Source organism: Epilithonimonas zeae, assembly GCF_900141765.1.
GTDB lineage: Bacteria > Bacteroidota > Bacteroidia > Flavobacteriales > Weeksellaceae > Epilithonimonas > Epilithonimonas zeae.
The window spans coordinates 1-115,343 of record NZ_FSRK01000002.1; the positions used below are offsets into that span (position 1 = coordinate 1).

General features: G+C 35.4%; 115 protein-coding genes (1 of these 115 running past the window's edge). 50 read left to right on the forward strand and 65 right to left on the reverse strand.

Features of this window, described 5'->3' with window-relative positions; translation table 11 throughout:
* Positions 1-659: 659 nt before the first annotated feature.
* The 5 genes from BUR19_RS11725 to BUR19_RS11745 form a co-directional block, all read right to left on the reverse strand.
* Positions 660-1,406 (reverse strand): hypothetical protein, encoded by a 747-nt coding sequence (locus BUR19_RS11725; protein WP_074235662.1) that lies wholly within the window; start codon positions 1,404-1,406, stop codon positions 660-662.
* A gap of 62 nt (positions 1,407-1,468) precedes the next feature.
* Positions 1,469-1,909 (reverse strand): heme-binding domain-containing protein, encoded by a 441-nt coding sequence (locus BUR19_RS11730; protein ID WP_074235663.1) that lies wholly within the window; start codon positions 1,907-1,909, stop codon positions 1,469-1,471.
* Complete coding sequence (locus tag BUR19_RS11735; RefSeq protein WP_074235664.1) at positions 1,906-3,558, reverse strand: Ig-like domain-containing domain; 1,653 nt, start codon at positions 3,556-3,558, stop codon at positions 1,906-1,908. Before BUR19_RS11735 ends, BUR19_RS11730 begins: the two co-directional genes overlap by 4 nt.
* Before the next feature lie 137 nt (positions 3,559-3,695).
* Positions 3,696-4,856, reverse strand: a complete 1,161-nt coding sequence (locus tag BUR19_RS11740; protein WP_074235665.1) for a GlmU family protein — start codon at positions 4,854-4,856, stop codon at positions 3,696-3,698.
* Between the two features lie 156 nt (positions 4,857-5,012).
* Positions 5,013-5,264 (reverse strand): type B 50S ribosomal protein L31, encoded by a 252-nt coding sequence (locus BUR19_RS11745; protein WP_034964157.1) that lies wholly within the window; start codon positions 5,262-5,264, stop codon positions 5,013-5,015.
* A gap of 260 nt (positions 5,265-5,524) precedes the next feature.
* On the opposite strand from BUR19_RS11745, the gene BUR19_RS11750 reads away from it, so the two are divergent.
* The 7 genes from BUR19_RS11750 (at position 5,525) to BUR19_RS11780 (ending at position 10,761) form a co-directional block, all read left to right on the forward strand.
* Positions 5,525-6,277, forward strand: coding sequence for a hypothetical protein (locus tag BUR19_RS11750; RefSeq protein ID WP_074235666.1), 753 nt, complete (start codon positions 5,525-5,527; stop codon positions 6,275-6,277).
* A 10-nt stretch (positions 6,278-6,287) separates the two neighbouring features.
* Positions 6,288-6,911, forward strand: coding sequence for a hypothetical protein (locus tag BUR19_RS11755; protein WP_074235667.1), 624 nt, complete (start codon positions 6,288-6,290; stop codon positions 6,909-6,911).
* A gap of 59 nt (positions 6,912-6,970) precedes the next feature.
* Positions 6,971-7,657 carry a sensor histidine kinase gene (locus tag BUR19_RS11760; protein WP_175565907.1) on the forward strand — a complete coding sequence of 229 codons (687 nt, stop codon included), beginning with the start codon at positions 6,971-6,973 and terminating at the stop codon, positions 7,655-7,657.
* A 6-nt stretch (positions 7,658-7,663) separates the two neighbouring features.
* A complete protein-coding gene (locus BUR19_RS11765; RefSeq protein ID WP_074235669.1) occupies positions 7,664-8,344 on the forward strand; it encodes a response regulator transcription factor in 681 nt (226 codons plus the stop codon).
* A 95-nt stretch (positions 8,345-8,439) separates the two neighbouring features.
* On the forward strand, positions 8,440-8,787 hold the full coding sequence (locus BUR19_RS11770) for a hypothetical protein (RefSeq protein ID WP_074235670.1): 348 nt from the start codon (positions 8,440-8,442) through the stop codon (positions 8,785-8,787).
* A 187-nt stretch (positions 8,788-8,974) separates the two neighbouring features.
* Positions 8,975-9,508 (forward strand): phage tail protein, encoded by a 534-nt coding sequence (locus BUR19_RS11775; RefSeq protein WP_083600773.1) that lies wholly within the window; start codon positions 8,975-8,977, stop codon positions 9,506-9,508.
* A 134-nt stretch (positions 9,509-9,642) separates the two neighbouring features.
* Positions 9,643-10,761: a T9SS type A sorting domain-containing protein gene (locus BUR19_RS11780; RefSeq protein WP_074235672.1), complete on the forward strand. Its 1,119-nt coding sequence runs from the start codon at positions 9,643-9,645 to the stop codon at positions 10,759-10,761.
* 40 nt (positions 10,762-10,801) lie between these two features.
* Here BUR19_RS11780 and BUR19_RS11785 read toward each other — a convergent pair whose 3' ends face one another.
* The 11 genes from BUR19_RS11785 to BUR19_RS11835 all read right to left on the reverse strand — a co-directional run bounded on the left by BUR19_RS11785 (position 10,802) and on the right by BUR19_RS11835 (position 23,597).
* A complete protein-coding gene (locus BUR19_RS11785) occupies positions 10,802-11,557 on the reverse strand; it encodes an enoyl-CoA hydratase/isomerase family protein (RefSeq protein ID WP_074235673.1) in 756 nt (251 codons plus the stop codon).
* Positions 11,558-11,648: 91 nt separating this feature from the next.
* On the reverse strand, positions 11,649-13,694 hold the full coding sequence (paaZ, locus tag BUR19_RS11790; RefSeq protein WP_074235674.1) for a phenylacetic acid degradation bifunctional protein PaaZ: 2,046 nt from the start codon (positions 13,692-13,694) through the stop codon (positions 11,649-11,651).
* 92 nt (positions 13,695-13,786) lie between these two features.
* Positions 13,787-14,992, reverse strand: coding sequence for a 3-oxoadipyl-CoA thiolase (gene pcaF, locus BUR19_RS11795; protein ID WP_074235675.1), 1,206 nt, complete (start codon positions 14,990-14,992; stop codon positions 13,787-13,789).
* 34 nt (positions 14,993-15,026) lie between these two features.
* Entirely contained in the window at positions 15,027-16,184 is a 1,158-nt protein-coding gene (locus tag BUR19_RS11800) for a 3-hydroxyacyl-CoA dehydrogenase NAD-binding domain-containing protein (RefSeq protein ID WP_074235676.1), read from the reverse strand.
* Between the two features lie 111 nt (positions 16,185-16,295).
* A complete protein-coding gene (gene paaD, locus BUR19_RS11805; protein WP_074235677.1) occupies positions 16,296-16,781 on the reverse strand; it encodes a 1,2-phenylacetyl-CoA epoxidase subunit PaaD in 486 nt (161 codons plus the stop codon).
* Positions 16,782-16,913: 132 nt separating this feature from the next.
* Positions 16,914-17,669, reverse strand: a complete 756-nt coding sequence (gene paaC, locus BUR19_RS11810; RefSeq protein WP_074236464.1) for a 1,2-phenylacetyl-CoA epoxidase subunit PaaC — start codon at positions 17,667-17,669, stop codon at positions 16,914-16,916.
* A gap of 220 nt (positions 17,670-17,889) precedes the next feature.
* Entirely contained in the window at positions 17,890-18,177 is a 288-nt protein-coding gene (paaB, locus tag BUR19_RS11815) for a 1,2-phenylacetyl-CoA epoxidase subunit PaaB (RefSeq protein ID WP_028123345.1), read from the reverse strand.
* Positions 18,178-18,374: 197 nt separating this feature from the next.
* Entirely contained in the window at positions 18,375-19,334 is a 960-nt protein-coding gene (paaA, locus tag BUR19_RS11820) for a 1,2-phenylacetyl-CoA epoxidase subunit PaaA (protein WP_074235678.1), read from the reverse strand.
* Between the two features lie 340 nt (positions 19,335-19,674).
* Positions 19,675-20,757, reverse strand: a complete 1,083-nt coding sequence (gene paaE, locus BUR19_RS11825; RefSeq protein WP_074235679.1) for a 1,2-phenylacetyl-CoA epoxidase subunit PaaE — start codon at positions 20,755-20,757, stop codon at positions 19,675-19,677.
* Between the two features lie 88 nt (positions 20,758-20,845).
* On the reverse strand, positions 20,846-21,445 hold the full coding sequence (locus BUR19_RS11830) for a TetR/AcrR family transcriptional regulator (RefSeq protein WP_074235680.1): 600 nt from the start codon (positions 21,443-21,445) through the stop codon (positions 20,846-20,848).
* Positions 21,446-21,515: 70 nt separating this feature from the next.
* Positions 21,516-23,597 (reverse strand): alpha-ketoacid dehydrogenase subunit alpha/beta, encoded by a 2,082-nt coding sequence (locus BUR19_RS11835; RefSeq protein WP_245799073.1) that lies wholly within the window; start codon positions 23,595-23,597, stop codon positions 21,516-21,518.
* A gap of 178 nt (positions 23,598-23,775) precedes the next feature.
* On the opposite strand from BUR19_RS11835, the gene BUR19_RS11840 reads away from it, so the two are divergent.
* The 9 genes from BUR19_RS11840 (at position 23,776) to guaB (ending at position 33,373) form a co-directional block, all read left to right on the forward strand.
* Positions 23,776-24,906 carry a T9SS type A sorting domain-containing protein gene (locus BUR19_RS11840; RefSeq protein WP_074235681.1) on the forward strand — a complete coding sequence of 377 codons (1,131 nt, stop codon included), beginning with the start codon at positions 23,776-23,778 and terminating at the stop codon, positions 24,904-24,906.
* Between the two features lie 125 nt (positions 24,907-25,031).
* Complete coding sequence (locus tag BUR19_RS11845) at positions 25,032-26,420, forward strand: hypothetical protein (protein WP_074235682.1); 1,389 nt, start codon at positions 25,032-25,034, stop codon at positions 26,418-26,420.
* Positions 26,420-26,746 carry a nucleotide pyrophosphohydrolase gene (locus tag BUR19_RS11850; RefSeq protein ID WP_074235683.1) on the forward strand — a complete coding sequence of 109 codons (327 nt, stop codon included), beginning with the start codon at positions 26,420-26,422 and terminating at the stop codon, positions 26,744-26,746. The genes BUR19_RS11845 and BUR19_RS11850 overlap by 1 nt, the downstream gene beginning before the upstream one ends.
* Positions 26,747-26,826: 80 nt before the next feature.
* Positions 26,827-28,047: a 3-phosphoshikimate 1-carboxyvinyltransferase gene (locus BUR19_RS11855; protein WP_074235684.1), complete on the forward strand. Its 1,221-nt coding sequence runs from the start codon at positions 26,827-26,829 to the stop codon at positions 28,045-28,047.
* Positions 28,048-28,719 (forward strand): hypothetical protein, encoded by a 672-nt coding sequence (locus tag BUR19_RS11860; RefSeq protein ID WP_074235685.1) that lies wholly within the window; start codon positions 28,048-28,050, stop codon positions 28,717-28,719.
* On the forward strand, positions 28,720-29,514 hold the full coding sequence (locus BUR19_RS11865; RefSeq protein ID WP_074235686.1) for an SDR family oxidoreductase: 795 nt from the start codon (positions 28,720-28,722) through the stop codon (positions 29,512-29,514).
* 2 nt (positions 29,515-29,516) lie between these two features.
* Positions 29,517-30,026: a hypothetical protein gene (locus BUR19_RS11870; RefSeq protein ID WP_074235687.1), complete on the forward strand. Its 510-nt coding sequence runs from the start codon at positions 29,517-29,519 to the stop codon at positions 30,024-30,026.
* A gap of 26 nt (positions 30,027-30,052) precedes the next feature.
* Positions 30,053-31,735: a BamA/TamA family outer membrane protein gene (locus BUR19_RS11875; RefSeq protein WP_245799074.1), complete on the forward strand. Its 1,683-nt coding sequence runs from the start codon at positions 30,053-30,055 to the stop codon at positions 31,733-31,735.
* A 177-nt stretch (positions 31,736-31,912) separates the two neighbouring features.
* Positions 31,913-33,373 carry an IMP dehydrogenase gene (guaB, locus tag BUR19_RS11880; protein ID WP_074235688.1) on the forward strand — a complete coding sequence of 487 codons (1,461 nt, stop codon included), beginning with the start codon at positions 31,913-31,915 and terminating at the stop codon, positions 33,371-33,373.
* On the opposite strand, the gene BUR19_RS11885 is transcribed toward guaB, so the two are convergent.
* On the reverse strand, positions 33,374-33,574 hold the full coding sequence (locus BUR19_RS11885) for a KTSC domain-containing protein (RefSeq protein WP_074235689.1): 201 nt from the start codon (positions 33,572-33,574) through the stop codon (positions 33,374-33,376).
* A gap of 102 nt (positions 33,575-33,676) precedes the next feature.
* Here BUR19_RS11885 and BUR19_RS11890 point away from each other — a divergent pair, with 102 nt between their 5' ends.
* Entirely contained in the window at positions 33,677-34,024 is a 348-nt protein-coding gene (locus BUR19_RS11890) for a hypothetical protein (RefSeq protein ID WP_074235690.1), read from the forward strand.
* Between the two features lie 29 nt (positions 34,025-34,053).
* Here the strand turns inward: BUR19_RS11890 and BUR19_RS11895 are convergent, their stop codons facing one another.
* A complete protein-coding gene (locus BUR19_RS11895; RefSeq protein ID WP_074235691.1) occupies positions 34,054-35,139 on the reverse strand; it encodes a DUF4407 domain-containing protein in 1,086 nt (361 codons plus the stop codon).
* Positions 35,140-35,289: 150 nt separating this feature from the next.
* Here BUR19_RS11895 and BUR19_RS11900 point away from each other — a divergent pair, with 150 nt between their 5' ends.
* Positions 35,290-35,727, forward strand: a complete 438-nt coding sequence (locus BUR19_RS11900; RefSeq protein WP_074235692.1) for a hypothetical protein — start codon at positions 35,290-35,292, stop codon at positions 35,725-35,727.
* On the opposite strand, the gene BUR19_RS11905 is transcribed toward BUR19_RS11900, so the two are convergent.
* Together BUR19_RS11905 and BUR19_RS11910 are read right to left on the reverse strand one after the other, a co-directional pair.
* A complete protein-coding gene (locus BUR19_RS11905) occupies positions 35,717-36,661 on the reverse strand; it encodes a YihY/virulence factor BrkB family protein (RefSeq protein ID WP_074235693.1) in 945 nt (314 codons plus the stop codon). The two genes, BUR19_RS11900 and BUR19_RS11905, sit on opposite strands and share 11 nt — an antisense overlap.
* A 38-nt stretch (positions 36,662-36,699) precedes the next feature.
* The gene (locus BUR19_RS11910) at positions 36,700-37,218 is read right to left on the reverse strand and encodes a gamma carbonic anhydrase family protein (RefSeq protein WP_074235694.1); all 519 of its coding nucleotides are present in this window, start codon (positions 37,216-37,218) and stop codon (positions 36,700-36,702) included.
* A 308-nt stretch (positions 37,219-37,526) separates the two neighbouring features.
* Between BUR19_RS11910 and BUR19_RS11915 the strand changes: the two genes are divergently transcribed.
* The 3 genes from BUR19_RS11915 to BUR19_RS11925 all read left to right on the forward strand — a co-directional run bounded on the left by BUR19_RS11915 (position 37,527) and on the right by BUR19_RS11925 (position 40,039).
* Positions 37,527-38,405 carry a NifU family protein gene (locus BUR19_RS11915; protein ID WP_074235695.1) on the forward strand — a complete coding sequence of 293 codons (879 nt, stop codon included), beginning with the start codon at positions 37,527-37,529 and terminating at the stop codon, positions 38,403-38,405.
* A gap of 135 nt (positions 38,406-38,540) precedes the next feature.
* The gene (gene hemH, locus BUR19_RS11920) at positions 38,541-39,575 is read left to right on the forward strand and encodes a ferrochelatase (protein ID WP_074235696.1); all 1,035 of its coding nucleotides are present in this window, start codon (positions 38,541-38,543) and stop codon (positions 39,573-39,575) included.
* A 17-nt stretch (positions 39,576-39,592) separates the two neighbouring features.
* Positions 39,593-40,039, forward strand: coding sequence for a DinB family protein (locus BUR19_RS11925; RefSeq protein WP_074235697.1), 447 nt, complete (start codon positions 39,593-39,595; stop codon positions 40,037-40,039).
* 404 nt (positions 40,040-40,443) lie between these two features.
* Here the strand turns inward: BUR19_RS11925 and BUR19_RS11930 are convergent, their stop codons facing one another.
* Positions 40,444-43,176, reverse strand: coding sequence for a M16 family metallopeptidase (locus BUR19_RS11930; RefSeq protein ID WP_074235698.1), 2,733 nt, complete (start codon positions 43,174-43,176; stop codon positions 40,444-40,446).
* Between the two features lie 100 nt (positions 43,177-43,276).
* Here BUR19_RS11930 and ruvC point away from each other — a divergent pair, with 100 nt between their 5' ends.
* Together ruvC and BUR19_RS11940 are read left to right on the forward strand one after the other, a co-directional pair.
* Positions 43,277-43,831 carry a crossover junction endodeoxyribonuclease RuvC gene (gene ruvC, locus BUR19_RS11935; protein WP_074235699.1) on the forward strand — a complete coding sequence of 185 codons (555 nt, stop codon included), beginning with the start codon at positions 43,277-43,279 and terminating at the stop codon, positions 43,829-43,831.
* Between the two features lie 76 nt (positions 43,832-43,907).
* Positions 43,908-46,034, forward strand: coding sequence for a helix-turn-helix domain-containing protein (locus BUR19_RS11940; RefSeq protein ID WP_074235700.1), 2,127 nt, complete (start codon positions 43,908-43,910; stop codon positions 46,032-46,034).
* Between the two features lie 99 nt (positions 46,035-46,133).
* On the opposite strand, the gene serS is transcribed toward BUR19_RS11940, so the two are convergent.
* The 13 genes from serS to BUR19_RS12005 form a co-directional block, all read right to left on the reverse strand.
* Positions 46,134-47,402: a serine--tRNA ligase gene (gene serS, locus BUR19_RS11945; protein ID WP_074235701.1), complete on the reverse strand. Its 1,269-nt coding sequence runs from the start codon at positions 47,400-47,402 to the stop codon at positions 46,134-46,136.
* A 68-nt stretch (positions 47,403-47,470) separates the two neighbouring features.
* On the reverse strand, positions 47,471-48,004 hold the full coding sequence (locus BUR19_RS11950) for a hypothetical protein (RefSeq protein WP_074235702.1): 534 nt from the start codon (positions 48,002-48,004) through the stop codon (positions 47,471-47,473).
* An 18-nt stretch (positions 48,005-48,022) separates the two neighbouring features.
* Entirely contained in the window at positions 48,023-49,624 is a 1,602-nt protein-coding gene (locus BUR19_RS11955; protein ID WP_074235703.1) for an asparagine synthetase B family protein, read from the reverse strand.
* Positions 49,614-50,882 carry a lipopolysaccharide biosynthesis protein gene (locus tag BUR19_RS11960; RefSeq protein WP_245799075.1) on the reverse strand — a complete coding sequence of 423 codons (1,269 nt, stop codon included), beginning with the start codon at positions 50,880-50,882 and terminating at the stop codon, positions 49,614-49,616. Before BUR19_RS11960 ends, BUR19_RS11955 begins: the two co-directional genes overlap by 11 nt.
* Complete coding sequence (locus BUR19_RS11965) at positions 50,879-52,006, reverse strand: glycosyltransferase (RefSeq protein ID WP_245799076.1); 1,128 nt, start codon at positions 52,004-52,006, stop codon at positions 50,879-50,881. Before BUR19_RS11965 ends, BUR19_RS11960 begins: the two co-directional genes overlap by 4 nt.
* Before the next feature lie 40 nt (positions 52,007-52,046).
* Positions 52,047-52,532, reverse strand: a complete 486-nt coding sequence (locus BUR19_RS11970; protein WP_074235705.1) for a hypothetical protein — start codon at positions 52,530-52,532, stop codon at positions 52,047-52,049.
* Between the two features lie 149 nt (positions 52,533-52,681).
* Positions 52,682-53,467 carry a (Fe-S)-binding protein gene (locus tag BUR19_RS11975; protein WP_074235706.1) on the reverse strand — a complete coding sequence of 262 codons (786 nt, stop codon included), beginning with the start codon at positions 53,465-53,467 and terminating at the stop codon, positions 52,682-52,684.
* A gap of 49 nt (positions 53,468-53,516) precedes the next feature.
* Entirely contained in the window at positions 53,517-54,833 is a 1,317-nt protein-coding gene (locus tag BUR19_RS11980; protein WP_074235707.1) for a (Fe-S)-binding protein, read from the reverse strand.
* Positions 54,834-54,836: 3 nt separating this feature from the next.
* Entirely contained in the window at positions 54,837-55,790 is a 954-nt protein-coding gene (locus BUR19_RS11985; protein ID WP_074235708.1) for an MlaD family protein, read from the reverse strand.
* 121 nt (positions 55,791-55,911) lie between these two features.
* On the reverse strand, positions 55,912-58,056 hold the full coding sequence (locus BUR19_RS11990) for a peptidylprolyl isomerase (RefSeq protein ID WP_074235709.1): 2,145 nt from the start codon (positions 58,054-58,056) through the stop codon (positions 55,912-55,914).
* Between the two features lie 128 nt (positions 58,057-58,184).
* A complete protein-coding gene (locus BUR19_RS11995) occupies positions 58,185-58,784 on the reverse strand; it encodes a hypothetical protein (protein ID WP_083600774.1) in 600 nt (199 codons plus the stop codon).
* 17 nt (positions 58,785-58,801) lie between these two features.
* Positions 58,802-59,377: a hypothetical protein gene (locus BUR19_RS12000; protein ID WP_074235710.1), complete on the reverse strand. Its 576-nt coding sequence runs from the start codon at positions 59,375-59,377 to the stop codon at positions 58,802-58,804.
* Positions 59,378-59,444: 67 nt separating this feature from the next.
* Positions 59,445-60,002, reverse strand: a complete 558-nt coding sequence (locus tag BUR19_RS12005; protein ID WP_074235711.1) for an RNA polymerase sigma factor — start codon at positions 60,000-60,002, stop codon at positions 59,445-59,447.
* Positions 60,003-60,141: 139 nt separating this feature from the next.
* Here BUR19_RS12005 and BUR19_RS12010 point away from each other — a divergent pair, with 139 nt between their 5' ends.
* The 11 genes from BUR19_RS12010 (at position 60,142) to BUR19_RS12060 (ending at position 68,790) form a co-directional block, all read left to right on the forward strand.
* Complete coding sequence (locus tag BUR19_RS12010) at positions 60,142-60,891, forward strand: Rossmann-like and DUF2520 domain-containing protein (protein WP_074235712.1); 750 nt, start codon at positions 60,142-60,144, stop codon at positions 60,889-60,891.
* A 59-nt stretch (positions 60,892-60,950) separates the two neighbouring features.
* Entirely contained in the window at positions 60,951-61,847 is an 897-nt protein-coding gene (locus BUR19_RS12015) for a GLPGLI family protein (RefSeq protein ID WP_074235713.1), read from the forward strand.
* 97 nt (positions 61,848-61,944) lie between these two features.
* A complete protein-coding gene (locus BUR19_RS12020; RefSeq protein WP_074235714.1) occupies positions 61,945-62,199 on the forward strand; it encodes a FeoA family protein in 255 nt (84 codons plus the stop codon).
* A complete protein-coding gene (feoB, locus tag BUR19_RS12025) occupies positions 62,199-64,226 on the forward strand; it encodes a ferrous iron transport protein B (protein ID WP_074235715.1) in 2,028 nt (675 codons plus the stop codon). Before BUR19_RS12020 ends, feoB begins: the two co-directional genes overlap by 1 nt.
* Positions 64,227-64,233: 7 nt before the next feature.
* Positions 64,234-64,377: a FeoB-associated Cys-rich membrane protein gene (locus BUR19_RS12030; RefSeq protein WP_083600775.1), complete on the forward strand. Its 144-nt coding sequence runs from the start codon at positions 64,234-64,236 to the stop codon at positions 64,375-64,377.
* Positions 64,378-64,434: 57 nt separating this feature from the next.
* Positions 64,435-65,250: a hypothetical protein gene (locus BUR19_RS12035; RefSeq protein WP_074235716.1), complete on the forward strand. Its 816-nt coding sequence runs from the start codon at positions 64,435-64,437 to the stop codon at positions 65,248-65,250.
* Positions 65,247-65,780, forward strand: coding sequence for a hypothetical protein (locus BUR19_RS12040; protein ID WP_074235717.1), 534 nt, complete (start codon positions 65,247-65,249; stop codon positions 65,778-65,780). The genes BUR19_RS12035 and BUR19_RS12040 overlap by 4 nt, the downstream gene beginning before the upstream one ends.
* A gap of 20 nt (positions 65,781-65,800) precedes the next feature.
* Complete coding sequence (locus BUR19_RS12045) at positions 65,801-66,799, forward strand: DUF4421 family protein (RefSeq protein ID WP_074235718.1); 999 nt, start codon at positions 65,801-65,803, stop codon at positions 66,797-66,799.
* Between the two features lie 70 nt (positions 66,800-66,869).
* Positions 66,870-68,252 (forward strand): phosphoglucosamine mutase, encoded by a 1,383-nt coding sequence (glmM, locus tag BUR19_RS12050; protein WP_074235719.1) that lies wholly within the window; start codon positions 66,870-66,872, stop codon positions 68,250-68,252.
* A 35-nt stretch (positions 68,253-68,287) separates the two neighbouring features.
* Positions 68,288-68,509, forward strand: a complete 222-nt coding sequence (locus tag BUR19_RS12055) for a hypothetical protein (protein WP_074235720.1) — start codon at positions 68,288-68,290, stop codon at positions 68,507-68,509.
* A complete protein-coding gene (locus BUR19_RS12060; RefSeq protein WP_074235721.1) occupies positions 68,506-68,790 on the forward strand; it encodes a type II toxin-antitoxin system RelE/ParE family toxin in 285 nt (94 codons plus the stop codon). Before BUR19_RS12055 ends, BUR19_RS12060 begins: the two co-directional genes overlap by 4 nt.
* A gap of 284 nt (positions 68,791-69,074) precedes the next feature.
* Here BUR19_RS12060 and BUR19_RS12065 read toward each other — a convergent pair whose 3' ends face one another.
* The 3 genes from BUR19_RS12065 to BUR19_RS12075 all read right to left on the reverse strand — a co-directional run bounded on the left by BUR19_RS12065 (position 69,075) and on the right by BUR19_RS12075 (position 72,410).
* A complete protein-coding gene (locus BUR19_RS12065) occupies positions 69,075-70,310 on the reverse strand; it encodes an MFS transporter (RefSeq protein WP_074235722.1) in 1,236 nt (411 codons plus the stop codon).
* A 235-nt stretch (positions 70,311-70,545) separates the two neighbouring features.
* Entirely contained in the window at positions 70,546-70,911 is a 366-nt protein-coding gene (locus BUR19_RS12070) for a hypothetical protein (protein WP_074235723.1), read from the reverse strand.
* Complete coding sequence (locus tag BUR19_RS12075) at positions 70,908-72,410, reverse strand: GH3 auxin-responsive promoter family protein (RefSeq protein ID WP_074235724.1); 1,503 nt, start codon at positions 72,408-72,410, stop codon at positions 70,908-70,910. Before BUR19_RS12075 ends, BUR19_RS12070 begins: the two co-directional genes overlap by 4 nt.
* Positions 72,411-72,764: 354 nt before the next feature.
* On the opposite strand from BUR19_RS12075, the gene rplU reads away from it, so the two are divergent.
* Both rplU and rpmA read left to right on the forward strand, forming a co-directional pair.
* The gene (gene rplU / locus BUR19_RS12080) at positions 72,765-73,160 is read left to right on the forward strand and encodes a 50S ribosomal protein L21 (RefSeq protein ID WP_074235725.1); all 396 of its coding nucleotides are present in this window, start codon (positions 72,765-72,767) and stop codon (positions 73,158-73,160) included.
* A 27-nt stretch (positions 73,161-73,187) separates the two neighbouring features.
* A complete protein-coding gene (gene rpmA / locus BUR19_RS12085; protein ID WP_074235726.1) occupies positions 73,188-73,445 on the forward strand; it encodes a 50S ribosomal protein L27 in 258 nt (85 codons plus the stop codon).
* 72 nt (positions 73,446-73,517) lie between these two features.
* Here the strand turns inward: rpmA and BUR19_RS12090 are convergent, their stop codons facing one another.
* The 3 genes from BUR19_RS12090 to smpB form a co-directional block, all read right to left on the reverse strand.
* Positions 73,518-74,258 (reverse strand): YebC/PmpR family DNA-binding transcriptional regulator, encoded by a 741-nt coding sequence (locus tag BUR19_RS12090; RefSeq protein WP_074235727.1) that lies wholly within the window; start codon positions 74,256-74,258, stop codon positions 73,518-73,520.
* A 104-nt stretch (positions 74,259-74,362) separates the two neighbouring features.
* A complete protein-coding gene (locus BUR19_RS12095; RefSeq protein ID WP_074235728.1) occupies positions 74,363-75,865 on the reverse strand; it encodes an OmpA family protein in 1,503 nt (500 codons plus the stop codon).
* A 67-nt stretch (positions 75,866-75,932) separates the two neighbouring features.
* Positions 75,933-76,397, reverse strand: coding sequence for an SsrA-binding protein SmpB (smpB, locus tag BUR19_RS12100; RefSeq protein WP_074235729.1), 465 nt, complete (start codon positions 76,395-76,397; stop codon positions 75,933-75,935).
* Positions 76,398-76,477: 80 nt separating this feature from the next.
* Here smpB and BUR19_RS12105 point away from each other — a divergent pair, with 80 nt between their 5' ends.
* Complete coding sequence (locus BUR19_RS12105) at positions 76,478-78,100, forward strand: ABC-F family ATP-binding cassette domain-containing protein (protein ID WP_074235730.1); 1,623 nt, start codon at positions 76,478-76,480, stop codon at positions 78,098-78,100.
* 210 nt (positions 78,101-78,310) lie between these two features.
* On the forward strand, positions 78,311-79,684 hold the full coding sequence (locus tag BUR19_RS12110) for an alpha-amylase family glycosyl hydrolase (protein ID WP_083600776.1): 1,374 nt from the start codon (positions 78,311-78,313) through the stop codon (positions 79,682-79,684).
* Positions 79,685-79,828: 144 nt separating this feature from the next.
* Here BUR19_RS12110 and BUR19_RS12115 read toward each other — a convergent pair whose 3' ends face one another.
* From BUR19_RS12115 to BUR19_RS12140, 6 genes are all read right to left on the reverse strand, one after another.
* Positions 79,829-80,638: a M48 family metallopeptidase gene (locus BUR19_RS12115; RefSeq protein WP_074236471.1), complete on the reverse strand. Its 810-nt coding sequence runs from the start codon at positions 80,636-80,638 to the stop codon at positions 79,829-79,831.
* Positions 80,639-80,756: 118 nt separating this feature from the next.
* On the reverse strand, positions 80,757-82,004 hold the full coding sequence (gene rodA / locus BUR19_RS12120) for a rod shape-determining protein RodA (protein ID WP_074235731.1): 1,248 nt from the start codon (positions 82,002-82,004) through the stop codon (positions 80,757-80,759).
* Positions 82,004-84,028, reverse strand: coding sequence for a peptidoglycan D,D-transpeptidase FtsI family protein (locus BUR19_RS12125; protein WP_074235732.1), 2,025 nt, complete (start codon positions 84,026-84,028; stop codon positions 82,004-82,006). Before BUR19_RS12125 ends, rodA begins: the two co-directional genes overlap by 1 nt.
* A gap of 86 nt (positions 84,029-84,114) precedes the next feature.
* Positions 84,115-84,621, reverse strand: coding sequence for a hypothetical protein (locus tag BUR19_RS12130; protein ID WP_027383135.1), 507 nt, complete (start codon positions 84,619-84,621; stop codon positions 84,115-84,117).
* Positions 84,611-85,465, reverse strand: coding sequence for a rod shape-determining protein MreC (mreC, locus tag BUR19_RS12135; protein ID WP_074235733.1), 855 nt, complete (start codon positions 85,463-85,465; stop codon positions 84,611-84,613). The genes BUR19_RS12130 and mreC overlap by 11 nt, the downstream gene beginning before the upstream one ends.
* 25 nt (positions 85,466-85,490) lie before the next feature.
* Positions 85,491-86,516, reverse strand: coding sequence for a rod shape-determining protein (locus BUR19_RS12140; RefSeq protein ID WP_027383133.1), 1,026 nt, complete (start codon positions 86,514-86,516; stop codon positions 85,491-85,493).
* Positions 86,517-86,800: 284 nt separating this feature from the next.
* On the opposite strand from BUR19_RS12140, the gene hemA reads away from it, so the two are divergent.
* From hemA to hemE, 4 genes are all read left to right on the forward strand, one after another.
* Positions 86,801-88,090, forward strand: a complete 1,290-nt coding sequence (gene hemA / locus BUR19_RS12145; protein ID WP_074235734.1) for a glutamyl-tRNA reductase — start codon at positions 86,801-86,803, stop codon at positions 88,088-88,090.
* On the forward strand, positions 88,059-88,967 hold the full coding sequence (gene hemC / locus BUR19_RS12150) for a hydroxymethylbilane synthase (RefSeq protein WP_074235735.1): 909 nt from the start codon (positions 88,059-88,061) through the stop codon (positions 88,965-88,967). The genes hemA and hemC overlap by 32 nt, the downstream gene beginning before the upstream one ends.
* 126 nt (positions 88,968-89,093) lie before the next feature.
* Complete coding sequence (locus BUR19_RS12155) at positions 89,094-89,774, forward strand: uroporphyrinogen-III synthase (protein WP_074235736.1); 681 nt, start codon at positions 89,094-89,096, stop codon at positions 89,772-89,774.
* Between the two features lie 117 nt (positions 89,775-89,891).
* On the forward strand, positions 89,892-90,917 hold the full coding sequence (hemE, locus tag BUR19_RS12160) for a uroporphyrinogen decarboxylase (RefSeq protein WP_074235737.1): 1,026 nt from the start codon (positions 89,892-89,894) through the stop codon (positions 90,915-90,917).
* Positions 90,918-90,953: 36 nt separating this feature from the next.
* On the opposite strand, the gene BUR19_RS12165 is transcribed toward hemE, so the two are convergent.
* The 4 genes from BUR19_RS12165 to BUR19_RS12180 all read right to left on the reverse strand — a co-directional run bounded on the left by BUR19_RS12165 (position 90,954) and on the right by BUR19_RS12180 (position 93,290).
* Positions 90,954-91,244: a hypothetical protein gene (locus BUR19_RS12165; protein WP_074235738.1), complete on the reverse strand. Its 291-nt coding sequence runs from the start codon at positions 91,242-91,244 to the stop codon at positions 90,954-90,956.
* Positions 91,245-91,348: 104 nt separating this feature from the next.
* Entirely contained in the window at positions 91,349-91,747 is a 399-nt protein-coding gene (locus tag BUR19_RS12170; RefSeq protein WP_074235739.1) for a hypothetical protein, read from the reverse strand.
* Positions 91,748-91,845: 98 nt separating this feature from the next.
* Positions 91,846-92,334 (reverse strand): YkgJ family cysteine cluster protein, encoded by a 489-nt coding sequence (locus tag BUR19_RS12175; protein WP_074235740.1) that lies wholly within the window; start codon positions 92,332-92,334, stop codon positions 91,846-91,848.
* A 2-nt stretch (positions 92,335-92,336) separates the two neighbouring features.
* Positions 92,337-93,290: an ion channel gene (locus BUR19_RS12180; RefSeq protein ID WP_074235741.1), complete on the reverse strand. Its 954-nt coding sequence runs from the start codon at positions 93,288-93,290 to the stop codon at positions 92,337-92,339.
* Between the two features lie 40 nt (positions 93,291-93,330).
* Here BUR19_RS12180 and BUR19_RS12185 point away from each other — a divergent pair, with 40 nt between their 5' ends.
* Positions 93,331-93,708, forward strand: coding sequence for a group III truncated hemoglobin (locus BUR19_RS12185; protein WP_074235742.1), 378 nt, complete (start codon positions 93,331-93,333; stop codon positions 93,706-93,708).
* Positions 93,709-93,931: 223 nt separating this feature from the next.
* Here BUR19_RS12185 and BUR19_RS12195 read toward each other — a convergent pair whose 3' ends face one another.
* The 10 genes from BUR19_RS12195 to BUR19_RS12240 form a co-directional block, all read right to left on the reverse strand.
* Positions 93,932-94,276 (reverse strand): DUF6122 family protein, encoded by a 345-nt coding sequence (locus BUR19_RS12195; protein ID WP_074235744.1) that lies wholly within the window; start codon positions 94,274-94,276, stop codon positions 93,932-93,934.
* 1 nt (position 94,277) lies between these two features.
* A complete protein-coding gene (locus BUR19_RS12200; protein WP_074235745.1) occupies positions 94,278-95,498 on the reverse strand; it encodes a hypothetical protein in 1,221 nt (406 codons plus the stop codon).
* On the reverse strand, positions 95,499-97,532 hold the full coding sequence (locus BUR19_RS12205; RefSeq protein WP_074235746.1) for a hypothetical protein: 2,034 nt from the start codon (positions 97,530-97,532) through the stop codon (positions 95,499-95,501).
* A 12-nt stretch (positions 97,533-97,544) separates the two neighbouring features.
* A complete protein-coding gene (locus BUR19_RS12210) occupies positions 97,545-98,213 on the reverse strand; it encodes a hypothetical protein (RefSeq protein WP_074235747.1) in 669 nt (222 codons plus the stop codon).
* A gap of 55 nt (positions 98,214-98,268) precedes the next feature.
* Positions 98,269-98,985 carry a DNA alkylation repair protein gene (locus BUR19_RS12215; RefSeq protein ID WP_074235748.1) on the reverse strand — a complete coding sequence of 239 codons (717 nt, stop codon included), beginning with the start codon at positions 98,983-98,985 and terminating at the stop codon, positions 98,269-98,271.
* On the reverse strand, positions 98,985-99,632 hold the full coding sequence (locus tag BUR19_RS12220) for a DUF4919 domain-containing protein (RefSeq protein ID WP_074235749.1): 648 nt from the start codon (positions 99,630-99,632) through the stop codon (positions 98,985-98,987). Before BUR19_RS12220 ends, BUR19_RS12215 begins: the two co-directional genes overlap by 1 nt.
* A 12-nt stretch (positions 99,633-99,644) precedes the next feature.
* Positions 99,645-100,280 (reverse strand): chloramphenicol acetyltransferase, encoded by a 636-nt coding sequence (locus tag BUR19_RS12225; protein WP_074235750.1) that lies wholly within the window; start codon positions 100,278-100,280, stop codon positions 99,645-99,647.
* A gap of 13 nt (positions 100,281-100,293) precedes the next feature.
* The gene (locus BUR19_RS12230) at positions 100,294-101,568 is read right to left on the reverse strand and encodes a cation:proton antiporter (RefSeq protein ID WP_074235751.1); all 1,275 of its coding nucleotides are present in this window, start codon (positions 101,566-101,568) and stop codon (positions 100,294-100,296) included.
* A gap of 71 nt (positions 101,569-101,639) precedes the next feature.
* Complete coding sequence (gene hflX / locus BUR19_RS12235) at positions 101,640-102,854, reverse strand: GTPase HflX (RefSeq protein WP_074235752.1); 1,215 nt, start codon at positions 102,852-102,854, stop codon at positions 101,640-101,642.
* A gap of 168 nt (positions 102,855-103,022) precedes the next feature.
* Positions 103,023-105,206: a T9SS type A sorting domain-containing protein gene (locus tag BUR19_RS12240; protein WP_083600777.1), complete on the reverse strand. Its 2,184-nt coding sequence runs from the start codon at positions 105,204-105,206 to the stop codon at positions 103,023-103,025.
* 206 nt (positions 105,207-105,412) lie between these two features.
* Between BUR19_RS12240 and BUR19_RS12245 the strand changes: the two genes are divergently transcribed.
* Positions 105,413-106,972, forward strand: coding sequence for a tetratricopeptide repeat protein (locus BUR19_RS12245; protein WP_074235754.1), 1,560 nt, complete (start codon positions 105,413-105,415; stop codon positions 106,970-106,972).
* A 3-nt stretch (positions 106,973-106,975) separates the two neighbouring features.
* Here BUR19_RS12245 and BUR19_RS12250 read toward each other — a convergent pair whose 3' ends face one another.
* Together BUR19_RS12250 and BUR19_RS12255 are read right to left on the reverse strand one after the other, a co-directional pair.
* Positions 106,976-107,389 (reverse strand): OsmC family protein, encoded by a 414-nt coding sequence (locus BUR19_RS12250; protein WP_074235755.1) that lies wholly within the window; start codon positions 107,387-107,389, stop codon positions 106,976-106,978.
* A 131-nt stretch (positions 107,390-107,520) separates the two neighbouring features.
* Positions 107,521-107,961, reverse strand: coding sequence for an META domain-containing protein (locus BUR19_RS12255; RefSeq protein ID WP_074235756.1), 441 nt, complete (start codon positions 107,959-107,961; stop codon positions 107,521-107,523).
* Positions 107,962-108,051: 90 nt separating this feature from the next.
* Here BUR19_RS12255 and BUR19_RS12260 point away from each other — a divergent pair, with 90 nt between their 5' ends.
* From BUR19_RS12260 to BUR19_RS12280, 5 genes are all read left to right on the forward strand, one after another.
* On the forward strand, positions 108,052-110,187 hold the full coding sequence (locus BUR19_RS12260; protein ID WP_074235757.1) for a S46 family peptidase: 2,136 nt from the start codon (positions 108,052-108,054) through the stop codon (positions 110,185-110,187).
* 111 nt (positions 110,188-110,298) lie between these two features.
* Complete coding sequence (locus BUR19_RS12265; RefSeq protein ID WP_074235758.1) at positions 110,299-111,369, forward strand: calcium:proton antiporter; 1,071 nt, start codon at positions 110,299-110,301, stop codon at positions 111,367-111,369.
* A 237-nt stretch (positions 111,370-111,606) separates the two neighbouring features.
* Positions 111,607-112,110, forward strand: a complete 504-nt coding sequence (locus tag BUR19_RS12270; protein ID WP_074235759.1) for a GNAT family N-acetyltransferase — start codon at positions 111,607-111,609, stop codon at positions 112,108-112,110.
* A 194-nt stretch (positions 112,111-112,304) separates the two neighbouring features.
* Entirely contained in the window at positions 112,305-112,817 is a 513-nt protein-coding gene (locus tag BUR19_RS12275) for a GNAT family N-acetyltransferase (protein WP_074235760.1), read from the forward strand.
* Between the two features lie 2 nt (positions 112,818-112,819).
* Entirely contained in the window at positions 112,820-113,287 is a 468-nt protein-coding gene (locus tag BUR19_RS12280; protein WP_074235761.1) for a GyrI-like domain-containing protein, read from the forward strand.
* A 218-nt stretch (positions 113,288-113,505) separates the two neighbouring features.
* On the opposite strand, the gene bcp is transcribed toward BUR19_RS12280, so the two are convergent.
* Positions 113,506-113,952 carry a thioredoxin-dependent thiol peroxidase gene (gene bcp, locus BUR19_RS12285; RefSeq protein WP_074235762.1) on the reverse strand — a complete coding sequence of 149 codons (447 nt, stop codon included), beginning with the start codon at positions 113,950-113,952 and terminating at the stop codon, positions 113,506-113,508.
* Positions 113,953-113,988: 36 nt separating this feature from the next.
* Between bcp and BUR19_RS12290 the strand changes: the two genes are divergently transcribed.
* Positions 113,989-114,615, forward strand: a complete 627-nt coding sequence (locus BUR19_RS12290) for an endonuclease III domain-containing protein (RefSeq protein WP_074235763.1) — start codon at positions 113,989-113,991, stop codon at positions 114,613-114,615.
* On the opposite strand, the gene BUR19_RS12295 is transcribed toward BUR19_RS12290, so the two are convergent.
* Both BUR19_RS12295 and BUR19_RS12300 read right to left on the reverse strand, forming a co-directional pair.
* Positions 114,612-115,208: an HPP family protein gene (locus BUR19_RS12295; protein ID WP_083600802.1), complete on the reverse strand. Its 597-nt coding sequence runs from the start codon at positions 115,206-115,208 to the stop codon at positions 114,612-114,614. The genes BUR19_RS12290 and BUR19_RS12295 overlap by 4 nt on opposite strands.
* A 4-nt stretch (positions 115,209-115,212) precedes the next feature.
* Positions 115,213-115,343 carry the end of a DUF885 domain-containing protein gene (locus BUR19_RS12300; protein WP_074236472.1) on the reverse strand. Its footprint extends 1,666 nt past the window's final position, so only the last 131 of its 1,797 coding nucleotides appear in the window; the start codon falls outside the window, past its right edge; its stop codon occupies positions 115,213-115,215.

Genomic DNA, 115,343 nt, shown 5'->3' on the forward strand with positions numbered 1-115,343 from the left:
GTTATATGTTATGTCAATGAACTTTGTTCTTTTCGCTTCATCAGGAATCTTAATCTGTCATCTTGTCCCTGATTTGCGAGTGCAAAAGTAAAAAGTTTTTCCTAAACTACCAAAACTTTTTTGAAGTTTTTTTTTAATTAACCACAAATCCGTTTTTAATATGTTTTTCACTCCTCTCCTGCGCTCCGAGATCTCTCGATTTCGGATTGCAAAGATAAGCAATCTTTTTAATCCTACAAGCCTTTTCTTATTTTATATTTAATAATTTTTAAACCATTAAATACTTACTAATTATTAACCTGTAACTCCTGCGCTGCTTATCTCTCAAAGCGGTGGCAAAAGTAGACTTTCTTAACTCCCCTCGCAAATATTAACCCAATTATTTAAACATCATATCTTTATTAAGCTGATTTGTAGAATGTTTAATTTTAATGTAATGCTTTATTATTAACAAAAGTATATTTCATTATAAATAAAACGGCTCTACAATATATTTTTATTCAGATGTTGAATGAATAATTACTTTTCAAATATTTGATAAAATTAATCCTGAAAAAAGGAATTTTTATAGCCTGATAAAAATTATTAGTCCTTGAATATTTAGAAGTAAAAAAATGCAACCCTTTTGAGATTGCATTCTTATATAATATTAAGTAATTCTAAAACCTGTAGCCAAATGAGATACCGGATCTTACTCCCAACCACTTAGAATCTAAATCAATCACCGCCCCATTCGCATTCGTCATTACTTTATAATCAAATAAACTGATGTCTAAATCCTCAATGTCCTGCTTTAACTGATTCTGCTCGTAAGACGTTAGTGGTCTTGCAGATTTACCAGTAATTGTTCCCGTTGCACCGCCGTAGTGCCCTCCGATAAACCAAACATCTAAAACCCAATTATCTTTTCTACCTAACAACCATTGTGCACCAATCATCAAACCCACATTATTGGAATTTGTTTTCCCAGTGAATGCAATCGGAATTTTTTCTCCTGAAACCGCCGGATCTTCCGATCTATAGTTATAGGTTAGATTATCTATGTTAAAATGTGAATATCTATAATACGGTGCAATATAAAAACCGTGACCATAACCACGACCTAAATAAATTCTAGGTTCTAAAGTAAAATTGCTTCCGCCCATTTTTATATTATTTACATCCTCGTCTTTGATATATTCATCCACCAAAGGAACTTGCCCTGTTGGAATGAATCCATAGGAAACCTGAACTCCAATTCGTTTTGTAATCGTTCTCTCGTAAGCGAATTGATAATTCCTAAATATAATAGAAGTCAGGTTGACTTTTATTAGATTTCTTTTTTTGTCTTGATTATCAACATCTACTTCCTGAGATTTTGCAACAAATGAACAAATGAATGCCAGTGCAAATAATATCTTATTCATAACCTTTAGTTTTTACCAAATATATAAAATAATTGAATTATGAATAAAAAATTATATTTAAACTATTTTGACTCTAAATTTGAAAAATAATTTTCGAGTTCACGTCTTTGTTTTGTTGTCAAATTAGCTTTGGGATGATAGCCAATATAAAAAGGGAGTGGCATTTGAAGGTTATGAACTGAACTTATGGTCTTCTCGATGGCATTTTGCTTAAGATCTTTATTATAAGTTCCCCATTCAGAAAAGTTAAGATGCTCTCGACCCTCATTAATATGATCTTTTATCGTCCATGAAATTGGAGCGACATAAGCATAATTCGGATATTTGACTTCATTAGAATGACAATCGTAGCAGGCATTCTTCAAAATCGATTTGATATTCTCCGGCGTTTTATAAATATCAACAAAATTATCGCGTTTATCAACAGCTTTGTTTTCTCTATCAATAGGAACCAATTGTATTGCCACAAAAACAACAGCTATCCAAAAAAATATCTTTTTCAATTCGTTGGCTGTTCATCTAAAGTTACATCCCAATTTTCATTGATTTCCCACATCGGACGGATATTAATCTTGGTCATACCATCTTTGCTTCCTGATTTTTTGAACAGATAAGCATCTTCTGCCAAAGTCTCATCTGCAAAATTGGAATTGTCCCAAGTCCCGTTTCCATTATTATCGACTAAAATCCTAAGTTTATAAGAAGCTGGTTTTAGATTAATAAATTTGACCTCCGATTGATCCGTATATCTTTGGTAAGCCACTTCGTTTTTATCATCCAGAAGCTGAATCCAAAATTTTTGATTTGGCAAATTAATAATACGCGCGGTAAAACTTCCGAATTCTTCCGGTTTTGCCACCTCAAAATCAAAACGAACACTTTCACTGGAACGATTGAAGTACGAAGCTACTGTATTTTTCGGAACCGTTAATTGGTATTTTTTTCCTGTGATGAAATTAGATTTTACAATCACCTGCGTTGAGTCTAATTCTGAAATTCTTGCTGTGAAATCCTGAGCAATACTATCCGACTCCAGTTTCCAGTTTTCCGGTTGGATTCTATTAATAATATAATTAGAGGAGAATCTAAAATCTGTTTCCGGCGCCAGCTTATTAGAGAATGGATTAGCGATTGTCATTTCATCTTTCGCCGGTTTTTTATAAAAGACAGAAACCGTATCTTGTTTGGAATCTATATCGTAAGAGAATTTGAGATTCTCGCTGACTGTAGCTCCGATATTTTCTTTCGCAGCATCAAACCAAATCCTTACAGAATCTGACCTTAGTTTGTGTGTGACTTTATAATCTGCAGGTTTTTCGCCAACTCTTTTTACAATTACTTTTTCAGGATCACCCTCGAAAGTCATTACAACACCGCCAACAGAAGCCGCCATTTCTTTATATCTGATTGCTTTCTTGGATGGAAAAATCTTAAGTTTCATTCCGGAAATACTTGACTCAAGATTAATTTCTTGTTTTTGAAAAGCAATACTTTCCTTTCCTAAATCATAAATAGAATTATTATTCTCATCATCAAAACCAATAATTCTATATTTTCCTGGCGTAAGATAATTCAGTTCAAAATAACCATCCGGATCCGCTTTCGTTATGTAGTAAGGTTTTTGGCGATAGTTCATCGTGTCTTTTACCTGATAAAGTCCAATCACGAGATTTCGATCTTTCCCTTCTGAATTTTTTTCATTACCCAAAGCGTCCGATATAGTTCCGCTGATGTAAGTATCATCCAATTTTTCTCCTGTAGAAAAGGCAAAATTGAAATAAGGCAAAGGATTACTCTCATTAAGATCCACCACCGAATTTCCGAAATTGAAATTATAAGTGGTGTTGGCTTGCAAAGTATCCTTCCATTCTATCTCCAAATATTTGTTCCCCATAGAAGAAGGAATAATCTTGGTATACTGAATCGGAGGCGAAATAATGAGATTTTTACTGACGTCTTTCAACATAATATACTCATTAAAATCAATCCTCAGTTTTTTGAGATTTCTTGAAACATTGATTCTTGTTGTATCGATATTTGATCCTATCATTTGTGGAGGGATAGAATCTTTGGTGCCACCAACCGGCGAACCCACTCTGGCACAACTTACCAAAACCAACGATGCAAAAAGCCAAAGAAGAAACTGCTTCATTATTAAATATGATGTTAGATTTTAGAAATTATACTAAAATCAATTTTACTTAAGCGCAAAAATAAGCAAACTTTGATACAAAATGCTTTCGTGAATTGTAAAGTAAGTTAAATTAAAAATAAAAATGAGTTTTAAAATTAAAACTCATTATAGATATACTTCAAAATATCTTTATCCGTTTCGGTGATTGCGATTTTTCTGCGTTCCATTGCTTTTTCTGCAACTTCATAAGATTTTTCGAGTTTGAATTTCTCATCGCCTTTCATTCCGCCCCAAGAAAAACTATCAACTAAGTTTGGCGGAAAACCGGACTTGAAAATATTAGCCGCAACACCGACAACTGTTCCTGTATTCAACTGTGTATTGATTGCAGTTTTGGAATGGTCACCCATTATCAGTCCGCAAAATTGCAAACCCGTATCTAGGAATCTTTTCTTTCTGTAATTCCAAAGTTTTACGGAAGCGTAATTGTTTTTTAGGTTGGATGAATTGGTATCCGCTCCCAAATTACACCATTCTCCAATCACAGAATTACCAACAAAACCGTCGTGACCTTTGTTTGTATATCCGAAAATCACAATATTATTAACTTCGCCACCTACTTTTGAATGTGGACCAATCGTCGTTCCGCCATAAAGTTTAGTTCCAAGATTAATTTTAGAATCTTCACAAAGCGCTAATGAGCCTCGGATATTGGAGCCTTCCATAATCTCAGCATTTTTTCCAATGTAGATTTTTCCGGTTTTGCAATTGAGTGTTGAGAATTCTATTACAGCACCTTCCTCTATGAAAAGATTTTCGCTGTCGCCGATGAAACCATTCGTGGATGACAATTCCTGAGATGTTCTGCCTTCCGTCAATAATTTGAAATCATAATCGATGGCTTTATCATTATAAGAAAAGATGTCCGTTGGTTTCTCAATAAAAAACAGTTTTTCGTGAATGTCTGTCATTTTATTGATTTGATTCAGAGAGAAATTCTCCATATTGATATTCGCAACCAAAACTTCGTTTTCATAAACCAAAGCTTCGCCAGGTTGCAATTCCTTGATTTGTTTCAAAACCTCATCAGACGGGAAGAAATTCGGAACAATGAAAAGACTTTGCTTTGGTTCCGGTTTTTTGAATTTGTCCTGAAGATAATTTTCTGTGATGTAGAAAACCTCATCAATACCAAGCAATTTTTTCCATCTTTCTGAAAAAGTAAGAATTCCCATTCGCATTTCTGCAACTGGTCTTGTAAAAGTGAGTGGAAGAAAATCTTCCCAATATTGTGCGTCTGAGAATACAAGTTGCATTTTTTAGATATTAGATGTTAGACTTTAGATTTTAGACAAAAGTGTTGGAAATCTAATTCCTCACTTAAAAAGTCTAATTTCTATCTTCAGCAAAAATAATAAAAAAAGCCTCTCGGAAATCCGAAAGGCTTTGATATTTGTACAAATTGGCTAAGATTATTTAGCGAATTTTTTGTATTTATTCATAAACTTATCAACTCTACCAGCAGTATCAACTAATTTAGTTTTACCTGTGTAGAAAGGGTGAGAAGTAGAAGAAATTTCCATTTTGATCAAAGGATATTCAGATCCTTCGAATTCGATAGTGTCTTTTGTGTCAGCAGTAGATTTGCAAAGGAACATCTCATCGTTGCTCATATCTTTGAAAACTACTAATCTATAATTTTCTGGGTGTATGCCTTGTTTCATTTTCAGAAGTTTTAAAATTTAATATAATATGAGCAGCGGACTAATGGATCCGACAACTCTGGTTTTGAGGATGCAAAAATAGGAATTATTTTTTATTCTGCAAATATTTATTCTGAAAATCAAAAAAATAATGCCACTTTAAAAAGACATTAACTTATTTTATAATTTTTATCAATTTTATATCAATAAATAAATATTTGTATTGCATCTATAAAATTCTTTATATACTTTTATCCCGAACTAAAATTATATAAAAACTTATGGCAATCTTAACTCGTGAGAATTATACCACTGCTATTAAAAGCTGGGCAGAAGTAAAATCAAATTATTCTGAAATCCAAAACGTACTTTCACCAGAACAGGTTTTTATCTTGACTCGTGAACAAATCGAATGGTTTGATAAGGAAAACGAAGAAGAAACTTATTTCCGTGCAGATATTGGTGTTTGGGAAAATAAATTAGCTTTAATATTAACACCTAGAGACAGTGCTGGTGCTGTAAAAACTTTAGATAATTATGAATATGCACCTCTGCAATTTCTTGAAAGTGATCTTACTCTAAAACAGACCAAAACTTATACTGTAACTAGTACCTATACTCTGACAAAGGACTTAAGTAAAGGCAAAGAAGATTCTGACATCGATTTTCCTATTATGGACAAACCTGTAACAGGACAGCTCAAAGCCGTAGACGAAATAGAGTCATGGAAAGAAAATGCAATGGATTATCTGCAAAGAGAATCTCTGGAGTTCAAAGGACAAAGGATTTTCCAAAGTTTCTATATCCCAAAAGCAGACTTATTACATGATAAAGAAAAGATGCACGATGTTGTTTGTGTTTTTGGGTTTAAATATTCTGAAGTTTACCAGAGATTATTGGCTACAATAATTTTTGTCAGCAATGAATTGGGGGCAAAAATTGGAACTCCTGGAGCTGTGTATGCAGTACAATCTGATCCTTCTAACACTTATGATTGGGTAAAACCATGTCCACCAGCTTGTTTAGGAGCTTAGCTATAAAATAATGACAGAGTATTATTATATAAGCGTTGGAATAAGCTACCTACTACTTATTACGGCTATTATTCTTTCAATAATAAAATACAAACAAACAATTCAAAATGAAAAATGGTATATTTATTATATCATTTTTGTTTTTTGTATTGAATTGCTTTCTGTAGTTCTTCCTTTTTTTAAAATTAAAAGTAATTTTTTTCTGTATCAAATCTATATAGCGGGAGAATTTTTTACTGTTACAGGTATTTTTATCAAAAAATTGAATCTAAGCAAATATTCTTTTGTATTAACAGGATTATTTAGTTTATTCTTTATAACAGCAGATAGAGTTCTTGGCCAATATCAATATAACAATGATTATTCAAAAGCTATATCAAATATAATGATGATTGTTTTGATAGGATATTCCTTAATTCAGGATATTAGAAATTTAAAGAGTAAAAGTTCATTTCAAGTTATTGATAAGACATATTTTTTCTATTTTACTGTAAGTCTTTTTATATTTATTCTCCAACACCAACTTATTGAATTCCCATTTGAATATTTCTCAGCCATTTGGATTATAAATAATTTGATGGTTTGTGTCCTTTATAGCTTATTCATTAAAACATTTTTACAATTAAAGAAGTAAAACTCAATATCATTTTTCTTGTTGTACTGATTCTCGTTTTGATAATCATCATATCGTTTATGTTATTAGCTTACAAAAGCTTTATCCAAAGAATTATTCAGGAAAAAGATTTGCAGTTTGAAGCAGAGATGGAACATCAGAAAGAACTAACACTGGAAAATATAAAAGGCCAAGAAGATGAAAGAAAAAGAATAGCAGTTTCTGTTCACGATGATATTGGAAATCGTTTGAACATCCTTTCTCTTTGGCTCAATAACCTGGAACCGGAAAACCAAGAAGCATCCAAAAAAGTGATTACCTCACAGATTACAGAGCTGATAGATTCCACAAGAAATATTTCCCACTCACTTTATCCTGTGAATCTGGAAAAATTGGGACTTGTTTTGTACTTACAGGAATTAGTTACCAATCTGTCTCATAACATTAATCTAATATTGAATATTGATTACAAGTACGAGAAGAAAGATAATTTCACAGAAGTTCAGATTTACAGAGTCATTCAGGAATTTACAACCAATGTTATCAAACATTCTAACGCTGATGAAGTGATTGTTTATATTAGAAATCATGAAAAATATCTTACAATGATTTTGTCTGATAACGGACAAAGTTTTGATTACACCAAAGCCAACAAAGGAATGGGACTTAAAAATATAGAATCCAGAATTACTTCTGTGAAAGGTTTTTACAAATGGAAAAATACAATTGGAAAAGGAAGCCGTTTAATTATTAATATCCCTAATTAATCTAAAATGAGTGAAAAAATCAAAATAGCGTTGGTTGATGATGAGCAACTGATTCTGGAAGGTGTGAAAATGCTGCTTTCTGCAAAAGAAAATATTTCCGTGGACTTTATGGCAACAAGTGGTGCAGAAATATTAGCCCATTTGGAAACGCTTGAAGCAGATAATTTTCCAGACATTGCGATGGTAGATGTTCAGATGCAGCCAATGGATGGTTTTGAGTTGGTAGAAATTTTGAAAAAAAATTATCCCAATCTTAAAATCATTATTCTTTCTTCCCATTACAAAAGCAGCGTTCTAGGATACATGATAAAATTGGGCGTTTCAGCTTTTCTTCCAAAGAATTCCAGTAAAACGGTTTTTATAGAAGCTATAGAAGCTGTTAACAAGAACGGGATGTACTTCACAAAAGAAGATCATCAGATGTTAAGCACTTATCTGAATTCTCCTGCGCGGAAAAAATCGCTTTTCGATAACGAAGAAACATTAACTGCCCGAGAAATAGATGTGGTGAAACTAATTTGTCAGGAAAAAACCAACCAACAAATTGCAGATACACTCTTCCTAAGTCCTAGGACAGTGGAAAGTCACCGCCAAAGAATTCTTGATAAAATTGGTGCGAAAAATACAGTCGGGATTGTTATTTATGCGGTTGTCAACGACATCTATTCAGTTCCTATTAAACTTTAATTTAAAATTCAGTATTTCTACGCTATCCTAATTTTCATTTTTGTTCTTTCTTTGGCATAAGAAAACGTTAAAACAAATTAATCAACATTCATCTTATGTCTTCTCCTTTGGAAATAATAAATTCTACGGATTATATCATCTCAGGCGAGGTGTCTTATATGACTGTTTTTTGCTCCAATCATTATTTTTTTGTGAAAGCACACAGCAATTGGAAATCAGAAAAACGCGGCATTTGTCCAATTATTGAGGTTTCTGCAACCGTAAGAACACCAAGAGGACTTTTTGCTGCCCAGCCATATATTTCTATCGGAACCACTCATAGTCTGTTTGAAGTTGTACAGATCAGAGAAAATGTTTTTAAAGTATTGAGAGTGAGAAATTCAACCATTGAAAAATCAGCAATCCTCGACATTTACAATCCAACGTTTTTGGAAAAAATTTAAAACCAACCAATCCATACTTTTTTAGTCTCATCAAAATTTTTGATGGGGCTTTTTTTTGACTGAAAAAATAATGTTCGTAGAAATACTGAATTTAGATTTTAGTATTTTCTACTCTATCTCTTTTCTCCTAACTATTGTTACTTTGGAATATCAAAAAACAAAATATTAATTATAAAAACAATTTATTATGGAAGAGTACATTGGAATCATCAAGTTATTTGCAGGTAATTTTGCACCTAGAGGTTTTCTGCTGTGTAATGGTCAGATATTAAACATACAGCAGTATACAGCACTGTTTTCAATTTTAGGTACGAACTATGGTGGTAATGGTCAAACAACGTTTGCACTTCCCGATCTGAGACAAAAATTTCCAATAGGTACTAATAATACAACAGGAATAGGAGTTATCGGAGGTAATAAAACAGTTACCATTGGGGCGCAGAATTTACCTAACCTTAGTCTAAACCTAAAAGTTAGTAATACAGATTCAACGGCATCAGTTCCTGCTTCCGATAGTTTCTTATCCATACCAGGAACTGTTAGCGGAAGAGATTTTATCCCATCTCTAGGATTTTCTGATGCAGCTACTCCAAATCTTGTGACAATGAATCCTCAATCTGTTACTTTGAATTCCACTAATACACCGATTGATATTACACCACCATCCGTTGCGTTGAATTATATTATTTGCGTTGAAGGAATCTATCCATCCCGCCCTTAAAATAAATAAGAACTAATAATCGTGAGAGACTAATAAAACATTCTAGTTAGTAAGTTAAGACCACTTTTCAAATTTGAAGAGTGGTTTTTAATTTAATATACTATTTTTGCGCAATAAAGAATAATAACCAACTTATGAAGACTATCTTTACATTACTTGCTGTAATAATATCATTTACTATTTCTGCACAAACCGTGAATATACCTGATGCTAATTTTAAGGCTTATCTTCTTAACAACCCTCAAATCAATACTAATAGTGATAATGAAATACAGGTTTCTGAAGCTAGCACAGCCACGCACATAAGTTGCCATTCTAAAAATATTTCTAATTTATCGGGTATCGAATATTTTGTAAATCTCAAAGTTCTCGAATGTTATAATAATAATTTATCTACCCTTAATATATCAAATCTTTCTAACTTAATAGAGTTTGATTGTAATAAAAATAAATTAACTTCTATTGATACAACACAAAACAAAAAGTTAAAAAATTTCTCTTGTTCAAACAACTTTTTGACAAACATAGATGTTAGTGAAAATACATATTTAGAGTATTTTAGCTGCAATGGCAACCAAATCTCCGAATTAAATGTTAACCAAAATATTTTACTTTACTATTTACATTGTAATTCAAATCTACTAACACAATTGGATCTCAGTTTAAATAGTCATTTATATTTTATACACATTGGAAATAATAAAGTCTCCAATATAGATTTTTCTCAAAATCAGAATTTGGGAGAGATTTATGCACAAGGTAATTTATTAACTAATGTAGATTTAAGTCAAAACAAAAAATTGATGATTTTTAAAATTGATAATAATCTCCTTAGTAATCTTAATATAAAAAATGGCTTTAATACTCTAATCACTGCACCAGATGAAGAATGGAATTTCTTTAGTTCAGTTAATAATCCAGATTTAAAATGCATCCAAGTTGATAATGTCAATTATTCCACAAGCAATTGGCCAAACAAAGACAGCTGGGCAAATTATAGTACAAACTGTAGTCTAGGTGTAGATGATGTGAAAAAATTGACTATCCAAATTTATCCAAATCCTGTAAAAGACACATTCATCATCAATACCAACGATAAAATAGAAACTATTGAAATCTATTCTCAGACAGGACAACTTTTGAAAACTTCAAAATCAAAAGAAGTCGATATTTCTAATTTGCCAAAAGGAAACTATCTAGTGAAAATCAAGACTGATAAAGATAATATTACTCAGAAAATTATTAAAGAATAAAAAAAGCCTTTCAGATTTGAAAGGCTTTTTTTGTTGAAAATTATTTATTCTTAAAACTATTAATCGCATTCACAGTAAAATCCGACAGAACCAGATTTCCACTGATTCCAGCTCTTTCCAATAACAAGTCATCCCAAAGCTCAGTTCCTTCCCAGAAGATTTCTTTCAGTTGAGACATTGCTTCTGGATTTGAACTTGCTAATTTCTCAGCCAGAATTTGGATCTCCGCATCCATTTCCTCTGGCGTTTCATAAACGTCTTGATACATATTTTTCTCTCTCGCCCATTCTGCCGAGTAAAATTCGGTCGCATTAATTGCTAATTGTGCAAAAGATGAAGTACCGATTTTCTTTTCTACAACTGGTCCAATCACGAAAGGTCCAATGCCAACAGCCAATTCACTAAGCTTTACAGAAGCATTTTCTGTGGCAAATGTGTAATCCGCCGCACAAGCAATTCCTACTCCGCCACCAACAGCTTTTCCGTGGATTCTTGCAATGATGAGTTTAGGAGATTTTCTCATCGCATTGATAACATTCGCAAATCCAGAGAAAAATGTTTTCCCCGTTTCGAAGTCTTGAATCGAAATCAGTTCGTTGAAAGAAGCGCCTGCACAAAAAGCTTTTTCGCCAGCACTTTTCAGAATGATGACTTTTGCATCGTCATTTTGTCCAAGATTATTGATTTCTTCAACCAGATTTTTAAGTTGCGAACTCGGCATCGAGTTGCTTTGCGGATGAAAAAACTCAATAGTTCCTATTCCGTTTTCGATGGCTGATTTTACGTATGCTTCCATTTATTAATATTAAATAATTGAATTGTTAAAAGATTTAAAAAATTATTAAATCGCAATCTTTTTTTTATTCTTTTCTCTTGTTTCTTAAATTTTATTCTTGATTAAGTTTCTTTACCATTGTCAAAATCGTAGCAATCGCGACAGTTTCTCCGGTTTCGTCGTAAACATCCACGAGCCATCGTACGATTCCTTTTGCAATATCGTCTTCGTCACGTTTTTCCTGACTGATTTTTTCTTTGCAGGTAAACTTCACGCCAATCGTCATTCCGGGATAAACAGGTTTCACGAAACGGCATTCGTCCAAACCGTAATTCAGCAAAACCGGACCTTTTCTCGGGTCTACAAATAATCCCGCGGCTTTGCTGAGAATGAAATATCCATGCGCTACTCTGCCTTCGAAAATCGTTCCTTCCAAAGATGTCGCGTCCATATGTGCATAAAAATTGTCGCCGGAAACATTGGCAAAATTGGTAATATCAGCTTCTGTGACCGTATGTTTTGCCGTGATGTAAGTTTCACTGACTTTCAGTTCTTCAAAATGCTTTCTGAATGGATGAATATTGTCCTCGAATTGTTTTCCACCATATTGATATTGTTGCGTAATGTTGGTCAAAGTCGTTGGTGAACCTTGAATCGCCGTGCGTTGCATATAATGAAGAACGCCACGCTTTCCGCCCATTTCCTCGCCACCTCCAGCTCTTCCAGGACCGCCGTGAACCAGCATTGGCAAAGGCGAACCGTGACCTGTACTTTCTTTTGCACAATCGGAATTGAGAATCAAAATTCGTCCGTGCATCGATGCGGCTCCGATGACAAATTCTCTTGCAAAATCATCATCAGCCGTCACAACAGAACAGCAAAGCGAACCTTTTCCCATTCTCGCCAACTCAATAGCCTCATCGATATTATGATAAGGAATAATCGTGCTGACTGGCCCGAAAGCTTCAATATTATGGCAATCTGTATATTTGAAAGGGTCTGAATTAAGGAATAAAATCGGGGAAATGAACGCGCCTTTGTTTTTGTCCGCTCCTTTCACATCGAAATCGTCCAAATTTCCGAAAACAATTTCCTGCGTTTTGGACAATTCTTGAACTTTCTCGGAAACTTCCTGCACTTGGTCTTTATTTGCCAAAGCGCCCATTCTCACACCTTCGACATTCGGGTCTCCGATGATAACGGTGGAAAGTCTTTGTCCAAGCGCAATCTGAACATCTTCGACCAAATTGACAGGAACCAAAATCCTTCTCACCGCCGTACATTTTTGTCCAGCTTTGGTCGTCATTTCACGAACGGCTTCTTTGATGAACAAATCAAATTCCGCTGTACCTTGTTTTGCGTCTTCACCTAAAACCATTGCATTCAATGAATCCGCTTCCAAATTGAAAGGCACAGATTCTTCAAGAATTCTTGGATGAGACTTTAGCATTTTCCCTGTCGAAGCCGAACCTGTAAAAGTCACGACATCTTCGCTCGTCACACTTTCCAGAATTCCGTTGGCTGAACCACAAATTAATTGCAGACTTCCTTCGGGTAAAATTTGGGAAGCGATGATTTCTTTTACAACAACTTCGGTCAAAAAACTTGTTGCTGTCGCAGGTTTCACGATTGCCGGAACGCCAGCCAAAAGATTGACCGCAATTTTCTCCAACATTCCCCAAACCGGAAAATTAAACGCATTGATATGAATCGCAACTCCACGTTTCGGTGTGCAAATGTGATGACCGATAAATGTTCCTTCCTTGGAAAGCTTCACAGATTCGCCATCTATATAATAAGGTAAGTCGGGAAATTGTCTTCGAAGTGATGCATTCGCAAAAAGATTTCCGATGCCACCTTCTATGTCAACCCAAGAATCTGCTTTGGTTGCGCCAGTTGCCCAACTCACTTTGTAGAAGGTATCTTTCTTTTCCAAAAGATGGAAAGCGAGTTTCTTCAACATCAAACCTCTTTCCTGAAAAGTGAGTTTTCGAAGAGCCGGACCTCCAATTTTTCTGGCGTAATCCATCATTTCAGCAAAATCCAAACCTTTGGAAGTCGCCGTTGCCACCAAATCGCCATTGATGGAGTTATATAAAGCCTGCCCTTCTCCCTCTCCTTTTGTCCATCTCCCGAGCGCGTAATTTTCTAGTTGCATAATTTTATAGAATTTAGAATTTAGAATTTAGAATTTAGAATTTAGATGAGAATAAATCTAACATCTAACTTCTAGCTTCTAATATCTTGTTATTAAACTTTCTCAATAATCACTGCAAAACCTTGTCCCAAACCAACACACATTGTTGCCAAGGCATATTTTTTATTTTGATTTTGAAGTTCATACATAGCGGAATTCAGGATTCTTGCACCACTCATTCCGAGTGGATGTCCGAGTGCAATCGCGCCTCCGTTTGGATTGATTCTGGAATCGTTGTCATCCAATCCCCAAGCTCTGATGCAGGCTAAACTTTGTGCTGCAAATGCTTCATTTAATTCAATAATATCAATATTGTTAAATGTCAATCCTGCTTTTTGCAATGCCAATTCTGCTGCTATTACAGGACCAATTCCCATCAATCTTGGTTCTACACCGACAACTGCGCTTGAAACTATTCTTGCTTTTGGTATTAATCCAAATTCTTTAATCGCATTTTCCGAAGCTAATAAATTAACTGCTGCGCCGTCATTCAATCCGGAAGCATTTCCGGCAGTGACTGTCCCGTCTTTTTTGAAAGCGGTTCTTAATTTTGATAAGCCCTCAATTGTTGTATCGCTTTTCGGGAATTCATCTTTATCGAAAATCAAATCTCCGCCTTTTCTTTGAGGAATATTTACCGAAACAATTTCCTGTGACAATCTTCCGTTTTCCTGAGCAACTTTCGCTTTCTGTTGAGAATTAAAGGCAAACAAATCCTGGTCTTCACGGGAAATTTGGTCACGCTCAGCCAAGTTTTCTGCTGTTTCACCCATTGCGTCTACGCCGTACATTTCTTTCATTTTTGGATTGATGAATCGCCAGCCAAAAGTCGTGTCATAGATTTTCGCATCGCCTCCAAAAGGACTTTCTGATTTTGAAATCACCAATGGTCCGCGCGTCATATTTTCAACACCACCCGAAATCATCAAGTCAGCATCACCAACCTGAATAGCTCTTGCCGCACTAATCGCTGCCGACAAACCCGAAGCGCAAAGTCTGTTGACCGTTTCGCCTGGAACGTGATAATCCAAACCGGAAAGCAAAGCCGACATCCTTGCGATATTTCGGTTATCTTCGCCAGCCTGATTGGCGCAACCTAAAACGAGGTCGTAGATTTTACTTTGGTCGATATTCGGGTTTCTTTCCAATAATTTTTTGATGACAAAAGCCGCCATATCATCGGGACGAACGGAAGATAAGCTTCCTTTCAGTTTTCCAATCGGCGTTCGGATGCCATCAATTATATATGCGTTGTTCATTTTTTATGATTGATTAATGATAATCGATAAATGATTAATTATAGAATTTTCTATTTTGTTTTAGTAAGTTTCTGATAATCGGACTGCATCTGTAGCGGTCTTCGTGGTAGAAATTATAAAGTTCATCGAGTTCGTTCTGAAGATTTTCTAAACCAAATTCATCTGCCCATTTCAACAAACCTTTTGGATAATTCACGCCTTTTGTCATTGCCAAATCGATGTCTTCTGCAGAAGCGATGTTTAAAGAATAAGCATCTGAAGCTTCGTTCATTAGCATTACCAAGATTCTTTTGAATATTAATTCTAATAATTCCGGATTATCATTTGGTTTTGGTTGTTCAGCATTTTGAGAATAATCATAGAATCCTTTCCCTGATTTTCTTCCAAAATAGCCCGCTTCAAATAATCTTTTTTGAGTAAATGACGGTTTAAACTTCGGGTCGTAGAAAAATTCTTTGAACACACTTTCCGTCACTCGGTAATTCACATCGTGACCAATGAAATCCATTAATTGAAATGGTCCCATTTTGAATCTACCCAAACTTGTCATTGCAAAATCAATAGTCACACAGTCAGCAATGCCTTCTTCCAAAATTCGAATCGCTTCTCCGTAGAATGGTCTTGCAACGCGATTCACAATAAATCCAGGTGTGTCTTTTGCAATTACCGGAAGTTTTTTCCAGCTTTCTACAAGACTTTTTACTTTTGAAACCAAATCTTTATCCGTCTGAACCGCAGGAATAACCTCAACCAAAGCCATCAAAGGAGCAGGATTGAAAAAATGAATGCCAATCACCCGTTCCGGTTTCTGACAAGCGGATGCAATGGAAGCAATGGACAACGATGAAGTGTTGGTTGCCAAAATACAATCTTCAGAAACCAGACTTTCCAATTTTTGAAACAAAACTTTCTTAATTTCCAAATCTTCAATAATGGCTTCGATGATTAATTCTGAATCTTTCAATTCTGATAATTTATCACTCAATCGGATATTATCGAAGTAAGTTTCTGCTTCTCCAAACGTCATTTTCCCTTTCTCAGCCAGTTTTTGAAAATGTGCTTCGAGATTTTGTCCGGCTTTTTCTACGGCAAGTGGATTGCTGTCATACAACAAGACCTCGTTTCCGGCTGTTGCCAAAACCTGTGCTATTCCGCTTCCCATTGCGCCACTACCGACTATTCCTATTTTCATTTTTTATTGTAAAAAGTTTTTTCTTGTAAAAAGTATAATGTATAAAGTACAATGACTTTCCTTTTTATTTTTTCTAACTAATAACTGTTAACTGATTAACTTAAAAACTAATTAATGACATTTAAAATAATCAAAAGGCTCTTTGCAATCATCGCACTGGTATAAAGCTTTGCAGGCGGTGGAACCAAACTGACTTACCAAATGGGTGTGTTTTGAACTGCAAAGCGGACATTCGACCTCATCTGTTTTTGAAAATAATTCGTCACTATTTTTTGAATAGACAGGTGGTGCGATGCCGTACGCTTTCAGTTTTTGTTTTCCGTCTTCAGTCATCCAATCGGTTGTCCACGCGGGACTCAATTGGTTTGTTATTTTAATATTGTTGAACCCTTTTTCAATCAGTTTCAATTTAATAGACATATTAATCATTGATGTTGCCGGACAACCGGAGTAAGTTGGTGTCACAATTACTTCGATTTCGTCACCATTGAATCGCACATCGCGGATGATTCCCAAATCCAAAAGATTGAGAACGGGAACTTCCGGGTCGGGAACTTCCTTCAGGATTTGCCAGATATCGTTTTCCGTGATTGTCATTATTTCTTGTAATTCCTTTTGAACGCAAAGTCCGCAAAGATTTTTTTTATCATTATTGAAAACATTTTTAAGTTCGCAAAGGCGTAAAACTCAGCTAAGAACTCAAAGATAATTTTATATTAATACTTTAGTTTACCATTCCATATTAGGATAAGTGCGTTGCATTATTTGCATTTCTGCTAAGATGTAACCCATTTTCTCAGTATGTTTTCCGTCTTTTCCGCCTGTCAGTTTTCTTGATTTTTCGAAATCGATGGACAATGTTGCTTCGTTCAGTACTTCCAGAACTTTGGTTTCCCATTTGGTTCGGAAGGTTCTGATGTCGGGGACGATGTTTTGTTCAATTAATTCTAATTCCCAGTTTGTCGGAATGAACATTTCGTCTGTGAAATCCACCAAATCATTGACTGACTTCTGGATTCTGCTGTGGCTTTCTTCTGTCCCATCGCCTAGACGAATCATCCATTCACTGCTCCATTTTAAGTGATACGTCACTTCTTTCAAAGACTTTTCTGCGATGGAAGCGAGTTTCAAATCTGAATGGTGTTTCAGTTCTGTCAATAATAAATGATGATAAGCATCAAAGAAAAACTGTCTCGCAATCGTGTCTCCGAAATGTCCGTTTTCTTTTTCTACTAACAATAGATTCTTAAACTCACGTTCGTTTCTGAGAAATGCCAAATCATCTTCGGTTTTTCCTTCATTCTGAATCTCTGTTGCATATTGATAATAGTTGGAAGATTCTCCCAGCAAATCCAATGCAATGTTTGACAAGGCAATATCCTGTTCCAAGACTGGACCTTTTCCGCACCATTCGCACAAACGCTGTCCGAGAATGAGGCTTGTGTCTGCGAGATGCAGGAGATAATTGAGATAATTATTATTCATTGTTTGCTTCAATTTTTATTGTCATTAGTGACCACCCCGAATTTCAAATATTTTGAAATTCTCCCCCTCCAAGAGAGGGGAATTATAATGCTATTGAAAGCCTGTATTGAAGAGCTTTCAGAAAGCAAGCTTGCTACGAGGCAAGAGCAAGCTAGGTTTTGAGTCAAAGCAAGCTTGCTTTCTCTAATAAGTAAGCTTGATTTTTACAATTAGCTTCTTATTACATATTTTTAACCTCCTCCGGAACGTGATAAAACGTCGGGTGGCGGTAAACTTTGTCCTCGGAAGGTTCGTAAAACGCTTCGGAATCATCAGGGTTTGTGGCGTGGATATGCTTGGATTCTACCACCCAAATGCTGACGCCTTCCATCCTTCTGGTGTAAACGTCGCGTGCGTTTTGGATTGCCATATCAGCATCAGCAGCATGGAGACTGCCAACGTGCTTGTGGTCGAGGCCTTGTCTGCTTCTGATGAAAACCTCCCAAAGTGGCCATTCTGTATTTTGCATAATATTTCAGATTAGAGACGGATAGATTAAAGATAATAGACTTTCATCTATCTGTTTATTATTGTTGATTTTATCGCAAAGGCGCAATATTTTTCTTTTTTGATTCTGTTTTAAGTCGCAAACTATAAACTTCAATTAATTTTTGCGACTTATAACATTGACTTGTCACAGCACTTGCGCCTTTGCGTTAGAAAACATTAAACCGTTTTTCTGTTTTGTTCTTCTCTTGATTTTCTTTTCTCGTGGTAAGCGGTTGCGGCTTCTCTTACCCAGGCGCCGTCATCGAAGGCTTTTTTGCGGGTTTCGACGCGTTCTTTGTTGCACGCGCCGTTTCCTTTGACGACTTTCCAGAACTCATCCCAATCGATTTCTCCGAATTCGTAATGTCCGGTTTCTTCATTGAATTTCAAGTCCGGGTCGGGGATTGTCAAGCCCAGATATTCTGCCTGAGGAATGGAAACGTCTACGAAACGCTGTCTCAGCTCGTCATTGGTGAAGCGTTTGATTCGCCATTTCATCGAGAGTTCTGTGTTTCCGGATTCTGCATCTTTGGGACCAAACATCATCAACGTCGGCCACCACCAACGGTTGAATGCATCCTGAGCCATTGCTTTCTGCTCCGGCGAACCTTGTGCGAGTTTCATCATCAGTTCGTAACCTTGTCTCTGGTGGAAACTTTCTTCCTTGCAAATCCGAACCATCGCTCTGGCGTAAGGTCCGTACGAAGCGCGGCAAAGCGGCACTTGATTCAGAATTGCAGCGCCGTCTACCAGCCAGCCGATTGCGCCCATATCTGCCCAGGTCAACGTTGGATAATTGAAAATACTGGAATATTTTGCTTTTCCGGAATGCAAATCATTGATGGTTTCGTCTCTTGTTACGCCCAAAGTTTCGGCGGCGCAATAGAGATAAAGTCCGTGACCAGCCTCATCCTGAACTTTTGCCAGAAGGATTTTCTTTCGGTTCAAAGTTGGCGCGCGCGTAATCCAGTTGGCTTCTGGCAACATTCCTACAATCTCGGAATGGGCGTGCTGAGAAATTTGACGAATCAGGGTTTTTCTGTACGCGTCCGGCATCCAGTCTTTTGGTTCGATGCGGATTTCGCTGTTTATCTTATTCTGAAAATGTTCTTCTAAATTGATTTCTGTTGTTTCCATTTTCTTTAATTTTATTTGAACACAAAGCGCACAAAGTTTTTTTTATTACTAATTGTTTTAAGGTTCACAAAGGCGTAAACTTATATAAGAATTAATTTTAACGTTCTTTTGTCATTCCGTAGGAATCTAAATCGTTGAGATTGACTTCGTCGAACCACTTCGCTAGGTCTCCTACGGAATGACAAACTTCTTGGTTATGACCTACTCTCGTTTTATACCGAATCTGCAGCCCGACTTGAACGGAAATCCTTTTTTGCTTTTACTCGTTTTCTATTGAAGACAAATCGTCTGCAAAAAAGATTGGGAGCGGAAGGCGGATTAAGCTGCCATAATTATTATTTTATTTAATATCAAAATTCACAACCACTTCCTCCGACCTTGGATGCGCCTGACAAGATAAGATAAATCCTGCGGCAATCTCGTCCGGTTCGAGGGAATAATTGATGTCCATCACGACTTCGCCTTTTTCCAGTTTGCATTTGCAAGTGGCGCAAACACCGCCTTTGCAGGCGTACGGCAAGTCGGCTCCGTTTTGCAAAGCAGCGTCCAGAATGGTTGGGCCGTGGTAAGCTAAGTCTAATTTCAGAGCGGTTGCATCCAACTTGACCGTGACTTTACTAAATACATCATCCGATTTATTGATTGCGGATTCGTGTTCTTTTTTCTTTTCGGCTGAGGCTGCACTGAAGAATAATTCGAAGTGAATTTTCTTGGCATCCACGCCGGAACTGACCAAAGTGTCTCTCACGCCGAGAATCATTTCCTCTGGTCCGCAAAGGAAAACCTCATCGATTTTTTCTGCCGGAATGATATGATTAAGGAATGATTTTGATTTCTCAGAATTGATTCTGCCACTCAACAAATCGGCATCTGCAACCTCGCGGCTGAGAATGTGATAAATGCTGAGGCGTTCCATAAATCGGTTTTTCAAAGCTTCGATTTCTTCTTTGAAAATGATGGTTGCTTTGTTTTTGTTCCCGTAAATCAGAATGAACTGGCTTTGAGGCTCGTTTTTCAAAACTGATTTGATAATGGAAATAATTGGTGTGATGCCACTTCCTGCTGCAAAAGCAACGTAAGTTTTCTTGTTTTCGGGATTCAGTTCTGTGTAGAATTTTCCCATTGGAGGCATTACTTCCAAGACGTCGCCTTCTTTCAGGTTGTCGTTCATAAAAGAAGAGAACAGACCTTCGGGCACTTTTTTCACAGCGACTTTCAATTCGTTTTCGTGTGGACTTGCACAGATTGAATATGAGCGGCGAAGTTCCTCGTTGCCATTGATTTGTCGGAAAGTCAGGTATTGGCCTTGCGTGAATTTGAATTGTTCTGCCAATTCTGCAGGCACATCAAAACTCACGGAAACACAATCCTGCGTTTCTTTCTTGACTTTTTTGACTTTTAATTGATGAAAATTTACTGACATTTTATTTAAACGCAAAGTGCGCAAAGTTTTTTTGATTTACTTTATGTTTTTAAGTTCGCAAAGCCGCTTACGCTTAAATAAGTTTTTTCTACTTATTTAAGCCAGTCATTAATAATGTTTTCAAATCATCTTCCAGTTCCTGTGGTGTGATTTCGCGGCTTGGTTTGTACCAAAGTTCAATCCACCTTAATGAAGATAACATTGTAAAAAGTGCGACGGAAACATTCATTTTTTTGAATTCGCCGTTTTGCATTCCTTGTTCTATGATGTTGGCAAAGCTTTTTTCATAGGATTTTCTGGTCTCTTTGTACTGTTCTTTCTTGTCATTAGACAAATATTTCCAATCGTTATTCGCTACAGAAACTGAGGCCGAATCTTCGATAATCAATTGAACGTGAAGTCCGATGATGGCATTCAGTTTTTCCTGAAAAGTCTGGTTTGTATTTTCGATTTCCTGAAGTTGCGAAATATATTGATTGGCAATTTTGAAACAAATCAATTCGAGAATTTCGTCTTTGGACTTGATGTGATTGTACATACTTGCCGCTTCCATTCCTACTTTTTCAGCAAGGTCGCGCATACTGGTTCCGCCGAAACCTTTTTCTTTGAAAAGCATTGCGGCTTCGGACAAAATTAATTCTTTCTTATTGATTTTGTTTTTCTTATTAATTATTAATTCCTTTATCATAATGTGTCACTCCTACGGAGTTCCTTTAAAATAAAATCGTTTTGCTACAAACCTTTCGCTCCTACGGAGCTTAGTACTTCAACAATTGTTCTATTTCTTTAATTAATTTCTGTGTGTTTGGCAACATCTCCTTTTCCAATTCGGAATTGATAGGAATTGCAGGCAAATCTTTTGCGCCAACCACTTTTACTGGAGCGTCCAGATGTCTGAAACAATTGTCGTTGATTCTCGCTGCCAGACTTTGAGCAAAACTATTATTCACAGGCTCTTCTGTCAAAACGATGCAACGGTTGTGTTTTTTAACACTTTCGAAAACGCGGTTTTCATCTAAAGGTGCGAGCGTTCTTAAATCAATGATTTCGATTTGATTGTTAAATTCTTTTGCTGCATTCGAAGCCCAATAAACGCCCATTCCGTAAGTGATGATGGTCAACGTTGGTATATCTTTTTGATTATTACAAAGTAAAACTTCTCTTGCTTTTCCAAACGGAATGATGTAATCTTCGTCCGGCTCAATAGTTTTTGCAGCTTCTGTTCCCTCGATTTTTGACCAATACAATCCTTTATGTTCCAACATTACGACAGGATTTGGGTCATAGAAAGCGGCTTTCATTAAACCTTTCAAATCTGCACCGGTTGATGGATAAGCGATTTTAATTCCTTTGATATTCGTCAAAACACTTTCAACCGAACTTGAGTGATAAGGTCCGCCACTTCCGTAAGCGCCAATCGGAACGCGGAGAATCATTGACACCGGCCATTTTCCATTAGACAAATAATAACTTCTGGAAACTTCCGTGAACAATTGATTTAGGCCGGGCCAAATGTAATCGGCGAATTGAACTTCAACAATTGGTTTCAGTCCAACTGCGCTCATTCCAACCGTTGAACCAACGATAAACGCTTCCTGAATTGGTGTATTGAAAACCCGTTTCTCTCCAAATTGTGCTGCCAACGTAATCGCTTCACGAAAAACGCCGCCTAATCTCAATCCAACATCTTGCCCATATAATAAGGCTTCCGGATGTTTGGTCATCAATTCTCTGATGGCGAAAAGTGCGCAATCTACCATTACGGTTGGGATTTTTCCACTTGGGGCACGTTCTCCTTTTTCTTCGGTGATTGGCGTTGGTGCAAAATCGTGTTTGTAAGTGTCTTCAGGTTTTGGGTCTTCTGCCAGAATTGCATTCTCGAAATCGGTTCTTACGAGTTCTACAACTTCTTTTTCTATGGTTTCGACTTCAGAATCTTCTATGCTGAATTCTGAAAGTTGATTTCTTAATTTGATTAATGGGTCATTCTTCGCACATTCTTCCAAATCATCGCGGTACCATTCTTTTCTGACGCCGGAAGTGTGATGATTTAACAATGGAACTTTGGCGTGAATCAGCATTGGTCGGCGTTCTTCACGAATTATTTTGATGCACTCTTTGACGGTTTCGTAGGATTTGATAAAATCTGTTCCGTCAATCGTTCTGGTTTCGATGCCGTTGAAACCGCGCATATATTCTGTGATATCTTGCGCTCGGATTTCTTTTGCATTTGCAGAAATGTCCCATTCGTTATCCTGAACCAGATAAAGAATTGGTAATTGTTTCAATGCTGCCATTTGAAAAGCTTCAGAAACTTCGCCTTCTGTGCAACTTGCATCACCGAGGGAACAAACTGCAATTGGATTTTCTTCAAGGTTTTCAGCAATTCCGGTTTCTTCTTTGTACTTTATTCCCATTGCAATTCCGGTGGTTGGGATGGCTTGCATTCCTGTTCCGGAACTTTGGTGGATGATTTTCGGAAAATCTTCTCGTCTTAAACTTGGATGGGCGTAGTAAGTTCTTCCGCCAGAAAATGGGTCGTCACGTTTTGATAAAAGCTGAAGCATCAATTCGTAAGGCGTGATTCCTATTCCTAACAAAATAGAATCGTCTCTATAATAAGGACTCACGAAATCCTGAGGTAACAACTGCATTCCCAAAGCCAGCTGAATCGCTTCGTGTCCGCGGGAAGTGGCGTGAACGTACTTCGAAGTGATTTTTTTTTCCTGCTCAAACAAATCGGTCATCGTTTTTGCCGTAAACATCAGACGATAAGCTGATTTGAGTAAATCAGCCAGAGAAATTTCTTTGTTTAAAAAATGTCTTTTGGTCATTTCCATATTTAAACATTTGACATTCAGGTAATTAATTCAAATATCGAATTATGAATGTGATTTAAACAAACTTACGCATTTTTATTTAACTAACAAATGTTAGTTAGTTTTATATTATTTAAAATTCAATAGAAAATTTTACATTTGCAGCAAAAATTTGATAACCATTTAAATAAAACTAATTATGAAGAAAACATTTGTTCTAACTTTAATTCTGGGAATTGCAAGTCTTATCAATGCTCAGATTGTCAATATTTCTGATGCTAATTTTAAAGCGTACTTGGTAGCAAATTCTGAAATCAATACAAATGGAGATAGCCAAATACAAGTTTCGGAAGCTAATGCTTTCGCAGGCACGATTAATATTTATGATAAAGGCATTACCAACCTAACAGGAATAGAAGCATTTGTAAATATTACTGGTTTATCGTGTTATTCAGAATCAGGTAGTACGTTCCCAAACCAACTGACGAGTCTCGATATAAGTAAGAATACGAAATTAAAAACATTATTGTGCTACGGCAACCTACTAACAAGTCTTGATGTAAGTAAAAACATAGATTTGATAACAATTTTTTGTTATGACAACCAACTTACAAATTTGGATGTAAGTAAAAATACTGAATTGTTACAATTATATTGCGGTAATAACCCATTAAAGACTTTGGATATTAGTAATAATTTAAAATTGATACAATTATATTGCTATCAAAACCAACTAACAAGCTTAGATATAAGCAAAAATACAGCTTTAAAATATTTAAATTGCCAAATAAACCAATTGACAAATTTAAATATTAATAATATTACCACATTAATGTATTTTTTTTGTTATGATAACCTATTGACAAGTTTGGATTTCAGTAAAAATACCAACTTACGTTGGCTTGAATGTTATAATAATAAATTGACAAATCTTATTCTGAAAAATGGGAATAATGAAAATCTGATATATATGTATAGTTATAATAACCCACAACTTAACTGTATAGAAGTTGATAATATTGCAAATGCCAGTTCTAATAGCGGTTGGCAAAAAGATGCAACAGCAAGTTATAACACAAACTGCATCTTAGCTGTAAACGATATTAATAAAATAGAAATTACAATCTACCCTAATCCCGCAAAAGACATTCTCAATTTTTCACAAGATGTTTCAAATTTTAGAATTTCAGACCTTTCGGGAAAAGTTGTAAAACAAATTTCAAGTTCTGAAAAATCGATTAATGTATCAAAACTTGCAAAGGGCAATTACATTATATCTGGTAAAACAAAAACTGGGGAAACAATCAATAAGAAATTTATAAAAGAATAAATTATGCTTCTAAATATCTAATCCTTTCAGCTCTTGAAAGGATTTTTGCTTAATAACATTAAAATATCCTCGCCTTTACAAAATAAAAATTTAAATTTTGTAGTTTTGAAGATTAAACAAGCTCAATGAAAATTAAAATACTTTTGGGAATTGCATTTTGGTCACTTTTGTTATTAGCAGGCTGTAATCGTGATGATATTTCGTTTGATGCACCAAGTCAATTGCTGCGTTTCTCTACTGACACGGTTTTTTGCGACACCGTTTACAACCAAATGCGTTCGGAAACTTATGCTGTAAAGGTTTACAATAATGAAAATAAGGATGTTCTCATTCCAAGAATTGCTTTGGAAGGCGGCAGTGGTTCACTTTACAGAATCAATGTAGATGGGAAAGTCGGAACAAGTTTCGAAAATGTGGCTCTGAGAAAGAAAGATAGTCTTTATGTTTTCGTAGAAATTGCGCCTATTGCATATGCTCCGGAGGCTATTGCCGAAGACAAAGTGGTTTTCAACACACCTGCTGGTGAACAGAAAGTGACACTTTTCTCCGTGGTTCAGGATGCAGAATATTTTATTAAAACCGATACAAATCCAAATATCATTTCAGAAAATACAACCTGGACAAATAATAAAGCTAAAATCATTTTTGGAGATTTGACTATTGCTGAAGGTAAAACTCTGACAATGGAACAAGGAACAAAAGTCTATTTCCGAAAAAACAGCGGAATGAATTTTGCAAAAAAATCGATTCTTGATGTAAAAGGTGCTTTAGGCGAAGAAGTGATTTTCCGAGGTGATAGAAGTGATACCAAATACGATACTTTGCCAGCCAACTGGAACGGAATTAAAATGGAAGAAGGTTCTCTTCTTAATATGAATTATGCCAGAGTTTTTGGAGGGAATGTTGGCTTACAACTCAAAAAAAATACTGCAACAATTAATAATTCTATTTTTCATACATTTCAAAGTGTTGGCGTTTATGGAATACATTCCAAACTTATAATGAACAATGTTGTGATGAACAACTGCGGTGAAGCTGACCTTGCGATTGCTGCTGGTGGAGATTATACACTTAATTATTGTACGATTGCTAATTACTGGAATTTGAATCCTTCGATGTCTGCTTTGGGAATCTATGCAAGTGATATTTGGGAAAATGAAAATGGCGAACCTGAAATTGGAGATTTTAAATTGAATGTCAACAATTCAATTATTTATGGAGATACTCCTGATATGATTTCAATTAATAAATCTAATGGAAATGTCTTAGCTTTTGAATATGAATTCAGAAATTCATTATTGAAATTTACTTCTAATTCTGGTTTAACCATTGGTAATACTAATACCGCCAATGAAGACCCAAAATTCCAGAATTATTTTACTCAAAAAATGAATCTTAGAGTTAAAGCTGATTCGCCAGCAAGAGGAAAAGGAGTTGGGACAAATAATGTTACTGCAATAGATATCGTTGGTAATCCTAGAAATGGTCTTCTCACAATCGGAGCTTATCAATAATGGAAATTACAACGCTACAGAATCAGGTTGATGAATGGATAAAAACCATCGGTGTCCGCTATTTCAATGAGTTGACGAATATGGCGATGCTGACAGAAGAAGTGGGCGAAGTCGCCAGAATCATTGCCCGAAGATACGGCGAACAATCTGAAAAAGAATCCGACAAGTCAAAAGATTTGGGCGAAGAATTGGCCGACGTTCTATTCGTAACTCTTTGTCTAGCCAACCAAACCGGAACAGATTTACAAGCCGCTTTCGATAAAAAAATGAAAGTGAAAACAGACAGGGACAAGGACAGACATCAAAATAACCAGAAATTAAAATAATTTGTACAATGTAATAATGTAGAATGAATTCACGAATTAGAATCATTAATACTTAATACTTTTGACACCAATAAAGAAAAATGATATTAAAAAAATCTGAATTAATCGATAATCAAAAAATCCAAATTACCGGTTCGAAAAGTATTTCGAACCGTCTTTTGATTTTAGGGAAATTGTTTGGGAATATTGACATGCTTAATCTTTCCAATTCTCAGGACACCACTTTGTTGAAAAAAGCTTTGGAATCTGATTCCGAAACCATTGATATTCACCACGCTGGAACGGCGATGCGATTTTTGACTTCTTATTATTCCATTTTTGAAGGCAGGAAAACCATTTTGACAGGTTCTGACAGAATGAAAAACAGACCAATCAAACCTTTGGTAGATGCACTTCAATCTCTTGGGGCTGACATCACTTATCTTGAAAAAGAAGGATTTCCGCCGTTGCAAATCATCGGAAAGAAATTGCAGAAAAATTCGGTTAAAATTTCGGCCAATGTTTCCAGCCAATTTTTAACTTCTTTGATTTTAATTGGAGGAAAATTACAAAACGGTTTGACCTTGGAATTGGAAGGCGAAATCACATCCCGACCTTATCTCGAAATGACTTTGAAAATCCTGAACGAAATTGGAATCAAATCTCATTTTGCAGAAAATAAAATAGAAATTGTTGCACATTCTGATAATTTCAGAACCGAACATTACGAGGTGGAAAGCGATTGGTCTTCTGCTTCTTATTTCTATTCATTGTCGGCGATTGGTAGAAAATCGATTACTCTGAAAAGCTATCATACACTTTCTCTACAAGGCGACAGCGTGATTAAAGAAATCTACTGGAAATATTTTGGAATCAACACCGTTTCTGATTATGCAGAAAACTCGATTTCATTATTACCTGAACCCGCTTTTGAATATCCTGAATTGATTTCTCTGGATATGAATGATTGTCCTGACATTGCGCAAACCCTTTGTGTAACAGCAACGGCATTGAAAATTCCATTCATTATAACTGGACTTCATACTTTAAAAGTTAAAGAAACCGACCGACTGGTGGCGCTTCAAAATGAATTATTGAAAATCGGTGGAAAAACACATATCACAGTGGAAAAAATCGAATCTTGTGAATTTATTGAGCCAGAAGATAACATTTCTATTGCGACTTACAACGACCACAGAATGGCAATGGCTTTTGCACCTTTTGCGTTGGTTAAAGAACTGAATATCGAGAACGAAGACGTTGTAGAAAAATCTTATCCTGAGTTTTGGGAAGATTTTGCTGAAGTTTCAAAACCAATCTAAATGAAACATCTCTTTTCTTTCTTCACAATAACATTATTCTCAGTTCTCCAATCTCAGGAACTGAAGGATTTCATTATTCCAAAACGTTACGAGAAAATCTTGGAAACAAAAGGCGATCTGGACAAAGACGGAAAAGATGAAACAGTAATTATTTCCAATACTGATAAGATAATTAATACCATATCCAAAGGGCTTGAAAGAAAGTTATACATCTTAAAAAACATCAATGGTAAATTAAAAGTTTGGCAAGAGAATTCTAATCTGCTCTTCGATAGTAAAGAAGGATTTTATCCAGAAAGCAATGAATTGGAATTGAGTATTAAAAATAATTGCCTAATCATTTTTCAATCTTATTTTTCAAATTCTAGACATACTGTGACTTCAAAAAACACTTATAGATTCCAAAACGGTGATTTTTATCTGATTGGTGCTTTGGTTAAATTTGATGACACCTGCGAATTTAATTTCTCCAACGAAATCAATTTTTCAACTGGTAAAGTTATTATCGATGACCAATATTCTGAATGTGACAGCGGATACGAAAGAGAAGTTCCTAAAAATTACTATAAAGAATTCATTTACAAAATTCCCAAACTCATAAAAATGAGCGACTATAAAATGGGGAAAAATGAAATCAAAATTCCTAATTCAAAAAAATCATTTAACTTCTAAATGTCAAAAACAATCATCATCACAGGCGCATCATCCGGAATTGGATTTGCACTTGCAGAATATTTCGGGAAGAAAGGGAACAAAGTTTATGGACTTAGCAGGAAATCTGTGAGTTCAGATTATTTCGTTTCGATTCCAACCGATATTACCGAAAAAGACCAAATCGACAATGCTATTTCTGAAATCCTGAAAACAGAAACCAGAATCGATGTGCTTATCAACAATGCCGGAATGGGAATGGTTGGTGCAGTTGAGGATTCAAGCAAAGAAGATATTACGAAGTTATTCAATCTCAATTTGATTGGCTCTGTACAAATGATGACGGCTGTTCTTCCGAAAATGAGAGAACAGAAATCCGGAAAAATCGTCAACGTTTCCAGCATCGGTTCCGAAATGGGATTGCCTTTCCGTGGATTTTATTCTGCCTCCAAATCTGCTTTGGACAAAGTGACGGAAGCAATACGATACGAAGTTTACCCTTGGAATATCCACGTTTGCTCACTCCATTTGGGTGATATAAAAACGAATATTGCGGAAAATCGTGTAAAAACTAAAGTGTCTGAGCCTTACAGAAATGTCTTCGAGAAAGTCTATGCTTTGATGAATTCCCACGTTGGCGACGGAACCGAACCTTTTGATGTTGCAGTTTATGTTGATCAGCTTTTAGGAAAATCAAAATGGAAAGCGCATTATTATTTTGGCAAATTCGGACAAAAAATTGGTATTCCGTTGAAATGGATTTTACCTCAGAGTACTTATGAAAATCTGATGAAGAAATATAATAAAATGGATTGATAATGAAGAAATTACTTTTATTATTAATTGGAAGCTTATGTTTCGCACAGACATCCAATCAAAATCTAAATCGCGATCTGAATGCGATGAAAAATTCTTTCCTAAAAAAGGATTTTGAAACATTCGTCGAATACATTTATCCAAAATCTTTTGAACTAACTGGAGGAAAAAGCAATACGGTGATGATGATGAAAATGATGTACGCGAAAATGGGAAAAGACATCAGTATTCAAAGTTTGACTTATAAAAATCCTGGAAAATTCATTAATCAAAACAATGAAATCCAAGTTACCATTGATGAAGAAAGTGTTATTAAAACACCAAAAGGAACGAGTAGTAACAAGAATACTATGATTGCAATTTCCAGTAACAAAGGTAAAAACTGGACGTTCATCAATACGCTAAATCAGTCCAAAGAAAATCTTATTAAAGCGTTTCCTAACTTGAGCAAAAAATTAGAAATCAAGTCCAATTCTACGATTCCGAAAGCCAATCCCAAAATCAAACAATAATTAAAGTTGATTTCTGTTTCTAAAATATGCAAAATGATATTCTGAATGCAGTAAAATGGAATGACGAATCTCCAACAAAAGATTCTTCGCTTCGTTACGCTTTGTTCAGATTTACAGTTTTGATTTCATTCTTCTTTTTTACATTTTCAACAGCGCAGAAAAAAGAATATTGGCTTATCGACAAAGAAACCAACGCAAAAAAAATCGTTTCCGATTCGGCGAAAGCTGTTAAGTTTCTGGATTCATTAACCGAGAATTCTTACTTTTTCACAGAACTGAAAGACGTCAAAAAAATTGAAAACAGAACTGAAATCTATTATGACAAAGGTCCAAATTTCAACAAAGCCAATGTCAAATTTTCAGATTCTTTAGTTAATGATTTGAAGTTTCAAAAGAATGAGATTTACACAAAAAATTTAGATTCGCTTAAGAAGAATATCAATCAAAAATATCGGGACAAAGGTTTCGCTTTCAATCGTGTCAAAACCAAATTCCAGAAAATGGAAAACGGAATTCCCTTAGTAAAAATCTCCGTTGTCACCGCTTCTCAGAGGAAAATTGACGGCATCGTTTTCAAAGGTTACACGCGTTTACCGAAACAATTCGTTAAGAATCTCAACAAACAATATCTTGGAAAAAACTATGATGACAAGAATTTGATTTCTATGAATCAGTCTTTGCAAAATCATCAATTTGTTTCGTTGGAAAAACCACCGCAGACATTATTTACCAAAGATTCTACACAGGTTTTTCTCTTTACCCAGAAACGAAAAACGAACACTTTTGACGGAATGATTGGCTTCGGAAATGATAAAACCGAAAAATTCACAGTCAATGGAACTTTGAACGTTCAGATGAAAAATATGTTCAACAGTTTCGAAAGCATCGGTGTCTATTGGCAAAGAAATCCCGACAAAGGTCAGACTTTTGATATGCAAACCGATATCCCCTACACTTTTGGGAGCAATGTTGGTCTTAATATCAATGTCAATATTTTCCGTCAGGATTCCACTTTTGCGAATGTTAAATTTTTGCCCGCGGTTTATTATCATCTTTCGCCGAAGCAAAAACTCGGTTTGAAAGGAACTTTTGAATCATCTGCGATTCTTGATTCGCTTTATACGAGCGGTCGAGATTACAGCAAAAAAGGGATTGGACTTTATTATCAATTTCAGGAAGGGAGCGATATTCCGCTGTTCATCAACAAAAGTAATATCCGTGTTGAAGCCGATTTTCTGAAGACAACTTACGACGATACGCAGGAAAAATTTGACCAAATCCGATACTTTTTATTTGCAGAGCACAACTTCAATTTGTCAGGAAATCACTTTCTCAACATCAAAGGAGAATCCGCTTTGCTCAGTTCAAAAAACGAATTATCTACAAACGAACTTTTTCGGTTTGGAGGCTGGAACTCGCTTCGGGGTTTCAACGAACAGAGTCTCGTTAGCGATTTTTACGCTTTTGCCGGTGCGGAATATCGTTATCTCGTAAATGACCAAGCCTTTTTCGATTTGTTTGCGCAATATGGGCAAATGTCCAACAAAGCTCTGGGAATCACGCCAAAACTCTACAGTGTAGGCCTGGGGTTCAACTTTTTTCTTCCTGTTGGTTTAATGAGTTTTCAAATTTCCAACGGAAACGAATTCGGTAATCCTTTCAAATTCAACGAAATAAAGATCCATTGGGGAATCCTCAGCAGGTTTTAATTAATGATAAGTGATAAATGATTGTTAATACTAATAAGAATTTGAAAATCATTTATCAACCATCACTTATCAATTATTTAAATCGTCATCATTTCTCTGAATATTAATTATTTATCAAATAAATTATGATATTTTCAAATTCCATAAAAATAGCTTAATTTTGCAAAGAAAGTAAAGATGTCTATTCATAACAAAATTGTAGAGACAGCCATCACTTTCGATGACGTGCTTCTAGTCCCTTCTTATTCAGAAGTTTTACCTAATCAGGTTTCCTTAAAATCAAGACTTACAGACAAAATTTCGCTTAATGTTCCTATAGTTTCCGCAGCGATGGATACGGTTACAGAGGCTGATTTGGCAATTGCATTGGCGAGAGTTGGCGGTTTGGGTTTTATTCATAAAAATATGACCATCGAAGAACAGGCAGCTCAGGTCAACAGCGTGAAGCGTTCCGAAAACGGAATGATTGCCGACCCGGTAACTTTGTCAAAAGACCACACTTTGGCAGAAGCAAAGGCTTTAATGGCAGAATACAAAATCTCTGGTCTTCCTGTGGTTGACAAAAATAATTATCTCATAGGAATCATTACCAACAGAGATGTGAAATATCAGGAAAACCTTGAGGTGAAAGTGGAGGAAATAATGACCAAAGACAACCTCATCACTTCTGATAAAACCACGAATCTGGAAACAGCGAAAGAAATTTTGCTGAAAAACAGAATCGAGAAACTTCCAATTGTTGATAAGAAAAACAAACTCGTTGGATTAATTACGATTAAAGACATTGACAATCAATTAGAATATCCAAATGCAAACAAAGACCAAAACGGCCGTCTTATCGTTGGAGCCGGAGTTGGTGTTGGTGAAGATACGATTGAAAGAATTACAGCCTTAGTAAAAGCTGGCGTTGACATCGTCGCAATTGATTCTGCTCACGGACATTCCAAAGGTGTTTTGGATAAAATCTCAGAAATCAGAAAAACTTTCCCAGACTTGGATATCGTTGGTGGAAATATTGTAACAGCGGATGCTGCAAAAGATTTGATAAAAGCTGGTGCCAATGTTCTGAAAGTTGGTGTTGGTCCAGGTTCAATCTGTACAACAAGAGTTGTTGCCGGTGTTGGAGTTCCTCAATTATCTGCAATCTATAATGTTTACGAATTCGCTAAGAAGAAAAATGTAGCAGTGATTGCTGATGGTGGAATCAAACTTTCCGGAGACATTGTAAAAGCGATTGCAAGTGGTGCTGGCGCTGTAATGCTAGGTTCACTTCTTGCTGGAACAGATGAAGCTCCGGGAGAAGAAATTATCTTTCAAGGCAGAAAATTCAAATCTTACCAGGGAATGGGTTCTCTTTCTGCAATGAAACGCGGCGGAAAAGAGCGTTATTTCCAGAGTGAAGCCAAAAAATTTGTCCCAGAAGGGATCGAAGGAAGAGTTCCTCACAAAGGAAAATTAGAAGATGTAATTTTTCAATTAACTGGAGGACTTCGTGCTGGAATGGGCTATTGTGGTGCAAAAGATATTGAAGCATTACAAAAAGATTCAAAATTGGTAATGATAACGGGAAGTGGTTTGAAAGAATCTCATCCACACGACGTCATCATTACACAAGAAGCTCCGAATTACTCTTTATAGCTAATCGCTGATTTTTCTGAATTTGAATTTTGGCTTAATAACTTTATTTAAGAAAATTCCTTTTGAGAAAGCAGATTTGAATTCATCAAAAATTTTCTGAGACACATTCAGATAATCATAGACTGCTCCGGATTGATAAACGATCCGGAGTATTTTTTTATCCTCTTGATAACTGTAATGATTGATAACTGACGAAGGCATAATTTTTTAATTACAAAAAATATTCCCACAATCCATTAAAAAACAAAAACTTTGGTGTCAAGTTTGATGATAATTTTATAATTTTGCAGCGTTATTAAACCAATGAAGAAGACTACACTTTTCCCACTATTATTCTTAACCGTTTTTGTTTTCGGAATGCTTTCTTTCACATCAAATAAGAAAGTAATTGCCGTTGTTTTTAACAAAGAAATGACTAGGCAAGACCTAATGAGCCTGCAGAAAAATCTAAAAGATAAGAACATCATTTTAGTATTTAACAAAATGAAATTTACCAAGAATAGGTTGAGTTATATCGATTTCAGTATCGATTTTGGGGATGGTTTTTCAGGAACTTCAAAATCTGCCATTACAAAAAATACAGAAATAGGTTTTATGCGAGATTATAACGATAACGCTGAACAACCTTTTGTTGTCGGTAATTTAAAATAAAAAAAGCTTCCTAACTTGGAAGCTTTTTTTTATGTGTTATTCTGATTTCGTTTTGTTTCTTTTCTGATTTTAAGGTCATCTTCAAAATCATCGATTCGATAATCGGTCAATGAGTTTCCTTTTCTGATTTTCTCTTTAGAATAAAGCTTAAATTCGTTCTCCGTTTTTTCCAAAAGATAATCGTAAGGTCCAACCGAAGAAATTAGTTTAATCAAAACCGGCGAAATTTCCAGACAGACAAATAATCCCATAATGAAACTTGCCGCCAAAGCAATGATGGCTGAATTCTTTCCTAATTCATCCAAAGCCTGCAATCTCGCTGCAAAACCATTGAATTTATCTTCAACTCCTTCAGTCGATTTTCTTTCGGTTTCAAGATTAGAATAAACTTTCGAAATTTCTTTATCGAGATATTGCAATCTTTCCTGTTGTTGCTTTTGGTAATTTTCCAGGTCAGCTCGTTTTTGTTCTTTCAGTTCGGCTTTTCTTTTGGCATTAGTTCCGTAACCCACTTTTCCACTGGTTAAACCAGATTGCTTTCCAAGAATTTCTTTTTCTAATTCAACAGAAGCAGAATCATAAGCCATCTGATAAGTTTTAATTTGATTTTGGATTTGTTTCTTTTCCAAATCAAAAGGTCCGGATTGTTGCAGAATTCTTCCACTCATTTCAGCCTGTAATTGTTTTTTATTCCTTTGAATAATCGTATTCAGTTGTTTGTTAACTTCTTTCTCAAAGATTTTTAATTCCAAAGGTTTTGAAATAATGATTCCCAGAAAAGTCGCTAAAATCAAACGCGGAATAGTCATCAAAATTTGATTCCACCAAGTTCCAGTTTTTTTGATTGAGGAAACAATATATCTATCAAGGTTGAAAATCATCAACCCCCAAAGAATCCCGAATCCTACAGATGCCCAAAGATTATCGAAAACTGTAAACATTGCATATCCCGCAGACAACGTTGCAAAAATAGCAGTGAACAAAACGATACCACCGATTCCGGCAAACTTGTTCCATTCGGAAGGCGATTTTTTCAGCAGATGAATATTCCCTCCGGAACAAATCATCAGAAAATGCTGAAACCAATTCATTTTATGTGTGTTATTCTTTTTCATTTAATTACAATTCATCATAATTTGTCATTTAAAACGTTAATTTGTTACAAATAGTATTAGGCTTTGCCTAATAACTAAATCTGTACCAATTATTTTTATTCATATTAAATTTCTAGGTACTATATTTGATGACAGATTTAAAAATATTTTATGAAAAATCTACTGTTCCTGACAGCTATTGCAATAGCTTCATTTTCGTGTAAGTCCACAATTAATCCAGACAATCTTCCAAAACCTCTTCCAGAAAGGCCAAAGGAAAACCCGGATAATGCAAATCTGACACAGCAGGAAGCACAGGAAATGGAAAATTTGAAATCCGAAATTCTCACAATGGCGAAAAGTGAAAAATGCACCAATCCTGTTGATTGGAAATCAGTTGGTTTAGGTGTAAAAGCTTGCGGCGGCCCTGTTTCTTATATTGCTTATTCGTCAAAAATAGATGAAGCAAAATTTCTGGAAAAAGTCAATTTGTATAATCAGAAATCAACAGAGTACAATAAAAAATACAATTTGGTATCAGATTGTATGCTAGTAATGCCACCAGAAAAAATCGAATGTGAAAACGGAAATCCTGTTTTCAAATATTAGAATCCGGATTCTGAGGCGTAATTTTTTGTGCTTCAGAATCTCTGTATAATTTTTCTTTGCTCCATTTAGCGTGTTTGGAAGGAATGATTGTATGCCCTTTTCTGTAAGTATAAATCTTGGTAAACTCAGCTCCAAAAAATATCAATTGACAAGAGTAATTGATCCACATCATCAATAGAATTACAGTTCCTGCTGCTCCAAAAATGGAAGTTGGCTTAGAAACATCGAAGTAGAAACTCATCAGCATTTTTCCAAGATTGAAAAGCAAAGCCGTAACAATTGCGCCAATCCAAACGGATTTCCATTTGATTTCTACATCGGGTAAAACCTTGAACATAAAAGCGAATAAAATAGTAACGATCGCTAATCCTAAAATAAAATTACTTGCCTGGATAATCACATAAGTTTCCAGTCCAAAATATTGAGTAATTAAATTATTTGCAAGTCCAATAGCAGAAGATAAAAGCATACTTACGAGAAGAAGAAATGCGATAATAAGAATCATCCCCAGAGAATTAGCTCTATCAAGAATGAATTTTTGCCAAGCTTTTTTTGGAGCAGCTTCTACATCCCAAAGATTATTAAGCGCGCTTTGCATTTGAAAAAATAAGCTGGTGGCACCAAAAACCAAGGTTCCAACCCCAAGAGCTTTCATCCAGAAATTCTGTTTATCAACCATTGCACTTTTGATAATATCCTGAATGCTTTTTGCGCCGTCATAGCCCATTATACCTTGCAGTTGTCGGCGGATTTCACCATTCACAGCTTCTTCGCCAAAGAAATGTCCTGCAACCCAAATCACGATAATCATCAAACCGGGCAAAGAAAATATCGCATTGTAAGCCATACTTGCACTGTCTTTGGCTGCGGAGGAAGACATCCACTCACTGAAGGTTTGTTTTAGAACTTCCCAAAAAGAATTAAGTTTTTTCATTGCTTATTTTTCTTGGGAAATTCAATCTTTATACCAACTTAGTCTTCTTTGTACCAGCTGGAGTATTTAACATAATTATTGGCGATTCTATCAATCTCGCCTGTAATCAGATTTTGAGACACATCCTTCACTTTTTTTGCCGGAACGCCAGCCCAGATTTCGCCTTCTTTGATGTGTGTATTAGCCGTTACCACAGCGCCTGCCGCAACAATAGAGTTACTTTCTACAATGCAGTCATCCATTACAATTGCGCCCATCCCAATCAGAACATTATCTTTTATTGTACAGCCATGCACAATCGCATTGTGACCAATCGAGACACTATTTCCAATTGTCGTCGGGCTTTTTTGATAAGTACAGTGTATCATCGCATTGTCCTGAACATTCACTTTATCGCCCATTTTGATGAAATGGACATCGCCTCTCAAAACTGCATTGTACCAAATACTGCAATCTTTCCCCATCGTCACATCGCCGATAATCACAGCCGTTTCCGCCACAAAAGTATTTTCTCCAAGTTGAGGCGTCTTGCCTAAAAGTTCTCTAATAATTGCCATATTTTCTATAATTGATGATTAATAAATGATAGTTGATTTTAAAATAATTTTTTATTTGGGCGCCTTTATCCGTCCTCCACTCCCGCTTTTTTATTTTTCTTTGGAAAAATAAAAAGAGCTCCGTTCAGGCCGGGGCGCAGATTGGTCTTTCAAACCCAATTTCGACATTCACCTAGCCAAAATCAAACCAATAGAAAAAATCGAAAATCCGCAAAGCTTCTCATAATCAAAACTTAACATAACATTGGGATTTATCAGCTTTTTTCTTCCACCAAATTACGATAATTTTGTAGTTCAATTTACTTAAAATGCGAGAAATCATTATAGAACCTACGGAAAATAAAAAAGTGATGAAGTTCGTGACGGACTACACTTTGATTCCCGGTTCATTGGAATTAGACAGAGATTCTGATGTCTCTGAGATTCCGTTAGCTCAAGAGTTGTTTAATTATCCTTTCGTTAACAGAATTTTCATTACAGCCAATTTCATTGCGGTAGCAAAAGAAGATACTGTAGAATGGGAACACGTTGCAGAAAGTCTGAAGAACATCATCGAAGACGAATTGCTGGCGAACCCGAGAATCTATCTTCAGAAAAGAAAAGAGATGTATCAAATCTATTCTGAGATGACACCAAATCCTGCTGTTATGAAATTCATTTCCAGCAAAATGCTGATGGATGGATTCATCGAAGTTAAGACTCGTGAAGAAGCGGACGAAGTGCCTTTGGCCAAAGAATTATATGAAGCTTTTGATTTTGTGAAAGAAATCTATGTGAGCGATAACTTTGTGGCGGTAACCAGAGATAGTCAGTTTGAATGGCACGAGATTATGAACCGAGTTCGTTCGTTCATCGCAGAATTTTTGCAGGCTGGAAAAACAATTTCTAATGCAGAACCTCATCAGCACGAGAATCCTGTTTTGAAAATCATCAACAGAGAATATACGAATGACGAGCAGAAAATCAGCGACATTCTTAACGAATATGTTGCTCCTGCAGTAGAAAACGATGGTGGAAAAATCTCTCTGATTGAATACGACGGAGAAAACAAAACCGCAAGAATGCTTCTACAAGGCGCTTGCAGTGGTTGCCCATCTTCCACAGCAACTTTGAAAAACGGCATCCAGAATATTCTGAAGCAATTTGTTCCTGAATTGGTGGAGAATGTGGAAGCTGTAAATGGATAATGGCTTCGAGAGCCTCAGTCTGACAATGTGTAAAAAGAATTAATTTAATCTTAAATTTGTCATTCCAAAGAAATCTAGATAATAGAGATTCCTACGGAATGGCAAATTTGCGTTTATTTCTAAAAATATATTATTTTGAATCAACCAGTTCATAACAAAAAAGGAATTCTACTCGTAAACCTCGGTTCGCCGAAATCGACTGATGTAAAAGATGTAAAAGAATATCTGGACGAGTTTCTGATGGATGAAAAAGTCATCGATTACCGTTGGATTTTCCGAGCATTATTGGTTCAAGGGATTATCCTGAAAACCAGACCTAATAAATCAGCGGAAGCTTATAAAACCGTTTGGACAGATGAAGGTTCGCCTTTGATTGTGATTTCTAAGAATCTGCAGAAAGAACTTCAGAAATTAGTGGATGTTCCGGTTGGTTTGGGAATGCGTTATGCTGAACCATCGATACAGACTGGGATTCAGGAATTGGTTGACAAGGGCATTACCGAAATCACTTTGGTTCCGCTTTATCCGCAATATGCAATGAGCACGACAGAAACTGTGATTGATAAAGCTGAGGAAGTCCGACTGAAATTCTTTCCGGATATCAAAATCAATTATGTTCAGCCGTTTTATAATCGAGAGATCTATATCGATGCTTTGGCGAAAAGTATTGGCGAAAAGTTGCCTCCAGATTTTGATTTACTTCAATTCTCGTATCACGGCGTTCCGGAAAGACATATCTATAAAACCGACCCGACAAAGACCTGCAGTATGGACAACTGTTGCCAAAAAGATGATCATCCGTCACATAAATTCTGTTACAGACACCAGTGTTATAAAGTCACAGAATTAGTTCGTGAGAAATTAGGTTTGCCTAAGGAAAAAGTCTTGGTCACTTTCCAATCACGATTGGGTAAAGACAAGTGGATGGAACCTTACACCGACGCTACTTTGGAAGGTCTTGGCAAGAAAGGCATCAAGAAACTGGCGATTGTTTGTCCGGCTTTTGTGTCCGATTGTCTGGAAACATTGGAAGAGATTTCTGTGGAAGGAAAAGAGATTTTCCTGCACGGTGGAGGCGAGAGATTCGATTATATCCCTTGTTTGAATGAGGATGCAGATTGGGTGAATGTCGTGAAGACTTTATCTGAAGAGAAATTAGCTCAGTTTTAATTTAGATTGCCTGAAATATGTTATCACAAACTTTAAACTCACTTTTTGAAAGAGATTTGAATAAAGTGATTGATGAACTTAATCTTTATCAATCGGAGTCTAATATTTGGCAAGTTGAAGGGAATATTTCTAATTCGGCAGGAAATCTAGCTTTGCATCTTGTTGGGAATCTCAAAACTTATATCGGGAAAGAGATTGGGAAATTTGACTATGTGCGAAACAGAGATTTGGAGTTTGCGGACAAGAATGTTCTGAGAGAAAAAATCGTTGCTGATTTGACTGATACGATTGCGATAATAAGAGATTCTTTGAAATCTGTATCAGATGAAGATTTGAAGAAAGAATATCCACTTTTGGTGCTGTCGGGGAAAACTTCAACTGAATATTTTCTGGTTCATCTAGCCACGCATTTGAATTATCATTTGGGACAAATCAATTACCACAGACGATTGATAGAAAAGTAATAGAAATTATCTTATCAAATACAAACCACTTCAACTAGTTGAAGTGGTTTTTGTTTGGGTTTAATAAAATTAATGATAAGGAAATATCTTGTGGTCAGATTAATCTGAAGGATTTGACAATTCAAAAATAATCCTGCATTGATTAGTTTTCTCTGGAACTACAAAATTGGGGTTATTTCTGTTGAAAGGGAAATGTTGTTTTACTCTGCTGAAAACACATAGCCCTGATTGTAATGGAAATCCTTTTTTGCGTTTACTTTCGGATGTTTTGATTGACTAAATGTGATGCAAAAAAATATTGCAGCGAAAAGCAGATTCCCGGCTTCGAAAAGTAATTTGTAAATTAAAAAAATAAAAAACCGCCCCAGTAATCTGAGACGGTTTTAATTTTATAAAAATTGTTATTATTTCTTATTAAAATCTCCTGCAAATACAGAAGTCATTTTGTCTTCGCTGATGTATTTTCTAAGAACATCATTCACTTGAGAAACTTTCAGTGCAGAAACTTTCGCTTCCAAAGCATCATACTCATCCAAAGATTGACCGTACTGAAGCTGAGAATTAACCAATCCCATCAAAGTATTATCGTTTCCTAAACCTGTTTTTCTGGAGTTTAACCAAGATGTCAAATTGGATTTGAATTCTTCTTCTGTGAAACCGTCTTTCACTGCTTTATTAACTTCTTCTTTCAAAGCTTTGTTCACTGCATCTTTTTTGGTTGGGTTGAAGAACGCATACCAAGCCCAAGACGCTACATTGTTGTCAATAGGAATATTCACATAAGAACCCGCACCATAACTGATTCCTTCTTTCTCACGAAGTCTGGTCGGAATCCTTGCTGTTAAGAAACCACCACTTCCTAACATTTCGTTGGCAATAACGAAAGCTGGATAATCCGGAGATTTTCTGTCCATAGAGAAACTGATTTTTCCAACTGCAGCACCATTTTCTTTGTCCGGAGTCAGATAATCTTTATCTTGTTTTTTGGTTGCGAATAATTCTGGCTTGATGTATTCGTAGTTGGATTTGGAATTCCATTTTCCGAAAGTCGATTCTAATAATGCAGCCGTCGTTTTTGTATCCACATCGCCAATTACAGAACCTACTCCATTATTACTTCCCAAGATTTTGTTATAGAAATCTACCAACTGTTCTCTCTTCACTTTCTTGTTATTATCAATCTGTTCCTGCGTAGAAGCTGTATAATAGATGCTCTCTTTAGGATAATTTTCAGTGATTTTTTCGATTTCTGTAAAAGCGATAGACTGAGGGTCATTCAAAGAACTTTCCAGATAGGTGTTGTACTCGTTTACAGTTTTTGCCAATTCTGCTTCCGGGAAAGTAGATTCGGTCAGGATTTCTTTAATTAATGACGTTACTTTTGGCAAACTGTCTTTGTAAGTGCTGAAGTTCACAAACAATGTCTGACCGCTGAACCCGAAATTGATGTTAGATTTCCACTCATCCAACATATCTTGTATTTGTTCTTTGGTGTGAGACTTAGTTCCTGTTTTTAGAACTTGTGCCATTAGAGAACCTACATCAGATTTTCCGTTCAAATCTTTAGCATTACTAACAGGGAATTTGAAACTTCCAAGAACCTTACCTCCTTTGATATCTTTTTTAATTAAGCCGTACTTCATTCCGTTGCTCAGTTTGCCTTCTGTCAAATTAGCTTTCAGATTTTTGATACTCGCTTCGAAAGGAGCTGCATCTTTTTCCAATGCTTTTCCTTTGTAATCTTTGGTCAAAGTGGCGATTTGGTCATCTGTATATTCTACATTTTTGACTCTTACCTCATCTTTTGAAGGAATAAAAACTCCAACTGTTCGGTTGTTAGTCTTGAAATATTTAGCAGCCACTCTTTGGATATCTGCGGCTGTTAGTTTCTCCACCGTGTCACGATAAATCATTCCCAATTTATAGTTGCCAGCACCAACAATTTCTGTCAAATTAACAGCATAACCAATTGTGTTATTCTTGATATTTTCTACTTGCTTAAGGATTTTCGCTTTTGCTCTTGCAACGTCTTGGTCTGTATATTTGATAGTGGCGATTTTGTCCAACTCGGCACGGAAATCATTCTCCGTTGTTTTTAAATCTTTATCAGCCGGAATATCCAAACCGAAATACATAAAACTCGCATCTCTCACCAATGGCTGATAAGCATAAACAGAAGCCGCTTTGTGAGAATCTATCATCGCTTTGTAAAGATAACCGGAAGGGTCAGCCGTTAAAATCTCCTGCAAAGCATCCAGCGCTGCATAATCTTTATCCGCATAAGGTGCAGTGTGATATAGTGCTCCAATCACTTTGCTGTCTCCTGCACGTTTCAGCTCTACAAAACGTTCGCCATCCTGAGCAGGCTCTACTGTATAAGGCGCATCCAAGACTCTCGCCGGTTTTGCAATCGTTGAGAAATACTGGGAAATATATTCCAAAGCTTTTTTCTCATCAAATTTTCCCGCCACAATTAAAGTTGCATTATCTGGCTGGTAATATTTTTCGTAAAATTTTCTCAGCGTCACCGCTTTTACTCTTTCTACATCTTCCTTGCTTCCGATGGTGCTGTTTCCGTAGTTGTGCCAAAGATAAGCTGCAGAAATAATGCGTTCCATCAAGACACCGCTCGGACTATTTTCCCCGATTTCAAATTCGTTTCTTACAACAGAAAATTCTTTATCAAGGTCTGACTGAAGAATCGTTGCGTTTATCATTCTGTCCGCTTCCATTTCTAAGAACCATTTTAAGTTCTCATCATTAGAAGGAAAAACTTCATAATAATTGGTTCTGTCATACCAAGTTGTTCCGTTGGCATTTCCACCCTTGTCAGACAACATTTTCTTGATATCACCTAATTTTTTCGTGCTTTTGAACAACATATGCTCCAGCAAGTGAGCCATTCCTTTTTCGCCATAACCTTCGTGCTTGGAACCCACGTTATAAACGATATTTACAACAGCGTTACTTTGAGAAGGATCTGATAGCAAAAGCACTTTCATTCCGTTACTTAAGGAATATTCTTTGATTCCTTCGGTGTTACTTACAAATTTCGGAGTTTCGGCTTTTTGTGCAAACACAGGCGTATTAAGTCCTGCATAGAAAACGACTGCCGCAGTCAGTAGAAAATTTCTCATGTTTTGATAGTTATTTTTAGGTTTCTAAATTTAATAACTTTGTATGAAAATATATTTTCTCTTTTGATATTTATGAAAATCTTAACGTAATTTTGCCGATATGTTAGTTGAAAAAGTCATTTTAGGGATTGACCCTGGAACAAGTATTATGGGTTTTGGAATTATTTCTGTAAAAGGGAGTAAAATGGAGTTGATAGCTATCCACGAATTAATCCTGAAAAAATACGATAATCATGAAACAAAACTTAAAGTTATTTTTGATAAGACCTTAGCTTTGATTGATGAATATCATCCTGACGAAACTGCTTTGGAAGCTCCTTTCTTCGGAAAGAATGTCCAGAGTATGCTAAAACTGGGAAGAGCTCAAGGCGTTGCAATGGCAGCAAGTCTCCACAGAAACATTCCCATCATCGAATATTCTCCCAAAAAAATCAAAATGGCCATCACAGGAAACGGAAATGCCAGCAAAGAACAAGTTGCAGGAATGCTCCAGAACCTTTTGAAACTGAAAGAATTCCCTACAAAATACCTTGATGCCTCTGATGGATTAGCGGTTGCAGTCTGTCATCATTTTAATTCTGGCAATATTTCCACTGATAAATCTTATTCCGGTTGGGATAGCTTTTTAAAACAAAATCCAGATAGGATTAAATAATTTTCTTCACTCTTTCAATTTTTTTCTGTTTTCTTTAAACTTGATTCGTCTCTCCTGATTCTTTATCTTTGAATCGATGAATGACTCTCTTTTTGAAATCGTAGAACACACCAACCGAAACATTTTTCTGACAGGAAAAGCAGGAACCGGAAAAACTACATTTCTAAACGATTTTGTAAAAAAAACCAAGAAAAAACACATTGTAGTTGCGCCGACAGGAATCGCAGCTATCAATGCTGGCGGTGTTACTATCCATTCTATGTTTGGGTTGCCACTCAGAACTTTTCTTCCAACTACGGAAAGAATCGACCAAAATCTGGCGAACAATATTGCGGACCTGATGCCGCATTTCAAATACAGAAAAGACAAACTCAAACTCCTCCGTGAAATCGAAATCATTATTATTGATGAAGCCTCGATGTTGCGAGCAGATGTTCTGGATATGATGGATTTCTCATTGAGACACGTTCGCAGAAATCAGCAGAAATTTGGAGGTGTTCAGATGTTGTTTATTGGCGATCTTTATCAGTTGCCACCTGTTGTGAGAGATGAATATATTTTATCAATGTATTATTCTTCGCCATTTTTTTTCCACGCAAAAGCTTTGGAAGGCAGTAATTTCATCACGCTGGAATTGACCAAAGTTTATCGTCAAACCGATGAACATTTTCTCGAAATCCTTAATGCAATTAGAGATGGAATTACCGAAGATATTGACTTCGAAGCTTTGAACAAAAGATATCAGCCTGACTTCGACCCAAAAGATGAAGCCTACGTTTATCTCTGTTCGCATAACAAAATGGCGGACGACATCAATCAAAAAAAGATTAAAGAACTTGGCGGAAAATCTCATACCTACACTGCAGATGTTGTGGGAGAATTCAAGGAAACTCAATATCCGAATGATGAAGTTCTGGAGCTGAAAGTCGGTGCGCAAATTATGTTCATCCGAAATGACACCTCATCTGACAAAAAATATTACAACGGAAAACTCGCTCAGATTTCTTATCTCGATGAAGATGAAATCTCGGTAATCCTTGATGGAAGCGAGGAAGAAATCACGCTAAAAGCGGAAACCTGGGAGCAAAAAAAATATTCTTTGGATGATGAAAAGAACATCAAGGAAGAAGTTTTGGGAAGTTTCAAACAGTTTCCGATTCGCTTAGCTTGGGCAGTTACGATTCATAAAAGTCAAGGTTTGACCTTTGATAGATTGATTATTGATGCAGGAAAAAGTTTTGCTTCCGGACAGGTTTATGTTGCGTTATCACGTTGCCGAACTTTGGAAGGAATTGTCTTGAAATCTAAGATTACGCCTGAAGTGATTTTTTCCGACAAAAGAGTTTCAAAGTTTCAGGACGAGACGCACGCTAATTCCAAAATCGAGGAAATCCTTAATGCTGAAAAATACGATTACAGCATTCAAAAAGTCATTAGAAGAATCGATTGTATTTGGTTTCAGTCCGCTTTGGAAAACTGGATGGTTATCAGCCGAAGCAGTAAATTCATTGATAAAGAAAAAGCAGATTATCTCTATCATTGTTTGAAAGCTGATATTGAAAATTACATTACTATTTTCAAAAAATTTGAACGAATCTTAGTTCAGAAAACACAGAAATTCCTGCAAGGCGAGGAAGAATGGACCGAAATTGAAGTCAAAGCCAAAGGTGCTGTCAATTTCTTTTTCTCGAATGTGAATGAGAAAATATTTTCTCCGCTCAAGGATTTCTATTCCGAAACCAAAGGTGTAAAAGGTTTGAAAGCCTTCAACGAAGATTTCCGTGTCTGGCTGGATGATATCGAAGATTATCTTAAGGATTTGAAAGAGGTTTACCTTTTGGAAACACCATTATTTGACAAAGAAAAAGATGTGGAAGTTTCTATGGCAATCAAAAAAGTTCCGACGCACGTTTTGACTTATCAATTGTTTCAAAATGGGAAAACGGTTGCTGAGATCGCGAAAGAAAGAGGTTTGGTCAATTCGACTATTTTTGGACATCTTTCAAAGTATGCTGAGCAAAATCTTTTAGACAGAAATGACCTTCTGAGAATCTATCCAAAAAGTAAAGTTGAAGCTTTCGAAAAACAATTCAAAGCTGAGCCAAAAGAGAATATCAATGACTGGAAATCAGTTTTGCCTTCGGATTTTGATTATGGCGAGATTCGATTGATTTGGAATTATTTTTTGAATTTGAAGAAGTAGTTTTATTTTAAACGCAAAGTCGCAAATAATTTTCAATTCAATAAAAAAGAAAGTCGCAAAGTAAAATTTGCGACTTTAATATTATTAAAAGAATTCAAATTAATTAATCAATTCAAATCTTGCGTATTCTGCAATTTTCTTTGGTAATTTGATTCCGTCTGGTGTTTGGTTATTTTCCAAAAGAGCAGCCATAATTCTTGGCAAAGCCATTGCAGAACCGTTCAGTGTATGAACCAACTGAGTTTTTCCATCACCTTTGTAACGGCATTTCAAACGGGTTGCTTGAAACGTTTCGAAATTGGAAACAGAACTTACTTCCAACCATTTTTCCTGTGCTGCACTCCAAACCTCGAAGTCGTAAGTCATTGCTGATGCAAAACCTGTATCGCCACCGCAAAGCCTTAATATCCTGTAAGGCAACTCCAAATCTTCCAAAATAGATTTAACGTGTTCTACCATTTCTTCCAAAACAGCATAAGAATTTTCAGGTTTCTCGATTCTTACAATCTCTACCTTTTCGAATTGGTGAAGTCTGTTCAAACCTCTTACGTGTGCACCATAACTTCCCGCTTCTCTTCTATAACACTGGGAAAAAGCGGTATTCTTGATTGGCAAATCTTTCTCGTCAATAATCACATCTCTGTAGATATTGGTCACTGGAACTTCTGCCGTTGGAATTAAATATAAATCATCTGCACCCACATAGTACATTTGTCCTTCTTTATCGGGCAATTGTCCAGTTCCGTAACCAGAAGCTTCGTTCACAACGTGTGGAACGTTCACTTCCTGATAACCTGCATCTGTATTTTTGTCCAAGAAATATTGAACCAAAGCTCTCTGCAATCTAGCACCTTTCCCAAAATAAACAGGAAAACCAGCACCAGCTACTTTAACGCCTAATTCAAAATCAATCAAGTTATATTTCTTAGCCAGTTCCCAATGCGGAATTGCACCTTCACCAAGACCATCCACTGTTGTAGATTCGTAAACAATCTCGTTATCATCGGCAGAAACGCCGGCAACTACTTTTTCGTAAGGGATATTTGGGATTTGATAAAGAATATTGAGAAGTGTTTTCTCAGCTTCATTCAACTCATTTTGTAATTCTTTGCTGGACTCTTTGTATTGCGACGTTTGGGATTTGGCAGCTTCTGCTTCCTCTTTTTTTCCGTCTTTCATCAGAATTCCGATTTCTTTGGAGATTCTGTTCATTTCGGAAAGTTGTGAGTCTAGCTCAAACTGTAATCTTTTTCTTTCGTCGTCAGCATTTACCGCTGCATCGACCAAATCTAATTCCTTGAAGTTTCTTTTCTTCAAGCCTTCCAAAACGCGCTCTTTGTTCTCGCGCAAAAAATTAACCTGTAACATAGTTTGGTTGTTGGTTGATAGTATTTCGTTATCAGAATAATTATTCTAATTTTCTGACAATTGCAAATTTAAGGATTTTCTTTGATGATTTCCACAACATTTCTCTGTCCTGGAACCTTAGTGAATTTTAATTCATTATTATACCAAAGTTTTGATATCTGAAAGAGCGAAGGTGTCCAGCTATATTCAATTCTTATAGTATCCACTCTATAATCAATATCAGTAACCTCGTCGACAACTTTAGAATAACGAATTAGAAAATTGGAATAATATATTTTTTCTTCTGGATTAGAGGTAACTTCATCCTTCAATAGTCGGATAGCACCTGCTGGATAATCCATATAAACTACAGTATCTGCATCTTTCGGGAAAGTTTGTCCGGTAATGGGTTTATTAGCAGTAGTTTCGTCTAAGAGATCCAATAAAGTAACAGCAGAATAAGAACCATCAATTTTTGAGTTTAACAAATCTTGTCCATTAGTCGCGCTTTTAACATAAAGCATCAGAACCTGATCGATGACTTGTACATCATCTTCGTTATCTCCTCTGCAAGACAATAACAAAACAACTGCTGTTAAAATTATGGATATTCTTAGTTTCATCTTTGCAAAGATAGAATATTAATACTTATATTTTTCCTGAATATACTCTATATACCAAGCACAAATTACTGCATTATAGGTTTTGAAATTTGTAAATTCTTTTTTCCTTTTGGTTTCCAAATAGCTTTTCATGTTTTTAGTCAACTTTTGATAATAAGGCCAATCTGCATTATTCATTCTCTTCAAAACCATCTTCCAAGGAAAAAAATATCTAATAGAATCTTTTATTTTCTGAAGAAAAAATTGGAATCCGGAAACACTAAGTTCTTTTTTGTCAAAACTTATATTCTGAGGTTGGAAAAAGTACTTTTCTAAAACGTAATCATAAAGCTTTTTATTTTCACGGAATTCAAAAGGAACTTTTCTGTAAAACTCAACCAATTCTTTGTCCCAAAGAGGAAAATAAGTTTCGAAACCAAAATATAAAAATACCTGAGATGAGTGGAAAATAAATTTTGCTAATTTTTCCTGAATATCCCATTCTTCAACAGACATATTAAAATCACCGGAGAAATATGATTTTGCAATTGGATCTAAACTTTGCTGAAGTCTTTGTTGAATTTGATGTTTTCTTTTATTATTCTTTTGAGTGAAAATAAAATATTTGGATTCTATAAAAGCTGGAAGATTATGAAAATCAATATTATTTTTCACGGTTTTCTTCATATAACTTCCGCCCAAAAAATCGCCAGAATGTCCTGGTAAAAAAACAGAATTTTCAGGAATTAAATTTTTATTTTTAAGCTCAATCACTGCAAAATATTCCATCAAATAAGGCATTGAATAGCCATTTGCTGCAAAATCCAAATAATCTCGAAATGATTGATCTGACTGGATTTTTTCAATATCAATCTCAGTGAAATTTATAAAATGCCAATCATAGCCTAACTCTTCTGCTACTTTTCTACTAATTGGAACTTCCGGATTATCTTTTCCGTAAGTAAAACAAATTACTTTTTCATAATTCATTTTCTTCAATAAACTGACAATTAAGCGAGAATCATAACCGCCACTAAGAGGAACAACAGCAGTTCTTCCATTTAGAAATGATACTAATTTCTCTGCAACCTGCATTAAAACCTGTTCTGAATCTACTGCTAAATCTTCAAATGATTTTTCGAAGAAAGAATCAGTTATAAAGTTTTTGTATTGTGTTGCTTTTCGCTCAAGACTAGAGATTTTTAGAATTTGATTAGCGTTTGTTTTATAAATGTTTTTATCCAAAGTTTCATTAGACAAAACGAACCCAGCCGTTTCATATTCATCAACCGCAGGCTTATTGAAATCAAATGCATTTGTAAGATTCAAAATAGCTTCCCAATAATCTGAGATTACTATTCGATTTTTATTAATTTTATAGAAAAGAGGAAAAAAATTAACCGCATCGCTTACAAGATAATAGTCGTTTTCAGAAACAACAATGAATGAAAACAGACCATTAACTTTTTTACAAATCTGTTCCAGAGAAACTGTTTGCAATTCTTTACTGATATAATCAACAGCTTCTTGATTACGATAAAGATTGTGATTTTCATCAAAAAAATAACCTATGAAAGATAGGTTCTCATTTTGAATCCAAGAATAGGTATCATTACCTTTTAATAGAAGTTTAACTTCCATTCTTTTGTTTGTTTTTAATTTTATGTAAAATTAGTTTTATTTCTGACCTCGAAAATACAAAATCATTGATACTAAAGTGCGTCAATTGATAAAAATTCCAAAGTAAAATAATTGATGAAACACAATACGAAAGGGAAGTTACAATACAAACTCCTAAAATTCCTAATCTTGGAATAAGAAAAACAGAAGTGATAATTGTAACTATAAAACCTATAAATGATTTGATATTTAGAATTTTCAATTTGTTGATTCCGGCAAAATAGAACCCAACAATATTGCTGACTGCAATCGCCAAAATCCCCGGTGATAAAACTAAAATGATCAGTTTGGTCTGTGAAAAATCTTTTCCAAAAATCCAAGTATAAAATTGAGCAGGTAAAAGCAAGACAACGCCAATAAATAAAGCTGTTGTTATGAAACTGATTTTGACCGATAGTTTTGTTTTGAGAATTAATCCTTCTTTATTCTCATCATTCAAAGCCTCCGAATATAAAACAAGTGCAAGACTTCTGCTGACTGTCCAAATAGCTTCAGAAAATGCAACACCCACAGAAAAAACACCGACACTAGCAATACCTTTATAGTATTCTAAAAAATAAAATGAGACTCTATTATTAAGAAATTGTACAAATGCACTTAGTTGTGTTTTCCAACCATAGTTGAATAAATGAGTTACTACTTCTTTTTCAAAAGAGATATTCCTTATGCTGCATCTTTTTAGAAGTCCTACAGAGCTTATCAAGAACAAAATTACAAAACAAAAAATCTGAGCCAAAAAGTAAGACTCGACGGTCATTATTTTCAGAAAAAATATAATCGCGAAAATAAAAACAATGTGGACCAACAACTGTAAAATGGCGTATAAATTATACAACCTAACTTCCTGTTTGCCAATAAAAAAATTAACATTAGCAGCCAATAATGACGAAAAAACAGAAAGTGGAATAAGATAGAGAAGATAATCTTGTTGATGGAATAAACTAACAAGTAACGGAACGGATATACCTACCAATACAGACCAAATATAGGCATATCCTAAAAGCTTTTCTATTTTGTATTTGGATGCAAAATATGACACGCTACTTCCCGCAAAAATATTGCTAAAAAACACAACAATAGCAAGGTCCAAAGTCACAATAGAGATAGTTCCCTTCCCTTCGCTGCCCCACATATTGGTAGAAAAAATAATCAATCCGAAATTCAATATCAGCATCAAAAATCGGGAAACAAATGTTTCTGCTACTGCTTTATACTTCACTTTTCAGATTGTTTTACAAAATCTACAAATGTTTGCTTAATTAGATTCCAATTGTATTTTTTTTCATAACTGGCTCTCGCATTTTTAGCGTGCTTGTCATAAAGACTCGGTTTCTCAGTATAATTTATAATCAAATCCGCAATTAATTCTGAGTTTTCAGGCTCAACCAAATATCCGAATTTTGAAACATCTATATGGTTTCTAATCGCTTTCAAATTGGTATAAATAACCGGCTTACCAGACGCAGCATAATAAAACAATTTGATTGGCAAAGAGTTGTTGTACTCAAAGTTTTTTTCTCTCAAATCAAAACAGATATCTGCCTCAGAATACGAGCTTGTGAATGTTTCAAAACTTGTAGGTTTTACAATAGAGATATTTTCCCAAGCATATTTTTCTAAAAGTTGATTGAAATGTTTGGCATCAGAATCTCTTTTAGGTGCTCCAACAATTAAAATGGATATTTCTAAATCTGGCTTTCTTTTTCGTACTAAATCTATCGCTTTAAAAAAATTATCTATTCCATCTTCTTTAGAAATTCTTCCCGTGCAACAAAGCGTAATTTTATTTTTTGCAATTTGTTTGATATTCTTTTCAATGTAGATATCATCCGGATAATAAGCCTGTGTTAGATTCTTTTTGAATGGAAACAAATACATCAAAGGGAATTTTTTAGAATCTTCCCCAAAAATAAAATGTGTACTCAGAAATCCTGCATACATCTGAATCAGAAAAAACTTAATCAGATGAAAAGGTTTCAATAGCCACGAATAGGGTTGTAACATTCTGAATGACGGATACCATTCTGTAATATCATAAATGATACTTGTTTTTTTTATTTTTTGGAATTTTCCCGCTGCAATAATAGCCAATGGCTCCGAACAAATAATGACATCTGGTTGAAAGTCGTTACAAATTTTAAGCAATATATCTTTTTTTTGCTTTGCTGATTGTTCTAAGATTGAATATGATTCGATTTCAATTCCATCAATAATGCCTTTGTAACCAGAAGACAAACTGCAAATTTTCACCTCAAAACCCTTCTTTACAAGTTCTACTGCCTGATGATAAAAAATACGATCATCATTATATCTGTGTGCAGTTGTCAGGAAAAGAACTTTCAAAATTATGTTTTGAAATTAATTGAAAAGATGAATCAAATTATTAAATTGACGATGCCCAGCTTCTGGCAAATGGCTGTAAAAAATGACTTAGAAAATCCAAATAAGTATTTTTTGAAAAATCGAAAACTTCGATGTTTTTTGACAATTCGCCACTTCTGATTTTGGTTTTAAAGTCTGATAGTTTCAGGGTTTTCACTTCTCCATTTTCTACGTAGCTGGCTTTCATTCTATCAAACAATCCAAGATCAAATTCGGCATCCAGTTCTCTCATTACTTTTCCCAGTGCATCAATACTGCAGCCAGAAGCGGCTTCTTTCTCTTCATCAACACAGATGATAATGAACTGATTTTTTTCGATTTTGAAAGAAGAAGACAGTTCTTTTCCATGAGCTGCCCAATCGCTCAAGAAATCATATAGTTTCTCCGCAATTACTTTACTTTCTTTCGCGGTAAAAGGTCTTGACGCGGGATATATAATAACTCGGTAATCGTTTGTTTCTACAATACTGGATTCCTCGATTTTCATAAGAAGGGATTTATTATTTACAAAATCACTTGACAGCGATTTTATCTATCATTTAAAAATATAAAATTACGGATTTTTATTCAATTTTCTAAAAACGAAAAAACCTAGAATATTATCTAGGTTTTATATTTCAAAAAAAGTGTTTAGAATTACAGATCTTCCGCTTCTGCCAAAAGTTCTACAATATCTTTGACTTCTACTTCTGTATTTTTATTGAAGTGCTTCACACCATCTGTCATCATTGTATTACAGAAAGGACACCCCGTAGCAATCACTTTTGGTTCGAATGAAAGCGCTTCTTCTGTTCTTTCGATATTGATGTCTTTATTTCCTTTTTCTGGTTCTTTAAACATCTGCGCCCCGCCAGCTCCGCAACATAATCCGTTGGTTTTGCAACGTTTCATTTCTACTAATTCTGCATCGAGTTTTTCCAAAAGCATTCTTGGCGCTTCATATTCGTCATTAGCTCTTCCAAGGTAACAAGGATCGTGGAATGTGATTTTTTTTCCTTTGAAACTTCCTCCTTCGATTTTCAATCGGCCTTCATTCATCAAATCTTTCAGGAATTGTGTATGATGCAAAACCTGATAATTCCCGCCAAGACTTGGATATTCGTTCTTCAAAGTATTGAAACAATGTGGGCAAGCTGTTACGATTTTTTTGACTTCGTAAGCGTTCAGTACTTCAATGTTGGTCAAAGCCATCATTTGGAAAACAAACTCGTTTCCGGCACGTTTTGCAGGGTCTCCCGTACAAGATTCTTCTTGTCCCAGAACAGCGAATTCTACTCCGATTTTATTCAGAATTTTGCAAAATGCACGTGTGATTTTTTTCGCACGATCATCAAAACTTCCAGCACAACCAACCCAAAAGAGAACTTCGGGAGATTTGCCTTCAGCAGCGTAATCTGCCATTGTTTTTATATTGAAATCCATTTGTTGTAAAATGTATTTTGTATTAATGTAAATGTCCTTTACTTCAATATTAATCGTTAGCCCAATTCAATCTGTCAGCTTGATTATATTGCCAAGGTGCGGCATTATTTTCGACGTTTGTCATCATTAAATTTAATTCTTGAGGAGCTGCGGATTGTTCCATTACCAAGAATCTTCTCATTTCGAAAATAATGGAAAGCGGGTCAATCAAAACAGGACAAGCTTCTACACAAGCATTACAAGTGGTACAAGCCCAAAGTTCTTCTTTGGTAATATAATCGTTCAGTAGCTTTTTACCATCATCAACAAACTTACCCCCGTTTTTATTAAGATTTTTTCCGACTTCTTCCAGACGATCTCTGGTTTTCATCATAATCAATCTTGGAGACAATTTTTTACCTGTGATATTAGCAGGACAAACCGATGTACATCTTCCACATTCGGTACAAGAATAAGCACTCATCAATTGATGTTGATTCAAATCAAAAATATCTTCTGCTCCAAATTTTGAAGGAACTCCTACCTCGCCTTCTGCAGGAGCTGCATAAGGATCTGCATTCGGATCCATCATTAACTTGATTTCTTTAGTTACAGTATCCAGATTATTAAATTCCCCTTTTTTCTCAAGATTCGCAAACCAAGTATTTGGGAATGCTAAAATGATATGAAGATGTTTGGAATAATATAGATAATTCATAAAGAAAAGAATGCCAACAAAGTGAAACCACCAAGCCGATTTCTCAATAATATGAAGGGTTTCTAAACTGAAATTTCCAAAGAAAGGAAATAGATGTTTTGAGATTGGAAAGTTTGAACTAAAACGAGTTGAATCTGCATAGAAATCTGCTCCGTTCATTGTGAAGAAAGCGACCATCAAAGCAAACTCAATAATCAAAATCCAATTGGCATCTTGTTTTGGCCAACCGAATAATTCTTTCATCGTTAATCTTTTGACACCATAGAAATTTCTTCTGATGAAAAATACGACGACTGCTAAGACAACCAAAGCCGCTAAAATTTCTAAAAATCCTGTGAAAAATGCGTAGAAAGAATCTCCTAAAACACTTTGCAAAAATCTGTGCGTTCCAAAAATACCATCAATGATAATTTCTAATAACTCGATATTAATAATGACAAATCCAACATAAACGAAAATATGCAAAATCCCTGCGATAGGACGTTTCACCATTTTGCTCTGTCCAAGTGCCACTCTGGTCATTATTGCCCAACGTTCCGCTTTTCTGTCGGTTCGGTCAATTTCTCTTCCGAGTTTTATATTGCGATATAATTCTTTCAGGCTTTTAGCAAACAAGCCGAAACCTGCAATCAATAAAATCAGAAATATTACATTGTCAATATATTGCATAGATTATTTTTTATCTGCGTTTTTACCAAAAACCGAGAAGTTCACATATCTTTTCGGATTAGCTTTGAAATCTTCTACCAAAGCATTCAGGTTTTTAGAAGTCTTTTCAAGATTATTGTAAAGCTCTTCATCTTTCGCCAATTTACCAAGAGAACCTTCTCCGTTTTGTATGCCGGAAATAACGTTATTCAGTTTACCAGCCGTTTGGTTGAATTGGTCAATTGTTCCGTTCAATTTATCAATATCTACACGTTCTGCAACAGATCCAAATTTATCCAAAGTTTTGTTGGCTGTAACCATTGCATTGTTAGCATTAGCTACTACTTCGTGTAGACCTTTTTCGTTATTGGCAAGGATAGCATTTGTTCTGTCAGATGCGCCTTTGAAAGATTCGATGGTTCTGTTAAGATTTGACAACAACAATTTGATTTCTCTTCTATTTTGCTCATCGACAATTTTATTTGTACTTGCTAAAGTTGAATCCAACTTCAGTAACACATTTGATAATTGATCTTTAACTGGTTTTACTTGGGAAGAAAGAGAGTTAAGCATAGACAATTGATAATTTCCTTTCAGCGTATCACCATCTTTGGCAATTCCTCCTCCATAAGCAAGGTTGATTTTCATTTCTTTTCCAGACATCAATCCTGGTTCAAAAATCTCTAATGTAGAATTTTTTGAAAACTCAAAATTATCATCTATTGTCAATTTAACAACAAAATGTAATCTGCCATCTTTTGTAGTTATCGGTTTTATTTCATCTACTTGTCCTACCTTCAATCCATTTATAGAAACCGGATTGGAAACAGAAAGTCCTTCTACATTATCATACTTGGCATAGAAAGCATTATCTGTTGTGAAAAGGTTTTTACCTTTCATAAACTGATAAAGTACAACGAAACCAATTATGGCGAATATAGCGATTAATCCTGTTTTTAATTCTTTACTTAACTTCACGTTTTATTTGGGTTTTACTAATTAGCAAATATAAGAATATTGGGTTTATAATTGATATAAATAAAAAACAACAAAAGCGACAATTATGCCGCTTTTGTTTATATTGATAAATGTTGGGAAATTATTGCTGAGCTGCCTTATCCCAAACTTCGATTCTAAAATCTTTGATGTTGGCATTATCCTGAAGACTCTTCAAGAATGCACCTGTAAACTGCTGAGAGTTTTGCTGGTTGATAGATTCTGTAATCTGTTTGATATCACCTGGCAATTTGTTAGTTTTAACAGATTTTTTAACCACCAGATAAACACCTGTCATCCCTTCAACTGGCTGAGACAATTTGTTGGTTGCTACTCCAAATGCTGCACCAGCAACTTTAGGTTCCATAGCGCCATTTACAGCTGGGTTGAACAAGTTAACATCTGCATTTCCTTTTGTAGTTCCAAATGCTTTCGCTGCTTGGTCAAGAGTAGAATATTTTCCTGCATTAATTTTTTCAATAATTTTCTTAGCAAGAACTTTATTTTTTACAATTGGCTCAATTTGGTCTCTTACCGTTTCCGGATCAGCAAGACCTTCATCCTGTTTTCCTACAACGTAAGCAACAATTCTGTCGCCTGTTCCTTCTACTGTGAAGATATCTGTATCTCCAATATTTCTTTTCTTATCGAAAGCCCAAGCAATCACATCGCCATCCTTGTCTGTGTTAAGACCTGGAAGTGTTCCTTGGAAACGACCAACTGTTTTAGGATTATCAAATCTGTATTTGTTTTTCTCTGCTAAGCTTTTGAATTGATTGAAGCTTTTACCTTCAGTCTGTTGAATGAATCTTGTTGCCTGAGTAAGAACTTGATTTTCTGTTTTGTCAGAAGCTTTGATATTTTTAGCTAAGTGTGCAATTTTATAAGTCATAGCACCACTTTTCTTATCTTCAACATTGATAATGTGGTATCCGAAAGCTGTTTCTTGTAATCCAGTCGCTCCTTTAGGATTATTTGCTAAAAAGCTTAAATAGCCTGGTGCAAACTGACTTGCTGGAGTTGTCCAACCCACACTTCCGTTTCTTTCTACTGCATTTGGCTCATCAGACAATTTCAATCCGTCAGCAAATTTTGCAGGGTCAGCTTTGATTACTGCTAACAAACTATCTGCAGTTTTCTTCGCTGCTTCCTTTGTTCTGGTTGCTGTAGATCTTTCCGCTCCTTTATAACCAATCAAGATATGTTTTGACAATGTAGAATCAGAAGCTTTTTTATCTAGCAATTTAGACACTACATAAAGCGTTTGCTCTTTGTAAGGGCCAAAAGTTTGTCCAATAGCTGCAGTTGCAATTTTATCTTTCAGCTCAGCTGGCAATTGAGCTGGGCTTACATACTGAGGAATGAAAGGTACATCAGAATTCAATTCTACAAACATAGAATCGTTCTTTGTATTTTGGAAATTTTCTGCTCCGTTAGAAGCATCAGTTCCTTTAAGGTATAATTTGTTGATTTCGTTTAAAGTTGCAGCATCATCCTGAGCACTTGGTACAGCTGGGAAATATGCATAAGCCAAATTTCTGCTCGCAGCAGCTTTGAATCTTGTTGGATGCAATTTGATATAATCTGCAAGATCTTGAGTCGTCACTTTTACGTTATTCTTTTTAGCGAACTCAAGGTAATCAACTTTTACAAAATCGATGTTTGCCATATCATCACGGAATTTGATCATCAATTCAGCTTCTTTTTTGCTGGTTGTGATTCCTGAAGTCAGGTTTCCGAATAACATTCTGGCCATCATTCTGTACTCGATTGATTTTTTGTTTTTCAACCAATAAGAATAATTTTCAGGACTAGTCGCTTGTGCTTTTTCTATTTCAGATTTAATTTCCTGAAGTTTGAAATTACCTTTCTCATCAAAATATTGTTGATTTTGAGCGAACATTGGATCATACTGCAATTGGCTCCAGAAAATATCATCCGTCAACTGAAGACCCATTTTTTCAAACTGCTGCTTGATTAATTTTGACTGTACAAGAATCTGCCAAGCCTGCTCCTCAAGACCTTTTGTAGGTTGACCTTGCTGCTGAGCCTGTTGCTGCATGATGAATAACTGGTCGTTGTACTCATCTCTCGTGATATCTTCGCCATTCACTTTACCAAAAACGTTCGGGTTTTTTGAGAACATCTTATCAAAAGTATCTGCGTTGAAAAGAAACGACACCAACCCTAAGGCTATTACACCTAACAGAAGCCATGATCTCTTTCTAATTTCGCCTAAAATTGCCATTTTATATTATGTGTTTATAATCAGTTTGCGAAAATACATATTTTTAGCAGAATAGGAAAATTATTTGGATACATTTGTGAATGTGCAATATAAAATAAGAAAAACCTCTAGATTTAGAGGTTTTTTGTTTACTTATCGTTTTTCTTATCGAGAACTTTTTCCCGCATTTTTCCTTCCGTCTGGAATAATTTCAGAACCTGTTGTGGTGTAAGAATTTTTAAAAATTTATCAGCATAAGTTCTTCTGTTGTTTAGAAGTTGCTGACCAACATCAAAACTTTGATTAAGTCTTCTCGTAGCTTCTTCGTCCGAAAGATTTCCAATGTTATTTTCTACAAGAAATTTTTCTTTAATCTGCTTCTGATTAGTTTGATATTCAGCATAAAGCGCTTTGAACTCGTCTTGTTTATCTGCAGAAATATCAATATCATCGATGACGATATTTTCCTTCATCTTTTGTAGAAAAAGAGAACGTTCTTTTGTAGACATATTGTTCACCACTTCTCTTTTCTCCTGTGTATTCATACTTCTCCATTCGGAAGTTCTGGGAATATTGGTCTGTCTTTGCATAGTTCCAACTGGCGATAACGATGAAGAACTGCCACGCAAGCTAGAATTCGAACCCGAATTAGACCTTAAATTTGTAGTTCCGGATCTTCTGTCTTGTCCACTAACTGTGTGAGCAGAAAAGAATCCGGCAATTAAAATAGTCAATAACAATTTTTTCATTTCTCTCTATTTTGTTATTAATTATAAAGATCAAGATAAACATCTTGCTCACTATTTCTATCCAAATCTTTCAATTGGTCTGGCGTAAAAGCCACTAAAACCTTCTCCACTTCTGACTCAGATTTTCTTTTAGTTTCTACAGCGTAATCTTGTCGGTCGGTATTATTAAAAGATTTTGCATTAGAAACATTTACTTTAGCAGAAGCGATGTGATGATTTTTAACATTTTGTTTTTTGATAACATCTGTATGATGATCTTCAGTCACAGTGCTATTTGCCAATTGTTCTGATGTATTGCTTTTAGGCTCATTAATATTATAAACAGAATCTACAATTGGTTTTTGACTAGCAAAGCTTTGTGTTTCAGAAGAATTATCGAAGCCTAAAAACGCTGTAAGTCCTGCAATCAAAACTACTGCAGCGGCAGCCATCCATTTGAAATTCAGAGAGAAAACTTTTGCTTCTTTCTGAACAACAGGAGTTTTCTCGCCAATAGCTTTCAAAATCACTTGATCCTGAAGCGTTTTGAAAAACTCATCCGAAGGTTCCGGATACGGTGTCTTTCTGTTCAGTTTTTCTATATCAATTTTCATTTGCTCTTATTTTATTTTTTTATCAAATGAAATGTTAAAAACATTTCATCATTATTCTCTTATTATTTTAAAACTCTTCCGAGTAGTTGTCCTTTATATATTGTTCCACCTTATCTTTGGCGTAATGATAATTGGTCTTCAAAGTTCCGACAGACATATCTAAAATCTTCGAAATCTCTTCATAAGGCAAATCATCATAATAACGCATATTAAAAACCAATTTCTGCTTTTCTGGCAACGTCTGAATTGCTTTTTGGAGCAATATCATAATCTCTTCTCCATCTTTTCCGGCATTATCAGCGACTAGATTCTGCATATAATATTCTGCATCTTCATCTGTCTTTCTCATCCGGTTCATTTTGTTGAGTTGCTGCAAAGCCTCATTGGTTGCAATTCTGTAGAGCCAAGTGTACAATTTGCTGTCACTCTTGAACTGGTGAATATTCTGATACGCCTTGATAAAAGTATCCTGTAAAACATCCTGAGCTTGGTCGTGATCCACAATCAATCGTCTGATATGCCAATAAAGGCGACTCTGATAGATATCCATCATCGCGCGCAAACCTTTCTCTACAGTTTGAGGTGCAGTTAAAAGCTTTACAATTTCCTCATCCTTGAGCTTCATTCAGATGTTTCGTTGTTTTGATTAAAAAATAAGACCAAAGTTAAATTATTTTTTCAATTTTCTCCGAAAACCTCAATCTAAAATCAAGCCTTTTCGATTAATAAGTGGTTTCAATTCATCAAATTATTACCTTTGTTAGATGCAAACAGTAATTATTGGTTCGGGAAACGTAGCTTATCATCTCGTGAAAGCTTTTAAGCAAAATAATATTGAAATTCATCAGATGTTTGGCAGAAATGAAGCTGAATTATTAAAAATTTCGACTGAATTCAACATTCCTTTTTCAACTAATCAATTGGAAGATGCAGAACTTTATATTATTGCCGTTTCCGATTCTGTCGTGGAAAATGTTTCAGAATTGATTAAAAATGAAAATGCACTCGTTGCTCATACTTCGGGTTCACTTCCAATGGAAATTCTGAAAGGTAATTACAGAAAAGCCAGTTTCTATCCTCTGCAGACTTTCTCTAAAACCAAAGATCTGGATTATTCCAAAATTCCATTTTTCATTGAGGCTGAAAATCAGATTGATGAAAAATCATTATTTGAACTTGCTTCAATTATTTCTGAGAATGTCGAAACCTCAGACTATGAAAAGAGAAAATACATTCATCTGACAGCCGTTTTTGCCTGCAATTTCGTGAATCATCTTTTTGCAAGAGCTAAAGAAATTTCGGATTCTCAGAATTTAGATTTCAATTATTTTATTCCGTTGATTGATGAAACTGTTGAGAAAATTCATCATCTGGAACCAAAATTGGCTCAAACCGGACCGGCAGTAAGACGTGACGAAAGAGTCCTGAAGCTTCACGAAGACTTGATTGCGGATGAAGAGCATTTGAAGATTTATAAACTGATGAATGAATCCATTAAAAAAATGTATCAATAATTCTGTAACATTTTCTATAATCTTACACTAATTATTTGAAAACAGAAAATATAGAAATTATGAAATCTCTCAAAAAATTAGTCATTCTTCCTTTGTTATTATTAGGATTAATTGTTTCCGCACAAGAAACGGCCAACCGTTTCTTCTATGAACTGACATATAAACCGAAAAAAGATTCAACAAGATTGGATAAAGTAATGACAACGCTTGACATTGCTAAAGACAAATCGATCTATCAGGATTTCACTTTACCTGCACAAGATTCCATCATCAAATCTGCAGTTGAAGAAATGGAAAAAACAAAGACCTTCAAGGATATGTCCAAAATGATAAGATGGCCAAAGTTCTCCTATAAAATCTACAAGAATTATCCTGCAATGACAGAAATGTACGTTGACAGAATCAACAGAAATCTTTTTGCCTACGAGGAAAGTCTAAAATTTGATTGGAAAATCCTGACTGACAAAGAAAAAATTGGAACTTACAACACCCAAAAAGCTACAACTGAGTTTGGAGGAAGAAAATGGACTGCTTGGTTCTCAACTGATATTCCTTTCCAAGATGGACCTTACAAATTCTACGGATTGCCTGGGTTGATAGTAAAAATCGAAGACGATGAAAAAAATTACTCTTGGTTATTATCTGGTAACAAATCGGTGAAAGACTGGAAAGAATTCACTTACGCAGAAGAAGTTAATGCAAAATATGGGATGAGCAATGAGAAGAAAACGATTGCTAAAGATAAATTTGAAAAAGCTTATGCTGCCTTCAAACAAGATCCGATGGCAGAAGTAAGAACTCAGGTTCCACAAAATATGCTTTCTATGAAAATGCCAGGAAGCGACCTTACCATTGGAGAAATGTTGAAGAATCAGGAGAAAATGCTAAACGATTTCTTCAAATCTACAGACAACCCAATAGAAGTTCAACAGGTTATAGAGAAAAAGAAAAAATAAACATAAAGCCGGAAATTAGTTTCCGGTTTTTTTATGACAAACATCTTATTTAGATTAATTTGAAATAAGCTATCTTTGTAGTCCAAAAATTTTAGTCTTGCAAACAAAACACATCGATAAACTCTGTTGTTTTCCGAAAAATAAAATCGGGAAAATTCTTGGTTATGATAATGAAAACCTTCAGATGCCAACCAAAATCATCGAAATGGGATTGCTTCCAGAAACCACTTTCAGAGTTCTATATCAAGCTCCTTTTAACGGACCGCTTTACATAGAATACGGTTCGGATAAAACCAGAATCGCCCTGAGAGAAGCAGAAGCAAGATTTATTCAGGTAGAAGTTTCAGAATAATGCAGGACAAAAAGCAAAAACAAATTCTTTTGGTAGGGAATCCCAACGTCGGGAAATCCACAGTTTTCAATATTCTTTGTAACAGAAAACAAAAAACGGGAAACTATGCTGGTGTTACAGTTGCCAGCCATTCCGGAAATTACATTTACAAAAACGAGGAAGTCGAGGTTATCGATTTGCCCGGTTCTTACAGCATCTACCCGACTTCTGAGGACGAGGCTATTTTTTCACGTTATCTGATCCAGGAAGACTATTCCGGCGTTGTTTACATTGCTGATGCGATTAATATGAGAAGAAGCTTGCTTCTTTTTCAGCAGATTCAGGATTTGGGAATTCCTGTGATTTTGGTGGTCAATCAAGTGGATGAAGCCGAAAAACGAGGAATCAAAATTGATATTTCTAAGCTTTCGCAGATTCTTAATATTCCTGTTTTCGAAACAAACGCAAAACAAAATTTGGGAATAGAAACCGTTCGTGAAGCGGTTTTTAACAATAAATTCAAAATTGCGGAGACTAATTCTTTCGAAATTCCATTGGAACAGAAAGCCTTGGTTTACAAGGTTTCATCTAACACAACCGAGAAAAATCTCTATAAAATCTGGACACTTTTAGCTGCCGATACTTATCTTGGAAAAATTGAGAACATCCACGAAATCATCACGCAGGAAGATTCAAAATGCAGTGTTCCAAAGCGTTTACAAATACAGGAAACGATAAGAAGATATCAAAATATTGATAAAATAACTTCTCAAATTACTGAGAAAAAACCTCAGTTAAAAGAATTACTGACGGAAAAATTAGACAAAGTTTTAGTTCATAAAGTTTGGGGTTATGTCGTTTTCTTATTAATTCTATTATTAATTTTTCAAAGTGTTTTCTTCCTTGCAGAATATCCGATGACTTGGATTGAGAATTTCTTCACTTGGTTGTCAGAATTTTCAGGCGAACGTCTTCCTGAAGGGCCAATCAATTCTTTGGTTTCCAGCGGAATTATTCCTGGAATTGGTGGAATTATGGTTTTTGCACCACAGATTGGAATTTTGCTTTATTTCCTTTATCTTCTGGAAGATTCCGGATATATGGCGAGAGTTGTTTTCCTTATGGACAGAATGCTTAGACCTTTCGGATTGAACGGAAAAAGTATCGTTCCATTAGTTTCCGGAACTGCTTGTGCAATTCCAGCGATAATGTCAACCAGAAATATTGAAAACGTCAAAGAAAGATTGATTACCATTCTTGTAACGCCTTTTATGACTTGCTCTGCGAGGCTTCCGATTTACAGTATTATTATCGGATTGATTATTCCTGACCAAAGTTTTTACGGCATCAAATACAGAGCAATTGCACTGATGATAATGTATCTGATAGGATTTTTGATGGCATTATTTTCATCATTTATTTTGAAAAGTTTCATCAAAACCAAAATAAAAAGTTTCCTGGTAATGGATTTGCCGACTTACAAAATGCCTTTGTTTGGATATGATTTTAAATTGGTTTTAGGTAAGGTCTGGGAGTTTATTTCCGGCGCTGGAAAAGTGATTTTCACTGTGAGTATTATTCTTTGGGCTTTGAGTTATTTTGGCCCGCCACAACATAAAGATGAGATTTTAGCAACAGAATCTTCCCTTGACCATTCTTATCTTGGAAGAATCGGAAGAACGATGGAACCAGCCATTGCTCCGCTTGGTTACGACTGGAAAATGGGAATCGGAATTTTGACAAGTTTTGCGGCGAGAGAAGTTTTCGTAGGAACTTTATCAACGCTTTACAGTCTGGACGATGAAGCTCCTGAAGGAAAATTAATAGAAAAAATGAGATTGGATGTAAAACCAAATGGCGAAAAAGTTTTCAGTTTTGCAACCGGTGTTTCGATTTTACTTTTCTATGCATTTGCGATGCAATGTATTTCTACAATTGCTGTCGTTTACAGAGAAACGCGAAGCCTGAAATGGACGATGTTACAAACAGTTTCAATGACATTTTTGGCATACTTTTCGGCTTTGATTATTTATCAAATTTTAAAGTAAATTTAAAATGGACAATTCATTAACCTTACAATATGTAATTATAGGACTTATCGTTTTAACGGCTGTTTATGCAATTGTCAGAAAGCTTACAAAAACATTTTCCAAAAAAGATAACGGAAAAAACTGCGGTCCGGATTGTGGCTGTTCTTAATGTAAAAACATTAGTTTTAGAAATTTATCGTAATTTCGGATTTCAAAAACTAATCGAATGAAAAAAACACTTACATTATTTGCATTTCTATTTGTATTTTTTTCTTACTCACAGTCTCCTTCATCTACTAAAAAATGGAATGAATATCATAATCGATACGAATATTTTGACAGTGAAGGAAACCTTATTGGATATGAAAAATACAATGATTATAAAAAACAGTGGGAGTACTATTCTGAGAACAAACCCAAATCAAAATTTAATAGGTCTGATGTAGAATTAAACACTTCTTTATCCGCTTCCGATATTGAATATGCAAAAGCTATCGGGCTATCTAAAGCCTTGAAAGAATCCAAAGAAATCACAGAACGTATAGACTACTATCAAAGTATTATACAAAAAAAATACAATAATTTGTCCGCAAAAATTAGGTCATCTAGCTTTACCGATGAGGACAAAGAAAAACTTCTTGAAGAATTTGATGAAAAGGTTATTTATGCCGATGAGACTTATACAGATATGTCATCGCATACAGTTGCAACTAACAAATTAAATTTTATTATTAGAAGTTATAATGATTTACTACAAAAATATTCCGACAAAACAATAAATCCCATTATTCAAAAAGTTGTACAGCTTGATGCTAAATTTGATTCTGCTCTTGTAAGTAAGGTACCAAAAGGCTTTAATTTTCATACTGCATCTTATGATGAAATTATGCAAAGTGGAACTTACAGCTATGTGATAAGAGAATATGTTTCTGCAAGAAATTCTTTCTCTAAATTAATGAATGAAGGAAATCTAACTTATGAAAAAGGAAATTCTCTGTATTCTAAAATGTTAATCGAATATTATAAAATTTCTGAGAAATGACCTTGAACCAATTAAGTACAATATCTGGTTTCTTAGCTGATATAGCTACAATAATTGCCCTACTTGGAATAGTTTACGCTTATTTCTTTTCAAGAAAACAAATACATTTTTCAACAATTGAAAAATGTATTAATGATTACAGACAATTGTATCACAAATATGAAGACAAATATGACAATCCTAAATTTTTAGGGCAATATTTAGATTTGGTTAATGAGGAATTATTTTATATTGAAAAAGGGTATTTACCAAAAGAAGTGTCTGAAGAATGGATTGATGGGATGATTGATTATTTACCATTTTTCAATAAATCAGAATTAGTTTTAAGTAGAAAATTCAATGAATTTCACATCTCTGAAAATGTAAAGAGTCGTCTGTATTCTTATCCTCGAATTTTAAAATTTATAACTGTAAAAGAAGAGATAGATTTTGAAAAAATTTTTCTTCCATTGTCTGATGAAGATGTGATTGAAATAAGGTCTTCTGAACGGAAAAAGCTTATAAAACTGCTTAAAAGAAATCTAAAATAAGTTTGTATTAAAACTAATCAATGCGAATCCTCACTTTTATTTTGCTCAATTTCTGCGTACTAACATTTGCACAGAATGACAGCATCAATAATAAAGTGATTTCCTACGACGACAAAATCATTCTTCGCCTTAATTTTGATACCAACATTGATAATTATGTTATTTCTTCCAAAGGATTAGATATAAAACCAAGGTTGAATCTCAACAATAAAATCAACACCACTATTGGGTTTGATTATAAAATCGTCAGTGCAACTGTATCTTTCGCTCCCAATTTTTTACAAGGGAACAACAACGGTTTAAAGGGAAAAAGCAGTTTTGCCAATTATACTTTCAGATTCTTTCCAAAAAACATTATTCAGACACTTTCATACAAGAATAGCAAAGGGTATTATATCAGTAATACTCAAGATTTCGTAAGCAATTGGCAAAGAGGTAAAGACCCTTATCTGACTTTTCCGAATCTCAGAATCCAAAGTTTTGGAGGTTCAACTTCTTATATTTTTAATAAGAATTTTTCTCTTAAAGGAATTTATTATCAAAAAGAATGGCAGGAAGCGAGCAGTGGAAGTTTTGTGCCGTCCATCAATTATGAATATGTCCTTTTTTCTGATAATCTGAACTCTATAAAATCCAGAGAACATCAATTGGATTTGAGTTTTGATGTTGGTTATCATTATAATTATGTTGCCACAAAACACTTTAATATTGCACCATTTGTCTTTGCAGGATTAGGAAAAAAATGGAGTAGTTATAAAGCCGACATCACAAAAGATGAAAAAGAAAAACAGAACTTTTTTACTCAGAATTTCGGTGCTGGTTTGCATCTAGGTTATAATTCTGAGAAAATTTTCTTCGGTTCCAAATTCAATTATTCCGGTAGTCATTATGATGACAATGGCTCTAATATTATCAATAATAATTTCTATGTTCTTTTATTTTTCGGTTATAGGTTAAATGCACCTTCGAAAGTGAAAAAGGTCTATGAAAAAATTCAGGATAAAATACCTGAGCTTTAATGTAGAATTAAAAACAAAACGACTTCTTTTTAATACATTTGCATTCAGAAAAAACCTTAAAATTTATTAAATGTCATTAATAAAATCAATTTCCGGAATCCGAGGAACTATCGGCGGAAAAGTAAACGATAACTTAACTCCGCTGGATATTGTGAAATTTGCTTCGGCATTCGGAACTTGGCTTCAGAACAATAAAAATAAAAAAGATTTAACCTTAGTTATCGGAAGAGACGCCAGAATCTCTGGTCAAATGGTTTCTTCTCTTGTAACTTCTACGTTGCAAGGTCTTGGAATTAACGTTGTTGATTTGGGACTTTCTACAACACCAACCGTAGAAATAATGGTTCCCGAACTGAAAGCTGACGGAGGAATTATCCTTACTGCTTCTCATAATCCAAAACAATGGAACGCCTTGAAATTATTGAATGACAAAGGCGAATTCATCAGCGGAGAAAATGGCGCAGAAGTGTTGGCTCTGGCAGAAAATGAAGATTTCGATTATGCAGAAGTGGATGATTTGGGAAAATATGAAACCAGAGACGACGCTTTCGATATTCACATCAAACAAATTTTAGATTTACCAACAGTTGATGTTGAGGCGATAAAAGCTAAGAAATTCAAAGTTGTACTTGATGCGGTGAATTCTACCGGCGGGATTTCTATCCCACCACTTTTGGAGAAATTAGGTGTGGAAGTTGTGAAACTTTATTGCGAACCAAACGGGCAATTCCCTCACAATCCGGAACCTTTGAAGGAACATCTTGGCGACATCTGCGAATTGGTCATCAAGGAAAAAGCGGATATGGGAATCGTGGTTGACCCTGATGTTGACAGACTGGCTTTGGTGGACGAAAAAGGAGAAATGTTCGGAGAAGAATATACACTGGTTGCCGTTGCAGATTACCTTTTGAAAGATAAAAAAGGCGTAGCCATTTCCAATCTTTCTTCCAGCCGAGCTTTGAGAGATGTTGCGAAAAATCTGGATTCAGAATATTTTGCAAGTGCAGTTGGAGAAGTGAATGTTGTGACCTTAATGAAAGAAAAAAATGCCGTCATCGGTGGCGAAGGAAACGGTGGAATCATCTATCCGGAATTACACTACGGAAGAGATTCTTTGGTTGGCGTTGCTTTATTCTTGACTCATTTGGCAAAAGAAAACAAAACCGTTTCTGAACTCAGAGCAACTTATCCAAGTTATTTTATGGGTAAAAAGAAAATCGAATTGACGCCGGATATCGACGTTGATGCTTTATTAATTAAAGTTCAGGAAGAATATAAAAACGAAGAAATCTCAACCGTTGACGGTGTGAAAATCGATTTTCCTGAAAACTGGGTTCACTTGAGAAAGTCGAATACAGAACCGATTATCAGAATTTATACTGAGGCTTTTTCTCAGGAAGAAGCGGATAAATTAGGTGATGATATGATTACGAAGATTAGAAGTTTGATATAAAATATTTTTATTAATTTTAATAAAAATTAGATAAGATGCTCACTCTAAATACAATTCTAGAAGAAATCAAAGATGTTCCAGTAAACAGGTTGGAAGAATTACATCTGTTTATCAAGACTTTGATTTCAAAAAAGGAAAATCACAACGATATTCAATTGACGGATTGGCAAATTGAATTGATTGAAGAGGGCGAAAAAGATATTGCAGAAGGCAGAGTAATTTCTCACGAAGATTTTTTGAAATCTTATGGCAGATGAAAAAAGTCGAATGGACACTCCGAGCAAAAAAAGAGTTTGACAATACATTCAATTATTGGATTAATCATAATAAATCTGATATTTATTCTCAAAAACTATTAGATGAAACTCTAAGAAAAGTAAATCTCATTGCTGAAAATCCTTTAGTTGGAGAAGTAGTTTTCAGAAATTCAAGAAGAGTTTTGGTGCTTGAAAATTTTTCAGTCGTCTATAGACCCACAAAGAATATAATAAAGATTAACGCTTTCTTTGACAACAGAAGAGATCCAAAAGCATTATAAAAATTAAAGGAAGCAAGATCTGTTTCCTTTTTTATTTATTGACAATCAAATCTGTTTTTGCCCAAATTAGTTTGCATTTGGTAACAGTTTGTTTTAAACCAAAACAACTTGTGTTTTGGTCTAAACAGGTCATTTAAACAAAAAGTCAGTTGTGTTTTAATTCAAACAACTTGTTTGGAATGAAAATCATTTGTCTTTTAGCCCAAACAACCTGTTTAGACTAAAAATCAATTGTGATTTATTTTAAACACCTTGTTTATAATTTTTTCAGAATTTTTTTATTGTTAATACTCCATCTTCCTCAACTTCTTAGAAGTCGCTCCAATGAACAACGCCGTCAAAACCGTCATCGTTCCTCCAAAAACCACAGAACGGACAACGCCCATTAATTTCGCTGTCAATCCACTTTCAAACTGCCCCAACTCGTTACTTGACATTATAAAAATAGAATTTACACTCAGAACTCGGCCACGGATCTCTTCAGGCGTTTTCAACTGAACAATTGTTCCTCGGATGACAACACTTATTCCGTCCAGCATTCCGCTTAGAACTAAGAATCCAAAAGACAACCAATACAATTTGGACAATCCAAATCCAATAATACACAATCCAAATCCAGTTGCTACACAAAGTAAAATCTTTCCTTGATTTTTTCGCAATGGAACCAGAGAAAGCGTAATGATAATCAACATCGAACCAATGTCTGATGCTGCGTTCAGCAACCCAAAACCTTCGGAACCAACCTTCAGGATGTCACTTGCAAAAACCGGAATCATTGCCACTGCACCACCGAAAAGAACCGCAAACATATCCAGCATTTGAGCACCAAGAATCTCCTTCGTTCTATAGATATAAGCCAAACCTTCCTTCATACTTTCGAAGACTTTCACATCTTTCTTTTTATTTTCAGACTGTTGTTGATTAATCGTCCAGAAAAACAAAGAAGCGAAAATCATACTACAAACAATCACTACTAAAGTCCATTTAATAGAAATCAAAGCAATCAGAAAACCACCTAAAGCGTGACCGGAAACCGACGCAATCAGAAAAGTCGCTTGATTCAACGTCACAGCATAGGGCAGATTTTCCTGCTTTACAATCCTCGGAATCATACTTGGAACCAACGGACCGAGAAACGAGCGTGAGATTCCCGTAAAAAAAATGACCGCATAAATAAAATACGTGATCTCGTGACCAGTAAAATGCATCCGATGCCCAAAGAAAGCTGGAATCAAAAGTAAACTAATCAGAATCACATAAGCATAATTACAAATCAAAAGCAGTTTTTTCTTCTCGTTCATATCGATAATATGACCGGCATAAAGCGCGCAAGAAACTGCAGGAATTACCTCAGAAAGACCAATCAATCCAATGGAAAAAGGATCTTTTGTCAACTGATAAACCCACCAACCTAGTAAGGTTGCGAGCATCCTGAAAGCGATGATAAGGAAAAATCTTCCGGTAAGAAGATGACGAAATTCTATATTTTTTAAAACGCGAAGTGGTGTAAAAGAAATCATTATGCAAAAATAGTCGTTGTACGCCGATTACTTCCACATAAATCCATAAATTTTTAGGAGCTATTTCCCGCTATCCGCTCATACTCCTCGTCCCAGCGCTTTGCCAAACCCAAATCCTCCAACTCTCCCACTTCACTCCGGGGTAACCGCTTCTATCGGGGCTAGTCAGAACCGTTTGTCAAAAATCAGAATATTTTCAACCAAATCAGATTGGAACATTCTCAGGTTATAAAATTTAGTAGTAATAATAATCAGATGTAGAATTGTTAACCAATGCGACGATTAGCGCAACAAAACCAGCCACTCCCACAACCGAACCAACAACAATAGCCGTTGTTCCTTTGGAATTATTCTTTTTGATGACTCTTATATCATTTTTTGCAATAGTCACTTCTTGATTGTTTGCGACTCCAACAATTTTGTCATCCTCTACAGCAGAAACCCGAACCTTGTATTTAGGTTTATTGTTCTCATAGAAGGTATATCTTTTTCCTGTTTCGACTGCGGAAAAATCATTCTTATTGATATTATTTCTGTAGATAGCTGTAGTGCAAGATTGCAAAAGCAGAAATAAAGAAAAAAGAAAAGAAAAGGTTTTCATTGTAAATTTAGTTTCGCCAAATATACTGCAATTTTCCGGTCATTTGCCAGGCGTGGAATTTTATTTTGACCACCTAATTTACCTTCCGACTTTGCATAATCCTGAAAAGCATTTTTCTTTAATTTTGTTATAATTAAAGGCTGAAGAATATTCCCGGAAATCAAATCGTCATAATAAGTATTCCTTTGTCTGAGTTGTAAATCCAATTCTGATTTGAAAGCTTCGAAGTTTTCCGGCTCTTTTTCAAACTCAATGAACCATTCGTGATAAGGTAACCCTTCAGTGGGATTGACTTCTGGTGCGAGATGAAATTCTGTAATCTGAGCAGGAAATTTCTCAACCGTTGCTTTCAAAGCTTCTTCCACCTCAAACGCAATCACGTGTTCGCCAAAAGCAGAAGTGAAATGTTTCGTTCTTCCTGACACTAAAATTCGGTAAGGATTTTTATCGATAAACCTCACAACATCTCCAATCGAATAAGCCCATAGTCCTGAATTAGTCGTCAAAATCAATGCATAATCTTTGTTCAACTCCACATCTTTTAATGTCAATCTTTCTGCATTTGGTTTTCCATATTGTTCGAGTGGAATGAATTCGTAGAAAATTCCGTGACTGGTCAAAAGTAATAATCCTTCTTTCTGATAGTCATCCTGAAAAGCAAAGAAACCTTCCGAAGCAGGAAAAGTCTGAACGATGTCAACAGGTTTTCCTAGCAATTCGTTCATCTTATCACGATAAGGTTCATAGTTAACGCCACCTGTGATTATCAATTGAAGATTTGGAAAAATCTGAGTGATTTTTTTTCCGTGTCTATCAATTAGTTTTTCAAAATACATTATCAACCAGGGCGGGATTCCTGAAATCAAAGTCATATTTTCATTCTCAGTTTCTTCTACAATTTTATCGACTTTGGTTTCCCAATCTTCGATACAATTGGTTTCCCAGCTTGGCAATCTATTTTTCTGGAGATAATTTGGGATATGATGCGCGACAATTCCTGACAATCTTCCGGTTTTTACGCCATTGACTTCTTCCAGTTCAGGAGAACCTTGAAGAAAAATCATTTTCCCGTTGACAAAATCTGCATTATTCTTTTTCTCGATGTAATGAAAAATTGCGCTTTGAGCTGCAGCAATCTGAAAAGGCATTGCTTCTTTGGAAATTGGGATGTATTTGGAGCCGGATGTTGTTCCGGATGTTTTTGCAAAATATTCAGGTAAATCCGGCCAAAGGATTTTAGATTGACCTTTTTTTACTTTCTCGATGTAAGGTTTGAGGTCTTCGTAATCCGTAACAGGAACATTTTTTTGGAAATCGTCAATCGTTTTTATGGTTTCAAACTGATGTTCTCTTCCAAATAATGTTTTCTCCGCTGTTTTGACAAGTGAAAGCAAAAGCTCTTCTTGATTCTTGACCGCATTAGTTTTGAAATCTTTTGTTTTTGCGATATGTTTTTTGGCCCAGATGAGCGCAATATTTTTCTTGATAAAATCCAACATCATTAAGAATTTTCGGTTGTCAAATTTATGAACAATTCTTTATGTATAATTATATATATACAATCTTTGTCATTCCGTAGGAATCTCAGCAGTCTAGATTCCTACGGAATGACAAAATTTGATTTTATCTTGTCCCGTGTTTTTATGTAGAATCCGCAGCCCGACTTGAGCGGAAATCCTTTTTTGCTTGTACTTAAGTTCAACTTACCGGGAAATCTTGAGCAAAAAAGATTGGGAGCGGAAGACGGATAAAGCTGCCCAAATAATTATTATTGAAAAGTTTGTGATAAGTGTTTGTGTTTTAGAAAGTAAATATGTACTTTTGCACCTCGAATAATATAAAATTTATAAACAATGTTTGCAATTGTAGAAATAGCAGGGCTTCAATACAAAGTTGAGCAAAACCAAAAGTTGTTTGTGAACCGTTTGAAAGGAGATAAAGGAGCGAAAGTTTCTTTTGATAAAGTTCTTCTTACTGTAAACGGTGCAGTAACTGTTGGTGCCCCGGCTGTAAACGGTATCGCCGTAGAAGTAGAAATTCTTGACCATGTTCAAGCTGACAAAGTAATCGTTTTCAAAAAGAAAAGAAGAAAAGGTTATGCTAAGAAAAATGGTCACAGACAACAATTAACTCAAATCCAGATTGTTTCTATCACTGGTTTTGACGGTGCGAAAAAAGAGGCTAAAAAAGCTGCTCCTAAGAAAGCTGCTAAAGCTGAAGTAACAGAAACCAGCGAAACTGCTGAATAATTTTTAACCCAAAAAGCTTAAAATAAAATGGCACATAAGAAAGGAGTTGGTAGTTCCAAGAACGGTAGAGAATCTCATTCTAAAAGACTAGGTGTTAAGATTTTCGGAGGACAAACTGCAGTTGCAGGGAATATCATCATCAGACAAAGAGGTACTCAACACCACCCAGGTGAAAACGTAGGAATGGGTAAAGATCATACTTTACACGCTCTTGTTGACGGTACTGTAGTTTTCAGAAAGAAAGCAAACAATAGATCTTTTGTATCTGTTGAGCCAAACGCATAATTAAAAGCGTTTTATAAAAATAAAAATCCCGACTTTTCAGTTGGGATTTTTTATTTGTAGCGAGTACTTATTCTAAAGTGATTCTAATTGTTCATCTGTAAACTCCATATTATGGAAGACATTCTGAACGTCATCATCTTCCTCAAAACGTTCCAGCATTTTCATATTAGCCTTAAATTGATCTTCTGTCATTCCTTTTGTATTATTCGGAATTCTTTGTAGTTCGGCACTTTTAGCTTCGATTCCAAGTTCATCCAATTTATGCGACAACGAACCGAAATCTTCGAAAGCTGTAGTAATCATTACTTCTTCCTCGTCTTTTTCTACATCCTCTGCCCCACCATCAATCATTTCCATTTCGAAGTCATCCCAATCCATTTTAACTTGAGCCAAATCAATAGTGAAAATCCCTTTTCTATCAAAGATGAATGCTAATTCACCATTCTTACCAAGACTTCCGTCAAACTTGTTAAAAATAGCTCTTACGTTAGCCACAGTTCTCGTAGGATTGTTTGTGGTACATTCTACAAAGAAGGCAACACCTCCTTGTCCGTATCCTTCATAAGTGATTTCCTCATAGTTTTCTGCGTCTGCGCCACTTGCTTTTTTAATTGCTCTTTCGACATTGTCTTTTGGCATATTAGCACCTTTTGCATTCTGGATGCATCTCTTAAGAGCAGGATTGGAATCTGGATCAGGACCGCCCGCTTTTACCGCCAAAGCGATATCCTTTCCTATTTTTGAAAATGTTTTGGCCATCTTATCCCATCTGGCCATTTTTGAGGCTTTCCTATATTCGAACGCTCTTCCCATTACAGTTTTTATTTTATATTACAAAAGTACTGAAATCTGAAAACAAAAAAAATACCTCCAATAAAATTGGAGGTATTAATATTTAGAAAATTAATTATTTAAAATTATTTTTTCTTTTTAGCTGGAGCTTTTTTCTTAGCTGGAGCTTTTTTCTTAACTTTTACTGGAGTTGGATCATCATAATCTCTCTTTTTAAGAGCATTCCACTGAGCAGCATCTTCGATAGCTGTTACAACTACTTTTCTATCTACTTGTCTCTCAGCATCTGAAGCTGTAGCAGGAACTGTTGCTTTAGCTTTACCAACACCGATAGATTTAAGAGCGTTTGGATCTACACCTCTAGAGTCTAATGCAGCAACTACAGAAGCAGCTCTTTGTCTAGAAAGTTTCAAGTTATAAGCTTCAGCACCTTTAGCATCTGTTCTACCTTCCAACAAATAGTTACCACCATCTTTCTTGATCAAGTCAGCAGCAGCATCTAGAGCTCCTTTAGACTCAGCCTTGATTGTAGCTTTGTTGAAGTCGAAGAATACACCTCCGAACAATTTCTCAGCTTCTTCAGCAGTTACTTTTTTAGGTTTAGGACAACCTTGGTATTCTCTTAATCCAGGAACTGTAGGACAAGCATCATCTTTGTCTAATACTCCATCTCCGTCAGTATCTGGCCAAGGACAACCTTTGTTTTCAGCTGGACCAGGAACGTCAACACAAGCATCATCTTTGTCTAATACTCCGTCTCCGTCAGTATCTGGCCAAGGACAACCGTTGTTTTCTTTTGGACCTGCTACATCTGGACATTGATCATCTTTATCTGGAACTCCATCACCGTCTGTATCAGGACATCCTTGGAATTCTGGTAAACCTGGAACGTCTGGACAAGCATCATCTTTATCAGGGATACCATCTTTATCTCTATCTGTGTTACCAAATCTGAACAACAATGAAGCAGAAGCTTGCCAGAAGTTAGCAACATTAGACTTATCTACAGGAGTAGTTACATAATCTCCTTGAACACCTAAACCGAAGTTTTTAGTTACCCAGAAATTGATACCTGCACCTGTACTAACAGTGAAGTGGTTTGCTTTACCTGTTAAGTCTCCATCTTCATTATAAGCTGTATGAAGACCTCCTCCAATTGTTGGCTTTGTATCATATCTTGGAAATGTAAGACCAGTATAGTCATGTCTTAAATAGTTAGCACCAACTCTCAAATATGGATCAAACCAAGATTCTTCATCCCAAAGAAGACCAGCAGCTTTGAATTGAACTCCAAGACCTGTCATTAAGAAGAATTCTTTATCCATTCCAAACCTCTTGTTGTCAACATTCCCAACAGTAGTTTGCCAGTCAAGAACGATTCCTTTGCTAAGGCTTCTTGCAACAGTTAATTTAGATAATGGTGGCGTAATTGAATACTTAGAAACACCAAATAAGTTTTCTTTAAAATTGTTGAATGAGAACGTATTGCTGAAGTTATTTCTTTGCGCAACGTGATTCACTCCATGAGCACCCACACCAATAACCCACTTATTGGTAGTAGTTTGTGCGAAAACAGTAGAAGCAACAGTAAGTGCTAATGCTGAAATTCCTAATTTTAGATTTTTCATAGAATTAAATGATTAAATAATTGATAATGCAAAATAAATATAATTTTTCTTTATAAACAAAGTTTTTTTAACTTTTCTTTAATAGACGCTGGATGTTTACTTTATTTTCTCTATCCTTTATAGCCTCTCTTTTATCGAAGAGTTTTTTACCTCTGGCTAATGAAATGAGCAACTTCGCTTTCCCATGATTATTGATATACAGCTTCAAAGGTATTATCGTATTGCCAACATCCTTTAACTTTTTTTTAAGTTTTTGCAATTCGTAATGATGCAGTAACAATTTCCGTTCCCTTTTTGTTTTATGATTGTAAAAAGTGCCTAATTTGTACTCATCTATCATCATATTAATGACATACAATTCATCATTTATGAACTGACAAAAGCTTTCTGTGATAGATGCCTTAGAAGAACGCAGAGATTTTATTTCAGTTCCGGTCAATACAATACCAGCCTCATACTCGTCCAAAATCTCATATTCAAAACGAGCACGTTTGTTAAAAATGTTAACTGACTTTTCTATTTTAACTTTCATTAAGTCTAATTTATATAAAATTTAGGATACTTCAGTATCCCAACTTATTTTCGTATTTTTGCACAAATTTACAAAACTATATGTTAACAGTATCTAATATATCTTTACAGTTCGGGAAAAGAGTACTCTTCGACGAAGTTAATATAAAATTTACAAAAGGAAATTGTTATGGTATTATCGGTGCCAATGGTGCCGGAAAATCAACATTCCTTAAAATCTTAAGCGGAAAGCAAGATCCAACTTCAGGACATGTTTCTCTTGAAAACGGAAAAAGAATGTCTGTTCTTGAGCAGGATCACTTTGCTTATGACAATTTCACAGTTCTTGAAACAATTCTTAGAGGTAATAAAAGACTTTTCGAAATCAAAGAAGAGATGGATGCGCTTTATGCTAAAGAAGATTTCTCTGACGAAGATGGAATCAAAGCTGGAGAACTAGGCGTAATCTATGACGAAATGGGTGGATGGAATTCTGAAGCTGACGCACAAACTTTGCTTTCAAACGTTGGAATCACGGAAGATATGCATTATCAGTTAATGAGCGAGTTGGAAAATAAAGACAAAGTAAGAGTTCTTCTTGCTCAGGCTTTATTCGGTAATCCTGATGTTTTGATTCTGGATGAGCCTACCAATGACTTGGATATTGCAACAATTGCCTGGTTGGAAGATTTCTTAGCAGACTATGAGAACACGGTAATTGTAGTTTCTCACGACCGTCACTTCTTGGATACGGTTTGTACACACATCGGAGATTTGGATTATGCAAAATTAAACCTTTATACAGGTAACTACTCTTTCTGGTACCAAGCTTCTCAACTAGCAACAAGACAAAGAGCTCAGGCTAACAAAAAAGCGGAGGACAAGAAAAAAGAATTACAAGATTTCATCGCGCGATTTAGTTCAAACGTAGCAAAAGCAAAACAGGCAACGGCTCGTAAAAAGATGATTGACAAGTTGAATATTGATGACATCAAACCTTCATCAAGAAGATATCCGGCAATTATCTTTGATGTAGAAAGAGAAGTTGGAGACCAGATTCTAGATGTTAAAGGTCTTGAAAAAACCAAAGACGGCGAATTATTATTCTCAAACATAGACCTAAATCTTAAAAAAGGCGACAAAGTAGCTGTTCTTTCTAGAAACTCATTAGCAATTACAGAGTTTTTCGAAATCCTAGCTGGAAATATCGAAGCTGACAAAGGAAATATTGCTTGGGGTGTAACTACAAACCAATCGCATATGCCTTTGGATAATACCAATTTCTTCCAAGACGATTTGAACTTGGTAGATTGGTTAAGACAATTCACGAAGAACGATGAGGAAAGACACGAAGAGTTTATGAGAGGTTTCCTTGGAAGAATGTTATTCTCCGGAGACGAAGCCCTTAAGTCTTGTAAAGTTCTTTCCGGAGGGGAAAAAATGCGTTGTATGTTCAGTAGAATGATGCTTCAGAAAGCGAATGTTCTTTTATTGGATGAGCCAACCAACCACTTAGATTTGGAAAGTATCACCACCTTGAACAACTCTTTGAACAACTTCAAAGGAAACATCTTGTTATCATCTCATGACCACGAATTGTTGGGAACGGTATGTAACAGAATCATCGAGTTGACACCAAAAGGAATCATCGACAGAGATATGACTTACGACGAATATCTTGGAGACAAAAAAATCAAAGAATTGCAAGAGCAGTTATATTCTTAAAGAATTAATTGGGGCGTCTTTATCCGTCCTCCGCTCCCGCTTTTTTGTCTCGTCTCAAGAGACAAGACAAAAAGAGCTCCGCTCAGGCCGGGACGCGCTTCGCAAAATTGAACATTTGTCAACAAAACAAATTTTCGTCAAAAAAATAAATATTAAAAAGCGTTTCATATCGAAACGCTTTTTTTAATTTTAGAGAAATATACCAACCTTATGAATTCTCTAAAATATCTACTATTATTACTGCTGGTTCCATTCCTGGGAATTTCACAGACCAAAGATTCTCGTTATCAGCCAAAACCTTACGTTCAGCTAAAACATCCCGAATGGAGCAAAAACGCCACGATTTACGAAGTCAATATTCGGCAATATACCAAAGAAGGGACTTTCAAAGCATTTGAAAAACATTTACCAAGACTTAAAAAAATGGGCGTTGATATTCTTTGGTTGATGCCGATTCATCCCATTGGGGAAGAACACAGAAAAGGAAAACTAGGAAGTTATTATTCAGTCAAAGATTTCAAAGGTGTGAATCCTGATTTTGGAACTTTGCAGGATTTGAAAAACTTAGTTGATAAAATTCACGCAATGGGAATGTACGTCATCATTGATTGGGTTGGGAATCATTCTGCCTGGGACAATCCTCTGGCAAAAGAACATCCAGATTGGTACACCAAATCCAGAGAAGGCCATTTCCAGCCAACACCTTGGTATGACTGGGATGATGTGATTGACTTCGATTATAACAATCCAGACTTCCGAGAATATATGACTGGTGCGCTGAAATATTGGGTAAAAGAAGCCAATATCGACGGTTACCGATGCGATGTTGCCGGTTTCATTCCGGTTGATTTTTGGGAAAATGCCAGAGAAGAATTGGACCAAATCAAGCCTGTCTTTATGCTCGCCGAATGGGAATCTCGTGATTTGTACAGAAAATCATTTGATATGACTTATTCCTGGTCACTTTGGGATAAACTGAAACTGGCGACAACAGGTGGAAAAGGCGCTAATGCTTTGTACGAATATATGGCGCATGATGTGGGAAGTTTTCCTTACGATTCTTACCGAATGTTGTTCACAGATAATCACGATAAAAATTCTTGGGAAGGCAATCAGTTTTCTAATTTCGGGAAAGGATTAGAAACTGCTATGGCACTTTGCGGAATAGCCAACGGAATGCCTTTGGTCTACAGTGGACAGGAAGCTGGACTGGAAAGAAGCCTTGAGTTTTTTGAGAAGGATGAAATTATGTGGAAAGACCACAAATTTTATGGAATGTATCAGAAATTATTTGATTTGAAACATAAGAATCAAGCGCTCTGGAATGGAAAATGGGGTGGGGAAATGATTCGGATAACTAACAACCAGATGAGTGATGTTTTGTCTTTTTACAGAGAAAAAAATGATGATGCAGTTTTATCGATTTTTAATTTTTCTGATAAAAGTTTAACAACTTCTGTTGATACCAAATATTATTATGGACAGTATAGAGAATTGTTCACGGGAAAGATTTTCAATATCAATTCTGAGAAAACAGTTCTCAATCTGAAACCTTGGGACTATTTGGTTTTGGTAAAGAATTAATCTGGAGCGTAGAATCTTGTGCAGCCCGACCTGAGTGGAGCTCATCCGCTGCAGGCGGATAGCGGGAACGGAGGGCGGAAATAGCTGTCCAAATAAAAATCTTAAATGACTAAAATAAAAAAAGCTGCCTTTCGGCAGCTTTTTTTATTTTGTCAACTTTGCAGTTGGTAAAGTAACAGTTCCGGGATCTTTCCAGAGACCATCTTTCTCCGCTCTTTTCTTGATTGCTTCGGCTCTTTTTCCACTATCAGGATGCGAATTAAACATCTTTTGGAATCCTGATTGCTGGCTGCCTTCTGATAACAAAGCCAATTTTTTGAAAGCGGTGTAAGCTCCTACAACATTGTAACCATTAGACTTCATAAAGTCGTAAGAATAAGTATCAGCTTCCGATTCTTGCTTTTTACTGTGAGACGCATCCATAATTGCATTCGCCATTTGACCTAATTGGCTGTCATTAAGCGTAGCCACCGTTTTTGAAGATGCTGAAGCTGCATCGAGAGCAGCTGCTTTCAAATAAGCAGATTTGATAGCATCTTTTGTATCCTCGTTCTTAACGTGACCAATTTCGTGACCAATCACTGCAAGAAGCTCATCATCTGTCATAATATCCATCAACGAAGAAAATACTCTTACACTTCCATCTGCACAAGCAAAAGCGTTGATGTCTTTTACTTTGTAAACTTTGTAATTCAAATTAAGTCCGTCTTGGGATTTGTGTTTTGCAAACAGTTTGTTGAGACGAACTGTGTAAGGGTCTTTTGGACCTGCAACCGGATTATTTTTATCCATCCAATCAACAGATTCTTTGGAAAGTTTGATGGCATCTGCGTTGGTAAATGTTAAAGCAGAAACACCTTTTCCTGCAGCTTTTGTGACGTTTCCAAGGTTAAATTGAGCATTCATAAAACCTACTGTCCCCAAAAGGAAAAGAGAGATAATTGTTTTTCTCATAAAATTGTTTTTGAAATTATTATTTTTTATTAAAAAAATGAATATCAAAAATTCAACCAAACCAATAAACGATTTGAATTATTTTATGAAATAAAATATCCTAGAAAGTTAGCCCTATCTAAACAAGACTATTTTTGTCTGCGTAATTGAGTTTAAAGAAAATAAAAGTCATTATAGAGAATGCCAAAAGCGAACTTCCTCCATAACTAAAAAACGGCAAGGGAATTCCTACAGTTGGAAATAATCCCATAACCATCCCAAGATTAATCACAAAGTGAATCAATAAAATAGAAGCGAAACAGTATCCAAAAACTCGATTAAATATTGATTTCTGATTCTCTGCGAGATAATAAATTCTACCAATGAAGATGGCATAACAAAGAATCAGAATAGTGCTTCCTAAGAACCCCCATTCTTCTCCAACGGTACAAAAGATATAATCAGTTTCCTGTTCGGGAACGAATTTTCCTTGGGTTACAGAACCTTGTTTATAGCCTTTCCCCATCATCCCGCCAGAACCAATTGCAGTTTTGGAATAAAGCAAATTATATCCGGATGTATCACGAAATTCTCTTTCCCCTTTGTACAAAACTTCAACTCTTTCCTGCTGGTGTTTAGGCAATTTTTCGAAAACAATTGGTGAAACGATTGATAAGCCAGCTAACAAAACGATAATACCAATTGCCGGCAACAAAGAGTAAATATTCTTATGCAGCATTGCAACATTGAATATAACCCAAATTGCACCTAAAACAAGAATGATAACAGTGAAATACCAGAGGTCAATTTTCAATGGGTCGTTCAGATAATTGGCAATAAGGAAAACACCTGCAAATAGTGTCCCAACTAAAAATAACTTCCCAGACAGCCCTTCTCTATATAAAGCAATTACGAAAGCCACAAAAACCAGTAATGACCCAACATCCGGTATCATCAAAACGACAACTCCAGGAATTGCAATGATGGCTAAAGATGTAATTAATGACCGTTGATTATTGATATTAAAATCCTGATTGGAAACATAATTTGCTAACATCAAAGAAGTTCCTATTTTTGCAAATTCAACAGGTTGCATCGTAAAGCCTCCGAATTTGTACCAGTTTTTCTGTCCAAGAATTTCTGTTCCGAAAGGAAATAATCCTATTAAAAGTAAAACACCACCAACATAAATGATAGCCGACATATTCTCAAAGAACTTAGTTCTCATAAAGAAGATAATCAATCCAACGAAGCAAGAGATTCCAAAGAACATCAATTGTTTTTCGCCCAACTCCGCTTTCACACTATGAATGTTGATAATCGCAAACACACACAGCAGGATATATAATGTCATCCCCAATTTGTCAATACCTTCTGCCCACTTCATTATACTTTGGATTTTAGAGGTTTAACTTTGGAACTGTCTTTCTTTAATTTTTTGTCCTGAATTGCCTTCAGACTATCTTTAATTTTTTTCAACTGAATAGAATCTTTTGGCGGTTCTTTGTACCAGCCTTTTCGCTTCATATCGGCAACATACTGTCGTTTATACTCCGGCATAAAACTAGAGGTAATCATTTTCTTGTAGAGATGTTCTCTTTTCAGTTCTCCCGTGATATATTTTTCAGCAATCGTTGTACAAGCCGGACCAGCCCAAGTAGCACCAAATCCTGCGTGTTCCATTACAGCTGCAACCACAATTTTCGGTTTATCAGCCGGAGCAATCAATACAAAAATCGAATTATCTTTCCCTTGGGGAACCTGCGCCGTTCCTGTTTTTGCCAATTGGGTAAAATCTTTAGACATTAGACTTCTTCCCGTTCCTCTCAACATTACCGCTTCCATTCCTTGTAGAACGACATTGTAGAAATGAGGATTCTGAACCAAAGTCATATGCTTTTTCTTGAATCTTGGATCTGGATTTGGTTTTCCATCAATAGACTTAACAACGTGAGGCGTATAGTACCAACCCTTGTTTGCAATAGCAGCAACAAAATTGGCCATTTGCATTGGTGTTAAAAGCACATCGCCTTGTCCCATACCATTATATATAGCTCCGGTTGGCATCTCGTCCCAGTTTTTATAATCAGTCCGTTTAGAACCACTTGCTTTATAAATGGATTTCATTCTCTTTTCATAGAATTCTCCGGAAGGAATTCTACCTTTTGCTCCAACAGCCAAATCATTATTAAGGAATTCTCCAACACCAAAGCTATTGATGATCTTTTTCCATTCATCAACACCTTTTGATGGGTTTCCTGGGTATTTTTTTATGATTGAGATATAAGCATAAGTGAAATAACAGTTACTAGAAACCTGAATCGATGGAATCAGCGGGTCTGCTCCACCGTGGCCTTTGATGCTTTTCCCACGATAGAAAAATCCTCTTCCACAAGGGAAAATGGTTTTATCATCCATCACACCCATTTCCATTGCAGCCAAAGCGGTCAGTAGTTTGAAAGTAGATCCTGGAGGATAAGCCGCCTGAACGGAACGGTCAAACGTAGGTTTGTTTTCGAAAATCGTATCGTTGGCTAATCTATAGAGATTTCTTGATTTGTTTGGTCCGGTGAAAAGATTCGGGTCGATGTCTGGCCCGGTTGCCATTGTCAAGATTTCGCCATTATTTGGGTCAAGGGCTACAACTGCTCCGTGTTTATTAACCAACATTTCCTCCGCCATTCTCTGCAAATCGTAATCAATGGTTAAAGTTAAATCTTTTCCAGTTACAACTTCTTTGTCGAGCTCTCCGTTTTTATAAGAACCGATACTTCTTTGGCGAATATCTTTTTGGATATATTTCATTCCTTTTTCGCCTCGAAGTTCTTTTTCGTAAGCTTTCTCGATGCCGCTTTTTCCTACAATATCTCCAGGTAAATAATACAATGAATCTTTCTTAATATCATTATCATTCACCTGATTAGTATAACCCAAAAGGTTTCCTGAAGTATTGATTTCATATTGTCTTTGCGGACGAGGAACAATTGAAAACGCCGGATATTTGAAAATCAATTCCTGAATCCTTGCCATATCTTCACGACTTAGATTTTTCATAAAAGTCATTGGTGTCAGCTTAGAATAATATTTCTCTTTCTCAATATTTTTCATCGTTTTGATGAAATCGGGTTTGGAAATATTCAATAATTTGCAAAAACCAAGCGTATCGAAATCAGGTTTTAAAAGTGCTGCAGTGTATGAAATTTCAAATGCTGGTTGATTTCCTACAAGTATTTTTCCATTTCTATCAAAAATAACACCTCTTGGAGGAATGACATATTCAATTTTAATGGAAGTATTGGCTGCATTAAGCGCATATCTATCTGTGAATAGCTGCAAATAAGAAAGCCTTGCAATAAAAATTAATGCAATAATAGAAAGCGCTAGAATGATTCTGAGGTATTGTGATTTCATATGTATTTTTCAATCTTTTCAGAGGACATATGCAACCTCGGTTTCAAAGAGAGTATTTTTTGGTATTGGATAGACATGCTTTCGGTTCAGACTTTTTGTTTGATTTTAAATGCTAATGTATAGGCTAATATAAATACAAACGAGATTATACTGGTTACTATTACATTAAATAAAATTTCAAAAAATCTATCGAATTTAAAAAACTCGATGTACTGTACCAAAAATTGATGGATAAAAATACTGGTGATGATAAAAAATATGAACTGTGTCCACTGGATACTTTGGAAAGAAAAGAAATCCGTAGTCGTATCCGTTGATGTTCTGAATATGATTGTTCTAAAGTAAGCGATAACTGTCGTTGCAAAAGCATTGATGCCCCAAGTTCCCAAAAACGCATCCACACACAATCCTAAAAGAAAGCTCAATCCAAGAAATTGAAATTGATTTCGAAAAAACGGATAGAACATTACAAACACCGGGTAAAGTACAGGAATGTATTGCCCAAACAAAGCAATCCTGTTCAGGATGAAAACCTGAAAAGCTGTAAGTATTGCTATTAAAAGCAAATCTGATGCAATGTTTCTACTGACCATCTTTTTTAATTTGAGCCTTTAACGTATCATCTATTTTCTGAACCTCCGATTTTTTAAGATTTCTTACAACATAAACCGTACTCAGTTTTCCGATTTTCTCGCTAAGTTCTACAGAAACGTCCCAGAATCCTGTCTTGCTGTCAACCTGATAACCGGCAACTGTTCCCACCAAAATCCCTGCAGGAAAGATTGAAGATTTTCCGTCTGTTACAACCGTATCTCCAACTTTTAGCGGAACATATTTCGGGATATCAGAAAGCGTCATCGTTCTGGTATCATCTCCTTTCCAGGAAAGTGTCCCGAAATATCCTGACTTTTTAAGCGATGCGCTGATTTTGATTTTATTGGTACTCAAAACAGATTGAACCAAAGAATAATTATCTGTTGTATTGATAACGATTCCGGCAATTCCTCGAGGCGCAATAACACCCATTTTAGAACTTACGCCTTGCAGACGCCCTCTGTTAATTGTGAAATAATTATCTTTTCTGTTTATAGTATTGTAAACAACTTCGCCGTCAACAAAAGTATAAATCTGTCCGCCTCCGATTGTATCATAAACTCTTCGGAAAACAGGTTTATCCAACTTTTCTTTTCCGTAAAGTTCTTTCATCAAAGCTTTATTCTGAACAACAAGGTCTTCATTGATTTGTTTTAATTTCAAGTAAGAAGTTCCCTCATCGATATAACCGGAAACCCAAGAATTGAAAGCCGCCGTTTTTGCTGCCAGGAAACTTTGCTGCATAGCGTTTTTGCTGAATATCAGTACAATTGCAACCAATTGCAGGAATATGAAGAACACAAATAATGCATTCTTGGAAAAAAATCTCAGCAAAGCACCCATCTAAAAAAAGACCTCGAAAAAATTATTATTTGATAAGGAAATTGAATTTATCCATATTTTTAAGAGCAATCCCTGTTCCTCTTACAACCGCTCTCAATGGGTCTTCTGCCACGAAAACAGGAAGTCCGGTTTTTCTGTGAAGCCTGTCTGCCAAACCTCTCAAAAGAGCGCCACCACCAGCAAGATAAATTCCGGTTTTGTAGATATCCGCGGCCAATTCAGGAGGAGTTAAAGATAAAGTTTCCATAACTGCATCCTCGATTCTGATAATCGATTTATCCAGAGCTTTAGCAATTTCTTTATAATTAACCATAATCTCTTTTGGTTTCCCAGTAATCAAATCTCTACCTTGTACAGGTATATCATCAATTGGAACATCCAGCTCTTCAACAGCCGACCCAACTTCCAATTTGATTCTCTCAGCCGTTCTTTCTCCGATATATAAATTATGGTGCGTTCTTAAGTAATAAGCAATATCATTGGTGAAAACATCACCAGCAATTTTCACAGATTTATCACAAACAATTCCACCAAGTGCAACTACAGCAATCTCCGTTGTACCTCCACCTATATCGATAATCATATTACCTTCTGGTTTTTGAACATCAATCCCAACTCCTATTGCAGCAGCCATTGGTTCATAAATCAAACGGACTTCTTTCGCATTCACTTTTTGAGCAGAATCTCTTACCGCTCTTTTCTCAACTTCAGTAATACCTGAAGGAATACAAATCACGATTCTAAGTGCCGGTTGGAAAAGTTTCCCTTTGATGCCCGGAATTTGTTTGATAAATTCCTTAATCATATGTTCTGAAGCGTGGAAATCTGCAATAACCCCATCCTTCAAAGGACGAACAGTTTTGATATCCTCGTGAGTCTTCCCTTGCATATGTTTTGCTTGCTCCCCAACGGCAATCGGCTTACCAGAAGAACGCTCTATCGCAACGATAGAAGGCTGATCCACAACGATTTTGTTATTGTGAATAATAAGCGTGTTCGCAGTCCCTAAGTCAATCGCAATTTCTTGCGTAAACATATCCAATATACCCATTTTGTTCAGTCATTATTAAGTTTACAAAGATATAAATTTAGACTTATTCTCTGTCCTGATTTCAAAATAATTTGGTTAAAATTTCCTTAAAATTTCAAGAATTTTTCACTACCCATAAATCTGAATTCCAATTAGAAATCAAAAATTATTACTCTTATAAAAATTCTATTAAAACATTGTTGTTCTTCTATGTTTTTGAACAGAGTTTATAGATTTTATCAATTTTCGAAAATGATATTCAGAAAGAGTCTTTGTTTTAAAAATCGTAATTTTGCAAACTGAAAATGAATCCAAAACATAAATTTCATCAAACATCAGATTTTGCAGTTCTAAGCATCAGTTATGAAAAAGCTGATGCAGAAATCCGTGGAAAATTTGCTTTTTTTGATGACCACATAAAATCTTTTGCCAACAAAATCCACGAAGAGGATTTGGGCGATGCGTTTGTGGTTTCCACTTGCAACAGAACCGAAATCTATTCTACGACCAAGAATTATCTTCATATTGCAGAATTGTATTGTAATACGGTTGGTGTTCAGCTTTCAGACTTTTTGAAATACGTCAATGTTATTCAGCGTGAGGATGCTTTGTTTCATCTTTTCCGGGTTGCAGCAGGTTTGGAAAGTCAGATTATCGGCGATTTCGAGATTGTTTCTCAAATCAAGAACGCCTATCATCGATTCAAAAAGTATAAAGATTTTTCTAATCCTTATTTGGAACGCGCGATTAATTCATCGATTCAAATTTCAAAAAGAATCAAAAACGAAACTGGAATCAGCACTGGTTCAGCTTCGGTTTCTTATGCAGCGGTTCATTATATTTTGAACAACACCAGACATCTCCACGAGAAAAACATCTTGCTTCTTGGTGTTGGAGAAATTGGACAAAACACGATTGAAAACCTCGTGAAGCACGTTTATCAGCCAAAAATCAAAATCGCGAACCGTTCTTTTGAAAAAGCTGAGAAAATTGCAGATAAATATAAAATTCCACAAATCGATTTCAATCTTTTTCCTGAAGAATTGAAACAAACTGATGTTCTGATTGTCGCAACCGGTGCTCAGAAATATATTATTGATGAGTCTAATTTCCCAAAAGATAAAGAAATGCTTGTCATCGATTTATCAATTCCGAATAACGTTCAGAAGGAAGTGGGAAATTGGGAAAATGTGACTTTGATAGACGTTGATCAACTTTCACAAACCATCAAAGCAACGATGGAACAACGCAAAAAAGAAATCCCGAAAGCAGAAGGAATCATCAAAGAAATGGCGAAGGAATTTGTGGATTGGGAAAAGAAAAGAAAACTGGCTCCGAATATCAATCAGTTCAAAAATTCTTTGAAACAGATTGAGGAAAATGAGATGCATAACATCCATAAGAAATTCCATTATGCAAAAATCGAGGATATGGTTTTATCTAACAATTTAGTACAGAAAATCACAAACCGATTTGCAAAATATATTCTGGAAAACCCTTCCCGTGCAGACGAAATCACGAAAATAATGGAAGATATTCTGGACATTCATAAACAAGAATCCGATGACGACAATAAAAATAGGAACGAGAAATAGTCCGCTTGCACTTTGGCAGGCTCACGAAGTTGAATCGAAACTACAGAATCTGGGTTTCCAAACCGAGATTGTTCCTATCCTAAGTTCTGGCGACAAAAATCTGGACCAACCGCTTTATGCCTTGGCGATCACAGGCGTTTTTACTAAAGATTTGGACATCGCTTTATTGAATGATGAAATTGATATCGCCGTTCATTCTTTGAAAGATGTTCCAACACAATTGCCGAATAACATTCAGATTTCTGCCGTTTTGGAAAGAGACTTCCCTGAAGATGTTCTAGTTAGAAATAACGATGCCGAACCTTTAGATTTGGAAGTTTTGAAAATCGCCACAAGCAGTTTGAGAAGACGTGCTTTTTGGTTAAAACAATTCCCAGAAACCGAATTTACCGACATCCGCGGAAACGTTCAAACCCGTTTGAAAAAACTGGATGATGGCGTTGCCGATGCGACTTTATTTTCTCTTGCAGGAATCAAAAGAATGAATATTGATGTTCATTACGAGCAAATTCCGTTTATGTTGCAAGCGCCTTCACAAGGTGTTGTTGCGATTGCCAGCAAAATCGATAATCCAGAATTGAACGATATTTTAAAATCGATTTCTCACCAGGAAACTGAAATTTGTGTTAATATAGAAAGAGAGTTTCTGAAAACTCTTGAAGGCGGTTGCACAGCTCCAATTGGCGCAAAAGCTGAGATGGTTGATGGACAAATTAGATTCCTTGGAAGACTTTGTTCGCTAGACGGAAAAAACTGCATCGAAACCGACGAAATTTTTGAGTGGAACGATTCTGAAAACTTCGGAAAAAAAATCGCATTGAAAGTTTTGGAAAACGGCGGGAAAGAATTGATGGAAGAAATTAAAAAAAGTCTGTAATTGATTTAACGCAAAGGCGAAATTAATATTCATCTCAAATATTCAAAGTCGCCAAGTTTGAAAATTTGCAACTTTCTTTTTAATCTCAATTTTAAATATTTTTTGCGCCTTTGCGATGAGAACAAAATGAAAATCCTTTTTACAAAATCACTGGACATAGAAAAGGTTTCTGAGAAATTAGGAACAGGTTTTTCGATCGATTTTGTTGATGTCATTAAGACGGAGTTTATAAAAACTAAATCTTTCGGGTTAAAAAACAATTCCTTAATTTTCACGAGTGTGAATGGCGTAAAAGCTTTTTTTGAAAATGGATTTTCTGCCAACGAAAATTTTGCGGAACCGAAAAATTACAATAAAATTTATGTGGTAGGTTCGCAGACGAAAAAGGAACTGAGAAAACATAATTTTGGGACTTTTAAACTTTGTAGGAATGCCCACGAACTTTCGCAGTTTATTGTTGAGAACTCAGCGAACGAAAAGTTTTTGCATTTCTGCGGAAATATTGCACTTGATATCTTGGATGAGAAATTGCCATTGCAAAATATTTCCTACAAAAAAATCCCTGTTTATAAGACAAAACTACTCTATCCGAAAATCGATGAGAAATATCAGGTGATAGTTTTTTTCAGTCCGAGTGGAGTTCGTAGTTTTGCTAAGTTTAATAATTTTGACGATGTCAGGATTTTTTCGATTGGAAAAACAACAACTTCGGAAATTGAAAAACTAACTGATAATAAAATAATTACAAGCTCGAAAAATACTTTAGCGGATTTGTTGAATTTGATTAAAAGTGAAGCTAATTTTTAGCTCGCAGATTATTCAGATTTAGCAAATTTTTAAGTTGTCGCATTTTTTGCAATATCTCAAATTAATGAAAATTGAAACGTTGCAAAATGCAGTAGTTGAAAATATTTGAAAATAAAAATGATTAAAAACGACCTATATTTAAAAGCACTTCGCGGGGAAACCGTAGAAAGACCGCCAGTTTGGATGATGAGACAAGCCGGAAGATACCTGCCGGAATTCATCGCTTTGCGCGACAAATACGACTTTTTTACAAGATGTCAAACGCCGGAATTGGCTTCGGAAATCACGGTGCAGCCGATTAGAAGATTTCCTTTGGACGCGGCGATTTTGTTCTCCGATATTTTGGTGGTTCCGCAAGCAATGGGAATCGATTTCAAAATGAAAGAATCAGTTGGCCCTTGGCTGGATGAACCTATCAGAACCGCTCAACAAGTTGACAACGTCATTGTTCCTGATGTGAATGATACTTTGGGTTACGTTTTTGATGCGATAGAATTGACTTTGGAAAAACTGGACAATGAGATTCCTTTGATTGGATTTGCGGGTTCGCCTTGGACGATTTTCTGTTATTGCATCGAAGGTAGAGGTTCTAAGGATTTCAATATTGCGAAATCGTTTTGTTTTCTACAGCCGGAAGCAGCGCACAAATTACTACAAAAAATTACTGATACAACAATTGCTTACTTAAAAAGAAAAGTTGAAAAAGGTGTTTCTGCTGTTCAAGTTTTCGATTCTTGGGGCGGAATGCTTTCACCGGCTGATTATCAGGAATTTTCTTGGCAGTATATTAATCAGATTGTTGAAGCGCTTGCACCATTGACGCACGTTGTGGTTTTCGGAAAAGGTTGTTGGTTTGCATTAGACGAAATGACAAAATCTAAAGCTTCTGCAGTTGGGGTGGACTGGACAATTACGCCGGAATTAGCCAGACAATTCACGAATAATGCCGTGACTTTGCAAGGGAATTTTGATCCTTCAAGATTGCATTCTAAGCCGGAAACGATTAGAAAAATGGTTCACGAAATGATTAACCGTTTTGGGAAAGACAAATATATCGTCAACCTCGGACACGGGATTTTACCCAATATTCCAGTAGAAAACGCCGAAGCTTTTATCAAAGCCGTGGTGGAATGGAAAGCATAAACAATTTAAAAAGGAGCAAAATAATTTGCTCCTTTTTTATTCTAATTGTCCGGGCGCCGGTTGTGCTTGCGGTTTTGTTGTTTCGTCTGTAACACCATCTCTGCGTGGGATTGCTGGTTGAGCCACTTTTTCATCTGCCTCTTTTTGTCTTTGCTCAATATTTGCGGTGTCTACCATTTTTGGAGTGTTACTTTTTTGAGTAGACTTTGTTGATTTGAGCACGGTCGTCTTTGTGGATGATTTAGTTTCTAATTTTTTTGTTGTCTGAGCGGTAATCAAGACTGTTCCGAAAGTAAGAAAAGTGGCTGTCATTAATATCTTTTTCATAATAATTTATTTTTGTATTAATTACATTAACCCAAATATCAAACCAAATTTTAAAAATAAAAAACCAGAGCAATTATACTCTGGTCATTTTTAATTTTAAAATCCTATCTTGTTGGATTCGGATTTGTTGGACTTGTTGGTTCTAACGGTTGTTGAGGATTGGTAGAATTGTTTGGATTCGTTGTGTTTGGATTCTGCAAAGTTCCGTTATTTGGTAACGTATTGTTCGGGGTTTGCATTGTTCCATTATCCGGCAAAGTCTGATTTTGTCTCAGTCTGTCCGGGTTGTTCTGCATTTTTTGTTTGTTATTAATTGTTGCAGTGTCAACAGTCCTGTTCATTCCGTTGGGTTGAAGGGTTTCAGGAGTTTTCTGATTCATTTTGTCAATCTTTTTCTCCTTGCTCGTTTTATTAGTTCTTGAGGTGTCTTGTGGCGGTGTTACCTGTGCGGTAACGAACATTGCTCCGAAAATCATCAGACCGCCTGCTATTAACTTTTTCATAATACTTTTATTTAGTGTTGATTATCAAGACCAAACATTAAACCAATATTATGTTAAATTCGGAAATTATAAGATTTTTGGGAAAACTTTAGGATAAGCTATTTTTCCAAAACTTGTCTCATTTTCTCCACAAAGACATAAGTTGCAGGACAAATTAAGGTATTCTTGATTGTGAGATTATTAATCTGATAAATCTTCTTCCGGTCTGTGTGAGGATATTCTCTACAAGCTTTTGGACGAACATCATAAATTGAACAAGTGTTGTCATCATTCAGGAAAAAGCAAGGTAAGTTTTGAAGGACTTTATCATTGTCTTCATCTACTCTCAGAAATTTCGACTCAAAATCGGCTTGTTTCATCCGCAGATGTTTGGAAATTCTCTCAATATCTTTCTCTGTGTAAAGCGGACCGGTTGTTTTACAACAATTCGCACAGCTGAGACAATCGATTTCTTCAAATGTTTCTTCGTGCTTTTCCAAAACCAAATAGTCCAGATTTTTTGGTGGTTTCTTTTTGAGTCCATCCAGAAATTTTCTGTGTTCTTTTTGTTTGAGTTGAGCTTGCTGTTTATAGAAATCGAGGTTCATAATTAAGAAATGTTTGGTAATGGTGCAGGAAAATTACTATTAATCAAATCCAAATTAAGGACGGTAAATCTATTGGTTTCATCTGGCGCATACATTTTTTCGAACTTGGCTCCGTAAATAATTTCGTCTGAGGTGTAACTCGTTCTCTGAACCACATCGCTGGAAAATATACTATCAAAAGCCTTCACGTGAACGATAATTTCTATATCCGTATTTTTCAGATCATCCGCATTTAATCCATAAAACGGAGATTCTTCATCTATATAATGTACGATGGTCCAATTCAGAATCAAAGATGTGATTTTTGTGACTTCGAGTTTAAGATTGTAGAATGAACTTTTAGTCTGTCCATTTTCTGTGACTTCGAAGGAAGTTAAAACCGTAATACTAGCATCCGTAAGCGAAGTATTTTTGAATGGCGCCATCCGGAACATCAATCCCGTTTTGTCTTTGTGAGGTGATATCAGGGCGACATCACTAAATTGCAAAAAAGCTCTTGGACGCGAAAAACGGCCGTAAAAAAGACCCGTCGCAATGGCAAATGCCAACAATCCCAAGAAAGCTTCAAAGGTCGCCACCAAACTAGCCAGAAAACCGACCGGTGCAATCCGTCCGTACCCAACCGTGGTAAAGGTTTGGGAACTGAAAAAGAACACATCCGTAAACTCGTTTTGGAAATTGCTTTTGTCAATACCAGTCAGGTGTTCGATCCCAATTGAATAATAAATAAGTGCAAAGATAAAATTGACAACAATATAGCTCCCGATCAACAATCCAATAAACTGCCATCTTTTCAGGTTCAGCATCGTATGATACCAGCTGTAACGATTCAGGATATTGATGCCTTTCTTCTTGATATTCGGATAACCGTCTTTGTTGATAAATCTGCCTGAAAAATTATCCCCAAAACCAGTGTCTTTGGTTGAATTTAATCTGGAAAAACTGAATTTTGACATAATTGCAAAATTACATTTTAATTTGTTTTAATTTTGAAAAATGAAAGATATTCAGACACGCGCCGATGTAGAATTTTTGGTCAACAAATTCTATGACCAAGTTATAAAAGATGATTTAATCGGATTTTTTTTCACAGATATCGCAAAAATTGACCTCAGCAAACATCTTCCGAAAATGTATAATTTCTGGGAAAGTATTCTTTTAGGAAATCCTGTTTATGAAGGTCATCCAATGGCGAAACACTTTCCAATCAATGAAGTTTCGGCTTTGGAAGAAAAACATTTTAATCGTTGGTTACAGATTTGGGAGAAAACGGTTCACGATAATTTTGAAGGCGAAAATGTTGAAAACGCCATCGCAAGAGCTCTGAATATCGCCAGAATTATGAGTTTCAAAATGTCGAATGCTAGGAATTAATATTTTAAATGCAAAGCCCGCAAAGTTTTTTTGACTACTCTATGTTTTTTAAGATTCACAAAGGCGTAAAACTTATCAAAGAAAACACACTTCTAAACGTTGAATCACACGCAGCCCGACTTGAGCGGAAATCCTTTTTTGCGTGTACAAAAGTTATATTGAACCTGAAATTGTCTGCAAAAAAGATTGGGAGCGGAAGGCGGATTAAGCTGCCCCAATAATTCTAAAAATTCAGATGATGTAGCTGGCAATCTATCCAATCCGTTAACATATGAAAGAGCAAACCAACGCTAATCATTCTTGGAACGCCTCTAAAAAACAACAACAGAAAATAGACGCCCATCGCCCAATAGGTGTGAAACGGATGAAAATTGATACTGCATCTGTCCGGTGCAAAAATCGGTGTGCTGAGCAAATGGTCAGCATCTACGAGCATTGTCCCAAGCATTATGAAATAAGCTTTTTTCCAGTCTTTCCTAAAAAAGATGTAAGCCAACACAATGGGAAAACCAAAATGCATAAAATAATGGATGATTGTTTTTAATGATAAAATTTCTGAAACATTCATCTTATTGGCTTAATATAAATGGTAATTTATCTTTTTTTAATTGCAGTTTCAGGTAATAATAATCTCCCTTGTTGCCATAATAAAGGTAATTTACTTTTGAAATCGATTTTTTGTCGGAGGGCGAAAGTACTTTTAGTAAATCAACGAATAATAAATTATTTTTAAGCAATATAAAACTGCCTGATGGCGATTCTCCAAAATTTATATTTTTCCGAGTGGATTGAATCGAAATCTCAAAGGAATTTTTCTTGATTACATTGGGTTGAAATGGAATTGCTGTGAATTGATTTTCTGCATTAATCCATTTCTTATCTTGAAAATAAGACCAAAGTTTCTCAACATCCGAACTTTGTACATTAATCGTATAATTAGGTTGTACCAACTTCTGATAGCTGACTTTTTCTACCTCGTTGAAATTATCATCATAAGCATAACTCACAATCTTGTCATTAACAGATTCTAATTCTGAAATCGCACTAACGGAATTGATGTCAATCGAATCAATCAGATTTTCATTAAATAATTTTGAGACGATTTTAGCATTTTTAGAATCTAATTTCAATTTTAGAAACTGTGTTTGCTTTTCCAAATCCGAGATTTGTGATGAGAAAATATCCTGAACGGTTTTGGTTTTGATTTCGATATTATCGTCATTCAGATAGACCGCAAACTTGTGAATTTTAGATTTTGCAAAATAAGACACGCTCGCAACCGAATTATTAATCAACTGGTCAGCGTATAAACCTTTGGTTTTAGACTTAAGAATCAAGTTTGATTTTTCCTCGAACGAAGAATTTGAAAAGCCGATAACACATTTTGAAGCTTCTATTTTGACAGAAAATCTATCTTTTTTATAAATATTATTTTCTGCTATTTTGAAACCTTTTCCCTTTAAAAATTCAAGAAAATTGTCTTTATTCTTAATTTCAAAAATGCTGTACCACTGCGAAAAATTGGTGTTTTCTAAATGAAAAATCTGGATATAATCCGGAATTATCAATCCATTTTTTTTGGAATTCAATCTAGAACCTTCAAACCAAACAGATGGATGTTTTAGTGACGAGAAAAAATATTGCTCTTTTAATTTTTTAACATCAATCAAAACTACAGCATCTGCATCTTTGGGAACCAGCTTCAAATCTTTGTCCTTGAGAGACCAGAAAAAATAGCCAACGATTGCCAACACAAAAACAATCAGAATAAAGACCAAGATTTTCTTCATTTATAATTCCGTTGATGTTTTTGGTTCCGTCAGCTTAATAATGTCGTTGCAGAAATCAAAGAAATACATCAAACTATTGTCCGAAGAATTAGGCGTTGTGTAATTGATCTCTGTTTCGATACTTTCTTTTTTCGGTTCCGATTTAAAATCGAAATCGCCCATATTTTTCCTGAAAAGATCCAAACTTTTTTTATCCGATCCGGTTTTGAATTCCTGCTCCAAACCATTTAAAAATCTTCTCATATCAATTTTTCCATACACAGGAAATTTAGATGCATCTTTTGCAAATTTCTCAGTTGTCGAAGATTGTTTTTTAGCAAGTAGATTACTTGGAGAAGTCGCCAGATAAACGATTCCGTCTTTTACGGTAAAACAAAGCTGATCGATATAGGTATTATTTTTCGCATCATTTTTGAAGAAATAAACATCGCCATTTTTCACAAATTTTTTCGCTAATTCTTTGCTGGTTGACAAAACATTGAAAACTCTTTTCCAATAATTCTCGTTATCCGTCGCAAAAGCAAAAGTGAAATCCGGAACTACAACATCCTTCATTTTTTTGACTTCTTTGCTGTTGTAGTTTTCATCATATTCGTAATCTGTGTATTCAACTTTTTTGGTATTGAGTTCATTCAGAACAAAGATTCCGTTACCTGGCGCAATTTTAGAAATCGCTTCTTCATCCAACACAATTTTTACAGTTTCTAATACGAGTTCTAGTTCTTTTTGATATTTGGAATTATCATCAGAATTACTCTCAAAGAAACTGTACATCAAGTCAAAATACTTGTATCCATCGATATTAATTGCATAGTAACCAATACTTTTATCATTGATTAAAGCTGTCAGTTTTTTATTCTTTTTACCTTTGTAAACCGCAGCCATATTTTTCTGAATGTCAGGATTTTTATGCTGATAATTGCTGACCAACCTCACTTTATTCTTTTCAAAATAAAGATTGTAGAATGTGTTAGAATCATAAAAATTATCGATAAAACCGCCCAATTTATAAGCGCTCATCATCTTTTTGTAAAGTCCGTTTTGGAAAATCTCACCATAACTCACAAAAGCAAAAACATCTGACTTTGCATCCTGAAAAGCTACCAATTTTTTAGGAACTTCAATTTCTGTCCCCGCATCAAAATATTTATCAAAATCAATCTCAGCCAAGGATTTTAGAATCTTAAAATCTGCAGCTTTTATCGAGTCCATTTCTTTTTGATAAGCCAAGTCCTCTGCTTCCTCATTATACTCTTCCGTAGGTTTTGCAGATGCAACTTCTTCCGAATCTAAGTTTTCCGTAGTTTTTTGCTCAGGATATTTGTGGTGTTTTTCCAAGTATTTGATATCTTTCTGGAGACGCACAATTTCCTGTTGATGTTCTTTGATATCTTCTTTCTGATATTTGATTTCGTCCTTTAGATATTTGATTTCTTCTTTGTAATCAAATGGTTTTTCTGGCTCATAATAAGTTGAATCAACAGCAGCGATAGAATCTGTAGCTATAGCCGCAGAATCTATTACAACAACAGAACTATCTTGATCATTCCACAAGACTTGTGGGAATTTTTTGGTGTAAGTTATGAGGCTCATCACCGCTTTTTTATCATTCCATGCAACAAAAGATTCATTGTTAAGATGGACGTAAGAATATTTGTCTTTCTTGGTTACTTCCAATTCTTTTTTGGCAGAAGTATTCAAAAAATTCAGAAATTTTTTGGAATCTTTTAAAATCAAATGTGCCGTGTAAGTTTTTACAGTATCATTGAAAACAGCATAATGGTATTGCTTAGCATCGTTTTCTAAACCAATATCAGAAAAGTCTTTCCAGCTTGGTTTTTCAGCACTATTTTTATTTAAATCTTGTAAAATTGGATTGAGTTTCTGCCAGTCAACTTTGCCATTCAACTGTTTTCCATTGACTTCCATATAAAACAAAACATTGTCCGGAACCTGAATTCTGCTTTGCGAAATAGCAAAACTGAAACAGAATAATAAAAATAGGAATAGAACTTTCTGTAAAATTGATTTCATAGTTTGTTGTTTTTATTGCAGTGTAATATTATTTTGAACTTGTTTTTTCTGAAGGATAAAATCTAAAATTGTTCCATCCAATTTCATCGCTTTTTTGCTGGGCGAGATTTTATATTCGGAATTGGTTTGAGATTTTATCAGATTTTCGAATTGTAAAATCGAGGTGTAAGTCGCATTATTAAATACTTCTTTATCTGCAGAACTCATTTTATCATATTCGGTTTTGAAACTGGAAATTTTATTTCTTACCAATATTTTCTCCAACAAATTATTTTTATAAAGCTGAGTCGGGATCATTTTTCCAATAACATTTTTCGATTTCAACAATTCCAAACCAGCATTGATATTTTCAATTTTCTTGAAATTACAACTCAGTTTAATAATATAATTTTCTGCATCGAAAAACGTTTTTACATTGCTGATTCCTGCAACGGTTTTGAAAATTGCAGAAGCGTCATTCAGTTTTTTATCAATTTCGGATTTCTTGGGAACTTTTTTACCGTTGATGGTTTCCATTTTGGAGATAGATTGCAGACGTGTCTTGCTTTTGCTGGCATTCAGAATTACAGAATATTCTCCGCTTCCATCGGCTTTCAAACTAATTTTATCGATGATATCAAAGCAACTTGTCAAGCTGAGAAAAACAAAGAAAATAAAACTATATTTTAAAATAACTTTCACAGTATAGATATTTAGTAAACTAATTTTTATGAATAAATTCGGAAAATGTTGATTCTCAGATTCTGCCTTTCAAATAATCTTGCCGAAGTTCTTCATCCAATTTCTCAATGGCATAACGGAGACAAGTTCTTGGCATTTCTTTATAATGAAGATCCAGAAAGTTCAACAATTCGGATTCGTTCATTTTTCCCATTTCGCGGAGAAGCCAGCCGTTGGCTTTGTGCATCAAATCGTGTGGATGTTTCAAATTTTTCAGGGCAAATGTTTTTGTCAGTTCAAATTCTCTTTTCTTAATGTGAAACATTGTTCCAACAATTGCCATTCGTTTTTCCCACATATCATCAGAATCTGACAGTTTTTCAAGGATTTTAGAATCTTGATTTTCAAAACAATACCGACCTAAAATTTTATAACACGATGTATCAACCAAATCCCAGTTATTGATGTGTTTTGTATGTTTCAGATAAAAATCAATGATCTCTTTTTGCCGAATTTTATCCTTAATCTTCTCGAATTTGTAAACCAACATCAATAAAGAAGTCAGACGATGTTCGTGAATTTTTGAAGACAATAACTCACTTAATTCTTCAAGAGATATTTTATTATAAAATTCTTTCGCAATGCTTCTTTGGTCTGGAACTGTAACGCCAATAAATATATCGCCTTCGCCATATTCGTCTTTTCCCGTTTTGAAAAATCTGGGAAAGAATTCTGCTTTTTCGGGAATAGCAAGAATCTGGAGAGCTTGTTTTATATCGTCTAATATTTCCATCAAAATCCGCCGACCAATTTTATATAAATTTTAGAATCTCCAACCGAATAAGTTGTTAATATGCTTCCATCTGCCAAATCTGTCATTTCTTGCTTAAAGTCAGAAGGGCTTGAGGATCTTGGTAAACTTGAGATTTTACTTATCATATCTCCAGCAAGTATAACACATATTGGAGAATCTTCTGATTTTCCTGTGCCACTATTTTCTATAGTTTGGTCTATTAAATCATTTTGTAAATAATATAAATCGCTCTTTTCTTTATTACCTAAAGCTTTATAAATATAAGATAATTCTAAAGCAACACCTTTTAACAATGGATTCTTATTATATTTTGTCTGAGCATCTTCAACAATTTTCAAAGCTTTATTTTTTGACATTCCTAATTTTGCCAATTTCCAAATCTTTTCATAATCCTGATTATAATCTCGCATTTGATATTCAGACTCTATAAACCTGCTTCCGTAATACATTTGATTCAATTCTTGCTGAGTCAGTTTAGCCGGTTCCATTTTGAAGATTTCTAAATAATCGTAATAATAAGTTTTAGGGTTTTCTAAAACTTTTTTTTTAATTTCTTCAGTATTGATTTGACAAAAAGCAGATACATAAAGAAGTAAACTAAAGAAAGCTATTATTTGTTTCATCATTAAATGGAAATTTTAATATTTTTTCAAATTTAATTGGTTCTGAAATTCTTCCAAATATTTTGCAAGATGAAAACCATCCATCAAACCGTGATGCGCTTCCACAGAAATCGGCAACATTTTCCGTCCATTCTTTTCAGAGAATTTTCCAAAGACAATTTTAGGAATTGATTCTTTTGGGTCAAAATCTGTCGGATGAAGCAAACCTGTAAAACTGGTCCAAGGCATTGTCGAATGTCGGATGTGATTCGGTGATAATTCCTCATTTCTGATTCTTAAACCTGTGGAGTTTTGAACCTCATCAATTTCTTTCTGTAAATTTTGGTTAAATATTTGAAAATCATCAGAATATTCGAAGAAAGAAAAACCAAACGTCCCGTCATTTCTGGCAATCGTAGAACCTACGTGAACAATATCGAATGCTATAACTTCATCATTCACAATTCGATAGCCAAATTCTTCAACCGAATTAATTGCCTTCATCGATTTGTGAAGATAATGGGCGAAGAAAGACTCGTTATTTTCTTTAGCAAATTGATAAGTTTCTGTACAATCAACTTCGGTAACGATTCCAAAATAAGGACTTTTCATTCCGGAAAAAAATTCAAAATGTTCTTTTCTCTTCCAGTTTTCAACATCAATAGTTTTCATTTCTAAATTTAGATTAATGAATTTCTTCTTCTAATATTTTTTCTTCTGTAGCAATTTTCTTAGGATTTGCGACTTTTGCAATCGTCAATCCCTGAACTATAATTGAAAACACAACTACACAATAAGTGATGCTGATGATAATCTGGCTGTATTCATTAATCGGAATTGATAACGCCAAAGCGATAGAAACACCGCCACGGATTCCTCCCCAAACCAAAACTTTCACAGTTTGCGGACTGAATCGGTATTTGAAAGCCATAAACTTTGTCGGAACAAAAATCGCCACCCAACGTGCCAACAAAACGATTAAAATACAAATCCCGCCTGCTACTAAATATTCATTTAAATCTTTGATTAACAGCAATTCAAACCCGATAAACAGGAATAGAACAGCGTTCATTATTTCGTCAATCAATTCCCAAAATTTGATGAGATAATCTTGCGTTTCAGATTTCATTTTGAAACTTTCGCTGAAATTCCCCATAAATAATCCGGCAGCAACCATCGCCAAAGGTGCAGAAATATGCATCTCGTGAGCAATCAAATAACCGCCCATAACCACTGATAATGTGATTAATACGGAAATAATATAATCATCCACAACCCGCATTGCCCGCGAAGCCGAATATCCGAGAAGAACTCCTAAAAGCAAACCTCCGCCCGCTTCACGAAGCAAAAGCAAACCGATATTTTCGACATTCAAATCGATTTCTTTTCCGATGGCAATTTGTAAAACGACTGTAAAAACAACAACCGCCATACCGTCATTAAACAAAGATTCCCCAGCAACTTTGGTTTCCAAAGATTTTGAAACTTTGGCTTGCTTCAAAATACTCAGAACCGCAACTGGGTCGGTTGGAGAAATCAGCGCTCCGAAAACGATACAATAAATCAACGGCATCTGAACACCAACCAACGGCAAAAGATAATAAACACCAAAACCAACAGCAAAGGTAGAAATGATAACACCAACAGTAGAAAAAATCACAACTGGTCCGAATTGTTCCTTCAAATCTTTGATGTTAATATGAATTCCTCCCGCAAAAAGCAGAAAGTTAAGCATCGCGCCCATCAGAACTTCAGTAAAGTCGAAGCTGTGTACTAATGCGGTTAAATGTGAAGTTGTCTTTGGTAAAAAATTATCGCCCGATGCCACCAACGTTACAGAAACGATAATCGCAATCACCATTATCCCGATTGTACTTGGTAATTTGAGAACGCGATAATTGATGTAGGCAAATAAGGACGCTAAGACGATAAGAACTGAAAATGAGTAATATAACTCCATTAATTTTTTATTTTGTGTTGATCGTTAAGATTCTCCAATTGATTCAACTTATTTAAATTTATTTTATATTCTTAATTTTCTTCCTCGTCCTCAAAATATTCGAACAACAAATCATTGTAAGGGAAACGTGAAATATGAATCCTGTGAACCTCATCATAAATCATTTTTTTCATCTCAGGGAAATTCTGTTTGTTAAGCGCAGAAATGAAAACCGTCGGATATTTTGATTTTGCCATCCACGTTTTTTTCCATTCTTCCAAAGAAATATTCTTTTTGGACGAAGGCGTCAAATCATCTTCGTCTTTCTTCTCATAACTGAAATCATCAATCTTATTGAAAACCATAATCATTGGTTTCTGATGTGCATCAATCTCCTGAAGAATCTGATTAACAGAAGCAATGTGATCTTCGAAACTATCGTGAGAAATATCGACAACGTGAACTAACAAATCTGCTTCACGAACCTCATCCAAAGTGGATTTGAAAGATTCTACTAACTGAGTAGGCAATTTTCTGATGAATCCAACCGTGTCCGTTAAAAGGAATGGAAGATTCCCAATCACGACTTTTCTAACAGTTGTGTCAAGCGTTGCAAACAATTTATTTTCAGCGAAAACATCGGATTTTGACAAAGCGTTCATCAAGGTAGATTTTCCAACATTGGTGTAACCTACCAAAGCAACACGCACCATCTTGCCACGGTTTTGTCTTTGGGTTCCCATTTGTTTGTCGATAACTTTCAATTTATCCTTCAGCAAAGTGATTCTGTCGCGGATAATCCTTCTATCGGTTTCTATTTCCGTTTCTCCAGGACCACGCATTCCGATTCCCCCTTTTTGTCTCTCAAGGTGGGTCCACATTCTAGTTAATCGCGGTAAAAGATATTGATATTGAGCTAATTCTACTTGAGTTCTTGCGTAAGAAGTTTGAGCTCTTTGGGCAAAAATATCGAGTATAAGATTGGTTCTGTCTAAGATTTTAACTTCCATATCACGTTCCAGATTTTTTAACTGGGAAGGCGATAATTCGTCATCAAAAATCACAGTTCCAATTTGGTGTTCTTTCACGTAATCACGAATCTCCTCCATTTTTCCCTTCCCTACAAAAGTTTTGGAATCCGGCTGAGATAATTTTTGAGTAAATCTTTTATCAACTGTAGCTCCGGCTGTGAAAGCCAAAAACTCCAATTCGTCCATATATTCTGTCAGTTTATCCTCATCCTGATTTTGGGTGACTACACCTACCAAAACCGCTCTTTCGTACTGATGTTCTTTCTTTTCTAACATTTAAAATTTATAATTTTCTGATTCTCACAAGATACTATTTTTAGACAAAAAAACCAAAGGTTAAGTTTCATAATAACGAAATGGTTATATGCGCAATGAAAAATCTGCGTGCAAAAAAAAGGCCGTTCCCAATAAGGAACAGCCTAAAAAACACAATTTTAAACAATTTTATTTTTTGATAAGCTTGAAAGCCTTCACTTCATTTCCGCTGCCTACTTTCATAATGTAAATTCCGGAAGCCAGTTTGGAAAGGTTTATTTCTGCATCTTTTTGATGCAATTCTTTTTCAAAAACCTGTTTGCCTGACATATCATAAACACCTATATTGTTAATATCCTTAATGTTAGAAACTTTCAAAATATCTTTTACCGGATTTGGATAGAAAGAGATTTGATTTTTAGAGATCTCTGTTGTGCCAAGGATCTTATTAACGTTTACATTAAATACACAAGTATCTATTATAGCACCTTCGTATACAAGGTTATGGATAACAACAGTATTACCTTCAGGAAATGCAGCTCCAGATTCTAATCCTTGAACCAAAACAACTTGTGGTTCTGAAGTCTCACAAACATAGCTCACCTTGAAAACGCCATCAAAACCTTCTTTTGCTGTCCAGTTCTGTCCATCCCCTGTTGTAAATGCAGTGGTTCCGTTTGATAAGGCCGATTTTATTTCCCAAGAAACCAACGGCCCCTGCATATTAATGGCAACCCAATATTTCCCCGATGTCAATTCTAATACCTCAGGCAATTTGATAACCGTTTCATATGCTGTTCCACCGGTAGTAGTTCCTATCTCGTTTTGTGATTCGATCGTTGGCGTAGCATAATTCATAATCAACTCTCCCGGTTTGCCATTATTATCTTTATAGAATGCAACAGTGGCTCCGTAAGAGAATCTGATCAAATGAGGAATTACTTTATCGATTTTCAAAGTTTTTCCAGCAGGAATCACAAAGTCGTTAGCTACAGTATTGAAGTTTGAAGCCGGCATCCAGTTTTCATAATTATTTCCAGGATAGTCTATGCCACAACTGGAGCTTCCTTGAGAACCGCAATTGAATGGCAAATTGTAATTTACGACCGCAGTTTCTCCTCCTGGGATTGTATTCACATTAATATCTGAAGGACAGTTAAAAGCACATCCTGGATCTGCAATACCACCAGAAATATTCAAAGTATAATCTTCCGCTTGTCCGGAATTGTAATAATAACCTGAAGCACCTGTTGGCCAAAACATAGAATATTCTGTGGCTGATTGCATTTTCAGAACCCTTATTCTTGTATTCCCGTTGATTGCATTTTGCGGAACTGTTATTGGGAATTGTGTGAATTTATCATCTACACCAGAAGATGCGAAAATATAACCTTCACTGATGATTTCATTGCTTTCATCCAGAATACCGTTGTGATTCCAGTCAACGAAAAGAGTATAAGTATCCGGCGCATAATCTACACGGTTTTTACCCTTGATTTTTACATTGTAAGTTTGACCTGCTTGTAGATCGAACACTTTATCTGTCATATCTTCATAGAAAGCAGAACTATTTGGGTCTGAATTGTAGCCCACATCATTCACTTCGAAACGTGTTATTGGTGTTGACGGAATGCCATTGTCCACATTAGAAATTAAATCATACGACTGTGGACTGGGGTTGTCTGGCAATACCCTAAATTCTGTTGTACCGTAGAAATTAGTTTCAAATTGCTCTACATTGATTCTCCAGGTTCCTGCTACATCAGGCATCGTATCTCCCCAAGGATAAGTTGGCGTATTTCCATTGAAATCAATATCAAAATTTCCGTTGGCATCTGCATAGTATTTTCCGGTAATTCCTGAGCCAGACTCGTTCGGAGAGAAAATATGGACCACAACTTGTGCATTCGGTTCAATATTTTTGGCGTGTAGTTTTATCCCAAAGTTAAAAAACTGTTGCATTGTCAATGTTTTATTAGAAACTGAAGCTTCCAATACTTCATTTTCATTTGCGACAACTTGTAATGTCGCGGTTGCAGTTTTTCCTTGTCCATCTATTGCCTTCACTGTATGAGCACCTTTCAAAGAACGAATCATCTTGGCGCTTATCTGTACAGAAAAATTCCCTTGAGCATCAACGGTTCCTGTAAAATCTCTCCATCTTTCCCCATTTGCGTCAGTATCATAAACTGTAACTGTAGAGTTAGGAGAAAATCCAGTTCCAACAACAGGAAACCCGCCTGACCAATACCAAAATTCTTCAATTGTATTTGGTTCATCGGAAACCAAAGAAGTATCCAATGTAATCTGCTGTGCGCTAGTTATGCCGAACATAAATAGAAACAGCCACTTAAATAGTAATTTCACATCCATTTTTAAAAATATTTTATAATTATTGAGACAATATTAGAATATCATCAAAGAATTTGAATATTCGTTGAGATAACAATATAACTACTAACAAAAAATCAGAGGTAACATTATATATACAATTGATTTAAAATTTTGAAAATCAATTAATTAAAAAAGTAATTTTTTTTGAAATTTATTCTTCCTATCTTCGGGTCATATTTCTGAAAATGCGTTGGGCTTTTTGTGTTTTTTTAACTTTTAACCTGATATTTGTTTCCGGTCAGACAAGTCTTTCCAAAGACCCGGACAATTACGCCACTACTCTTCTGAAGCAGACGGTGGATTATATGCAAACCAACAGAACAAAGGCAATGAGTTATCTGCAAGAAGCCCTAAAGCTGGAAAACAAATTGGCAGACAGCACAAAAATCAGTCTGTATGTTACTGCAGGAAACACATATAAAGATCAAGAATCTTACTACCAAGCGCTTAATTATTATTACAAAGGATTAGAAATCAACAACAAAACAAATTCACGTGATTCTTATTCTATCTTAAATAATATTGGAGGTTGTTATTACCTAATGGGAAATTTCAAGAAGGCTAGACAGTTTTGGGAACAATCGCTTAAAAAATTCGAAAGCAGTAAACCTGATGAGAAATCTGTAGAAGGCTCAATTATTTACAACAATCTCGCAGTTCTGGAAAAAGAACAAGGAAATTATGCCCGAGCGTTGGAAATGCTGAAAGAATTCAAGACTCGGAATACGGTTGCAAAAGACACGCTTAACATTATTATGGCTTATGAAAATATTGCCAACGTTAATCTGAAATTAAAAGAAACCGAAACCGCAGTCGATAACCTGAGACAAGGCATCACTCTGGCAAAGAAAATCAAATCGCCTTACGACATTGCAAGTCTTTACAACATCTTGGGAAACATCTACCTCAACAATATTATCAACAGAGATTCTGCATTATATTATTTGAAAAATTCATACGACATTTCAGAAAAGAGTAGCTTTTCTGATTTAAAGTTGTTTTCATCGGAAAATTTGGTAAAACTATTCGAAAAGGAAAAAGATTACAAAAATGCATTGCAATATCTTCATACGGCAAAATCATTATCCGAAGCTTCCATCAATCAGGAAAATAATAAAAAAGTAAACCGATTGGAGATTGAATTCAATGAAAAAATGACCCAAAATGAACTTTTAGCTTCTCAAACCAAAAGAGAGCGCTTTTTTATTTTCGGAATTGTCTTGCTTTTATCTTTCTCGGTTATCATCTTTTTATTATTCCAATTACAGAAAAATAAAACAGCCAAAAGAGTTGCCGAAAACGAATTATTAGCCAAGAAATTAGAAGAAAAAAACAAAGAGCTTACGAATAGCGCTATCCAAATGTTGCAAACTTCAGAAATTATCCAATCCACACAAAAAGAATTGAGCGAGCTGAATTCAGGAACGGAAATGTCGGATAATAAAATATTTCACATTATTTCTGAACTCAAAAAAAGTTCAAAAGGCTTTGGAAAAGATGAGTTCTATAAGATTTTCATGGAAACCGAAGACCAATTCTATAAAAAACTCCTGAATGAATTTCCCGACTTGACTAAAAACGAATTGAGACTTTGTGCTTTCCTTAAACTTAATTTATCGTCAAAAGAAATTTCCGACATTACACACCAAAGTCCCCACAGCATTGTAGTTGCGAGATCCAGACTTAGAAAAAAATTAAGACTCTCCAATTCAGAAAGTCTTAATAATTTTTTGATTAAATATTAGCGTTTAGCTAAGTAAAGTAGCAGTCAACGATTTTTCGAAACTGAAAGCCTGACTTACAGGACAATTTTCCTTGGCATCTTTTGCAATTTTCTGGAAATCATCTTCTGAGATTCCGGGGATTTTTGCATTTAAAGTCAATTCTGACAACGTGATTTTTCCATCAACCAAAGAGATTTTACAATCTGTTTCCAAAGATTCTGGAATAAAACCTGCTTCTGACAACAGAGCTGAAGTTTTCATTGTAAAACAACCCGCGTGAGCTGCTGCCAACAATTCTTCCGGATTGGTTCCAACACCGTCTTCAAATCTGCTTTTGAAGGAATACTGAGTTTCATTAAGTGTTGTACTTTGCGTTGTCAAAACGCCGCTTCCGTCTTTTACAGTACCTTTCCAGACTGCTTTTGCACTTCTTTTCATAATTAATTTTGTTTTGGATTTATATTATTGATTGTATTATTTTTTATCGCAAAGGCGAAAGTTTTTTTTAAGATTTAATGTTTTAAGTCGCAAATGACAATCATTATCGTTTATAATTTCTCATTAATTTCTCAATCCCAATCTTGCTCAACAAATTTCATTTTGTCGCCGTTTGCATTGGATAAAGTTAAGAAATGTCCTTCGATTTTGTACTCTGTCATATTTGGTAAAGCTTTTCCGAATGAGTCTTCTAATTTCATTCGCCCATCACAATACATCATTGTGGAACCAACGCCTGAGAATTTTGCTTTTCCATTATTAAATTCTGCCGTGAAAAACATTCCGTTGCAACCCATTTTTGCGGTGTAACGATTGGGCGATTCTGTATTTTTCGTCAAATCAATATGAGCTTCCAACTTTACCAATTCTTCCTTGGTAAAATCTTTGTATTCAACGAGCATCCACTTTTTGTGAAGATTCTGCATTCCTGACATAGAATTATTTGATGATTTACAAGAAACTGTAAGTAGTAATATTAATGATAAAATACCGATTGACTGTAGAAATTTCATACTTTAAAGTTTGCCTAATCTCTTATCCAAATTCATACCATTAGATTTAAAATAATGAGTAAATTAGCCCCATTAAAATAAATTTCTATTATGAAAAAAATATTTTTGGCGCTGACTTTTTTATTGAGCTTTGCGCAAATGAGAGCAGACGAGGGAATGTGGCTTCTGATGCTCGTGAAACGTCTGAACGGCGTGGATATGCAGAAAGAAGGTCTGCACTTGACTCCGGAAGAAATCTATTCTGTCAACAACTCTAGCTTAAAAGATGCCATCGTAAGTTTCGGCGGATTCTGTACTGGAGAAATGGTTTCTGACAAAGGATTGATTTTTACGAATCACCACTGTGGTTACGATGCTGTTGCTGCAGCTTCTACACCTGAAAAAGATTATTTGAAAAACGGATTCTGGGCAATGAAACCGAATGAGGAATTCAATGCAAAAGGTCTTTACGTGAGATTTTTGGTAAGAATGGATGACGTTTCTGAAAGAATCAATGCAAAATTGAATAACAATATGTCTGCAGCAGACAGAAAAGCGGTTATCGATGCAGAATATAAAGCTATCCAAACAGAAAATTCTGAGAACGGAAAATATACTGTTGTTGTAAGAGATTTTTTCAACGGGAACGAGTTCTATTATTTTGTTTATCAAGACTATAAAGATATTCGTTTAGTTGGTGCTCCGCCTTCATCATTAGGAAAATTCGGTGGTGATACAGACAACTGGGAATGGCCAAGACACACTGCAGATTTCACGGTTTTCCGTGCTTATGCAGATGCCAATGGCAACCCAGCAGAATACTCTGAAACCAACGTTCCTCTGAAGCCAAAACATCATTTACCAGTTTCTCTTAAAGGTTACAAGCCTGGAGATTTTACAATGATTCTTGGGTATCCTGGTAGAACCAACCGTTATTTGACGTCTTACGGAATCGAGCAAATGGTTGACAAAGATTATCCGGCATGGGTAGAAGCTTCTAAAGTGGCGATGGATGTGATGAAGAAGTATATGGACAAAGACAAAGCGACTCAATTAGATTACGCTTCTCAGTACGCAAGTGTTGCCAATTACTGGAAAAACAGACAAGGAACGATTGACGCTGTTAAGAAAAACGGAACAGTTGCTGAAAAGAGAAAACTGGAAGAAACATATAACGAATGGGCGGCACAATCTCCGAATGAGCAAACTTATTACATTGTTTTACCAGAAATTAAAGCTTATTACAATCAGGTTTCCGGAAGAAATGTAGAGAGAAACTATGGTGGACTTTTACAGAGAAATGCGCATTACATCGCAACAGCTTATCAGTTAGGAAGTCTTTTCAAAACGTATGCTGACCAGGACGAAGCTGGAAAAGCAGCTATGAAAACGAAAGTTCTTGACGCTGTTGATAAAGCTTACGACGGTTTTCACGATAATGTTGAAGGCGAAATGCTGAACTCTCTTGCTTCTCTTTACAAAACAAGAGTGGCTAAAGAATTTGCTTCTCCAACTATTTTGGCTGCAGATGTAAACAATCTTTCAACTTTGGCTTATGAGTCTGTTTTTGCTAATAAAAAATCGGCTTTAGCTTTTGTAGAAAATCCTGACAGATTGAAAATCGATGCTGATAAATTGAGACAATTCGCAAATGGAGTTGTTGAAGACCAAAAATTAGGATTGGAAAAATTTGCTAAGGTAGATGAGAACTTTGCTAAAAACAGCAGACTTTTCTTAGACGGACTTAGAAAAGCTCAGCCTGAGAAAAAATTCTATCCGGATGCTAACTCTACAATGAGATTGACTTACGGAACGATTGAAACACTTCCTGTAAGAGAAGACAGAAACTATAAAGGAATCAAGGAAAACTATTATACCGACATCAATGGTATGGTTGCTAAATACAAAAAAGGCGACGAAGAATTTGACCTTCCTCAAAAAGTTCTAGACCTTGCTAAGAAAAAAGATTACGGACAATATGCTGATAAAAAAGGCGGATTTATGCCTATCAACTTCTTGTCTAATAATGATATCACAGGAGGCAACTCAGGTTCTCCAATTATCGATGGAAACGGTCACTTGATTGGTCTAGCTTTCGATGGAAACAGCGAAGCTTTGAGTGGTGATATCGTTTTCGAACCACAATTGCAAAGAACAATTAATGTTGACGTTCGTTACGTACTTTGGGTAATTGACAAATATGCTGGCGCGACGAGATTAATAAGCGAGCTGACATTAGTAAAATAAAAATATTTCAATATTTTTTCTAAATCCACCAAAATTTTGGTGGATTTTTTGTTGCAGTAATATCCAAAACCATTTTCAGTAATTTTTTGTAAATTAGAGAAATCATTTTTTATGAGTTTAAAAACCCTACTTCATTGGTCCTTTATTTTCCCGCTTTTATCATTAATTTACTATCTACTTGGTGTTACAGACGACAGTCCGTTGTTGGCTGTATTAGGTGGCGTTTTGTTAATCACTTCCGTTTTAGGAGCCGTTCATCACGCAGAAGTTGTAGCTCATAAAGTAGGCGAACCATTCGGAACAATCATTCTTGCGATAGCCATTACAGTTCTGGAAGTAGGATTAATTGTTTCCTTAATGGTAGCCGGAGGAAAAGAAACGCACACACTCGCAAGAGATACCGTTTTCGCAGCAGTAATGTTGATTTTAAATGGAATTCTAGGTGCTTGTCTTTTAGTAGGCGGCATCAAATTCAAAGAACAATTCTTTGCCAGAACTTCCGGAAATATGGCGTTGATAAGTCTCGTTGCAATTGTCGTAATGACTTTGATTTTACCCAATTATACCACCAGCGAACTTTCAGCAACATTTAGCAAAGCACAATTGATATTCTTTTCCGTCGCGTCTCTCGTGATTTACAGTACATTTTTGATGGTACAAACCGTGAGACACAGAAATTACTTTCTTCCGGAAAACGATGATGAACCACACGCAGAACCACCAACCAACTTCGAAAGTACAATGAGCTTGATTTTCCTGATTATCTGTTTGGGCGTTGTTGTATTTTTAGCAAAAGCATTGTCTCCGCAAATAGAAAATATGGTTCATAATTTTGGGGCACCACAAGCATTAGTCGGGGTAATCATTGCAGCTGTTGTCCTTTTACCGGAAGGAATGGCGGCGATAAAAGCAGCAAGAAGAAATCAATTTCAAACAAGCTTAAATCTGGCTTTAGGTTCAGCTATTGCGAGTATCGGATTGACGATTCCTTGCGTTGCAGTAGTTTCTATTATTTACGAAATGCCTTTATTACTTGGACTCGATATCAAATCAATGGTTTTACTTGCACTGTCGCTTTACACCGTGATGCTATCCTTAAACCGGGGAAAAACCAACATTCTTTACGGCGTTGTACTTTTGGTTAATCTCTTCGCCTATATTTTTACCGTTATCGTTCCTTAAATTTTATATTTGATTAATGAATCTCCGGAAAAAAGCAGAACTTACTTTTTTCATTTCGCTTTTCATCTGCAGCAATTTGTTGTGTCGGTCTGAGGCTCTCGAAGATCAATAAGACTCAAAAATCTTCAGATTTTTTCCCTATAATTAACCTCGCCAACTCAATAGTTTAAGTTAAATCAAAAATTATTGACCCGAAATCTTTAAATTTAAAAAATATTTAAGATTATTAAAACTAATATGAAAACCTTCGAAACCGAACGATTAAGAATGAAAGTCGCAGACCTAGACGATGCAGATTTCTTTCTAGAATTATATAATTTACCTTCATTCATCAAACATATTGGCGACCGAAAGCTCTGCACCAAACAAGATGCAGAACAATATATTAAGGACAGATTTCTCCCTCACATTGAAAAATTAGGTTACGGAAATTATGTTGTGATTCATAAAGAACTTGACAAAAAAATCGGTGCTGTTGGCGTATTTGTTCGAGAAGGTATCGAAGTTCCTGATATTGGTTTTTCTTTCTTTCCGGATTATGAAGGTAAAGGGTTTGCTTATGAATCAGCTTCGAAACTGAAAGAATTAGTCGCCACTAATTTCGGTTTGACAAAAATCTCGGCAATGACTTCTGACGAAAATATTTCTTCTCAAAAACTAATTGAAAGACTAGGATTGAAATTCCAGAAATATGTCATTTTCCCCGATGACAATGAGGAGTTGAGATATTATGAAAATTAAATTTTGAATTAAAAAAACGCAAAGCAACAAAAGCTTACTTGATAAAATCAATATGTTTTTAAGGCACTAAGAAAATGTAAAATTAAAAAAAACGAAGATTTTCTTTGTGCTTTAAATCTTTCAATAATTTTAATTAATTTGTGCCTTGTGTTTAACATTAAACTATCAAAATTTAATTCCACAAACTACTACTGATGTCAAAAACTTACGAAACAGAACGCCTTATCATAAAGCTTGTCGATATCGATGATGCTGAATTTATGATGCAATTGGTCAACACAGAAAAATGGCTGAAAAATATTGGCGATAGAAATATTCACAGTCTTGAGGACGCTCAGAAATATATCCGCGAAAAGAATCTACCCAATATTGAAAGACTTGGCTATGGAAATTGTGTTATAATTCTGAAATCCAACAATGCGAAAATTGGAACTGTTGGTTTATATGACAGGGAAGGGATTGACGGCGTTGACATTGGTTTTGCATTTTTGGAAGAATATGAGGGAAAAGGTTACGCGTACGAATCCGCCAAAAAAGTGATGGATATCGGAATCAATGATTTTGGAATTAAAAAAGTCAGCGCAATAACTTTACCAGAGAATTTCTCTTCAATTAAATTAATTGAAAAATTGGGACTGAAATTCAAAGAAGTGGTAAGAATTCCGAATGATGATGTTGATCTTAATCTCTATGAACTCAATTTATAATAATGAATTTACCACACCGCATCGAAATTATTGAATCAAAAAAACTGATTGGATTCAGCATTAAAACTTCTTTTCAGGATGATAAAACACCTATTATCTGGAAGAAATTGATGATGAGAAGAAATGAAATCACCAATCGAATTCCGAATCGATTATTCTCGCTTCAAATCTATCCGGAGAATTTTACACCGAATCAAACTTTCACAAAATATGCTTTGGCTGAAGTCTCTAATTATGATAATATTCCAAATGATTTTGAGTTGTTTGACTTAGAAAGTGGAAAATATCTTGTTTTTAATTACAAAGGAAAAGCGGAAAACGGACCGGAACTTTTCCGATATCTATTTCAAAATTTCATTCCGGAAAATCAATTTGAAATTGACAACAGACCTCATTTTGAAATTTTCGGAGACCATTATAATCCGAATGACGATTCTGCTGAGGAAGAGATTTGGATTCCGATAAAATAGTTATTCTGTAATCTCGATGATATTATTTTCCGGATCCAGAATGACGCTTTCTTAATAGCCGTCGCCAGTCGTTCTTGGTTCAACAATGATTTCAAAACCGTCATTTCTAAGTTCTTCAAATCATCACCACCTATAATCTCAAAATCAGGGATTACATTGTTTTTATAAACCTTTTGGTTTCTATCTATCACATAATCTGTTGACAGATTAAGATTTAATTATTCTAAAATTTGTGCAGCGTGGTCTTTGGTTTTCACTTTGTCAATAACCTGAGTACAAATTCCGTTTTCATCAAAAACAAAAGTCGTTCTCACGATTCCCATAAACTCTCTTCCCATAAATTTCTTCAGCTGCCAAACTCCGAATTTGTCAATGATGTCGTGATTTTCATCTGCAATGACATCAAATGGCAAATCATTTTTATCACTGAAATTCTTCTGACGCTTCACAGAATCCGCACTCACTCCTAATAATTGAAAACCTTTCTTTTTCAAATCCGAATAATTATCTCTCAAATTACAAGCCTCGGCAGTACAACCAGGTGTGCTTGCTTTCGGATAAAAGAAAACAACCAATTTTTTGCCTTTTAGTTTTTCTGAATCAATATTTTTTCCTTCCTGATTAATTCCAATAAATTCTGGTAAAGAATCGCCAACGTTCAACATAATTTCTATTTTTGTTGAGACAAATTTACCATCAAAATGACGAAAAAGCAAAGAGCAAAAATAGTTCAGGAAGAATTAGAAAAATTATATCCCGAAGTTCCGATTCCGCTGGAACACAAAGACGCTTATACTCTGATGGTTGCAGTCGCACTTTCTGCACAGACGACCGACAAAAAAGTGAATCAAATCACGCCAGGACTTTTCGCTGTTGCTGATACGCCTGAAAAAATGGCCAAGCTGAACGTTGAAGAAATTAAAGAATTACTAAATGGACTTGGACTCACAAATAACAAAGCGAAAAACCTTAAAAAAATGGCAGAAGTCTTGGTGGAAAAATACAATTCTGTAGTACCACAAACTTATGAAGAATTGGAAAATCTGGCTGGTGTTGGTCACAAAACAGCTTCGGTGGTGATGAGTCAGGGATTTGGCTTTCCGGCGTTTCCAGTTGATACGCATATCCACAGATTGATGACACAATGGAAATTAACCTCAGGAAAAAATGTTGTTGAAACCGAAAGAGATGCAAAAAGTCTCTGGGATGAAAGCGTTTGGAACAAATTGCACCTTCAGATTATTTTTTACGGACGAGAATATTCTCCAGCGAGAGGTAATAAGGAAAAGGATTTTATTACGAAACTTTTGTTTCCTGAAAAAGCTTAATGTTTTCTCTTCAACATTCTCCTCATATGAAAATATTTGTTTTGCTTAATATGATGCGGATATTTCCTTCCTTTCGGAATATTATTGAAAATCAAAGCCATTAACAACAAAATCAAAACGCCACTCATAACCGGCGATACGGCATACCAATAACCCAAAGCTTGAATTTTCCCAGCTGGAAGAACTGCAATCAAAGCCGTTGCACCACCCGGCGGATGCATTGTTTTCGTAATCTGCATCACAACAATAGAAGAAGCGACTGCAATAGAAGCATTCAACCAAAGAATATCCGGCAAGAATTTATAAGCCGTCACACCAACTAAAGCGGATAAAACGTGTCCGCCAATCAGATTTCTGGGTTGAGCTAAAGGACTATTCACAGCGCCATAAACCAAAACACTGGATGCTCCGAATGAGCCAATCAGAAAAACATTTTCAATCTCGGTCAAATGTTGTGACTGCAAAAAAGCAATCAATCCAATCCCGAAAAAAGCACCTAAAAATGACCAAAAATGGTCTTTGAAATCAACTAAGGTTTCCTGATAGAAGATATATTTTGTATGTCTAAGTCTTCTTCTAATATGTTTCCTCATCATTTTATTTCTTTGCCCAAAGTTCCATTTTACGTTCCAAAACTTCTAGTGGAAGACAACCTTGACTTAAAACCTCATCGTGGAAAGATGCTAAATTGAATTTCTTTCCTTGTTCTTTTTGATATTTATTTCTCA

Excerpts from the sequence above, each read along its gene's own strand:
- BUR19_RS11895 (WP_074235691.1), bottom strand. The coding sequence starts at position 35,139 with ATGAAAAAGAATAACACACATAAAATGAATTGGTTTCAGCATTTTCTG.
- BUR19_RS11850 (WP_074235683.1), top strand. The coding sequence starts at position 26,420 with ATGGAAATTACAACGCTACAGAATCAGGTTGATGAATGGATAAAAACC.
- rpmA (WP_074235726.1), top strand. The coding sequence starts at position 73,188 with ATGGCACATAAGAAAGGAGTTGGTAGTTCCAAGAACGGTAGAGAATCT.
- BUR19_RS11885 (WP_074235689.1), bottom strand. The coding sequence starts at position 33,574 with ATGCCTTCGTCAGTTATCAATCATTACAGTTATCAAGAGGATAAAAAA.
- glmM (WP_074235719.1), top strand. The coding sequence starts at position 66,870 with ATGTCATTAATAAAATCAATTTCCGGAATCCGAGGAACTATCGGCGGA.
- BUR19_RS11870 (WP_074235687.1), top strand. The coding sequence starts at position 29,517 with ATGAAGAAATTACTTTTATTATTAATTGGAAGCTTATGTTTCGCACAG.
- BUR19_RS11890 (WP_074235690.1), top strand. The coding sequence starts at position 33,677 with ATGAAGAAGACTACACTTTTCCCACTATTATTCTTAACCGTTTTTGTT.
- BUR19_RS12140 (WP_027383133.1), bottom strand. The coding sequence starts at position 86,516 with ATGGGTATATTGGATATGTTTACGCAAGAAATTGCGATTGACTTAGGG.
- BUR19_RS11940 (WP_074235700.1), top strand. The coding sequence starts at position 43,908 with ATGAATGACTCTCTTTTTGAAATCGTAGAACACACCAACCGAAACATT.
- BUR19_RS12015 (WP_074235713.1), top strand. The coding sequence starts at position 60,951 with ATGAAATCTCTCAAAAAATTAGTCATTCTTCCTTTGTTATTATTAGGA.
- BUR19_RS12155 (WP_074235736.1), top strand. The coding sequence starts at position 89,094 with ATGAAAATCCTTTTTACAAAATCACTGGACATAGAAAAGGTTTCTGAG.
- BUR19_RS12175 (WP_074235740.1), bottom strand. The coding sequence starts at position 92,334 with ATGAACCTCGATTTCTATAAACAGCAAGCTCAACTCAAACAAAAAGAA.
- BUR19_RS11995 (WP_083600774.1), bottom strand. The coding sequence starts at position 58,784 with ATGAAAAAATTGTTATTGACTATTTTAATTGCCGGATTCTTTTCTGCT.
- BUR19_RS11950 (WP_074235702.1), bottom strand. The coding sequence starts at position 48,004 with ATGAAACTAAGAATATCCATAATTTTAACAGCAGTTGTTTTGTTATTG.
- BUR19_RS12075 (WP_074235724.1), bottom strand. The coding sequence starts at position 72,410 with ATGTTGGATTTTATCAAGAAAAATATTGCGCTCATCTGGGCCAAAAAA.
- BUR19_RS12000 (WP_074235710.1), bottom strand. The coding sequence starts at position 59,377 with ATGAAAATTGATATAGAAAAACTGAACAGAAAGACACCGTATCCGGAA.
- feoB (WP_074235715.1), top strand. The coding sequence starts at position 62,199 with ATGCAGGACAAAAAGCAAAAACAAATTCTTTTGGTAGGGAATCCCAAC.
- BUR19_RS11845 (WP_074235682.1), top strand. The coding sequence starts at position 25,032 with ATGAAAATTAAAATACTTTTGGGAATTGCATTTTGGTCACTTTTGTTA.
- BUR19_RS11755 (WP_074235667.1), top strand. The coding sequence starts at position 6,288 with ATGACAGAGTATTATTATATAAGCGTTGGAATAAGCTACCTACTACTT.
- BUR19_RS11905 (WP_074235693.1), bottom strand. The coding sequence starts at position 36,661 with ATGAAAAAACTTAATTCTTTTTGGGAAGTTCTAAAACAAACCTTCAGT.
- BUR19_RS11990 (WP_074235709.1), bottom strand. The coding sequence starts at position 58,056 with ATGGCAATTTTAGGCGAAATTAGAAAGAGATCATGGCTTCTGTTAGGT.
- BUR19_RS12105 (WP_074235730.1), top strand. The coding sequence starts at position 76,478 with ATGTTAACAGTATCTAATATATCTTTACAGTTCGGGAAAAGAGTACTC.
- BUR19_RS12115 (WP_074236471.1), bottom strand. The coding sequence starts at position 80,638 with ATGAGAAAAACAATTATCTCTCTTTTCCTTTTGGGGACAGTAGGTTTT.
- bcp (WP_074235762.1), bottom strand. The coding sequence starts at position 113,952 with ATGTTGAACGTTGGCGATTCTTTACCAGAATTTATTGGAATTAATCAG.
- BUR19_RS12035 (WP_074235716.1), top strand. The coding sequence starts at position 64,435 with ATGAAAAAAACACTTACATTATTTGCATTTCTATTTGTATTTTTTTCT.
- BUR19_RS12195 (WP_074235744.1), bottom strand. The coding sequence starts at position 94,276 with ATGAATGTTTCAGAAATTTTATCATTAAAAACAATCATCCATTATTTT.
- BUR19_RS12200 (WP_074235745.1), bottom strand. The coding sequence starts at position 95,498 with ATGAAGAAAATCTTGGTCTTTATTCTGATTGTTTTTGTGTTGGCAATC.
- BUR19_RS12265 (WP_074235758.1), top strand. The coding sequence starts at position 110,299 with ATGAGTTTAAAAACCCTACTTCATTGGTCCTTTATTTTCCCGCTTTTA.
- BUR19_RS12260 (WP_074235757.1), top strand. The coding sequence starts at position 108,052 with ATGAAAAAAATATTTTTGGCGCTGACTTTTTTATTGAGCTTTGCGCAA.
- paaB (WP_028123345.1), bottom strand. The coding sequence starts at position 18,177 with ATGCAAAATACAGAATGGCCACTTTGGGAGGTTTTCATCAGAAGCAGA.
- BUR19_RS12240 (WP_083600777.1), bottom strand. The coding sequence starts at position 105,206 with ATGGATGTGAAATTACTATTTAAGTGGCTGTTTCTATTTATGTTCGGC.
- BUR19_RS12045 (WP_074235718.1), top strand. The coding sequence starts at position 65,801 with ATGCGAATCCTCACTTTTATTTTGCTCAATTTCTGCGTACTAACATTT.
- BUR19_RS12230 (WP_074235751.1), bottom strand. The coding sequence starts at position 101,568 with ATGGAGTTATATTACTCATTTTCAGTTCTTATCGTCTTAGCGTCCTTA.
- hemE (WP_074235737.1), top strand. The coding sequence starts at position 89,892 with ATGATTAAAAACGACCTATATTTAAAAGCACTTCGCGGGGAAACCGTA.
- BUR19_RS12070 (WP_074235723.1), bottom strand. The coding sequence starts at position 70,911 with ATGAAAACCTTTTCTTTTCTTTTTTCTTTATTTCTGCTTTTGCAATCT.
- BUR19_RS12090 (WP_074235727.1), bottom strand. The coding sequence starts at position 74,258 with ATGGGAAGAGCGTTCGAATATAGGAAAGCCTCAAAAATGGCCAGATGG.
- BUR19_RS12165 (WP_074235738.1), bottom strand. The coding sequence starts at position 91,244 with ATGAAAAAGATATTAATGACAGCCACTTTTCTTACTTTCGGAACAGTC.
- BUR19_RS11780 (WP_074235672.1), top strand. The coding sequence starts at position 9,643 with ATGAAGACTATCTTTACATTACTTGCTGTAATAATATCATTTACTATT.
- BUR19_RS11975 (WP_074235706.1), bottom strand. The coding sequence starts at position 53,467 with ATGGATTTCAATATAAAAACAATGGCAGATTACGCTGCTGAAGGCAAA.
- BUR19_RS11800 (WP_074235676.1), bottom strand. The coding sequence starts at position 16,184 with ATGAAAATAGGAATAGTCGGTAGTGGCGCAATGGGAAGCGGAATAGCA.
- paaA (WP_074235678.1), bottom strand. The coding sequence starts at position 19,334 with ATGGAAACAACAGAAATCAATTTAGAAGAACATTTTCAGAATAAGATA.
- BUR19_RS12275 (WP_074235760.1), top strand. The coding sequence starts at position 112,305 with ATGTCAAAAACTTACGAAACAGAACGCCTTATCATAAAGCTTGTCGAT.
- rodA (WP_074235731.1), bottom strand. The coding sequence starts at position 82,004 with ATGAAGTGGGCAGAAGGTATTGACAAATTGGGGATGACATTATATATC.
- BUR19_RS12245 (WP_074235754.1), top strand. The coding sequence starts at position 105,413 with ATGCGTTGGGCTTTTTGTGTTTTTTTAACTTTTAACCTGATATTTGTT.
- BUR19_RS12010 (WP_074235712.1), top strand. The coding sequence starts at position 60,142 with ATGCAAACAGTAATTATTGGTTCGGGAAACGTAGCTTATCATCTCGTG.
- BUR19_RS12220 (WP_074235749.1), bottom strand. The coding sequence starts at position 99,632 with ATGATGAAACAAATAATAGCTTTCTTTAGTTTACTTCTTTATGTATCT.
- hemC (WP_074235735.1), top strand. The coding sequence starts at position 88,059 with ATGACGACAATAAAAATAGGAACGAGAAATAGTCCGCTTGCACTTTGG.
- BUR19_RS11840 (WP_074235681.1), top strand. The coding sequence starts at position 23,776 with ATGAAGAAAACATTTGTTCTAACTTTAATTCTGGGAATTGCAAGTCTT.
- BUR19_RS11785 (WP_074235673.1), bottom strand. The coding sequence starts at position 11,557 with ATGGAAGCATACGTAAAATCAGCCATCGAAAACGGAATAGGAACTATT.
- BUR19_RS12225 (WP_074235750.1), bottom strand. The coding sequence starts at position 100,280 with ATGAAAACTATTGATGTTGAAAACTGGAAGAGAAAAGAACATTTTGAA.
- BUR19_RS12005 (WP_074235711.1), bottom strand. The coding sequence starts at position 60,002 with ATGAAGCTCAAGGATGAGGAAATTGTAAAGCTTTTAACTGCACCTCAA.
- BUR19_RS11830 (WP_074235680.1), bottom strand. The coding sequence starts at position 21,445 with ATGATAAAGGAATTAATAATTAATAAGAAAAACAAAATCAATAAGAAA.
- BUR19_RS12295 (WP_083600802.1), bottom strand. The coding sequence starts at position 115,208 with ATGAGGAAACATATTAGAAGAAGACTTAGACATACAAAATATATCTTC.
- ruvC (WP_074235699.1), top strand. The coding sequence starts at position 43,277 with ATGTTAGTTGAAAAAGTCATTTTAGGGATTGACCCTGGAACAAGTATT.
- BUR19_RS11765 (WP_074235669.1), top strand. The coding sequence starts at position 7,664 with ATGAGTGAAAAAATCAAAATAGCGTTGGTTGATGATGAGCAACTGATT.
- BUR19_RS11750 (WP_074235666.1), top strand. The coding sequence starts at position 5,525 with ATGGCAATCTTAACTCGTGAGAATTATACCACTGCTATTAAAAGCTGG.
- BUR19_RS12055 (WP_074235720.1), top strand. The coding sequence starts at position 68,288 with ATGCTCACTCTAAATACAATTCTAGAAGAAATCAAAGATGTTCCAGTA.
- BUR19_RS12215 (WP_074235748.1), bottom strand. The coding sequence starts at position 98,985 with ATGGAAATATTAGACGATATAAAACAAGCTCTCCAGATTCTTGCTATT.
- BUR19_RS11900 (WP_074235692.1), top strand. The coding sequence starts at position 35,290 with ATGAAAAATCTACTGTTCCTGACAGCTATTGCAATAGCTTCATTTTCG.
- BUR19_RS11865 (WP_074235686.1), top strand. The coding sequence starts at position 28,720 with ATGTCAAAAACAATCATCATCACAGGCGCATCATCCGGAATTGGATTT.
- BUR19_RS12290 (WP_074235763.1), top strand. The coding sequence starts at position 113,989 with ATGACGAAAAAGCAAAGAGCAAAAATAGTTCAGGAAGAATTAGAAAAA.
- BUR19_RS11835 (WP_245799073.1), bottom strand. The coding sequence starts at position 23,597 with ATGGAAATGACCAAAAGACATTTTTTAAACAAAGAAATTTCTCTGGCT.
- paaZ (WP_074235674.1), bottom strand. The coding sequence starts at position 13,694 with ATGCAACTAGAAAATTACGCGCTCGGGAGATGGACAAAAGGAGAGGGA.
- BUR19_RS11725 (WP_074235662.1), bottom strand. The coding sequence starts at position 1,406 with ATGAATAAGATATTATTTGCACTGGCATTCATTTGTTCATTTGTTGCA.
- pcaF (WP_074235675.1), bottom strand. The coding sequence starts at position 14,992 with ATGAACAACGCATATATAATTGATGGCATCCGAACGCCGATTGGAAAA.
- BUR19_RS12125 (WP_074235732.1), bottom strand. The coding sequence starts at position 84,028 with ATGAAATCACAATACCTCAGAATCATTCTAGCGCTTTCTATTATTGCA.
- BUR19_RS12060 (WP_074235721.1), top strand. The coding sequence starts at position 68,506 with ATGAAAAAAGTCGAATGGACACTCCGAGCAAAAAAAGAGTTTGACAAT.
- BUR19_RS11955 (WP_074235703.1), bottom strand. The coding sequence starts at position 49,624 with ATGGAAGTTAAACTTCTATTAAAAGGTAATGATACCTATTCTTGGATT.
- BUR19_RS11970 (WP_074235705.1), bottom strand. The coding sequence starts at position 52,532 with ATGAAAATCGAGGAATCCAGTATTGTAGAAACAAACGATTACCGAGTT.
- hemA (WP_074235734.1), top strand. The coding sequence starts at position 86,801 with ATGAATCCAAAACATAAATTTCATCAAACATCAGATTTTGCAGTTCTA.
- serS (WP_074235701.1), bottom strand. The coding sequence starts at position 47,402 with ATGTTACAGGTTAATTTTTTGCGCGAGAACAAAGAGCGCGTTTTGGAA.
- paaC (WP_074236464.1), bottom strand. The coding sequence starts at position 17,669 with ATGAATAATAATTATCTCAATTATCTCCTGCATCTCGCAGACACAAGC.
- BUR19_RS11745 (WP_034964157.1), bottom strand. The coding sequence starts at position 5,264 with ATGAAACAAGGCATACACCCAGAAAATTATAGATTAGTAGTTTTCAAA.
- BUR19_RS12110 (WP_083600776.1), top strand. The coding sequence starts at position 78,311 with ATGAATTCTCTAAAATATCTACTATTATTACTGCTGGTTCCATTCCTG.
- BUR19_RS12170 (WP_074235739.1), bottom strand. The coding sequence starts at position 91,747 with ATGAAAAAGTTAATAGCAGGCGGTCTGATGATTTTCGGAGCAATGTTC.
- BUR19_RS11925 (WP_074235697.1), top strand. The coding sequence starts at position 39,593 with ATGTTATCACAAACTTTAAACTCACTTTTTGAAAGAGATTTGAATAAA.
- hflX (WP_074235752.1), bottom strand. The coding sequence starts at position 102,854 with ATGTTAGAAAAGAAAGAACATCAGTACGAAAGAGCGGTTTTGGTAGGT.
- BUR19_RS11770 (WP_074235670.1), top strand. The coding sequence starts at position 8,440 with ATGTCTTCTCCTTTGGAAATAATAAATTCTACGGATTATATCATCTCA.
- paaE (WP_074235679.1), bottom strand. The coding sequence starts at position 20,757 with ATGTCAGTAAATTTTCATCAATTAAAAGTCAAAAAAGTCAAGAAAGAA.
- BUR19_RS12270 (WP_074235759.1), top strand. The coding sequence starts at position 111,607 with ATGAAAACCTTCGAAACCGAACGATTAAGAATGAAAGTCGCAGACCTA.
- BUR19_RS11860 (WP_074235685.1), top strand. The coding sequence starts at position 28,048 with ATGAAACATCTCTTTTCTTTCTTCACAATAACATTATTCTCAGTTCTC.
- BUR19_RS12030 (WP_083600775.1), top strand. The coding sequence starts at position 64,234 with ATGGACAATTCATTAACCTTACAATATGTAATTATAGGACTTATCGTT.
- BUR19_RS12255 (WP_074235756.1), bottom strand. The coding sequence starts at position 107,961 with ATGAAATTTCTACAGTCAATCGGTATTTTATCATTAATATTACTACTT.
- BUR19_RS12185 (WP_074235742.1), top strand. The coding sequence starts at position 93,331 with ATGAAAGATATTCAGACACGCGCCGATGTAGAATTTTTGGTCAACAAA.
- BUR19_RS11930 (WP_074235698.1), bottom strand. The coding sequence starts at position 43,176 with ATGAGAAATTTTCTACTGACTGCGGCAGTCGTTTTCTATGCAGGACTT.
- BUR19_RS11735 (WP_074235664.1), bottom strand. The coding sequence starts at position 3,558 with ATGAAGCAGTTTCTTCTTTGGCTTTTTGCATCGTTGGTTTTGGTAAGT.
- smpB (WP_074235729.1), bottom strand. The coding sequence starts at position 76,397 with ATGAAAGTTAAAATAGAAAAGTCAGTTAACATTTTTAACAAACGTGCT.
- BUR19_RS11760 (WP_175565907.1), top strand. The coding sequence starts at position 6,971 with ATGTTATTAGCTTACAAAAGCTTTATCCAAAGAATTATTCAGGAAAAA.
- BUR19_RS11775 (WP_083600773.1), top strand. The coding sequence starts at position 8,975 with ATGGAAGAGTACATTGGAATCATCAAGTTATTTGCAGGTAATTTTGCA.
- BUR19_RS12095 (WP_074235728.1), bottom strand. The coding sequence starts at position 75,865 with ATGAAAAATCTAAAATTAGGAATTTCAGCATTAGCACTTACTGTTGCT.
- BUR19_RS12065 (WP_074235722.1), bottom strand. The coding sequence starts at position 70,310 with ATGATTTCTTTTACACCACTTCGCGTTTTAAAAAATATAGAATTTCGT.
- BUR19_RS12250 (WP_074235755.1), bottom strand. The coding sequence starts at position 107,389 with ATGAAAAGAAGTGCAAAAGCAGTCTGGAAAGGTACTGTAAAAGACGGA.
- BUR19_RS12205 (WP_074235746.1), bottom strand. The coding sequence starts at position 97,532 with ATGAAATCAATTTTACAGAAAGTTCTATTCCTATTTTTATTATTCTGT.
- BUR19_RS11980 (WP_074235707.1), bottom strand. The coding sequence starts at position 54,833 with ATGCAATATATTGACAATGTAATATTTCTGATTTTATTGATTGCAGGT.
- BUR19_RS11910 (WP_074235694.1), bottom strand. The coding sequence starts at position 37,218 with ATGGCAATTATTAGAGAACTTTTAGGCAAGACGCCTCAACTTGGAGAA.
- BUR19_RS11915 (WP_074235695.1), top strand. The coding sequence starts at position 37,527 with ATGCGAGAAATCATTATAGAACCTACGGAAAATAAAAAAGTGATGAAG.
- BUR19_RS11855 (WP_074235684.1), top strand. The coding sequence starts at position 26,827 with ATGATATTAAAAAAATCTGAATTAATCGATAATCAAAAAATCCAAATT.
- mreC (WP_074235733.1), bottom strand. The coding sequence starts at position 85,465 with ATGGGTGCTTTGCTGAGATTTTTTTCCAAGAATGCATTATTTGTGTTC.
- BUR19_RS12280 (WP_074235761.1), top strand. The coding sequence starts at position 112,820 with ATGAATTTACCACACCGCATCGAAATTATTGAATCAAAAAAACTGATT.
- BUR19_RS12130 (WP_027383135.1), bottom strand. The coding sequence starts at position 84,621 with ATGGTCAGTAGAAACATTGCATCAGATTTGCTTTTAATAGCAATACTT.
- BUR19_RS12180 (WP_074235741.1), bottom strand. The coding sequence starts at position 93,290 with ATGTCAAAATTCAGTTTTTCCAGATTAAATTCAACCAAAGACACTGGT.
- paaD (WP_074235677.1), bottom strand. The coding sequence starts at position 16,781 with ATGACAATCACGGAAAACGATATCTGGCAAATCCTGAAGGAAGTTCCC.
- BUR19_RS12040 (WP_074235717.1), top strand. The coding sequence starts at position 65,247 with ATGACCTTGAACCAATTAAGTACAATATCTGGTTTCTTAGCTGATATA.
- rplU (WP_074235725.1), top strand. The coding sequence starts at position 72,765 with ATGTTTGCAATTGTAGAAATAGCAGGGCTTCAATACAAAGTTGAGCAA.
- BUR19_RS11875 (WP_245799074.1), top strand. The coding sequence starts at position 30,053 with ATGCAAAATGATATTCTGAATGCAGTAAAATGGAATGACGAATCTCCA.
- guaB (WP_074235688.1), top strand. The coding sequence starts at position 31,913 with ATGTCTATTCATAACAAAATTGTAGAGACAGCCATCACTTTCGATGAC.
- BUR19_RS11740 (WP_074235665.1), bottom strand. The coding sequence starts at position 4,856 with ATGCAACTTGTATTCTCAGACGCACAATATTGGGAAGATTTTCTTCCA.